The 92,934-nt window shown below is 35.7% G+C and carries 106 protein-coding genes, 1 tRNA gene and 2 pseudogenes; 91 read left to right on the top strand and 18 right to left on the bottom strand.

The window, feature by feature from the left end; genetic code table 11:
- Positions 1-235 precede the first annotated feature (235 nt).
- Both JR050_RS14420 and sspO read right to left on the bottom strand, forming a co-directional pair.
- A tRNA-Asn gene (locus tag JR050_RS14420) sits at positions 236-307 on the bottom strand.
- A 129-nt stretch (positions 308-436) separates the two neighbouring features.
- Positions 437-586, bottom strand: coding sequence for a small acid-soluble spore protein SspO (gene sspO / locus JR050_RS14415; RefSeq protein WP_149219840.1), 150 nt, complete (start codon positions 584-586; stop codon positions 437-439).
- Between the two features lie 244 nt (positions 587-830).
- Here sspO and acnA point away from each other — a divergent pair, with 244 nt between their 5' ends.
- The 8 genes from acnA to JR050_RS14375 all read left to right on the top strand — a co-directional run bounded on the left by acnA (position 831) and on the right by JR050_RS14375 (position 8,261).
- A complete protein-coding gene (acnA, locus tag JR050_RS14410) occupies positions 831-3,545 on the top strand; it encodes an aconitate hydratase AcnA (RefSeq protein WP_346726758.1) in 2,715 nt (904 codons plus the stop codon).
- A gap of 139 nt (positions 3,546-3,684) precedes the next feature.
- Positions 3,685-4,263, top strand: coding sequence for a TlpA family protein disulfide reductase (locus JR050_RS14405; RefSeq protein WP_239454413.1), 579 nt, complete (start codon positions 3,685-3,687; stop codon positions 4,261-4,263).
- A 154-nt stretch (positions 4,264-4,417) separates the two neighbouring features.
- On the top strand, positions 4,418-4,549 hold the full coding sequence (locus JR050_RS14400) for an FbpB family small basic protein (protein ID WP_204204200.1): 132 nt from the start codon (positions 4,418-4,420) through the stop codon (positions 4,547-4,549).
- A gap of 90 nt (positions 4,550-4,639) precedes the next feature.
- A complete protein-coding gene (locus JR050_RS14395; protein WP_149219844.1) occupies positions 4,640-4,783 on the top strand; it encodes an acid-soluble spore protein N in 144 nt (47 codons plus the stop codon).
- A 127-nt stretch (positions 4,784-4,910) separates the two neighbouring features.
- Positions 4,911-5,141 carry a small acid-soluble spore protein Tlp gene (tlp, locus tag JR050_RS14390; protein WP_204204199.1) on the top strand — a complete coding sequence of 77 codons (231 nt, stop codon included), beginning with the start codon at positions 4,911-4,913 and terminating at the stop codon, positions 5,139-5,141.
- 77 nt (positions 5,142-5,218) lie between these two features.
- Positions 5,219-7,513, top strand: coding sequence for an AAA family ATPase (locus JR050_RS14385; protein ID WP_204204198.1), 2,295 nt, complete (start codon positions 5,219-5,221; stop codon positions 7,511-7,513).
- A gap of 11 nt (positions 7,514-7,524) precedes the next feature.
- Positions 7,525-7,953 carry an acyl-CoA thioesterase gene (locus tag JR050_RS14380; protein WP_204204197.1) on the top strand — a complete coding sequence of 143 codons (429 nt, stop codon included), beginning with the start codon at positions 7,525-7,527 and terminating at the stop codon, positions 7,951-7,953.
- Positions 7,953-8,261, top strand: a complete 309-nt coding sequence (locus tag JR050_RS14375) for a hypothetical protein (RefSeq protein ID WP_204204196.1) — start codon at positions 7,953-7,955, stop codon at positions 8,259-8,261. Before JR050_RS14380 ends, JR050_RS14375 begins: the two co-directional genes overlap by 1 nt.
- Before the next feature lie 172 nt (positions 8,262-8,433).
- Here the strand turns inward: JR050_RS14375 and JR050_RS14370 are convergent, their stop codons facing one another.
- A complete protein-coding gene (locus JR050_RS14370; protein ID WP_204204195.1) occupies positions 8,434-8,724 on the bottom strand; it encodes a HesB/YadR/YfhF family protein in 291 nt (96 codons plus the stop codon).
- A gap of 82 nt (positions 8,725-8,806) precedes the next feature.
- On the opposite strand from JR050_RS14370, the gene JR050_RS14365 reads away from it, so the two are divergent.
- From JR050_RS14365 to JR050_RS14345, 5 genes are all read left to right on the top strand, one after another.
- Positions 8,807-9,274 (top strand): NUDIX hydrolase, encoded by a 468-nt coding sequence (locus JR050_RS14365; RefSeq protein ID WP_204204194.1) that lies wholly within the window; start codon positions 8,807-8,809, stop codon positions 9,272-9,274.
- 75 nt (positions 9,275-9,349) lie between these two features.
- Positions 9,350-9,898, top strand: coding sequence for an RNA polymerase sigma factor (locus JR050_RS14360; protein WP_204204193.1), 549 nt, complete (start codon positions 9,350-9,352; stop codon positions 9,896-9,898).
- Positions 9,895-10,347: an anti-sigma factor gene (locus JR050_RS14355; protein WP_204204192.1), complete on the top strand. Its 453-nt coding sequence runs from the start codon at positions 9,895-9,897 to the stop codon at positions 10,345-10,347. The genes JR050_RS14360 and JR050_RS14355 overlap by 4 nt, the downstream gene beginning before the upstream one ends.
- Positions 10,348-10,352: 5 nt before the next feature.
- A complete protein-coding gene (locus JR050_RS14350) occupies positions 10,353-10,853 on the top strand; it encodes a hypothetical protein (RefSeq protein ID WP_204204191.1) in 501 nt (166 codons plus the stop codon).
- Positions 10,850-11,914, top strand: a complete 1,065-nt coding sequence (locus tag JR050_RS14345; RefSeq protein WP_204204190.1) for a DUF4097 family beta strand repeat-containing protein — start codon at positions 10,850-10,852, stop codon at positions 11,912-11,914. Before JR050_RS14350 ends, JR050_RS14345 begins: the two co-directional genes overlap by 4 nt.
- A gap of 20 nt (positions 11,915-11,934) precedes the next feature.
- Here JR050_RS14345 and JR050_RS14340 read toward each other — a convergent pair whose 3' ends face one another.
- Complete coding sequence (locus JR050_RS14340; RefSeq protein ID WP_204204189.1) at positions 11,935-13,098, bottom strand: CapA family protein; 1,164 nt, start codon at positions 13,096-13,098, stop codon at positions 11,935-11,937.
- 113 nt (positions 13,099-13,211) lie between these two features.
- A complete protein-coding gene (locus JR050_RS14335; protein WP_204204188.1) occupies positions 13,212-13,397 on the bottom strand; it encodes a hypothetical protein in 186 nt (61 codons plus the stop codon).
- A 183-nt stretch (positions 13,398-13,580) separates the two neighbouring features.
- Between JR050_RS14335 and JR050_RS14330 the strand changes: the two genes are divergently transcribed.
- From JR050_RS14330 to JR050_RS14310, 5 genes and pseudogenes are all read left to right on the top strand, one after another.
- Complete coding sequence (locus JR050_RS14330; RefSeq protein ID WP_204204187.1) at positions 13,581-14,498, top strand: alpha/beta fold hydrolase; 918 nt, start codon at positions 13,581-13,583, stop codon at positions 14,496-14,498.
- A gap of 79 nt (positions 14,499-14,577) precedes the next feature.
- Positions 14,578-15,204, top strand: coding sequence for a histidine phosphatase family protein (locus JR050_RS14325; protein ID WP_204204186.1), 627 nt, complete (start codon positions 14,578-14,580; stop codon positions 15,202-15,204).
- 78 nt (positions 15,205-15,282) lie between these two features.
- Positions 15,283-16,023 (top strand): 3-oxoacyl-ACP reductase FabG, encoded by a 741-nt coding sequence (gene fabG / locus JR050_RS14320; protein WP_204204185.1) that lies wholly within the window; start codon positions 15,283-15,285, stop codon positions 16,021-16,023.
- Between the two features lie 35 nt (positions 16,024-16,058).
- The gene (locus JR050_RS14315; RefSeq protein WP_204204184.1) at positions 16,059-16,409 is read left to right on the top strand and encodes a hypothetical protein; all 351 of its coding nucleotides are present in this window, start codon (positions 16,059-16,061) and stop codon (positions 16,407-16,409) included.
- Between the two features lie 295 nt (positions 16,410-16,704).
- Positions 16,705-17,142: pseudogene (locus tag JR050_RS14310) on the top strand (peroxiredoxin-like family protein); the annotation flags it as partial.
- Positions 17,143-17,237: 95 nt separating this feature from the next.
- Here the strand turns inward: JR050_RS14310 and JR050_RS14305 are convergent.
- The gene (locus tag JR050_RS14305) at positions 17,238-17,384 is read right to left on the bottom strand and encodes a hypothetical protein (RefSeq protein WP_204204182.1); all 147 of its coding nucleotides are present in this window, start codon (positions 17,382-17,384) and stop codon (positions 17,238-17,240) included.
- 125 nt (positions 17,385-17,509) lie between these two features.
- Here JR050_RS14305 and JR050_RS14300 point away from each other — a divergent pair, with 125 nt between their 5' ends.
- Positions 17,510-17,956, top strand: coding sequence for a GNAT family N-acetyltransferase (locus JR050_RS14300; protein ID WP_204204181.1), 447 nt, complete (start codon positions 17,510-17,512; stop codon positions 17,954-17,956).
- Between the two features lie 18 nt (positions 17,957-17,974).
- Here the strand turns inward: JR050_RS14300 and plsY are convergent, their stop codons facing one another.
- The gene (gene plsY, locus JR050_RS14295) at positions 17,975-18,586 is read right to left on the bottom strand and encodes a glycerol-3-phosphate 1-O-acyltransferase PlsY (protein WP_204204180.1); all 612 of its coding nucleotides are present in this window, start codon (positions 18,584-18,586) and stop codon (positions 17,975-17,977) included.
- A 151-nt stretch (positions 18,587-18,737) separates the two neighbouring features.
- Here plsY and JR050_RS14290 point away from each other — a divergent pair, with 151 nt between their 5' ends.
- The 3 genes from JR050_RS14290 to JR050_RS14280 all read left to right on the top strand — a co-directional run bounded on the left by JR050_RS14290 (position 18,738) and on the right by JR050_RS14280 (position 24,356).
- Entirely contained in the window at positions 18,738-20,462 is a 1,725-nt protein-coding gene (locus JR050_RS14290) for a glycosyl hydrolase family 18 protein (protein ID WP_204204179.1), read from the top strand.
- A gap of 280 nt (positions 20,463-20,742) precedes the next feature.
- A complete protein-coding gene (locus JR050_RS14285; RefSeq protein WP_204204178.1) occupies positions 20,743-22,917 on the top strand; it encodes a DNA topoisomerase III in 2,175 nt (724 codons plus the stop codon).
- A 41-nt stretch (positions 22,918-22,958) separates the two neighbouring features.
- Positions 22,959-24,356 (top strand): DEAD/DEAH box helicase, encoded by a 1,398-nt coding sequence (locus JR050_RS14280; protein ID WP_204204177.1) that lies wholly within the window; start codon positions 22,959-22,961, stop codon positions 24,354-24,356.
- A 75-nt stretch (positions 24,357-24,431) separates the two neighbouring features.
- Here JR050_RS14280 and JR050_RS14275 read toward each other — a convergent pair whose 3' ends face one another.
- Entirely contained in the window at positions 24,432-25,013 is a 582-nt protein-coding gene (locus JR050_RS14275) for a DUF502 domain-containing protein (RefSeq protein WP_204204176.1), read from the bottom strand.
- A gap of 222 nt (positions 25,014-25,235) precedes the next feature.
- Here JR050_RS14275 and JR050_RS14270 point away from each other — a divergent pair, with 222 nt between their 5' ends.
- The 13 genes from JR050_RS14270 to JR050_RS14215 all read left to right on the top strand — a co-directional run bounded on the left by JR050_RS14270 (position 25,236) and on the right by JR050_RS14215 (position 37,884).
- Positions 25,236-25,535, top strand: coding sequence for a hypothetical protein (locus JR050_RS14270; RefSeq protein ID WP_204204175.1), 300 nt, complete (start codon positions 25,236-25,238; stop codon positions 25,533-25,535).
- A gap of 56 nt (positions 25,536-25,591) precedes the next feature.
- The gene (locus JR050_RS14265) at positions 25,592-26,005 is read left to right on the top strand and encodes a CoA-binding protein (protein WP_204204174.1); all 414 of its coding nucleotides are present in this window, start codon (positions 25,592-25,594) and stop codon (positions 26,003-26,005) included.
- Positions 26,006-26,249: 244 nt separating this feature from the next.
- Positions 26,250-28,217 (top strand): DNA topoisomerase IV subunit B, encoded by a 1,968-nt coding sequence (gene parE / locus JR050_RS14260; protein ID WP_204204173.1) that lies wholly within the window; start codon positions 26,250-26,252, stop codon positions 28,215-28,217.
- Between the two features lie 5 nt (positions 28,218-28,222).
- The gene (gene parC, locus JR050_RS14255; protein ID WP_204204172.1) at positions 28,223-30,652 is read left to right on the top strand and encodes a DNA topoisomerase IV subunit A; all 2,430 of its coding nucleotides are present in this window, start codon (positions 28,223-28,225) and stop codon (positions 30,650-30,652) included.
- 498 nt (positions 30,653-31,150) lie between these two features.
- Positions 31,151-32,212 carry a ribosome small subunit-dependent GTPase A gene (rsgA, locus tag JR050_RS14250; RefSeq protein ID WP_430392887.1) on the top strand — a complete coding sequence of 354 codons (1,062 nt, stop codon included), beginning with the start codon at positions 31,151-31,153 and terminating at the stop codon, positions 32,210-32,212.
- Positions 32,213-32,551: 339 nt separating this feature from the next.
- Positions 32,552-32,788 carry a DUF6980 family protein gene (locus tag JR050_RS20860; RefSeq protein ID WP_430392886.1) on the top strand — a complete coding sequence of 79 codons (237 nt, stop codon included), beginning with the start codon at positions 32,552-32,554 and terminating at the stop codon, positions 32,786-32,788.
- A 240-nt stretch (positions 32,789-33,028) separates the two neighbouring features.
- Positions 33,029-33,547 (top strand): Nif3-like dinuclear metal center hexameric protein, encoded by a 519-nt coding sequence (locus JR050_RS14245; protein ID WP_204204171.1) that lies wholly within the window; start codon positions 33,029-33,031, stop codon positions 33,545-33,547.
- Positions 33,507-33,791 carry a Nif3-like dinuclear metal center hexameric protein gene (locus tag JR050_RS20575; protein ID WP_204204170.1) on the top strand — a complete coding sequence of 95 codons (285 nt, stop codon included), beginning with the start codon at positions 33,507-33,509 and terminating at the stop codon, positions 33,789-33,791. Before JR050_RS14245 ends, JR050_RS20575 begins: the two co-directional genes overlap by 41 nt.
- Positions 33,792-33,988: 197 nt before the next feature.
- Positions 33,989-34,534 (top strand): hypothetical protein, encoded by a 546-nt coding sequence (locus JR050_RS14235; RefSeq protein WP_204204169.1) that lies wholly within the window; start codon positions 33,989-33,991, stop codon positions 34,532-34,534.
- Between the two features lie 84 nt (positions 34,535-34,618).
- Positions 34,619-35,164: a GrpB family protein gene (locus JR050_RS14230; RefSeq protein ID WP_204204168.1), complete on the top strand. Its 546-nt coding sequence runs from the start codon at positions 34,619-34,621 to the stop codon at positions 35,162-35,164.
- 609 nt (positions 35,165-35,773) lie between these two features.
- Complete coding sequence (locus tag JR050_RS14225; protein ID WP_204204167.1) at positions 35,774-36,004, top strand: PF20097 family protein; 231 nt, start codon at positions 35,774-35,776, stop codon at positions 36,002-36,004.
- A 503-nt stretch (positions 36,005-36,507) separates the two neighbouring features.
- Positions 36,508-37,227 (top strand): hypothetical protein, encoded by a 720-nt coding sequence (locus JR050_RS14220; protein WP_204204166.1) that lies wholly within the window; start codon positions 36,508-36,510, stop codon positions 37,225-37,227.
- A gap of 108 nt (positions 37,228-37,335) precedes the next feature.
- Positions 37,336-37,884: a hypothetical protein gene (locus JR050_RS14215; RefSeq protein WP_204204165.1), complete on the top strand. Its 549-nt coding sequence runs from the start codon at positions 37,336-37,338 to the stop codon at positions 37,882-37,884.
- A gap of 204 nt (positions 37,885-38,088) precedes the next feature.
- Here JR050_RS14215 and JR050_RS14210 read toward each other — a convergent pair.
- A pseudogene (locus JR050_RS14210) lies at positions 38,089-39,210 on the bottom strand (IS110 family RNA-guided transposase); the annotation flags it as partial.
- Positions 39,211-39,430: 220 nt separating this feature from the next.
- Here JR050_RS14210 and JR050_RS14205 point away from each other — a divergent pair.
- The 8 genes from JR050_RS14205 (at position 39,431) to JR050_RS14170 (ending at position 43,529) form a co-directional block, all read left to right on the top strand.
- Positions 39,431-39,808, top strand: coding sequence for an alpha/beta fold hydrolase (locus JR050_RS14205; RefSeq protein ID WP_204204164.1), 378 nt, complete (start codon positions 39,431-39,433; stop codon positions 39,806-39,808).
- Positions 39,809-39,817: 9 nt separating this feature from the next.
- A complete protein-coding gene (gene lepB / locus JR050_RS14200) occupies positions 39,818-40,372 on the top strand; it encodes a signal peptidase I (RefSeq protein ID WP_204204163.1) in 555 nt (184 codons plus the stop codon).
- Positions 40,372-40,743 carry an NUDIX hydrolase gene (locus tag JR050_RS14195; protein ID WP_204204162.1) on the top strand — a complete coding sequence of 124 codons (372 nt, stop codon included), beginning with the start codon at positions 40,372-40,374 and terminating at the stop codon, positions 40,741-40,743. The genes lepB and JR050_RS14195 overlap by 1 nt, the downstream gene beginning before the upstream one ends.
- Complete coding sequence (locus tag JR050_RS14190; protein ID WP_204204161.1) at positions 40,743-41,219, top strand: NUDIX hydrolase; 477 nt, start codon at positions 40,743-40,745, stop codon at positions 41,217-41,219. The genes JR050_RS14195 and JR050_RS14190 overlap by 1 nt, the downstream gene beginning before the upstream one ends.
- Positions 41,219-41,626 carry an NUDIX hydrolase gene (locus tag JR050_RS14185; protein WP_204204160.1) on the top strand — a complete coding sequence of 136 codons (408 nt, stop codon included), beginning with the start codon at positions 41,219-41,221 and terminating at the stop codon, positions 41,624-41,626. The genes JR050_RS14190 and JR050_RS14185 overlap by 1 nt, the downstream gene beginning before the upstream one ends.
- Before the next feature lie 13 nt (positions 41,627-41,639).
- The gene (locus JR050_RS14180) at positions 41,640-42,197 is read left to right on the top strand and encodes a GNAT family N-acetyltransferase (protein WP_204204159.1); all 558 of its coding nucleotides are present in this window, start codon (positions 41,640-41,642) and stop codon (positions 42,195-42,197) included.
- Between the two features lie 120 nt (positions 42,198-42,317).
- On the top strand, positions 42,318-43,091 hold the full coding sequence (locus tag JR050_RS14175; RefSeq protein ID WP_204204158.1) for a hypothetical protein: 774 nt from the start codon (positions 42,318-42,320) through the stop codon (positions 43,089-43,091).
- 21 nt (positions 43,092-43,112) lie between these two features.
- The gene (locus tag JR050_RS14170) at positions 43,113-43,529 is read left to right on the top strand and encodes an NUDIX hydrolase (protein WP_204204157.1); all 417 of its coding nucleotides are present in this window, start codon (positions 43,113-43,115) and stop codon (positions 43,527-43,529) included.
- Between the two features lie 251 nt (positions 43,530-43,780).
- Here the strand turns inward: JR050_RS14170 and JR050_RS14165 are convergent, their stop codons facing one another.
- Both JR050_RS14165 and JR050_RS14160 read right to left on the bottom strand, forming a co-directional pair.
- Entirely contained in the window at positions 43,781-43,864 is an 84-nt protein-coding gene (locus tag JR050_RS14165) for a YjcZ family sporulation protein (RefSeq protein WP_204204209.1), read from the bottom strand.
- Between the two features lie 81 nt (positions 43,865-43,945).
- On the bottom strand, positions 43,946-44,452 hold the full coding sequence (locus JR050_RS14160; protein WP_204204156.1) for a CBO0543 family protein: 507 nt from the start codon (positions 44,450-44,452) through the stop codon (positions 43,946-43,948).
- Between the two features lie 188 nt (positions 44,453-44,640).
- Between JR050_RS14160 and JR050_RS14155 the strand changes: the two genes are divergently transcribed.
- The 9 genes from JR050_RS14155 (at position 44,641) to msrA (ending at position 51,558) form a co-directional block, all read left to right on the top strand.
- The gene (locus JR050_RS14155; protein WP_204204155.1) at positions 44,641-45,228 is read left to right on the top strand and encodes a kinase; all 588 of its coding nucleotides are present in this window, start codon (positions 44,641-44,643) and stop codon (positions 45,226-45,228) included.
- Between the two features lie 223 nt (positions 45,229-45,451).
- The gene (locus tag JR050_RS14150) at positions 45,452-46,207 is read left to right on the top strand and encodes a (S)-benzoin forming benzil reductase (RefSeq protein ID WP_204204154.1); all 756 of its coding nucleotides are present in this window, start codon (positions 45,452-45,454) and stop codon (positions 46,205-46,207) included.
- Between the two features lie 12 nt (positions 46,208-46,219).
- On the top strand, positions 46,220-46,534 hold the full coding sequence (locus JR050_RS14145; protein ID WP_204204153.1) for a hypothetical protein: 315 nt from the start codon (positions 46,220-46,222) through the stop codon (positions 46,532-46,534).
- 45 nt (positions 46,535-46,579) lie between these two features.
- Positions 46,580-47,491 carry an aminoglycoside phosphotransferase family protein gene (locus JR050_RS14140; protein ID WP_204204152.1) on the top strand — a complete coding sequence of 304 codons (912 nt, stop codon included), beginning with the start codon at positions 46,580-46,582 and terminating at the stop codon, positions 47,489-47,491.
- Positions 47,492-47,552: 61 nt separating this feature from the next.
- A complete protein-coding gene (locus JR050_RS14135; RefSeq protein WP_204204151.1) occupies positions 47,553-47,822 on the top strand; it encodes a hypothetical protein in 270 nt (89 codons plus the stop codon).
- Between the two features lie 92 nt (positions 47,823-47,914).
- Positions 47,915-48,745, top strand: coding sequence for a manganese catalase (locus JR050_RS14130; RefSeq protein WP_204204150.1), 831 nt, complete (start codon positions 47,915-47,917; stop codon positions 48,743-48,745).
- 122 nt (positions 48,746-48,867) lie between these two features.
- A complete protein-coding gene (locus JR050_RS14125; RefSeq protein ID WP_204204149.1) occupies positions 48,868-49,938 on the top strand; it encodes an AbrB family transcriptional regulator in 1,071 nt (356 codons plus the stop codon).
- A gap of 78 nt (positions 49,939-50,016) precedes the next feature.
- A complete protein-coding gene (locus JR050_RS14120; protein WP_204204148.1) occupies positions 50,017-50,496 on the top strand; it encodes a hypothetical protein in 480 nt (159 codons plus the stop codon).
- A gap of 102 nt (positions 50,497-50,598) precedes the next feature.
- Positions 50,599-51,558, top strand: coding sequence for a peptide-methionine (S)-S-oxide reductase MsrA (msrA, locus tag JR050_RS14115; RefSeq protein WP_204204147.1), 960 nt, complete (start codon positions 50,599-50,601; stop codon positions 51,556-51,558).
- 30 nt (positions 51,559-51,588) lie between these two features.
- Here the strand turns inward: msrA and JR050_RS14110 are convergent, their stop codons facing one another.
- The 3 genes from JR050_RS14110 to JR050_RS14100 all read right to left on the bottom strand — a co-directional run bounded on the left by JR050_RS14110 (position 51,589) and on the right by JR050_RS14100 (position 53,598).
- Positions 51,589-52,848, bottom strand: coding sequence for a two-component system sensor histidine kinase NtrB (locus JR050_RS14110; protein WP_204204146.1), 1,260 nt, complete (start codon positions 52,846-52,848; stop codon positions 51,589-51,591).
- A gap of 141 nt (positions 52,849-52,989) precedes the next feature.
- Complete coding sequence (locus tag JR050_RS14105) at positions 52,990-53,238, bottom strand: DNA alkylation repair protein (RefSeq protein WP_204204145.1); 249 nt, start codon at positions 53,236-53,238, stop codon at positions 52,990-52,992.
- A gap of 69 nt (positions 53,239-53,307) precedes the next feature.
- On the bottom strand, positions 53,308-53,598 hold the full coding sequence (locus JR050_RS14100; protein ID WP_204204144.1) for a hypothetical protein: 291 nt from the start codon (positions 53,596-53,598) through the stop codon (positions 53,308-53,310).
- 364 nt (positions 53,599-53,962) lie between these two features.
- Here JR050_RS14100 and JR050_RS14095 point away from each other — a divergent pair, with 364 nt between their 5' ends.
- From JR050_RS14095 to JR050_RS14080, 4 genes are all read left to right on the top strand, one after another.
- Positions 53,963-55,366: an LVIVD repeat-containing protein gene (locus JR050_RS14095; RefSeq protein WP_204204143.1), complete on the top strand. Its 1,404-nt coding sequence runs from the start codon at positions 53,963-53,965 to the stop codon at positions 55,364-55,366.
- 237 nt (positions 55,367-55,603) lie between these two features.
- Positions 55,604-57,931 (top strand): RNA polymerase recycling motor HelD, encoded by a 2,328-nt coding sequence (gene helD, locus JR050_RS14090; protein ID WP_204204142.1) that lies wholly within the window; start codon positions 55,604-55,606, stop codon positions 57,929-57,931.
- Positions 57,932-58,361: 430 nt separating this feature from the next.
- Positions 58,362-59,312, top strand: a complete 951-nt coding sequence (locus tag JR050_RS14085) for an ABC transporter permease subunit (RefSeq protein ID WP_204204141.1) — start codon at positions 58,362-58,364, stop codon at positions 59,310-59,312.
- Between the two features lie 37 nt (positions 59,313-59,349).
- Positions 59,350-60,348: an ABC transporter permease subunit gene (locus tag JR050_RS14080; RefSeq protein ID WP_204204140.1), complete on the top strand. Its 999-nt coding sequence runs from the start codon at positions 59,350-59,352 to the stop codon at positions 60,346-60,348.
- A 345-nt stretch (positions 60,349-60,693) separates the two neighbouring features.
- Here the strand turns inward: JR050_RS14080 and JR050_RS14075 are convergent, their stop codons facing one another.
- On the bottom strand, positions 60,694-61,608 hold the full coding sequence (locus tag JR050_RS14075; protein WP_204204139.1) for a CobW family GTP-binding protein: 915 nt from the start codon (positions 61,606-61,608) through the stop codon (positions 60,694-60,696).
- Positions 61,609-61,750: 142 nt separating this feature from the next.
- Here JR050_RS14075 and JR050_RS14070 point away from each other — a divergent pair, with 142 nt between their 5' ends.
- From JR050_RS14070 to JR050_RS14040, 7 genes are all read left to right on the top strand, one after another.
- Positions 61,751-63,169, top strand: coding sequence for a PAS domain-containing sensor histidine kinase (locus JR050_RS14070; protein ID WP_204204138.1), 1,419 nt, complete (start codon positions 61,751-61,753; stop codon positions 63,167-63,169).
- 99 nt (positions 63,170-63,268) lie between these two features.
- The gene (locus tag JR050_RS14065) at positions 63,269-64,210 is read left to right on the top strand and encodes an ATP-grasp domain-containing protein (RefSeq protein ID WP_204204137.1); all 942 of its coding nucleotides are present in this window, start codon (positions 63,269-63,271) and stop codon (positions 64,208-64,210) included.
- A 137-nt stretch (positions 64,211-64,347) separates the two neighbouring features.
- Positions 64,348-64,905 carry a DNA-3-methyladenine glycosylase I gene (locus JR050_RS14060; protein WP_204204136.1) on the top strand — a complete coding sequence of 186 codons (558 nt, stop codon included), beginning with the start codon at positions 64,348-64,350 and terminating at the stop codon, positions 64,903-64,905.
- 125 nt (positions 64,906-65,030) lie between these two features.
- Positions 65,031-65,507: a Cir/Yir/Bir family protein gene (locus JR050_RS14055; RefSeq protein ID WP_204204135.1), complete on the top strand. Its 477-nt coding sequence runs from the start codon at positions 65,031-65,033 to the stop codon at positions 65,505-65,507.
- Between the two features lie 211 nt (positions 65,508-65,718).
- Positions 65,719-66,915, top strand: a complete 1,197-nt coding sequence (locus JR050_RS14050) for a S1C family serine protease (RefSeq protein WP_204204134.1) — start codon at positions 65,719-65,721, stop codon at positions 66,913-66,915.
- 271 nt (positions 66,916-67,186) lie between these two features.
- Positions 67,187-67,867 carry a response regulator transcription factor gene (locus JR050_RS14045; RefSeq protein ID WP_204204133.1) on the top strand — a complete coding sequence of 227 codons (681 nt, stop codon included), beginning with the start codon at positions 67,187-67,189 and terminating at the stop codon, positions 67,865-67,867.
- On the top strand, positions 67,864-69,261 hold the full coding sequence (locus tag JR050_RS14040) for a sensor histidine kinase (RefSeq protein ID WP_204204132.1): 1,398 nt from the start codon (positions 67,864-67,866) through the stop codon (positions 69,259-69,261). The genes JR050_RS14045 and JR050_RS14040 overlap by 4 nt, the downstream gene beginning before the upstream one ends.
- Before the next feature lie 57 nt (positions 69,262-69,318).
- On the opposite strand, the gene JR050_RS14035 is transcribed toward JR050_RS14040, so the two are convergent.
- Positions 69,319-69,795 (bottom strand): spore coat protein, encoded by a 477-nt coding sequence (locus JR050_RS14035; RefSeq protein ID WP_204204208.1) that lies wholly within the window; start codon positions 69,793-69,795, stop codon positions 69,319-69,321.
- 338 nt (positions 69,796-70,133) lie between these two features.
- Between JR050_RS14035 and JR050_RS14030 the strand changes: the two genes are divergently transcribed.
- The 15 genes from JR050_RS14030 (at position 70,134) to JR050_RS13960 (ending at position 81,696) form a co-directional block, all read left to right on the top strand.
- Positions 70,134-71,165 (top strand): acyltransferase family protein, encoded by a 1,032-nt coding sequence (locus JR050_RS14030; RefSeq protein ID WP_204204131.1) that lies wholly within the window; start codon positions 70,134-70,136, stop codon positions 71,163-71,165.
- Between the two features lie 181 nt (positions 71,166-71,346).
- On the top strand, positions 71,347-72,615 hold the full coding sequence (locus JR050_RS14025; RefSeq protein WP_204204130.1) for a molybdopterin molybdotransferase MoeA: 1,269 nt from the start codon (positions 71,347-71,349) through the stop codon (positions 72,613-72,615).
- On the top strand, positions 72,600-73,106 hold the full coding sequence (mobB, locus tag JR050_RS14020) for a molybdopterin-guanine dinucleotide biosynthesis protein B (protein ID WP_239454410.1): 507 nt from the start codon (positions 72,600-72,602) through the stop codon (positions 73,104-73,106). The genes JR050_RS14025 and mobB overlap by 16 nt, the downstream gene beginning before the upstream one ends.
- 2 nt (positions 73,107-73,108) lie before the next feature.
- Positions 73,109-73,582, top strand: a complete 474-nt coding sequence (locus tag JR050_RS14015) for a molybdenum cofactor biosynthesis protein MoaE (protein WP_239454409.1) — start codon at positions 73,109-73,111, stop codon at positions 73,580-73,582.
- Positions 73,575-73,808 carry a molybdopterin converting factor subunit 1 gene (gene moaD / locus JR050_RS14010; protein WP_204204128.1) on the top strand — a complete coding sequence of 78 codons (234 nt, stop codon included), beginning with the start codon at positions 73,575-73,577 and terminating at the stop codon, positions 73,806-73,808. Before JR050_RS14015 ends, moaD begins: the two co-directional genes overlap by 8 nt.
- A 92-nt stretch (positions 73,809-73,900) precedes the next feature.
- Positions 73,901-74,662, top strand: a complete 762-nt coding sequence (locus tag JR050_RS14005; protein WP_204204127.1) for a Nif3-like dinuclear metal center hexameric protein — start codon at positions 73,901-73,903, stop codon at positions 74,660-74,662.
- 219 nt (positions 74,663-74,881) lie between these two features.
- Complete coding sequence (locus tag JR050_RS14000) at positions 74,882-75,337, top strand: GNAT family N-acetyltransferase (RefSeq protein WP_204204206.1); 456 nt, start codon at positions 74,882-74,884, stop codon at positions 75,335-75,337.
- 206 nt (positions 75,338-75,543) lie between these two features.
- Positions 75,544-77,178 (top strand): Na/Pi cotransporter family protein, encoded by a 1,635-nt coding sequence (locus tag JR050_RS13995; protein ID WP_204204126.1) that lies wholly within the window; start codon positions 75,544-75,546, stop codon positions 77,176-77,178.
- A 220-nt stretch (positions 77,179-77,398) separates the two neighbouring features.
- Complete coding sequence (locus JR050_RS13990; protein WP_204204125.1) at positions 77,399-78,262, top strand: ABC transporter permease subunit; 864 nt, start codon at positions 77,399-77,401, stop codon at positions 78,260-78,262.
- A gap of 79 nt (positions 78,263-78,341) precedes the next feature.
- The gene (locus JR050_RS20715) at positions 78,342-79,280 is read left to right on the top strand and encodes an ABC transporter permease subunit (protein ID WP_204204124.1); all 939 of its coding nucleotides are present in this window, start codon (positions 78,342-78,344) and stop codon (positions 79,278-79,280) included.
- Positions 79,281-79,380: 100 nt separating this feature from the next.
- Complete coding sequence (locus tag JR050_RS13980) at positions 79,381-79,890, top strand: zinc ribbon domain-containing protein (protein WP_204204123.1); 510 nt, start codon at positions 79,381-79,383, stop codon at positions 79,888-79,890.
- 51 nt (positions 79,891-79,941) lie between these two features.
- Positions 79,942-80,373, top strand: a complete 432-nt coding sequence (locus JR050_RS13975; protein ID WP_204204122.1) for a WapI family immunity protein — start codon at positions 79,942-79,944, stop codon at positions 80,371-80,373.
- Positions 80,374-80,426: 53 nt separating this feature from the next.
- The gene (gene ybaK / locus JR050_RS13970) at positions 80,427-80,903 is read left to right on the top strand and encodes a Cys-tRNA(Pro) deacylase (RefSeq protein WP_204204205.1); all 477 of its coding nucleotides are present in this window, start codon (positions 80,427-80,429) and stop codon (positions 80,901-80,903) included.
- A gap of 17 nt (positions 80,904-80,920) precedes the next feature.
- Positions 80,921-81,466: a hypothetical protein gene (locus tag JR050_RS13965; protein ID WP_204204121.1), complete on the top strand. Its 546-nt coding sequence runs from the start codon at positions 80,921-80,923 to the stop codon at positions 81,464-81,466.
- 11 nt (positions 81,467-81,477) lie between these two features.
- Entirely contained in the window at positions 81,478-81,696 is a 219-nt protein-coding gene (locus tag JR050_RS13960; protein WP_204204120.1) for a hypothetical protein, read from the top strand.
- 226 nt (positions 81,697-81,922) lie between these two features.
- Here the strand turns inward: JR050_RS13960 and JR050_RS13955 are convergent, their stop codons facing one another.
- Both JR050_RS13955 and JR050_RS13950 read right to left on the bottom strand, forming a co-directional pair.
- Positions 81,923-82,525 (bottom strand): class D sortase, encoded by a 603-nt coding sequence (locus tag JR050_RS13955; RefSeq protein ID WP_346726757.1) that lies wholly within the window; start codon positions 82,523-82,525, stop codon positions 81,923-81,925.
- Between the two features lie 17 nt (positions 82,526-82,542).
- Positions 82,543-83,169: a hypothetical protein gene (locus JR050_RS13950; RefSeq protein WP_204204119.1), complete on the bottom strand. Its 627-nt coding sequence runs from the start codon at positions 83,167-83,169 to the stop codon at positions 82,543-82,545.
- Positions 83,170-83,230: 61 nt separating this feature from the next.
- On the opposite strand from JR050_RS13950, the gene JR050_RS20565 reads away from it, so the two are divergent.
- The 13 genes from JR050_RS20565 to JR050_RS13890 all read left to right on the top strand — a co-directional run.
- Entirely contained in the window at positions 83,231-83,353 is a 123-nt protein-coding gene (locus JR050_RS20565) for a hypothetical protein (RefSeq protein ID WP_283244081.1), read from the top strand.
- A gap of 67 nt (positions 83,354-83,420) precedes the next feature.
- Positions 83,421-83,963: a sigma-70 family RNA polymerase sigma factor gene (locus tag JR050_RS13945; RefSeq protein ID WP_204204118.1), complete on the top strand. Its 543-nt coding sequence runs from the start codon at positions 83,421-83,423 to the stop codon at positions 83,961-83,963.
- Positions 83,953-84,666 carry a helix-turn-helix domain-containing protein gene (locus JR050_RS13940; protein ID WP_204204117.1) on the top strand — a complete coding sequence of 238 codons (714 nt, stop codon included), beginning with the start codon at positions 83,953-83,955 and terminating at the stop codon, positions 84,664-84,666. The genes JR050_RS13945 and JR050_RS13940 overlap by 11 nt, the downstream gene beginning before the upstream one ends.
- A 174-nt stretch (positions 84,667-84,840) precedes the next feature.
- The gene (locus JR050_RS13935; protein WP_204204116.1) at positions 84,841-85,803 is read left to right on the top strand and encodes an L-lactate dehydrogenase; all 963 of its coding nucleotides are present in this window, start codon (positions 84,841-84,843) and stop codon (positions 85,801-85,803) included.
- A gap of 24 nt (positions 85,804-85,827) precedes the next feature.
- Positions 85,828-86,526, top strand: coding sequence for a formate/nitrite transporter family protein (locus JR050_RS13930; protein WP_204204115.1), 699 nt, complete (start codon positions 85,828-85,830; stop codon positions 86,524-86,526).
- Positions 86,527-86,622: 96 nt separating this feature from the next.
- On the top strand, positions 86,623-87,381 hold the full coding sequence (locus JR050_RS13925) for a hypothetical protein (RefSeq protein WP_204204114.1): 759 nt from the start codon (positions 86,623-86,625) through the stop codon (positions 87,379-87,381).
- Positions 87,382-87,385: 4 nt separating this feature from the next.
- Positions 87,386-88,039 carry a Type 1 glutamine amidotransferase-like domain-containing protein gene (locus JR050_RS13920; RefSeq protein ID WP_204204113.1) on the top strand — a complete coding sequence of 218 codons (654 nt, stop codon included), beginning with the start codon at positions 87,386-87,388 and terminating at the stop codon, positions 88,037-88,039.
- Between the two features lie 72 nt (positions 88,040-88,111).
- Positions 88,112-89,089: a quinone oxidoreductase family protein gene (locus JR050_RS13915; protein ID WP_204204112.1), complete on the top strand. Its 978-nt coding sequence runs from the start codon at positions 88,112-88,114 to the stop codon at positions 89,087-89,089.
- Between the two features lie 44 nt (positions 89,090-89,133).
- A complete protein-coding gene (locus tag JR050_RS13910) occupies positions 89,134-89,298 on the top strand; it encodes a hypothetical protein (RefSeq protein ID WP_204204111.1) in 165 nt (54 codons plus the stop codon).
- A gap of 159 nt (positions 89,299-89,457) precedes the next feature.
- Positions 89,458-90,951 carry a potassium/proton antiporter gene (locus JR050_RS13905; protein WP_204204110.1) on the top strand — a complete coding sequence of 498 codons (1,494 nt, stop codon included), beginning with the start codon at positions 89,458-89,460 and terminating at the stop codon, positions 90,949-90,951.
- Positions 90,952-90,978: 27 nt separating this feature from the next.
- Positions 90,979-91,539 (top strand): NUDIX hydrolase, encoded by a 561-nt coding sequence (locus JR050_RS13900; RefSeq protein ID WP_239454407.1) that lies wholly within the window; start codon positions 90,979-90,981, stop codon positions 91,537-91,539.
- A 52-nt stretch (positions 91,540-91,591) separates the two neighbouring features.
- Entirely contained in the window at positions 91,592-92,155 is a 564-nt protein-coding gene (locus JR050_RS13895; protein ID WP_204203384.1) for a helix-turn-helix domain-containing protein, read from the top strand.
- Positions 92,056-92,934 (top strand): IS3 family transposase (locus JR050_RS13890; RefSeq protein WP_346726756.1); only part of this gene is annotated, 879 nt, incomplete at its 3' end. The genes JR050_RS13895 and JR050_RS13890, both read left to right, overlap by 100 nt.

Here is a 92,934-nt window from a genome sequence, read left to right as displayed (position 1 = left end):
CAGTACGTGAGGATCTGAACGAATGAAGCTGACGAAGAGATTCGCCGCTCATTTTTGTCCGAACCCGAACACGGAAGTTAAGCTCGAGCGCCGATTGTAGTTGGGACGCAAGTCCCTGTGAGAGTAGGGCGTTGCCAAGCAATAAAACAAGAGTAGCCGTCTATGTGCTACTCTTGTTTTGTATGTTTAGATGAATATTTATGTTTGTATAATTGTTTTTCGGAAATAGAAAAGGCTCCACCAGTAGGATTCGAACCTACGACCCTTCGGTTAACAGCCGAATGCTCTACCGCTGAGCTATGGTGGAATGAATTAGAGTAAACAATTTATGTTGTTAATGATAGTATGATACATAAACTTCCTATTATTCATGTTTTAGTAAAAAAATAAGATAATTAACAGAGGTTAGAGGCATGCTCTAACCTCAATGTTATTTTTATTGGTTTTTCTTTCGCTTTTTATTGTTTTGACGTTGTTCAGCCGTTAGTGGTTCATTTGAAAATTCTTCATTATAACCAGCGCCGATTCCTTGTGCTTTCGCAGCATTTGCCCCAGGTATGACATGATTTGCTTTACGCTTAGCCATTTTTTCTTCACCTCCACTTATATATTGAGTCAGGAATGAAGAAAATATGTTTTGAAAGAAAATTCGACAAGTGCCTGGCACCGATTTCTTTTCATAAGTAAATCTTATTAGAAACAATAACTTTCTTGTTATTTACTTATATATGTACTTGTATTAAGATTATAACGTAGGATCAATGTCTGGCGAATGTTGTAGAAAGCTGGTTATCGATATCCTGTCATCAAGAACAAAAGGGGGAGTACTCGTGGCAACTAACGATGTATTCAAAGCACGTTCATCCTTTGAGGTGAATGGCAAGAAGTACAACTATTATAATTTAAAAGCCCTTGAAGAAGCAGGTCTTGGAAACGTTTCACGTCTTCCATACTCAATTAAAGTTTTACTTGAGTCTGTACTTCGTCAATATGACGGACGTGTAATTACAAAAGAACACGTTGAGAATTTAGTGAAGTGGGGAACTGACGAACTGAAGGAAGTAGATGTTCCATTTAAACCTTCTCGTGTTATCCTTCAAGACTTCACTGGGGTACCAGCTGTTGTTGACCTAGCATCTTTAAGAAAAGCAATGGCTGATTTAGGTGGAGATCCACAAAAGATTAACCCTGAAAAGCCAGTTGATCTAGTTATCGACCACTCTGTACAAGTAGACAGAGCAGGTACGGCTGATGCACTTGCTTACAATATGGATTTGGAATTTGAGCGTAACGCTGAGCGTTATAAATTCTTAAGTTGGGCTAAAAAAGCATTTGATAACTACCGTGCAGTACCACCAGCAACCGGTATCGTTCACCAAGTTAACTTAGAATACTTAGCAGACGTTGTTATCGCTAATGAAGGCGAAAACGGTGAATTTGAAGCTTTCCCAGATTCACTAGTAGGAACTGACTCACATACGACTATGATCAACGGTATCGGTGTATTAGGTTGGGGTGTAGGTGGTATTGAGGCAGAAGCAGGTATGCTTGGTCAACCTTCTTACTTCCCAGTACCGGAAGTTATCGGTGTTAAATTAGTTGGCGAACTTCCTAACGGAACTACTGCTACTGACTTAGCATTAAAGGTAACTCAAGTATTACGTCAAAAAGGTGTAGTTAACAAGTTTGTAGAATTCTTCGGTCCAGGAGTATCTGTACTTCCATTAGCTGACCGTGCAACAATCGCAAACATGGCACCTGAATACGGAGCTACTTGTGGATTCTTCCCAGTTGATAGTGAAGCTCTAGAATACATGCGTCTAACTGGACGTAGTGAAGAGCTTATCAGCTTAGTTGAAGAATATTCAAAAGCAAACGGTTTATTCTTCACTCCTGATAGCGAAGATCCAATCTTCACTGACATTGTGGAAATTGACCTTTCTGAAATTGAAGCGAACCTGTCTGGTCCTAAGCGTCCACAAGACTTAATTCCGCTTTCTAATATGAAGGAGTCTTTCACAAAAGCTCTAACTGCTCCTGCTGGAAACCAAGGATTTGGTTTAAAGCCTGAAGAAGTAAACAAGGAAATCACTGTAAAGTTTAACAACGGCGTAGAAACAACAATGAAAACTGGTAGCGTAGCAATTGCTGCAATTACAAGCTGTACGAACACATCTAACCCATATGTTCTTATTGCAGCTGGTTTAGTTGCAAAGAAGGCTGTTGAAAAAGGACTTACAGTTCCTAAATATGTAAAAACTTCATTAGCTCCTGGTTCAAAGGTTGTTACAGGATACCTTGAGAATTCTGGATTATTAACTTACCTAGAGCAACTTGGATTCAACACAGTAGGTTATGGATGTACAACATGTATCGGTAACTCTGGTCCATTAGCTGACGAAATTGAAAAAGCTGTAGCTGAGAACGATCTTCTTGTAACATCTGTACTTTCTGGTAACCGTAATTTCGAAGGGCGTATCCACCCACTAGTAAAAGGTAACTACCTTGCATCACCACCACTTGTAGTGGCATATGCGCTAGCTGGTACAGTTGATATTGACCTACAAAACGAAGTAATCGGTACTGACAAAGATGGAAATGATGTACGTTTTGCTGATATTTGGCCATCAACTGCTGAAATCAATGAGCTTGTTAAGAGCACAGTTACTCCTGAACTATTCCGTAAAGAATATGAAACTGTATTTGATGATAACGAGCGTTGGAACCAAATTGAAACAACTGATGAAGCTTTATATCAATGGGATGAGGATTCAACATATATCCAAAACCCTCCATTCTTTGAAGGCCTATCTCCAGAACCAGGTGAAGTTGAACCGCTTACTGGACTACGTGTAGTTGGTAAGTTTGGTGATTCCGTAACAACTGACCACATTTCACCTGCAGGATCTATCGGTAAAGATACTCCTGCTGGAAAGTACCTACAAGAAAATGGCGTTTCACCGCGTGATTTTAACTCATACGGATCACGTCGTGGTAATGACCGTGTAATGACAAGAGGTACGTTTGCAAACATTCGTATCAAAAACCAAATCGCTCCAGGTACAGAAGGTGGATATACTACTTACTGGCCAACTGGTGAAGTAATGTCTATCTATGATGCTTGTATGAACTACAAGCAAGATGGTGTGGGTCTTGTTGTTTTAGCTGGTCATGACTATGGAATGGGATCTTCACGTGACTGGGCAGCAAAAGGAACAAACCTTTTAGGAATTAAGACTGTAATCGCTCAAAGCTTTGAACGTATCCACCGTAGTAACCTAGTGTTAATGGGTGTTCTTCCACTTCAATTCAAAGATGGAGAAGGCGCAGAATCTCTAGGATTAACTGGTAAGGAAACAATCGAAGTACACATTAACGAAACTGTTAAACCACGTGATCTTGTTAAAGTTACGGCAACTGACGAAGTTGGAAACAAGAAAGAATTCGAAGTTCTTGTTCGTTTTGACAGTGAAGTAGAAGTTGACTACTACCGTCATGGTGGTATCCTACAAATGGTATTACGTGATAAACTAAAAGAAAACTAAAAATAGTTTGGAGAACTGCACCTTGTGTGCAGTTCTTTTTAGTGTGTTGGAGATTACTTTTGGTGGGTAAGTTAGGGACTTGTATGGTAAAATGAAAGTTGCATTTATTTGATCCATACAACGTGAAAGGATGGAAGTAATGAAAAAGCTCATCGCCATCTTAATTCTAGCAGGCCTTATTGGTTATACAATTTACACACAAATTCAAGCGAAAAATAGTGAACAAATAACTGAAACACCTGGAGAGACCAATCCATATAATCCAGGAGAGAAAGTTGGAGAAGCACTAACAGAAGGACCATTACTACAGAAAGCTGCACCTGATTTTGAATTGTTAACATTAAACGGTGATACAGTTAAATTATCCGATTTTAAAGGGAAGAAGGTCTTCATCAATTTTTGGGCAACGTGGTGTCCTCCATGCCGTGATGAGATGCCAGAAATAGAGGAGTTTTCTCATTCGAATGAAGATGTTGTCGTGCTGGCAATCAACTTACGAAATACAGAACGAAGCGATGAAAATGTGCAAAAGTATATACAAGAAGGCAATTACACATTTAATGTACTGTTAGACAAAAAGGGTGAAGTCGCAAATCAATACAAAGTTTTAACCTTACCGACTACTTTTTTTGTAAACACTAACGGTATTATCCAATATAAATTCGTCGGTCCCTTAACGATTGATAAAATGAACGACATAACAGCAAAATTAAAATAGCTTTAACACATTAAAGGAGTGGGGGACAGGCCCCCACTCCTTTAATGTGTTAAAGTGGAATTGTGTTATATTAAATTTTCAAAAAAATGTCATAATTCCTTCTACTTTTGGGAAAGATAAAGAATACCATGATAGAGAAGGAAGGTGACCTTTAATGAGAAAATTTAAGAAGCGCTCATTTCAGGAGTTAATATTAGAAAATAAACGACAACTTTTGAATGACAAGGAAGCACTTGAAAAAATTGAGGATCGTTTAGTGCAAAAGCATTTAGATAAAGCTGAATAATACATAAGAGGAAGCGGGTAAACCTACCAGCTTCCTTTTTACATAGTAGGAGCACTTGAAGTAAATATTAGCTTTAAAGGGGGGATAGAAATGGGAAACCCAAAAAAGCATAGCCAACACTTTCGTCCTGATCATCCAGGAACACAACCTAGAGGATATGGCGGAAATAAAGGCAAGAAATATCAAGATACATCAGGTGAGCACGCACAAGTTATACAAACTAAAGGTGAGTGAAATAAAGATTTTTCGACAAGTGCCTGGCACTTGTCATTTTTTTTGCCAATTAATTATTCCTACATAATCGTTTTTCAATTTAGAAAAACTAGTTCTGTAAGTGATTACTTCTCAAGGAGGAATGGTTATGGCACAACATCGTTCAAATCCCGATGATCGTAGTGATAATGTAGAGAAGCTTCAGGAAATGATCCATAATACAATCGATAATATGGAGGCAGCTGAGGCGACATTAGAGTTTTCTAATGGTAAGGATCGTGCAGATGTTGAGGCGAAGAATGAGCGCCGTCGTGATGCTCTTGATGCACTTCGTAATGAAGTGAAAGACGAAGCGCAATATAATGGAAGTGGCGAGTAAAGAAAATGACCAAGCTATGCTTGGTCATTTTCTTTCGTTTCTAATTTGAAAAATGCTATGATAGTGATGGTGATATTATGGAAAATAGACAAAAGCAAATCTCAGTTGATTTAAACAATAGAATAACTGAGTGGAAGTTAAGCATTGATACAATTGGATACATAAAAAATGAAGGTGAAGTTATTTCAACGTTGAAGCTGATTCAAAATCAAGATAATCATCTAGAGGCAACATTACTTGGTTTATTAGTACGTTCAAGGCTTCGCCGTATACATACGTTAGATGACTTATCATTAACATGGATAGAAAGAGCTCGGCAGTTAGATTCTCTAAATGAACAATTGGAACACTTAGATGCCTCTATTATTTCAATCTCATTTTCTCGGCTTTTTGAGGGATTAACGTTTCCTGCAATCCGAGAAACAGACAACCGCACTTCAAAAAAGAAGCTTGCTGAAGAGTACATTGAACAGTGCAAAAGATTTCTAGAGCAATTTGATGTAGAACGTGAGAAAGTTGAACGCATAGCACAGACCAAATTAAAGTATAACCCAATAGATTTATTAGATGATCTATATCAAGAAGTAAAGAATTTACTTGTGGCATCTGAAGAATACTCAGAATCCATTAGTGGGGTTTTTCATACTTCGGTGTACTTAGATGATATAAAAAAGGCTTTAGATCGAATCGAAGAGTTAAAAAGAAAGGTATCTTTAGAAGAGAAAACAGTCCAACACGCTGAGACAAACAGCCTTCAAGAGCTAAAAGAAATGATTGGATTAGATGCTGTAAAACAACGTATTCACCGTCATTATCACTACTTGCAATATCAAAATAAGCGAAAAGACTTAGGCTTTGTCATGAAGGATGAACCAAGCTTACATATGATTTTAACGGGCAATCCCGGAACAGGTAAAACAACTCTTGCTAGACTTCTTGCTAAAATTTATTATGAGCTTAACATACTACCGAAAGCAGAAGTAGTAGAAGTAGACCGTTCTCACATCGTTGGTTCATTTATGGGTCAGACTGAAGAAAATATTAAAGGCTTAATAAAGCGGGCAGTTGGTGGAATCTTGTTCATTGACGAAGCTTATAGCCTAAAACGTGAAGGACAAACAGGAAATGATTATGGACAAACGGCAATTGATACGCTTGTCTCTGCCATGACAAGTGGCGAATTTGCCGGGAAGTTTGCTGTCATATTAGCTGGTTACCCTGAAGAAATGAGACAGTTTCTATGGTCAAATCCAGGTCTTAGAAGTCGATTCCCTGAAAGTAATCATATTCAACTACCTGATTACTCAAGTGAAGAATTACTTGAAATTGCAAAAAAGGTTGCTTTAGATAACGATTATGTCATTGCTGATGATGCGCTAATTGAACTTGAAAATCGAATTGAAAAAGAAAAAGTTGATGAGAGCTTTGGAAATGCTAGGACGGTGAAAAATATTATCCTTGATTCTATTTTCCAAAAAGGTGCAACAACCAAGGTAGATCTCGCAGATCCGTTTGACTATACCATCTTGGAAAAGGAAGATTTAATTGTACATGATTCGGAGAAACAAATCTCCTCTGAAGAAAAGCTGGAAGATTTAATCGGGCTAGAAACGATAAAAGAAGAACTACGGAAAATCCAGCATTTTGTTCAAGTACAGCAAGTTCGAAGAGATAAAGGCTTAAAGCCAGTACCAGTTCAATTGCATGCTGTATTTAGTGGCAATCCCGGTACAGGTAAATCAACTGTGGCCCATCTCTATGCGGGGATTTTAAAAGAATGTGGGCTGTTAAAACGTGGACATGTGGTAGTCGCTTCTAGAGCTGATCTAGTCGCGAGCTATGTTGGACAAACCGCGATTAAGACGAAAAAGAAAATCCGTGAAGCACTTGGTGGTGTCTTATTCATAGATGAAGCATATTCCTTATTATCTTCGTCCCAAACCGATTTCGGAAAAGAAGTAATCGATACGCTAGTCGATGAAATGACAAAGCATGAGGATCGGTTAGTAGTGATTCTGGCAGGCTATTCAAACGAAATGAAGCAGTTACTATCAAGCAATCTAGGCTTACGTTCACGATTCAAGAAGTTCTTCCATTTCACCGATTATCACCCAGGGGAAATAGTAGAAATTTTGCAGAAACGTGTGAAACAATATGACTATCAACTCTCAACATCTGCAATTAAATTATTACATGAATATTTAAAAACAAAGACTATAGAAGGTAATGCAAGGTTTGCGGTAAATCTAGTTGATGAAGTCTTACAAGTTCAGGCTGCCAGGATAATGGAGCAAACCGATTTATCTGAAGAAGAGTTTTCACTAATAAATGAACAAGATATAGAAGAAGTGTTGAGAAACGATACGAAATAGGGGATGAGAAAATGATTGTATCTACGAGGGAGATTGAAGTTCGTTATGCAGAAACAGACCAAATGGGTGTGGTGTATCACGCCAATTATTTAGTGTGGATGGAGTTAGGAAGAACTGCACTCATACAAGATTTAGGATTTAAATATGCTCAGCTAGAAAAAGACGGAATAGTATCACCCGTAATCGACTTGCAAATTGCATACAAAAAGCCACTTAGATACGGAGAAACAGGAACGATTAAAACGTGGATAGCAGAGTACGATGGTTTTCGTTCCATTTATGAATACGAAATTACAACTCCAACAGGAGAGGTTGCAGCTACAGGGAAATCAACTCATGTATGTGTTAAGAAGGATTCATTCCGTCCAATTCCTTTTCGAAAAATGTATCCAGACTGGCATGAAGCATATATGAATGCGATGAAAAAGGGAGAAGAGTAGTGGCATTTGGTATTAAAAGAAAAGAGTTAAATGATTGGAAGGAAAAAGTAAAAGAAGGCAACGAGGTTGTCTTTATTACTCATTACTGGCTACATCCGCGGTTTCCGGAAATTAAAACGGTAACAAAAGCGGGATGTGCTAACCACAAGGTGTTGGAACAATGGGGACAAAAATATGGACTCAAGTCAGAGTGGATTCATAAACGCGAACAGTATCCACACTTTGATTTAATTGGGGACATGCAGGTGGAAATTCTTTTAAAAGAAGGAATGCAAGATCAAGTTGAACGGTTTTCACTCCAAAAATAAAGGCTCTTTTCGTAAAGATAGTTGCTACTAATAAAATCCGGGAATCATTAATAGGTCAATTACATGTAAGATTTTTTATTACTTGGACGAAAAGATGACATACCTTAATACTTGTTCGAAAAACAAAAATCTAGTCGATAACAACTAAAATATAAAGCCGCTTGCGAAGCGGCTATTTTTTTACATAATCAAATTCTGGCTCTAAATATTTCTCATTATACTTTACATTTAACTCATGCCCATCGAGATACCACAAGTCTTTTTCTTCAATGTAAAAAGTGACACCGTCTGATTCAGTAACAGCCCCTGGCTCAATCGGTTTTTCATTACTAACACCAAGAGAGAATCCAGACACAATACCAGTTCCTCCATAACGTACAAAAAATCGAACATAATCACCTTGCTTTAAGTTCATTTCATCTATGTACCATTTCGCAGCATTTTCATTTATCGTAAGCTTCATGTTGTTCTCCTTCCGTACGTTCATACTGTTATTATAGTAAATCAAACAACTGTGCACAAATTTTATAAACTAGGAGTTAACGATGCAGATCAATTATACTATTTGCTTTATTAAAAAAAATAACCAACTTCTTATGCTTTATCGAACGAAAAATCCAAATCAACATAAATGGAACGGAGTAGGTGGGAAAATTGAAAAGGGTGAGGATATTAGACTGTCCATTATACGGGAAACGCTGGAAGAAACTGGCCTTTCTATTAGGAACCCAATCTATAAAGGAATTGTAAGCTGGAATCAAAGTGGTGGAATGCATGTCTTTTTTGCCACTCAATTTTCAGGAGAATTGAGCGCTTCTGTTGAAGGTCCTTTAGAGTGGAAAGAAATTAGTTGGGTTAAGAATTCTAATGATGTCGTATCGAATATTCCTATATTTATAGATCATATCCTATCAAGCGATGGACCAGTTGAATACTCTTTTCAATACGATGAAAAAGGTAACATAGTGAGCCATAAAGTTTTGAAATTATATGAAACATTAGCGAACTTATAATTTTTTTATTTTTTTTTGAAGGGTTAATGAAAACTCTGGCGTCTAACTTGTTGTAAGGAAGAAAGGAGGGAGTACATGAGTACCGATGAACAGTTAGTTCGGGAAGTTATAACTGGTAATGCTGAGTGTTTTAGGGAAATTGTCTCCCGTTACGAATCAAAAGTTTTTTCTGTAGCCTTTAAAGTCGCGCGAAACCAAAAAGATGCAGAGGATATTGCTCAAGATGTATTTGTAAAGGTGTATCATTCACTACATCTCTTCAAAGGTGAATCTAGTTTTTCAACTTGGATATACCGAGTGACCATGAATAAATCGCTAGATTGGAAGAGAAAGCAAGAACGTAGTGTCTCAAAAGATGTAGGGATGGTGGATGATCAGCTGAAAGATCACTACGACACACCCGAGCAACAGCTACTAAAACAATATGACAGAGATTTGATAAAACAATCGATAAAACAACTTCCTGAAAAATATCAAATCGTTCTAGAATTATATTATTTTGAAGAGTGTAGCTACAAAGATATTTCTGACCGGTTAGACATCGCTGTTAAGACGGTCGAGACCCGGCTTTATCGTGCGAAGGGATTAGTTAGGGAGCATTTAATGAAAGGAGGAATAGGATGAGACATGTACAAGAGGACGTATTAATTAGTTATTCAATAGGTGATCTTCCATTTTCAAAAATGGAAGAGCTGGAATTACATCTAGAAAATTGTGAAGTGTGCAATAAAAAGTATGAAGAACTGATTGAGTTAACAGCCGAATGGGATGAACCATCTATGATTCCTTCAGAAGACTTCGTACATCATGTGATGGAGCATATCCCATCTGAAATGAAGCAACAGAAAGGATTGCAGAGCCGTCACATTTGGACGAATTACCTGCTTTCAGCAGCAGCAACTTTCCTTTTCGTAAATGCAGGACTGTTTACAGAATTCAAGACAATATCCTATCAATTTATTTACGGTGTTGGCCAGTTTTCAGACCAGCTGGAGACAATGACAACGACTAGTTTAGATTTACTGCAAGGATTGAACGTGGACTATATTTTACAATTATGGAACAAGGAGTGAACAATGTGAACAAATCAAAAGGATTAACGTTTATACTTTCATTTGTCCCGGGACTTGGACATTTTTACTTAGGTCTAATGAATCGTGGCTTGCAATTTATGATTATGTTTTTTGCTTCAACATTTTTAGCAGATAGCTTTTTCTTATTCGGTGTTGCAATACCGATAATCTGGTTCTTTACCTTATTTGATGCTCTTCAACAGCATCGTACAATTAAAGAAAGAAATGAAATCGTAGACGAACCATTGTTTAATTGGGGAGAACTTCAAGAGAAGAAATATATTATTGGATGGGTATTAATTGGTTTAGGTGGATTATTTTTACTAGATCAACTTTCTCCCATTATTGATGATTTTATCAGAATGAGTATAGTTAGAAATACGGTGATAAGTGCAATCTTTATTTATGTCGGGTATAGACTCATTACAGGAAAACCGATTTTACCAACTAACTCTAAAAAAACTTTGCCTCCTGTTTTACAAGAGAAGGAGGAGGTTAAAGAATGAGACAGTGGAAAATAGGTACGATAACAGCGGGGGTACTACTCATTTCGTTAGGAGTATTGTGGTTAGGTAACAACATTTGGGAATTTCCAATCCACACTATAATTGCTAATGCTTGGCCAGTATTATTAATTGTGTTAGGAATTGAAGTGTTAATTCATCAGTTTTTTAAGAAGGAAGAAAGTTTAAAGTTTGATGGATTTAGTATCTTTCTAGTTATTATGCTTGGACTTATTAGTATGGTTATATACGGAGTTCAGTCAACGGGTGTACTGCCAGCCATCTCCAACGTTATAAACGGAGAGAAATATTCAAATGACATTCAATTAACAGAAGATGCTTCAAATGTAGAAGAGTTAGTAGTAGAAATACCAAATGGCGATATTACACTTTCAGGTTCTGATACGAAAGAAGTTTTGGTAGATGGAATTTTAAATGTACGAGCAGAGAACGAAGAAAAGGCAAAAGATCTACTTGAAAAGAGTGTAACCTTGAAAAAGGTAGGGAAGAAGCTAATTCTAAAAGTAGAAATGCCAACTAATCAATCCTTTATTGATTGGATGAATTATGACGGGACATTTAATATTAGTTTGCCGAAGGAACTGTTTGTTAAAATGAATGTTGCAAATGGTGATGTTGAAGCGAATGATTTATTGAGTGGTACTCAAATTGAGCTTATAAATGGTGATCTTCAAATAGAGGATGTAACAGGACTTATAAGAGTTACTAACCAAAATGGATCCATCACTATAAAAGAAATTGATGGGGAATTAATTGCCTCTTTAACAAATGGTGACATTGATGTAGTGACATCTAAAATAACAGGAGCTATTGATATAGAAACTGTTAACGGTGAAGTTACAACTACAATTCCAACAGATGCGGACGTGAAAATGAACGGTGAAACGCAAAATGGAGAAGTTGGAGGAACTGTATCATGGGAGAGATCTGGTAGTGAAGATGATCATTTCTATGATAAAAATGGTAAGCTTACAATGGGAAAAGGGACATATGATGTGGACATCTCAAGTGTAAATGGCGATGTGACAGTTAAAACAAATTAATTAATGAAAGTGGCTCAAGCTTAATTTGCTTGAGCCACTTTTGTATTTGGTAATAGCTTATACATATGATCGTTAATATCAGTAAACATCTTAGGAGCATTTGCCAAACCGAATTGGGATGCTTTGTCTAACGGAACAATTTTAAAACGATGTGATCTCGAAACATAGGTGGATTGAAAAGTTGGATTTTCAACCTCGATTTTTGTTGCACCGTCCTGTATTTCTTTGTTTACAGTAAGTGTTAAAATTCCACCAATTTCTCGATAAATGGATTTTTGACTTGATAGGAAATTACCTAATGAATAGATAACAAAGCCTTTATGACCGTCTTCCGCTTCAATCCATTCCATTGGTTGAAGAACGTGTGGATGGTGTCCAAGTATAATATCCGCTCCTTGACCAATCACGGTTTTTGCAATATTTCTTTGCTCATCACTCGGCATACGTTGATATTCATTTCCGAAGTGAAGGCTTACAACGACTACATCACTTTGTTCTTTTGCGAGCTTAATGTCTTTTTCAATGATCTTTAAATCAATTAAGTTAACTAAATAAGGCTTGTCCTTTGGCACAGGGATCCCATTCGTTCCATACGTATAAGCAAGAAATGAAAATGTAATACCATTTTTCTTAATGGTACGTATAACGGTTTGGTCTTCAGGTGATGAATAAGCACCGGTATAAGGTAATCCAATCTTATTGTAGTGGTTGATTGCGTTTTGTATCGCTTTTTCACCACGGTCAATTGTGTGATTATTTGCGATTGTTACAATATCCACTCCAGTATCCTTCAAGGCATCTCCTACTTCAAACGGGCTATTAAAGGAAGGGTAAGTCGACAAACCGATTTCATGACCACCAATCATCGTCTCTTGATTTGCAACCGTTATGTCTGCAGTCTCTAACATTGGTTTAACGTCAGAGAACATAGGCTTGAAATCATATCCGTTACTAGTTTTCGCAGCATTGTATACCAGGCTATGAATCAAGATATCACCAACAGCTGTTAGGGTTGCAGAGCTCTTAAAGTCTTTTGCTGAAAGATTTTCAGTCCGCTTGGAGTGTGATTTGACAGTATATACTTCATGATCAGTCGTGTTTACTTGATCTATAAAAACAATTCCGAAAAGTATAATAGTAAGGATTAAAGTAGAATACCCAAATAATCGTGTTCGTTTGCTCATTATAGCTACTCCCTTTTTATCACGTATGTTACTTATCTACTTCTTACTATAATACAAGTTTTGACAAAATGTGCATTTTTTTTGTAAAGAAAAAGAAAGAAAATTCTAAATGGTTACTCGTCTTCGTCTAATTGCTCATTCCACTGCAAAAGTTCATCAAATGTATTGATTTTCTTGTTAGGTCCAAAATGAGCAGCATCTTCAATCATCTCAAAAAGCTCTAGTGCAAACTCTTGGTCTTCATTTGAATCTTTTACTTCTACTTCATACATATAATTTCGATGACGCTTCCTTTTCATGAGGAATCCCCCTAAGTGATAATAATTGTAACTAGTGTATGCCTATTTTATTGAAATAAACCTTTTGAATTACAAATTTTAGGTGAATTAATCACACAACAATCTTGAAGGATATTTCTTCCTTTTCGAGAATAACTAAACAAAATGATTATTTTTGTATTTTTGAAAGAGAGGTTGGTTTTAATGATTGGGAACTTAATTGAAATAAGAGGCAAGAAAATATATATTGAACAATTTGGACTTACCTCTAACCCTCCAATTCTTTATTTACACGGTGGTCCTGGTGAAAGTTGTTATGATTTTACATATCATCAAAAGAGTAGATTAGAAAAGCACTTTAGAGTGATTGCTATCGACCAAAGAGGAGTTTGTCGATCGGAAGTTATTGCAGAAGGAGAAAACTTCTCTTTAGATGACCTCATAAATGATTGCGAGGCTATTAGAGAGTATTTACATATAAGTACATGGTCTGTAATTGGTCACTCGTTTGGTGGATATGTAGCCCTTCTTTATGCATCTACTTATCCTCATTCTATTGATAAACTTGTGTTTGAGTGTCCCACATTTGATTTTGCACTTACTTCAAGATTCCTTCTATTGAAAACTGCATCATTAGCCAAAAAGTATGGAGAAGTAGCTTTAGAAGAAAGATGTATGGATTTTCTAAGTGACCAAGATTTATCACCGCAGGAGCTGACAGAAGGGTACATGAAACTTAGCGATGTACTAGGAGAGAACCGAATGGAAATATACAGATATGTAAAGGACAATCCAACCGACTATTCACGTTATTCGGACGAAGAATGGGATTTATTTTATGACCGTTCAGAAGTATACTATGATCTCTTGAGGTCAGAAGGCAAGATCTTCAATTCGTTACTAGGAAAGATTAAAGAAATTAATACTCCAATGCTTCTACTTACATCTGACTTCGATGCAGCGACTTGTGAGAAACATATTGAAACATTTGTGTCGGATGCAAAGAAAGGGCAGATCTATCATTTCAAGGAGTGCGGACACACTCCACATTATGAAAAGGCAGATGAGTTTGCTCGTATTGTACAAAGCTTTGTTGGTGGAAAGGAATTAGTGTTCTCATAAGGATTCAAATGAGATACCTAGTAAATATAACATGAGCAGAGAACCACATATTCGCTATACAGAAAAATAAGGAGCAGAAATGAGCACACATATATATTTTACAAGACATGGTGAAACAGTTTGGAATACTCAAAAGCTTCTGCAAGGGTGGAAAGATTCTCCTTTAACAGATAGGGGGATAAATCAAGCAAAAAGGCTTTTACATAGGTTGTCAAATATTCCATTAGATGCAATCTACTCTAGTACAAGTAACAGAGCTTATCACACAGCGGAAATCATTAAGGGAGAAAGAAATCTTGAAGTTATCCAATATGAGAGTTTAAGAGAATTGTCCTTTGGGACTTGGGAAGGAAAAACGTTTGAGGAAAATGAAAAGGAAAGCATAGAAGATTGGATATCCTTTTGGGAAACGCCACATCTTTTTGCAAATAAAACAGTCGAGTCATTTGTGAACGTTCAAGAAAGAATGTCAAACACAGTGAAGATGATTGCTAATAATCACCCTGATCAAAATGTGTTGATTGTTACTCACTCCATTGCACTCAAACTTTTAATCGATTACTTTGAAGAAAATGAACTTAAAGATCTTTGGGCTACACCTGCTATTCCTTCGACAAGCCTAACTTTGGTGAAGTTTAATGATGATCAACCAGAAGTAGTGTATAAGTATGATATTGAACATTTGATAGAGGCAAATAGAGAATAACATTATTCTATTATAATAGTAGTAGAGAAAATGATATAATGACAGAAAAGTTTGAATTCACGCTTGGGGGAATAGATTGTGAGATTAGAGGGAAAAACAGCGATTGTTACAGGTGGAGCAAACGGCATTGGTTTAGAGACAGTTAAATTATTTGCGAGTGAAGGGGCAAATGTCGCTTTAGTAGATTTCAATGAAGAGGCTGGTAGGCGCCAAGAAATAGAACTTCAGGAAAAGTGGAGCACCATAAAGTTTTTCCAAGCAGATGTTTCGAATCGTGAAAGTGTCAACAAAATGGTTGAAGAAGTTGTGACTCACTTTGGTGGAATCGATATATTGGTAAATAATGCTGGTATTACAAAAGATAAAACCTTGAAGAAGTTAAGCTTAGAAGAATTTCAAGCGGTCATAGATGTTAATTTAACTGGTGTATTTAATTGTACTCAAGCGGTTTTACCTTATTTACTAGAGAAAGAGAAAGGTAAAATTGTAAACTCATCATCTGTTGCAGGAGTGGCTGGGAACATTGGTCAAACGAATTATTCAGCATCCAAAGCGGGTGTTGTTGGCTTAACGAAAACATGGGCAAAGGAACTTGGTAGAAAGGGCATTAATGTCAATGCAGTTGCACCTGGATTTATCGAGACTGATATGACTGCAGCAATACCAGACCATATTGTGATGCAAACTAGAATGATTACAGCTAGTCCTCGTCTAGGAAGACCAGCAGACGTTGCTAACGCCTATCTTTTCTTAGCTTCGGAGGAGTCTGACTTTGTAAACGGGCATATCCTAAATGTCGATGGCGGGATGCTGAAGTAAAGGCTACTAAAAAGCAAATGGAGTTGGTGTTTATTTTGAAGGTTATTTTATTAGGTGTCTCAATTGTAGTGATGATCACAGTGCTAAGGTTATTTCCAACACTAGAAAACAAACATCACTCTATGAAAAATCAAATCAAACAAAATACATATTTACTACTATTAGGTGTATTAATAGTTGGTTGTATCCTATACATTCCATATCAAATTTGGAGAGTAACAGGTTCACCCACTGACTGGGATGGAATGTACATTTTAGGTGGATCGTTAGTAGGAACTTTTGTTTTATGTTTCTTTATATACGCTACTTCTAAACAACAATTTTTGAAAAGAAAAGTAGGTTCCTGTTTAGTAATCGAGGGTTGCGTACAGGATACGGAGCCATAACCGTATATATCGAGTTAACTGAAGTGGGGATCCAACTAAGAGGAAGTGCCGTACATATACCTGAAAAGTGCATCCAGCAATTTGGTCTCTCAAAAGAAAAATATGTGGATTTACAAAGAAAAATAATCAGATTATGACAAGTCTTCAAAAAGTAACGAAAATAACGGATGAGGTGAAGTAAATGGATGCGATTCTCGAGCAGCCTTTTCATGGAGAGAAATCATTTAAAGTACTGATTCAAAACAAGAGAAGTTTAGTCGTTTTTCTAAGACACCCTGGCTGACCAGTTTGTAGAGAAATGCTTACGCAGTTGCGTGAGAGATATGAGGAATTAACACAATATGGGTTCCAAGTTATCGTCATCACACCATCAATTGGTGCTTTTTTAGAACCATTTCAAAAAGCTTTTGGTCCTTTTCCATTTCCAATCTATGGTGATCCAAAACGAGAGTTATACCGTAGCCTAGGGCATATTACGATGAATAAGTGGAAGTTACTATATAAGGCATTGAAGTTGTTTTTTACGGGTGGGTCTAAATCATTTTTACCTAAAAATGTGGAGCAAAGGAAGCTTGTTCAAAAAGCAATGAAAACACATGATGTATTTATCCAAGGTGGAACATGGCTTTTTAATGAGCATGGGAAGACATTATGGAAACATGTGGACTCTTCGCCTGAGGACCATGCAACAATCGATAAGATACTTGAAGAAATGAAATGTCATTCGAAATAACCGTAAGCACGTGTATGGACAGACACGTGCCTTTTTTAACTAAATTAGTATCAAGAATTTATTGTTGTATTCAGCTAAATGTCAAACCTATCTCTTTAACTAGGGTCATTCTCATCTAATGATAACGTTGTTACCTCTGTATAATCTCCGTGATTGATTTCTTCTTGTGTGGCGTCACGATTTAATTCATCCTCCGTATTCATACCTTCTGCAATAGACGGCTTTTCATTTTTTTCCTTCATCCAATCACTCCTTTTTGCTAATAAAGTACCCTAACATCATGAATTCATGCATTACTTTTCATTTACGAACGGCTCTATTATGACATATTATGGATATATATAGACGACATAAACGGGGGATTTAGATGAGTATCATTACAATTCAATCGATTAATAAGGGAAATTGGGAAGAAGCAATCCAGTTATCTGTGAAGGAGGAGCAGAAGTCATTTGTTGCTTCAAACCTTTATTCGATTGCAGAGGTTCAATTTTTAGAAAATTTCTATGCAAAAGGAATTTATTTGGATAATATAATGGTCGGTTTTGCGATGTACGGTATTGACCCAGACGATCAAAATTTTTGGATTTCTCGATTGATGGTGGATGAAGTATACCAAGGGAAGGGAATTGGTATGGAAGCAATTAAGCTTATCATTGATGATATAAAAAGTATTAATAGATACGAGATTCCATATATTATGATCGGTTATAACCAGAGTAATGAATATGCTAGAAATGCTTATAAAAAAGCAGGGTTTGTTGAATCCGAGATAGCACCGTGGGGAGAACAATTAGCACGTTATAAGCTATAAAAAAGCAAGCAACTCGGTTTAAGAGTGCTTGCCTTTACTTTTTAGTAAATGTACCTTAGGCTCTGTTTTATCAATAATTCGTTTAATGTTCGCCCTGTGACGATAGAAAATAAAAATAACTAATACGGAAATGACAATAATTAACGGTAGGTCTCCAGTAAAGATACTGTATATTAACGCATATAGACCAGTAAGCATGGAGGATAAAGACACATATTTTGTAATTAAAATACATAGTAGAAACAGAGCAAGCATCGTGATGAACATCAATGGACTATAAAGTAGTAAAACTCCACCTGAAGTTGCAACGGCTTTTCCACCTTTGAAGTTTGCAAAAATTGGATACATATGCCCGATTACCGCAAATGTCCCGACTAGAAGTGGATGAAATTCTTCTGGACTTAGACCGAAGAAAAAAGGTAATGCGGTAGCAAGGGTTCCTTTCAAAATATCAGCAATGGTTACGATAAAACCAGCTTTCTTACCTAACGTACGAAATGTATTTGTACCTCCGAGATTTCCGCTTCCGTGTTCTCTTATATCAATGCCATAGCCTATTTTTCCAACTAATAATCCAGAAGGAATCGAACCGATTAAATAGGCAAGGATAATTACGATTGCTTCGAGCATGTTCAGTTCTCCTTTTATTCAAATTGTAACTTCTTCCATTTTCTTCAATAGAGAGATTCATCAACAAAAATTGAAAAATTCTTCTAATTATTGAATACCTATTTAATTTTAACGAAGTTTTCAGTAGGATGGAAGAGGGAGGTGCAATAAAATGCCTAGAATAGAAACATACAAGAAGAAATCTCTACCGAAAAAGTACATGATTCTAGGAATAATCGCATCTTTGCTCATTGTTTCTAGTAGTCTAGTCTTTTTATTATTTCCTTTTCCATCTACGGAGAAAGTATCGTATTTAACTGGGAAACACCAGATTATTTATAATGGGAAAATCCACGAAGAGGCGATTGTTTCAAACGATGTAATCTATTTGCCCTTAGCCTTTATTCAAAAAGAGATGGACCCAAGTGTGACATTAGATAAGGAAACGAATGCCATCATCATAACGACAAAGGATAAGGTTATTCAAATGCCTTCTGAATCACTTACTTCATTTGTGAATGGCGCAGGAGTAAACATTGAAGTTCCAGCAATGATAACGAAAGATAATATTGCTTATGTATCGTATTCGACTATTCAAAAGTATTATCCTTTTGAAGTATCTGTTTTACAAGAAACAGAGGCAATACATGTGATTCAAAATGGTGATACTCGTATTCTAGGAGAGGTCATTCCTTCAAAGAACGAGCATGAACATCGTATTCGAAAAAATCCAACGCTCACTTCACCTTATTTTGACACTGTAAAATCAGAAGAAATCGTAACCATTGAGAAAGAAGAAAATGAGTTCTACTTCGTCCGCAAACAAAATGGTATTGCAGGTTTTATTCATAAAGACAATGTAAAGGTTCAAAAAACAGAAACAGTTGTGATTAATAGAGAAGAGACACCGAGATTTTCGCCAACAGTAAAGTGGCCCATTAACTTAACGTGGGAAGCGGTTTATACGAAAAATCCAGATACAAATAAGTTGCCGGCTTTACCAGGTGTCAATGTTGTCTCTCCTACTTGGTTTTCCATTAAAAATGAAGCGGGTGATATAGCTAACCTTGGTTCAATGGAATATATGAACTGGGCGAAGTCAAAAAATATTCAAGTATGGGGATTGTTTTCCAATGATTTCAATCCTGAATTAACCCATAACGTTCTAGCAAATTTTGAAACAAGACAAGCTATGATTAGGCAGTTACTTCAATATAGTGAAATGTATAAGTTAAACGGAATAAACGTAGATTTTGAGAATGTTAATTTGGAAGATGGCAAGCTTCTTACTCAGTTTATGCGAGAATTAACACCATATATGCATGAAGCAGGACTAACTGTTTCAATGGATATCACATTTATCTCTACAAGTGAGAATTGGTCAATGTTCTATGAAAGAGACCAGCTTGCTAGTATAGTAGATTATTTAATTGTCATGGCGTACGACGAGCACTGGGGAACATCTCCTGTGGCAGGGAGTGTTGCTAGTTTTCCATGGGTAGAACAAAACCTGAAGTCTTTATTAGAAGTGGTCCCTCATGACCAAGTCATTCTCGGTTTGCCAACATATTCAAGAATATGGAAGGAACAAGATACAGAAGGTGGTAACATTGAGGTTTCTTCAAAGGCCTATTCAATGAATGACATTGGGGCGTGGATAAAGGAAAAACAAGTAACACCTGTACATGATGAAAAGTCAGGTCAAATGTATGCAGTGTACCAGGATGAGAATGAGAAGGCTATCTACAAAGTATGGATTGAAGATCGTGATTCCCTTGCAAGAAGAAGTCAAATGGTACATCACTACAATCTGGCAGGAGTTGCAACATGGAATCGATATTTTGCCAGCGATGATGCATGGAGTGCGATTGATGAGTCTTTAAAGAGGAGAAAGTAATGGCAAAACATGTAGTTGATTGATGTATAATAGAATAATTGTTCATATAAAGAAAAACAGGGTGTTTGTCATTCTGTTTTTCTTTGTGAAGAAAATGCTATACCATTAACACTTTGAGTTTGCTATAAGACTTTAATTTTACTACTTAGAGACTTTTTTCTTTCATGACATAACCATTTCACCTCATGGTATAATGTAGATATCTTATCCACGGGTAATCCTCTATTAAATTCTACGAAAAGACTACCAATCTAGTCAGTACAATTCAAGGAGTTCGATCATGAAAGTAATTATCGCAGAGAAACCAGATCAAGGAAGTACGCTTGCTTCACCGTTTAAGTCAAAGAAATATCAAGGTTATATTGAAATTTACCCAAACTCTACATTTCCAGATGGGGCATATGTGACTTGGGCAATTGGACATTTGTGTCAATTAGTGGCACCTGAAAAATATAAGCCAGAATGGAAGAGATGGTCGGTCCAAAATTTACCGATCATTCCAGATAAGTTTCAATATGAAGTCGAAAAATCAAAATTCAAGCAATACCAAGTTGTGAAAACCTTGCTTTCTAAAAAAGAGGTATCCGAGATTATTCATGCAGGAGATGCCGGGCGAGAAGGGGAGCTGATTGTTCGCAATATCATCAACCATGCTGGTGTGAAAAAACCAATGAAACGATTGTGGATCTCTTCTCTAACAAAAAAGGCCATTACAGATGGCTTTGAGAAGCTTCTTCAAGAACAGGACACACGTAGTCTTTTTTATGAGGCATACACAAGGGCATGTGCCGACTGGGTGATTGGCATGAATGCATCTCGAATTTACAGCCTTTTGTTAAAACAAAAAGGAATTGAAGATGTCTTTTCAGCAGGACGTGTACAAACACCAACACTTGCGTTAATTGTAAAGCGAGAATTGGAGATTGAACAGTTTAAGGCAGAGCCATTCTGGGAAGTCCTTGCAACTTTTAATATGAATGGAAAGAAATACGAGGGAAAATGGCAAAAAGATAATGAATCACGTATTAATGAAGAAGGAATGGCACAAAAAATCGCGGCATTTTGTCAGAAGAAACCGGCTAGAGTAGAAGAAATGGATACAGAGCGGAAGGAATATCAGCCGCCGATGTTATTCAATTTATCAGCCCTACAGGCTACAGCAAATAAAAAGTATAAGCTCTCGCCCAAAAAAACACTTGATACATTGCAGCAGTTGTACCAAAAGGGGATTGTTTCCTATCCTCGTTCTGATTCAGCATTCGTAACACCTGGAGAAGCAGAAACCTTTCCTGATATATTAGGTAAGATTAGTAGTTTAGAGTCCTATAAAGAATTTTTTCCGTTACCGATAGAATCAATTAAGGACAATAAACGTTATGTTAACGAAAAGAAGGTTACAGATCACTATGCGATTATACCAACAGAGCAAGTTGTTGATCCTTCTAAACTATCAGGCGATGAGCAAAAAATTTATGACTTAGTTATTCGCCAGTTATTAGCTGCTCATCATGAAAAAGCTATTTTTGATTACACAACGATTACGACTCTCGTCGACGAAAGAGCGCAGTTTATTTCAAAAGGTAAACAGCAAATTCAAGAGGGCTGGAGAAAGGTGATTTTCCAGGATGAACAAGATAAAGAAACGATCCTTCCAATAGTAGAAAAAAATGAAGAAGGTACCGTTTCAAATGTGAAGGTGAAGGAAGGAAAAACCCAGGCTCCAAAGCGCTATACAGAAGGTCAGCTAATTACGTTAATGAAAACAGCCGGTAAACATCTCGAAGATGGTGAACTTGAAAAGGTATTGATGAAAACGGAAGGCTTGGGAACAGAAGCAACAAGAGCGGGAATCATTACGATGCTGAAGGATCGTAAATATATCGATGTTAAGAAGAACCAAGTGTTTGCAACAGATAAGGGGAAAGTTCTAATCCGTGCAATAGGTGATAAAATCTTGGCATCACCTGAAATGACAGCTAAATGGGAGCAACGCTTATCTGAGATTGGAACAGGAAAAGCATCACCTGCTGTTTTTATGGAACAAATTAAGAAACTGTCCGAGAAAATCATACAAGATGCGATTTCTACTTCAAAGTCATGGGATTTTGAAGGGTTAAACGTAACATCTATCCAGAGAAAAAAATCCTCGAAAACATTTTCTAATGAAACAGTAGGAAAGTGTAAATTGTGCGAGGGACAAGTCGTCGATAAAGGTTCATTTTATGGTTGTTCAAATTATTCAAAAACAAAATGTACATTTACATTATCAAAACAGATTCTAGGGAAAAAGATTTCGTCTACACAAATAAAGAAACTACTCGAAACAGGAAGTACCGATGTTATTAAAGGATTTAAAAAAGGGGACAAGCCGTTTGATGCTGCATTAAAGCTGACGGAAGATAATTTTAAAGTTACTTTTATGATTAACGAGCCTCCATTAGTTGAACAGACATAAATTTGGATACAATAATAGAAGAGTTTTTATAAACGAAAGAAGTGAAGAATTTGCAGGACTTTATACAATTAGGCATATCAAATGAAAGACAGGAGATACTCCGCACAAACGGAATTGCGATACCAACACCTGTGCAACAGGAGGCAATTCCACATTTATTAGCAGGAAAAGATGTGATCACACAGGCCCAAACAGGTACTGGTAAGACAATTTCGTTTATTTTACCAATTCTCGAAAAAATTAATCCATCTGAAAAGGCGATACAAGCTCTAGTTATTACACCAACAAGAGAACTTGCACTTCAAATTACAAATGAGTTTCAAAAGCTGAAATCAGAGGACACGAACGTACTTGCTGTATATGGGGGACAGGATGTTGATAGGCAATTAAAAAGCTTACTTGGTGCTGTTCATGTTGTTGTAGGTACACCAGGAAGATTGTTGGACCATATTCGTCGTGAAACAATTAACTTAGAAGATGTCTCAATGTTAGTGCTTGATGAAGCGGATCAAATGCTTCATATTGGCTTTATTCATGAAGTGGAGACCATTATTCAGGAAGTGAATACAAGTCGTCAAACGATGTTATTTTCAGCAACACTTTCAGCTGATGTAATTCAACTAGCAAAAAAATATACGTCTAACCCAGTTACGATTAAGATTAACGAAGACCGTAAAACGTTAGATGAAATTAAACAATTTGTATATGAAACAACAGATCGAGCAAAACAAGCTACGTTAGTTGAAATATTAAAGCAGCATAGACCCTATTTAGCGGTTATTTTTTGCCGAACAAAGCGAAGAGTTTCAAAGCTAAACGAAGAATTAAAGGCAAAGGGAATTAATTGTGATGAACTTCATGGAGATTTATCACAAGCAAAGCGAGAACGAGTGCTGAAAAGTTTTAGACAAGCTGACATTCAATATTTAATTGCAACAGATGTCGCAGCGCGAGGGTTAGATGTTGAAGGTGTGACTCATGTATTCAACTATGACATTCCTGAAGACGTGGATAGCTATATCCATCGTATCGGCCGAACGGGACGAGCGGGTGGTCATGGAATTGCCATTACAACAGTTGCGCCAAAAGACTTAAGTCAATTGCAAGCGATTGAAAAGGGTATTGGTATGAAAATAACCCGTAAAAAGATCGAAGTGGATCCAAGTTTGTATCGAGAAGAAGATGCGCGTAAATCTCGTGAGAAAAATAATAAGACTGCTAGTAATAGACAAAACAGAGGTCGCAGCGACCAAAGAAGTAGTAGAGAGCATCGCGAACAACGCGAAAAGAAAAGAAATAATGAACAAAGCGCTGGGCAATCAAGTCGCTCAAAACGTAATAGCTCTGAACATATAGGTAATTCCCCTAGAGGTACAGGAAGACAAAGTGTTGGCAGGCCAGCTGCTCTAAAAGCTAGTCGTAATTCGAATAAGAGATAATAGAGTAAAATCCCCCTCAGCTGAGCAGATGGGGGATTTGTGCATTAATCATGTATAAGCAACGAACCATCTTCTTTATTTTCGCTTAGAAGTAGCGACCCCGCCTGAAAGTACAAACTTCATGGCATCCTCGGGTTGTACATCGAGAAACTGCACATCATTTTTATGTATTAAAAAGGTAAAGCCTGCAACTTGAAACGTTTGGGGGATGTATACAGCGATATGATCTTTTAGCTTTGAGTTAAACGATTCAACTTCTTCAGATGTTACAAATCCGATAACTTTCATTTCGGAATTCGGCATCGTAACGAGCGCTACTTTTGAAAAGGATTTTTTCTCACCAAGGAATGATTCGAATGTATCCTTAATCACTGAATATAGTGTTTTTACTAATGGGATTCTTTCCAACAATCGATCCATCAGTACAATAAGTTTTCCAGTTAAGAACTTCGTTGATAACCAGCCAAACAACGTGATGAGCGCTAATGTAATTAAAATTCCGATACCTGGTATGTAGTCTTCTTTCATATATGGTTTCAGAGCATTTCCTAAAATGCTATCTAGAAAATTAAAAACCTTTACAATAATGTAAATCACAAGAATAATCGGAACTATGGATAATAAACCTTTTGCAAAGTTGCGTAATAAAAACTTCAATGAAATCTCCTCTTCCTTTTACCATTCATGTCATAAGTATATGAGACTACTATATGTAAAATCAATCAAAATGAAAATCGCGAAAAAAAGTTAGGAATAGCAAGATCCCCTTAACAATACACGAAATTAGAATTTCCTACGACAACTTCGAAATCTCATTGTCATAAATACTTCAGCTTTGCTCAAACTAAGAAAAAATGACCTTTAAAGGAGATTACATACATGATTTTTTATGCGTGTGTTAAGTATGATGAAGTGCATCCAGAGACGTATAAAGGAATTGAAGTGACGACAATAGGTAATTCGAGTGACGTAGTAGCAAAGTTTGAATCCTATGATCCTGTGCAGGATTTTCATAATTTTGTTAGCTGGTCTGAAGGTGTAGGAGAAGATAATGTTGGATTTTGTGACAGTCTGAAGCATTTTGCGCAAGATTACGAAGAGGTTTCAAGTGAACATTCTCATGAGATGTTAGCTATGATCTACGGAGAACATGCAGATTGTGATAATCAATATTCTTGAACGACATTCTTAAATAGGGCATAGTGTATGGTATGATAAGGGAGAGTGACTGAATTATGACAATAAACAATCCAAGTCGTGAAGAAATTGGAAAAATATTAAAAAAAGCGAAACGAATTGCAGTCGTAGGACTGTCAAATAATCCTGATCGTACTTCGTATATGGTCAGTGAAGCGATGCAAAAAGCAGGTTATGAAATTATTCCAGTTAATCCACAGATAACAGAAGCTTTAGGGGTAAATGCTGTACCGACTTTAAAGGATATTGAAGGTCATGTTGATATCGTAAATGTTTTTCGCCGTTCAGAATATATACTTGATATTGCGAAAGAATTTCTTGAAATTGATGCAGATATATTTTGGGCACAGCTCGGCGTTAAAGACGAAGAGGCGTTCCAGTTATTAACAGAAAATGGTTATATTACCATAATGGATCGCTGTATTAAGGTAGAGCACGCACTGACAAAATAAAAAATCCTGTGAAAATCCTTGTCATATCAAGGGTTTTTTTCATCTTTTTTAAAAAAGGGTGTTTGCGAAATCGAAAACAACAAGTAAAATAAGGCATAGACATGCGTTTTTTCATAAAAAAGTAGAGAGACTATCAATAAGCATTACTTTCCTCTTAACGCATAAGAAATGGTTAGTACGTATAAGAGCGTAGAGATAGAATGGGACTAACCAAGTTTTTCAATCACGAAAGGGGACGAACTCTTTGGTAAGGCAACAACAACAATTCGATTATAATGATGAGGCCATTCAGGTACTTGAAGGTCTTGAGGCAGTTAGAAAAAGACCTGGTATGTACATTGGAAGCACAGACTCAAGAGGTCTTCATCATCTAGTATATGAAATACTCGATAACTCTGTAGATGAAGCGCTTGCAGGGTATGGTGATACTATTATCGTAAAGATACATAAAGACAATAGTATTTCCGTACAAGATAAAGGACGCGGGATGCCAACAGGAATGCACAAAATGGGGAAGCCAACTCCTGAAATTATCTTTACTGTTCTTCATGCAGGTGGGAAATTTGGACAAGGTGGATACAAAACAAGTGGTGGATTACACGGTGTTGGTGCATCAGTCGTAAATGCTCTATCTGAATGGTTAGAAGTAACGATTAAAAGAGATGGATTTGTATATAAGCAACGATTCGAAGATGGTGGAAAGCCTGTAACAACTCTCGAGAAAACCGGGACAACGAAGCAAACAGGTACGCATATACATTTCAAGCCTGACCCAACGATTTTTAGTGCAACCGTGTATTCATTTGACACGTTAAGTGAGCGCTTAAGAGAATCAGCCTTTTTATTAAAAGGTTTAAAAATAGAATTAATTGACGAACGTCATGAACAACATGATATTTATCATTATGAAAACGGCATTTCAGCATTCGTTGAATATTTAAACGAAGAAAAGGACGCACTTCATCAAGTAGTGTTTATGGAAGGTGAAGTGAACGATATTGAAGTAGAGTTTGCATTTCAATTTAACGATGCATACTCCGAAACGGTACTTTCCTTTGTTAACAACGTTCGTACAAAAGATGGTGGAACACATGAGGCGGGGGCGAAGTCTGCTTTAACTCGTGTCTTTAACGAATATGCGAGAAAGGTTAGTTTGTTAAAGGAAAAAGACAAAAACCTTGAAGGTGCCGATATTCGTGAAGGATTAGCAGCGATTGTTTCAGTTAGAATACCTGAAGCAGTTCTTCAATTTGAAGGGCAAACAAAAGGGAAATTAGGTACAAGCGAAGCTCGTTCTGCCGTAGATGCGGTAGTATCTGAAAAACTGGCGTATTTCCTTGAAGAAAACCCTGACATTAGTTCATTACTCATTAAGAAGGCGATTAAGGCTTTCCAAGCTCGTGAAGCAGCGAGAAAAGCACGAGAGGATGCTCGTAGCGGGAAAAAGAAAAAACGCTCAGAGGCCGTTTTAAGTGGAAAGTTGACACCTGCACAATCACGTAATCCTCAAAAGAATGAACTATACCTTGTAGAGGGTGACTCTGCCGGTGGTTCTGCGAAGCAAGGTCGTGATCGTCGTTTTCAAGCCATTCTTCCACTTCGAGGAAAAGTAATCAACACAGAAAAGGCGAAGCTAGCCGATATATTCAAAAATGAAGAAATCAATACGATCATTCACGCCATTGGTGGTGGAGTGGGTACTGATTTCTCTGTAGAAGATATTAACTATGACAAAGTTGTCATTATGACCGATGCCGATACAGACGGAGCGCATATTCAAGTTTTATTACTAACGTTTTTCTATCGCTACATGAAGCCTTTAATTGAAGCAGGTAAAGTGTATATTGCACTTCCACCACTCTATAAAGTAAGTAAAGGAACTGGAAAAAAAGAAGTTATTGAATATTCTTGGTCTGATGATACATTGAAAGATGCGATTAAAAAGATTGGGAAAGGCTATACGCTTCAGCGCTATAAGGGTCTAGGTGAAATGAATGCTGACCAATTATGGGATACAACGATGAATCCTGAGACAAGAACGTTAATTCGCGTTCGAATTGATGATGCAGCGAGAGCAGAGCGTCGTGTTACAACATTGATGGGTGACAAGGTTGAACCTCGTCGTAAGTGGATCGAATCAAATGTTGATTTCGGTATGGAAGAGGAATCGAATCTACCAAATGCAAAAATTTCGACCCTCGAGGAGGTTTAATATAAATGACACAAGAATTATTTAAAGATTTACCACTTGAAGAAGTTTTAGGTGACCGATTTGGTCGATACAGTAAATATATTATTCAAGACCGTGCCCTTCCAGATGCGCGCGATGGTTTAAAACCTGTACAGCGTCGTATTTTATATGCGATGTATGCAGAAGGAAATACACATGAAAAAGGTTTCCGGAAATCTGCGAAAACCGTTGGTAACGTAATTGGTAACTATCATCCTCATGGAGACTCATCGGTGTATGAGGCAATGGTACGTATGAGCCAAGATTGGAAAATGCGTAAATATTTAGTTGAAATGCACGGAAATAACGGGAGTATGGATGGTGACCCTGCTGCTGCGATGCGTTATACAGAAGCAAGACTTTCTGCCATTGCAACAGAGCTATTGCGTGATATTGACAAAAAGACTGTAGAATTCATTTCAAACTTTGATGATACGAGTATGGAACCTACTGTGTTACCAGCCATGTTCCCTAATCTGCTAGTAAACGGTTCTACTGGTATTTCAGCAGGTTACGCAACAGACATTCCACCTCATAATCTTGCAGAAGCTATCGATGCGGTCATTATGAGAATGGACAAGCCTAGTGCGACAGTTGAAGACCTTATGACTGTTTTGAAAGGGCCTGATTTTCCAACTGGTGGAATCATCCAAGGCGTTGATGGTATTAAAAAAGCTTATGAAACGGGTAAAGGAAAGATCATTATCCGTGGTAAGGCTTCAATTGAGGATGTCAAAGGTAGCAAGCAGCAAATCGTCATTACAGAAATTCCATTTGAATTGAATAAAGCAAACTTAGTGAAGAAAATGGACGAGCTGCGCCTTGATAAAAAGGTTGAAGGGATTTCAGAGGTTCGTGATGAAACTGACCGTACCGGATTACGTATCGTTGTTGAATTGAAGAAGGATGCCGATGCAAACGGCGTATTAAATTATTTATATAAGAATACAGACTTACAAGTTCCTTATAACTTTAATATGGTTGCGATTTCCAATCGTCGTCCACGTTTGATGAGTTTACCAGCTTTATTGGATGCGTATATCGAGCATCAAAAGGAAGTTGTGACAAATCGCTCTAAATACGAACTTAGAAAAGCTCAAGAGAGACAACACGTTGTAGAAGGTCTAATGAAGGCGTTATCGATATTAGATCAAGTAATCGCAACAATCCGAGCATCTAAAGATAAAAAGGATGCGAAAGAAAACTTGATGAAGGAATATGACTTCACAGAGCCACAAAGTGAGGCAATCGTTTCCTTACAACTATATCGTTTAACAAACACAGACATAACTCAGTTAATGAAGGAATCCGAGGAATTAACGGCTAAGATTGAAGAATTAACACAAATTTTAAATAGCGAAGCAAAGCTTGCTTCAGTTATTAAAACTGACCTAAAACGAGTGAAAAAATCATATGCTGATGTTAGACGTACTCGTATTGAGGCAGAAATTGAAGAAATCAAGATCAATCTAGAAGTTATGGTACCTTCAGAAGATGTCATCGTAACTGTTACGAAGGATGGCTATGTCAAGCGTACAAGTCAACGGTCTTACGCCGCATCCAATGGCCAAGATTTTGGTATGAAGGATACAGACAGAATATTAAGGAAACTGGATATTAATACAACGGAAACACTGTTGTTGTTTACGAACAAAGGAAACTATTTATACCTTCCAGTTCACGAAATTCCGGATATTCGCTGGAAAGATCTTGGCCAGCATGTTGCCAACATCGTACCGATTGATAAAAATGAATCAATTATAGAAGCACTTCAAATAAAAGATTTCGAAGCTCCATACTATTTATTATTTACAACGAAAAACGGTATGGTGAAAAAGACAGAATTGAACCAGTATAAAGCATCACGATATTCAAAGGCGTTAGTAGCAATCAACTTAAAGGATGACGACCAAGTTGTAGAAGTTCACTTAACTGACGGTACACAGGATGTGTTCCTTGCTACTAGTGTTGGTTATGCCCTTTGGTTTAGTGAAGAAGAAGTAAATCCAACTGGTGCAAGGTCAGCAGGGGTAAAAGGTATTAACTTAAAGGATGGCGACTTTGTCGTAACAGGTGCAGTCATCATTCCAGACAAGAAAGTGAATTTAGTTCTTGTCACACATCGTGGATCAACGAAGAAAATGGGATTATCAGAATTTGAAAAAGCAACGAGAGCAAAACGTGGTGTTGTTACATTACGTGAATTAAAATCAAATCCACATCGAATTGTTAAGATAATTCCAGTTGTAGATTCTGAAGATTTAGTGGTAGTACAAACTGCAAAAAATGTTACCGAAACGGTAGACCCGGTTAACCTACGTCCAAATGACAGATACAGCAATGGGTCATTTGTTGTAGATATAGATGATGCAGGTGTCGTAACTGAGGTTTGGAAGCTGGCTAAAGAGGTAGAGTAAGATTTAGAGCATATCCAAGAGGATATGCTCTTTTTCTATCGTTTTGGTTCATATATCAGGATTTCGATGCAAAAATATATATTTTGATGCATATATTAAAATTTTGAAACAAATATCAATATTTTGACGCATATGCACAATATAGGCAGATTTACCATTTTATAAAAAAATATCCAATTGTGTATTTACAAGGTAAAGTGTTTATACTATACTTATCTTAAATAACTGATCGAAAGCGAGGGATGTAATATGGAAAAATTAATTGTTGTAAACGCATATAACTTCATAGCACAGCCCTCGGTATATTTGTAAATTCATTTTCTACTATGTGAACGGATGATAAAACCATGGGCTGTGAATGCACTCATGGTTTTTCTTTTGTCTTGGAAGTATTCCAGCTAATGTTAGCTGGGTACCTCTATCCTTTAAGACCGTGAGAACGGTCTTTTTTTATTTGAAAAAAACAAAAAATGAAACGTTCCGTAGGAGGAAACAAATTTGAATTTAACTCAATTAGGTTGGAATACACAATTACAAAATGAAATGGATGCAATAACAAATACAGAATGGATTGCAGGAAGAGTAACGTTAGAGCATAAGCGAATTTATCGTGTAATGACAGAGTCAGGTGAATTGATGGCTGAAATTACAGGTAAAATGCGATTCCTGGCAGGAGGTAGAGAAGATTATCCTGCTGTTGGGGATTGGGTACTTCTTTCAGCAAGGCTAAATGAAGGTAAAGCAACGATTCATAGCATATTACCACGATTCAGTAAGTTTTCACGAAAAGTTGCAGGTGAAACAACAGAAGAACAAATTGTTGCGACAAATGTTAATACAGTTTTTCTTGTAGCAGCCTTAAATCAAGATTTTAACATTCGTCGATTAGAACGGTATTTACTTTTAACTTGGGAAAGTGGAGCAAATCCGGTCATTGTTTTAACAAAGGCTGACCTTTGTGAAGATTCAGAGCCATTTATACAAGATGTTGAAGGTGTTGCGTTCGGAGTGCCAATCCATGTGACAAGTGCGAAAGATTTAACGGGGCTTGAGCCATTACAGTCATACCTGGGTGAAGGTCAGACAGTTGCATTACTTGGATCTTCTGGTGCCGGTAAATCTACATTAACGAACTACTTACTAGGAGAAGAAAAGCAGCTTGTTCAAGATATTAGAGATGAGGACGGAAAAGGACGACATACAACAACACATAGAGAACTAGTCGTACTTCCATCAGGTGGAATGATTATTGATACTCCAGGTATGAGGGAATTACAGCTTTGGGAAGCGGACGGTGGCATGAGTCAAAGCTTTTCAGATGTTGAAGATTTAGCTGAACAATGTTATTTCAGAGATTGTAAGCACGAAAAAGAACGCGAATGTGCGGTGCGAGAGGCAATTGAATCAGGAGCACTTGATGAGAAACGATTCCAAAGCTATATCAAACTACAACGAGAACTAGCATACCTAGATAGAAAAAATGACAAAAGAGCCCAGCTAGCAGAAAAAGAAAAATGGAAAAAGCTTGCTGGTGACCGTACGAGAGTTTATAGAAAATAATGCTTCCGTTTCGGTGTAGAAGTCTACAAATAAAAAGAAATTAACTGACCAAATCTCTTAGTGATTTGGTCTCTCTTTTGCCAATTTATATCAACCAATTAATAAATTACATTGAACGCATGAAATCAAATTGCCATTCGTATCCAACTGGAGTATACAGCTTTGAGGAAAATGGAAATTACCTCGCACTTTAAAGTTAAGTGGTGCATTTAACTAAGGAACGGTAACGCCGGCTTTGTTGACCTTGATTCAAAATAAAGGTTACAGTGAATTTGAGAGGATATGTTTATAAAGGTTGGTTTAAACCTTTAAAATTAATCGGCTTTGCTCAACTAATGGATGAAGTATAAGTATGAAAAATATCTAGATAAGAGGCTAATAATGAAAAAACATTGTTGTGATGATATGGGTTATCATTCGAATTACAAATGTGACATACATGATAATCCATTTGAATGTCCAGATAAAATAATAATATTTAGTGAAAAAGATCATGACTATGGCTTAATAATTCATGATGGAGGTTCTTCAAGTATCGGAATCTCATTTTGTCCGTGGTGTGGTTCTAAACTTTGATTACCAAGGAGTGCATTCTATTTAAGCAGGATTAATGCACTCTCTTTTTGTATTAATGGAAAAGTTTAGTTCACACAATAGCAATTTATTATGTATTAGACTCATATTCGCAGCAAATAAAGCGAGATTTGGAATAACCTAGTGAGTATTAAGTTGGATATTTATGTTAAATTATTATTACAACCAAGGTGCAAAAAGTGAATTGAAGAGAAAGCAGGATAAAATTGAGGAGGTCAGTATATGGATGTTTCAAGTATTGTTGAAAGAATTAATGATCTTTTTAATGTAACAAGTAAGGAAATCTATTCTAGTGAATCTGGGATTACATACTATGCAGAAAAAAATGTTAAAAAATTAGGATACTGTGTAAACCTAACGCTTGAAACTATAGAGGAAGCAAGAATTCATGGTGTTGATATGTTGGTGACACACCACGATGCATGGGATGAAATATATGGATTAAAAGAGGCATGCATAGAAAAACTAGAAGAGTATGGTATAAGTCACTATTATAATCACTTGCCACTTGATGACTGTAACTTTGGAACAAATGATAGTTTATTAAAAAGATTGAATATTGAAATTGTTAAAAGAACACATGAATGGGAAGGGTTATATTTTGGTAGAATCGCAGAATATGATAAAGAGATTGAATTCAATGAATTAGTAAAGAATCTTGAAAATCTACTTGAAGAACCAGTAAGATCTTGGCGGTTTAATGACAAAAAAAGTGAAGCGAGTGGGTTTAGTTTGTGGTAATGGAGGGCCAACAACTTGCCTTAAGGAAGCAATTGAAAATAATTGTGATGTTTACATTACAGGGGAATGTAATTTGTATACGATTCAATATGCTAAGTTTAAAGGGATAAATCTTATAATTGGGAGTCATACTTTCACAGAATTCTTTGGAATTCAAAGTTTAGCATTGAAATTGAATGAGACCATAAAGGAACTTGAAGTAGTGAAACTTAATGAAGAGCATTATGAAGCGAATTTAAAATAAGACATAATAACAGAAAAAGTATCACAATTAAATTATAGACTTCATTGATTTATGTAGTCTATGTATAAAGATAGTAAAATAATTCGTTCAAGGTTCGGAATTGTGTATTGATCAAAAAAAGGATTAGTGTACTTTTTTGTTGAAGTAAACTTAATTGAATAAATAATCATTGTCCTCCAAAAGGAAGGTGATCTGGCATGATATTAAAGAATAAAAGAGTGTTGAACTCTTTAACTGCTATAATCTTAATTGGAGTATTTACTCTCTATTTAACAGATATTATGAATAGGCCATATGGTAACGATAAGAAGTCTATAGTAAAAGTTATAAACACAATTGATGGATACGAAAATGGAAAAATAGAAATTTTGGAAATTAAGGATATAAACGATGATAGAGTAGTAGGATTTTTATTTAATAATCATCCTGCATACATTCAATTTACTAAAGATAAAAAAGGAAACTATAGATGGACGCACATAGAGAAAAGAGAGGGGGAATCATTTGTTCCTTTCTTAATTAACATATTTGCTAGTGAATCACCTATATTAAAATTTATGATTATTACTAATAAAGAAAATGAAATTTCTAAAATGGAATTGGATGTTGATGGTAAAGTTATCGAACAGGATTATAGTGTTAATCAGCAGTCTATTAGTTGGATTGATGTACCCCAAGGTAAATCTCATGAATTTAAATATAAGTATTTTGATAAATACGGTAACCCTATAGGAGGAAACTAACTCATCGAACGAGTTGGTGTAAACACGTAAATATTCATCTAAAGGGGAAGGTTTGTTGAAGAAAATAAGAAGGGGATAGACTTAATGGACGATAGTATTGAACATAAAAATATTCCAGTATGGGCATTTGAAGCAATTGAGATAAAAAAGCCAGACCCTATGTGGAAGGACAAAGGTATTCAGGAGAGAGAAGAACTATACAATATACTTTCTGCTTTTGGTGTTAAGCAAGTGAAACATATAGGCAGTACAGCAATCCCTAATTTGCCAGCTAAACCAATAATCGACTTAATGGCTTCTATTCAATCATTTGAACTTATCAACAAAATAGTGGAAAACCTATCTTTATACGATTGGCATTATGTACCTCCCGAATTAGACGGACAGCTTTGGAGAAGATTTTTTGTTAAAGTGAAGAACGATAAACGAGTAGCTCATTTACATCTAATGCAAGAAGGAGAAGAACGTTGGGAAAAACAACTTAAATTTCGAAATAAACTAAGAACTAATGCACAACTTGTAGAGGAATACGCTACAATTAAGAGCCAATTAGCACAAGAATTTAATAATGACCGTGAGGGATATACAGAAGCAAAAACAGAATTTATAAATAAGGTACTATTTAACTAAAGGTTGGTTATTTAGTGTTCTTTTTCTATTTTCAGTATTTGTATCAATTCAAGGTTTTTTATTAAATTAAGGGGATCGTTAATTCAAGAATAGTAACACTATTTTGTCGAAGATCTTATTGAACTATCAGGGAAGAATAGTAAAATCAAGCAGAAAAAACTTAGATATTCTAAATCTTTTCTGATTTTCTAATTACTAGAATCGATTTTCATGAAATATCATAAAAATGAGGAGGTATCATGTATTCTACTTGGATAATAAACTTTTATGTTCTACCTTTGGTAATACTAGCTATATTAATTTTTATTCTAGCCAGATATAAATCTAGATTTGTATATCTCCCAGCTTTAGCCCCATTACTATATATATTATATTTAGTTTATCATGCACTCGTTGAGAATGTTGGAGATCGCATGGGAGGAGTAGTATTCATATTTTCTATTTTTTATCTGATAATGGTATCTATTTTGTTGATATGGGCGTTTATTTGCAAGAATAAAATATATAAAATTAATAGTAATTTGAGGTAATGATAATTTTCATTCTTACTGAACTATTGGGAAGGTTACTTCAATAAGAAACACGAAGAAGAAGGTGGTGTAACTAACAATGGACGATGTTGTAAGGTGTCCTGAATGTAGTAACGAGTTGAAGCAAGGATATATTTTCTCTCCTCGAAGAATTTGCTGGTCAGACTCTCCTGATTCAATCTTTGCTGATTTTGGAAGTGAAACATTAATAGGTGATGCATTGTTAAAAGTTAAAAAAACTCCAGCATTAAGGTGTGAAGAGTGTAATTTAGTTATTTTCAAACATAAGAAAAATAACGATATAAAATAACAGTAGTCTTGAACATAAGTTATTTAACAAACGGGTGCTTTAAGAAGGAGATTAACTCCTTTTTATTGAAGTAAAGGGGAAGTTTAGTTAAAGAAGGAAATGTACCAATTAACAGAGAACATATAAAAAAAGAGTTAATATAATTGGAAGGAACAATCAATATGTGGAGAATACCATTAAATTTTATAGTTATTATTATAGTATCTTACCTTTTATTTAATTTCATTGCGTACATACTTCCAGATAATCCAACAGCAACGGATGTATTAATGTTATTAATCTTTATACAAATTTCTTTCATTATTTCACTGCAAGTATATTCTCTACAGAGAAGAAAAAAGTAATGGTTATTATGTGAAGAGTTGTACTTAAACTATTGGGGAAGAATAGTTTAATAAGAGAATTTTTTCTGAGCATTGATCAAGAAAGGATTAATGCTTTTTTAATGGAATATTAATAGTTACCAAACGATATAGTTTAGTGAATTAGATAAGGGTGATATAGTGAGTAAAAAAAATATATTATTATTTAGCGGCATTTTAATTTTTATTATTGTGGTCTCGCTAATGTATCTAAAAATAACGGACGATACTTACGAAGGAATGTCAATAATTCCAGAGCAACACAAAGATATTCCTCTATTTGACGGATTAAAGCCTACTAATCATCAATATGTAATGAAGGGCAATCATTGGGAGGATATTTATGAATTCTACATGGAAAAACTACCTACCCTTGGTTGGAAAGTTGAATACCAACAGTCAGCCTTAGATGATACGGATACTGAAAATGATTGGTCAGGTTTTCATTCGAGTTGGAGAAAAGAGGGTTTTGACGGAGAGTTATGGATAGGTGCGAGCTATAATCAATATGAAGAAAAAACAGAAGTCATCTTTGATAAAAATCCAATATATACATCAACTCCTTGGATAGAGGAAATACCAGAGCGGATTTGTGTATATGAGGTTGTTAATAGCAAAAATTGCCTCGAAATAAATGATAAATCTAATATCAATGAACTAATGGTACTAATAAATTCATCAAATGATTGGGATGAAGAGGAGATACCTAAACGGGAAAAAACAAGTGTCATTGATTTTGGAATCATAGATATAAAGGTCTTTTATGGAGATGATGAAGAAATATATTTTCAATCAGATAAAGGAATTAAAATAATGAAACCCGAAGGGGAATTCTTTCAACTAACTAAGCTAACACAATAGTTTTTGATATGGTTCTTATTAAGCTAATGGGGAAGAATAGTTCAACAACAAAATATTATTTAGGAGAGATGTTAACTGAAACTATATATATTTATATTTTTATTAAGTATGAGTTTTCTACTATATGGATGCCAAATTGTTGAACCAGAATATACTATAAATGATTCTGCGATAGCAGAATTAACCGTATCCTATAAAAATTTTAAGCAACTTAAAAAGGATGCTACTATTATTGCTGAGGTTGAAGTCATAGGACAAAAAACGATAATACATTCAGATATGCCATTTACCATATCTAAAGTTAAAATCTTATCCACAAAGAAAGGTAATGTTAGCCATGAAGAAACCATTAATATAATTGAAACGGGAGGAGAATATAAACCTTTGGGGAAAGAAAACGAGGAATTACCAGAGGTTAAAATGTCCCTAAACGGAGTTAGACCTATGATAGTAGGAGAGCATTTATTTTTGTTTTTAGAACCGTTTGTTGGTCCACAGATTGAAGGTGCGTATATTCCATTAGGTGCATATCAAGGTAAGTTTCAGTTAAAAGATAATAAAGTAAAACAACTATCAAGTGAGGAGTATTTCTTACCTGAATTTGCAGGAGATAAAGAGGTCCCTCTTGAGGACTTTAATAAGATGTTGATGGATTAGATAGAATAGTTTTTCCTGGTGGAAAAAATAAATTGAGTTAACAAAAGACAGAACATTAAGTTTTTGACTAAACCAGCCAATAGTTTGTCAACATTTTTCAATGAAAACTTAAAATCTATCATGATATAATAAAAATATGCATGCCAAATAAACCTCATGTATCCAAAATTTGGGGGGTTTTCATTGTTTAGATAAGTCTAGGTACTATGCAATATCTTGGAAAGTGGTTCTGTTCTTCAATAGGGCGAATATCCATTGTAAAAGTTTATTTGCACAAGCAATTACAGCTACTTTAAAAAGCTTACCTTCACTACGTTTCTTATCGTAAAACTCTCTTAATCTCTTGTTTCTCGGGATTATTTCTTCAGTAGTTTTCTTTTTACGTGAGTCACGTATTCCAGACCGAACTGCCATGTATAGGGCATGCCTTAATCTGCTTGAGCCACGTTTAGTAATTCGAACTAGGGTAGCTTTAAACTTTCCGGATTCAAATACCTCAGGATCTATACCTGCAAATGCAACAAGTTGTTTAGGGTTGTTAAACCGATCTATTTCACCAATTTCGGAAATAATCGTGGCGGCGATTTTCTCTCCGATGCCAGGAATAGATTGGATTATATTATATTCTTCAATATCTTTTGCGAGAGTGTCTATCTCTGCTTCTAACTTTGATAGATGCTCTTTGTATTGAAGAAGCATGTTAATATACATATCCATGCTTAATAGATGGCTTTGGTATAAGTTCTTTTGAAATGGATTACGAGCTGCCGCAGCTTTAAGAAGTTGGACTTTTTCATTAATCCATTTCTTAGATCCCTTTTTATATAATTCCTTTAATCTAGTGGCTAATTCATCTTCACTAGATATTAAGATATCTTCTGATGAAGGATACTCCTGAAGAATAATTAAAGAAGCCAGAGAATATAAGTCACCAAAAACTCCTCTATATTCAGGAAATACTTGATCTAAAACTGCTTGAAATTGTAACTTTGTTTGTACATACATATCGGTTATATTTGAGTGCTGCCTTGTGAGATTACGTAGATTTAAGAGCCTTATTCCTCGTTTTTTATAAGGCTCTAGTTCCTCTTTATAGTAAAGCTCACACAGACGATATGCATCAACTGCATCTGTCTTTACTTTTCGTAAGCTAGAGCTTTTTGCCTTATGAGAAATAAGTGGATTAACAATAATTAATAAATAGTGACGCTCATCTAAATACTGAACAACTGGTTTATGATAATGTCCTGTAGATTCTAATACAACCGGAGGTTGTTGACCGGTTAATTCTTTGATTTCTTTTAGAAAATCTAATAACTTACCTAAAGTTGCTTAGACTCAAAATTAAACCACCTTACGTATTAGTCGGTCATTCTTATGGTGGTCTTTCAATGCGGTTGTTTGCTAGCATGTATCCAGATTAAGTAGTAGGAGTATTAGAGGATGCTGCACATGAAAATTACTATGTGATGTCAAAAGAAAATAAGAACAGAATTCAAAAACTCAAAAAGCTTGCTTTGTTACAGTTGGTTATGTGACCTCGTTGATGGGTTTACCAAGACTATTAAGGCAGAAAATTGGTCGGAAATTCTTAAGTCCTGAATATAATGATGCACTAAAATATATCGGATATAAATTAGGTGCATTTCAAGCAGCGTATCGTGAATATATGGATTGCTCACTTTCTGCTAAACAGCTATTCGAGTCTAAGCCTTTAAATAAAGAGTTGCCTGTTGTTGTCATCAGTGCGAAAAATGAGTCAAAACAATGGCAAGAACATCAACGATTACTGGCAAAATTAACAAAGCGAACAGAGCATATACATGCAAATACAGGGCACTCTGTTCATTTGGAAGATCCAGAACTTATGATTAAGGCAATTTTAAAATTAACAAATACTACTCAAAAGACAAATAGCTTATAGGAGGTTGTAATGAAAGGTTTTAATGAAGTATGGGAATGGATAAAACCGTTATCTATCGCTATTATTTTGGTTATCATAATACGAAATTTCATATTTGCTCCAATTGTAGTTGATGGTGATTCAATGATGCCTACGTTACATGATCGTGAACGAATGGTTGTGAGCAAAATTGGTGAGCCGGAAAGATTTGATATCGTAGTATTTCATGCAACAGAAGAGAAAGACTATATTAAGAGAGTAATAGGTTTACCAGGTGATCGCATTGAATATAAGGATGATGTATTATACATAAACGGAAAAGCACAGGAGGAGCCCTATTTGCAAACATATAAGGAACAACTACAAGAAACAGCGTTTGAAGGTCAGTTAACGGAAGATTTCAGTTTAATGGAAATCATCGGTCAAGACACTGTCCCAGAAGGAACTTTGTTTGTAATGGGAGACAACAGATCTAATAGCATTGATAGTAGAAATCCAAGTTTAGGTGTTGTACCAATGGAAGAAATGATAGGCAAAACAAACCTAGTTTATTGGCCGTTGAATGATATAAAGGTTGTAGAGTAATGATATCACAAGGCTTTATCATGAAAATTAACGAAGTTCTCATGGTGAAACAATATGTCGAGCGTGGAGATATTGTTTGGAACTTCCCGGGAGGCAGTATTGAAGAAGGAGAAACGCCACAGGAAGCTTGTGTGAGAGAAGTTAAAGAAGAAACTGGTTTTGATGTAGAGATTAATGAACTTTTGTATAAAGGAAAAAGCAAATATACTTATACAGTAAAAATTGTTTCAGGTCTACTAGAATTAAATAAGGAACTAAAGGATAATAACGGCATCATTGACGTACAATGGATTTCCATTTTCGATAAGGAAAAATGGGATGACTATACTCTACCGATCCTACAAAGATTCCAAGAGAAAGATGATGTGTAATGGAATATGCATACTGTCCACGTTGTGGAATGAAGTTAATGAAAAGTGAAACGGGTGCCCCAATGTGTCCCACTGAGCACTATACACAAAATCAAGCTGGTGCTGTTGCGGGAATCATTTTACAGAATGATTCCATTTTATTAGAACAGCGTGCAGGCGCAACTCATTTTGGAAAATGGGCATTGCCTGGTGGGATTGCTGAATTAGGTGAGACACCGGAAGACGCGCTGGTCCGAGAAGTATTGGAAGAGACTGGATTGGTTGTGAGTTGTGGGCAATTAATTGGTGCAAAGGGGACACCGGATTCCATTATCGTCTTTTTTGAAGCAATAATTTTAGATGGTGAACTAAACACATCCTCCGAGTCTTTGCAGGTGAGATGGTTTCCAATTGGCGAGCTGCCCTGGGAAGAACTAGCATTTTCAAGACAAGAAGAACTGTTAAAAGAATATTTTCATAGAAAAGGAGATTTATAATGCAACCACCAAAACATATTGTATCAGCAGCAGCAATTGTACTAAATGAAAAGAATGAACTTTTATTAATCAAAGGACCTCGTCGTGGATGGGAAATGCCGGGGGGGCAAGTTGAAGAAGGAGAATCTTTAAGAGACGCAGCAGTCAGAGAAACAAAAGAAGAATCAGGTATAGATATTGAAGTGACAAAGTTTTGCGGGATATTTCAAAATGTAAATAGAAGTATATGTAACACGTTATTTTTAGCAAGAGCTGTAGGGGGAGAATTAACGACAACACCAGAGAGTTTAGAGGTTGGATTTTTCCCAATTGAAGAAGCATTAGAAATGGTTACTCATACGAATTTTAGACAGAGAATTGAACTTTGCTTAAAGGAAGATACACATCCTTTTTTAGTTGAATTTTAAGGGAGTGTTTAGAATGGAAACGTTTCTCCTACAAGACTTGCAAACTCTAGAAACGAAGCGTCTTATATTACGAAAATTGAGAAAAGACGATATCCAAGATATGTTTGAATATGGATCTAATGATGAAGTAACGAAGTATGTGAGCTGGTACACCTATCAATCGATAACCGATGCACAATTGTTCTTGGATCATATATTACAACAATATGAAGACGGTAGTGGTGCCTTTTGGGGAATTGAGGATAAGGAAACAAACAAACTTATCGGGACAATTGATTTTGTTGCGTGGAATCGTAAACATAGAAAAGCTGAAATTGGATATATTCTATCACAGGATTACTGGGGTAAGGGACTGATGACGGAAGCTGCACAGGCAGTGATTCAGTTTGGCTTTGAAAAAATGAATCTAGTTAGAATTGAAGCCAGGTGCCTACTTGAAAACATAGGTTCAGAGAAAGTTATGCAAAAAGCTGGTATGCAGTATGAAGGAACTTTAAGGAAATCAATGCTTTTGAAAGAAAAACACCGTGATATTAAGCTTTATTCGATTTTAAAGGATGATATTTTGTAAAAATGGATCAAACATGATGGTACTAGGAAAAAAGCAGGAGTGTGATTTAGTATATGTGTGGGATTTGGAACTAAATTCGAAACGAGAGATAAAAACCTTCCATTAGAACGAAGAAAACTAATGCATGTAATGGAGAGAGATTTAATAAATGACAGAGGTAAAATTGGATTTTTTTACGGTGGCTCTATTGCAGAAAATAGAGAAGATTGGTATTCGGATATTGATTTGAGGATTGTTGTAAAGGACACTTTATTCGAGACATATCGATCGAACAAAAAGGAACGAGGAAAGAGTTGGGGAGATGTTCTTTTTTACGAAGATATTCCTTGGGCAACTCATTCAGTTATCCATTATAAATCGTTTATCAAAGCTGATGTATTTTATTACACAATACATGACCTAAAACCTTCTATCTATTTAATAGATATTAAAATTGTGTATGATCCAAAACATGTATTATGTGAATTGAAACAGCTTTCTCATGGAATTAGGTACGTTTTAACCATTGAAGAGTTTGAGGTGTGGCGAGGAAAAGTATTTGCTTATATTCATGAGGTTTACCGGAGAATCATGAGAAACGAATATAAATACGTATTCACAATGATAAACGGACTATCGATGCTAGTAGCTAACGGGTGGTATATGGAAAAAGGTATACAGCCAAACACGCTTGGTAACTGGTCAAAAATTGAAGGTCAGCAAAGTGTATTAAGCGAAGAACAACTTTCCAAATTAATGTGCTGGGATACCTGTAAAAGAGACGATGAAACCATAATGAAAACAATGAACTCGGTCATTTTTGAATTTAAATACGTACACACGAAGCTTTGTGCAGAGTTAGGAGTAACTGAAGACTCACAATGGATAGAGGAGATATTTAGTTATGTAAAATAAAATGTTTTAGGAGTATTGCACATGAAAAAATGGTACGGTTCAGCGGGTGTTTGCATCAATAATTGTTCTGAAGTTTTAATGGTTTTACAAGGTAGAGAAAATGAATTGAAGAAGTGGACGATTCCTTCTGGGGGAAGAGAAGAAGGAGAGTCGTTTGAAGAGTGTTGTATTAGAGAGCTTAAAGAAGAGACAGGGTATGATGTTGAGGTTATTCAGACTTTACATACGAAGACTGGCTATTATAAAGAGTATGAAATAGAATTTGAAGTACAATATTTTCTTTTAAATGTAGTTTCAGGAGAGAAAAAAATCCAAGACCCTGACAATCTTATTTACGATATCAGTTGGAAGTCAATTGAGGAAATTGACTTGCTAGATTTATCATATCCAGAGGATAAAGAGTTTATAAGGAAGTTAGTTGAGATAGGGGAATTATGAGAGAAACTGTGATTCTACATACTGAAATACATAATAGGTGAAGGAAACAAAATAAAGTTGACGGTGCAAACGAACAAAAAATACTCAATACACATTAATACACGTAGCTGTCATACCTTTTTGTTTCACATTTAGTGCATGTGACCCACTTGAAGATTTTATTGATCGACATAAATAAAATATGGAGCATGTTATAACATGCTCCAAGCGTGCTATTAGGGTTTTGGAGTGGAAAGTGAACGTACAGAAAACTATCTTACATAAGCTGAGCCAACGATGATCAATAAAATAAACAACACAACGAGTAACGCAAAGCTATTATTCTGATATCCCATTATACCACCTCCTCATGAAGGGGTATTATATAGTATGAAAATCATTAAGAGTGGTAAGGGACAAGAATGGATTTGAATTACTTATTTTATTGGTACGTCAAAATACCAAATCATAAATACTGCAATGATAACTGATAAACCATATGTTAATAGTGGCTTTGATTGATGCAATCTTATCATACTATACATTAAACTATAAAAGATTACTTCCATCCAATACTCATAACCGTTTAGAAGCAATAACCTGTCAAATTTGTATATAGGGTATTCTACGATCAACGAACCGATCACCCAAATAACTATATATTGGAACTGCTTCGAAAAAGGTGTGTTATTCGGATAATGAGTTAAATAAACAAGTGTAATAGCAGGTAAACAGAAAAAAGAATATAATAAATCAGTCAATGAATGAGAATGCAGTAGAAAATCGGGCTCATATCTCCATAGATAATAATCTTGGCAAATTACGTTATATAGTAAATTACAAATGATTACATACATAATGGTCGTGGAGTATTTTTGCCAATCTCTCCAATTTCCTTTTAAGAAAGCTAATAGTATTAATAACAAAGTAATGATAATATGCATGATTTCTTGCTCCAATCAAAATAGTTAAATGAATCTTATACTACTATTTCCAATTTATTGGAAAGTATGTGTGTGAGTTCTATTAAAACTCATTAACTTTAAAACGATAAACAAGAGTGATACGTTTATAAGGAGTCTAATAACTAGTTATTACATTTACATATGTAACTATAGACGAGGTATACTTGATGAACTTAAATGAATTATTAGATAAAAGTAGAGATCTAAATGGCCAGCGATTTATCCTTGGAGTTGATGGTTTAAGTCGTTCAGGTAAAACAACGTTTGTAAAGGAGATTGGTCATTATTTAAAGGAAAATGATCGCCCGTTTCACATATTTCATATTGATGACTATATCGTGAAACGGAGTAACCGCTACAATACTGGACATGAAGAGTGGTTTGAGTACTATCAACTTCAGTGGGATACACAATGGTTGGTTGACAACTTTTTTCGTAGTCTAAAAGCTTCAAACACAGTTGTTTTACCTTATTATTGTGGTGAAACAGATACACATACGCACAAGAGAGTTATGTTACCTAATAACGGAGTGATAATTGTTGAAGGGGTTTTTTTGCAAAGGGACGAGTGGAGAGAATATTTTGATTTTGTTTTGTATTTAGATTGTGCCAGGGAGGTTCGTTTCAAGAGAGAAAGTTTAAAAACACAAGAAAATGTGAAAAAGTTTGAAGAACGATATTGGAAGGCTGAAGATTATTATCTACAAAATATTCAACCTTTAAAGAGCGCAGACCTTGTGGTGCGATCAAAATAGTAGTTGTAGGAAAACCTTAGAGGGAATCCTACAACTATTTTTTTACTTCAATTGCAGTAATGTGGAAAAATTGACATTTGACAAATAAAACTATTTTAAAAGGTAACATGACAGATTCAGACATTTCGTGTTGAATAACATCGAGAAAAAAAGACGAGTTACTTTTAAAAATAGTAGAGATATTCTGTATAATGAAAAAGAAGATAGAAAAAGGAGACTTCACATGAACTACTATATCGTTACAGGTGCATCGAAAGGACTTGGACAATCCATTGTCAACCTTCTATTTAAAAAGGGGAATACTGTCTTTGCTGTGTCACGTTCTATTAATCACGAATTAGTAAAGAAAGCGAAAGATTTAGAAGTGACGCTACATTGGCATACAGTTAACGTTGGACATATAGACGAGACTGAAAGTGTATTCAATACAATTTTTGAAAGAGTTAATATTGATGAGATTGATTCGATTACACTTATTAATAATGCTGGAGTTATTGAGCCGATCAATACCGTTGGAAGTATGGAATCTAACGAAATTAAAATGAATGTGGAAACAAATTTATTAGCCCCAATGGTGTGGACAAACTTATTTCTAGAAAACACACAAGCTCTTAACACATCCAAGAGAGTTGTTAATGTATCGAGTGGTGCTGCGAACAATCCATATTCTGGTTGGAGTGTTTATTGCTCGACAAAAGCAGGCTTGGATATGTTTACGAAAACGGTAGGACTTGAACAAGGGAAAGAGCAGTATCCTGCGACTGTCATTTCTTTTTCACCAGGAATCATGGATACGACTATGCAGACGACAATTCGTTCTAAATCAAAGGAACAATTTGAGACTATTGATATTTTCAAAAGTTATAAAGAAGAAGGTATGCTCCGAACAACAGATTATGTTGGTTCAGTCTTACTAAACTTACTGGACTCTTCTGAAATTGAAAATGGAAAGGTGTACGATATCAAACAATTGATTTAAAGGAGGAAGAACATGAAGGTACTAAAAGGCAAGATCATTAGTGGAATAGGAGAATTTGCTCAATGGATGGAAAGTCTTGAAAGCTATTATTCCTATAAAACGGGGATGAAGCTCTTTCCTAAAACAATACAAGTATATCTAGAGGAACCATTCAGCTGTCAGGAGCCAATTGCTTGTTATATCAATGGTGCGGAAGGAATCATAATGGCCATTAATGAAGTTGGAGTTGCTCAAATTAGTCCTTCCTGTGATGGTGTAGAATTAACGAATCATGATGGTGAAGAAGTAGAAATCGTCATTCCTGTTTTAGAAAATGTCGTGATGTAAGAAGCGGAGGTCTCCGCTTCTATTATTTTTTTATAGGAGAAAAAAATGGTCATACCAGAAAAATTAAAAACAACTTTAATAGCTATTCATCATGAAAAAGGAAAACAATGGCTACAAGAGTTACCGCAGTTATTGAAACGTATTGAAAAGAAATATGCAATTACGTTCACGGCATCATCTCCTTTTAAGTTGTCGTATAATTTTGTGGTACCTGCAGTCAATGTAGAAGGAAAAAGAGTAGTAGTGAAAATGTCCGTGCCGAACAAAGAGTTAGAAAGGGAGGCGAACTGGTTAACTCACTACCAGAACGGACAAATTGTAACCCTATTAGAATACGATCATGAAGACGGGTTTTTAATAATGGAACACTTGCAACCGGGAGTACCGTTAAGCCATATAATGGATGATACTTTAGCGGTAGAGGTTACGGCTAAATTAATGGAGTCCATTTGGCAAGAACCGAAAGTAGGGCATTCATTTCCATCAATTGTAGATTGGACACAAGGATTAAACAGAATAAGAGAGAAATTCAATGGTAAAACAGGACCTTTCGATCAAAAATTAGTAGATTTAGCAGAAGAGAGATTTCGTTATTTATTCCACACGATGAAACTTCCAGTATTATTACATGGAGACTTGCATCAAGATAATATTTTGTCATCAGATAAAGGCTGGAAAATTATAGACCCAAAAGGGGTTATAGGAGAGAGAGAAGTTGATATCATCCCTTTTCTTCGGAATTATTTATGGACACATGATTCCCCAAGAGAAGTACTAGAAAAACGAGTCAATCAATTTAGCGATTTATTAGATTTAAATAAAGAAAGAATATTACTGTGGGGTTATTCACTTTCCATTTTATCAGCATGGTGGCTTATAGAAGACGGTCAATCTCAAGAATCATTTGATCAAACGTTAAATCTAGCACTACTATTTCATGAATTATTGAGTAACTAAGTTCTATTTCAAACTCTACCAGAATATTGTTTTAATAGATTCTGTGATAGAGGTGATTACGATGGTATTTTTAATAAATGATAAAGAAGAAAAACTAAAAACTCATATGCAATTTTTATTTACACGTGGAGGGGGGATATTTACCATTATTTATTCCCCATATGAGGAAGAGAAATATCCATACCATTTAGTAAGCTTATTAAATCATGAAATTATTGAAAGCTATGATGACTTACCAACTATTGAACAATTGACAGATGAGATTGGGGAGTTTGACTCGTGTCACACAGATAAAGTAACGGTTGAAGGGAAGTTTAAGAAAATGAAGTAATTAAATTTTATAAACATTTGCCTATACATGCACCAAGTTTCCATTATTTTAATATAACAATAGAGATGTTATGAAATAAGGGAGGAATACATGTGTTTTATCACATAAAAGAGCTTCAATATCAGGCAAAGCCTTCAAAGCCAGATCCGATATATGCGAAAAAACTTCAAGAAGTACTAGGTGGCCAATTTGGTGAAATTTCGGTTATGATGCAATACTTATTTCAAGGATTTAACTGTCGTGCTGAGGAGAAGTATCGTGATTTATTATTAGATATCGGTACAGAAGAAATCGCACACGTTGAAATGCTTGCAACAATGATCTCACGTTTATTAGATAATGCTCCTATTGGAGACCAAGAAGCAGCGTATGCCAGTAATCCGGCATTAGCTGCAATTATGGGTGGTATGAATCCACAACATGCGATTGTAAGTGGTCTAGGGGCAATGCCAGCTGATTCTGTTGGAAATAGATGGACGGCTGATTACATCATCGGGAGCGGTAACTTAATTGCAGATTTTAGAGCGAATTTAAATGCTGAATCACAAGGAAGACTGCAAGTTGCGCGTTTGTATAATATGACAGATGATCCTAGTGTAAGAGATATGCTTGCATTCTTACTAGCTCGTGATACAGCTCATCAAAATCAATGGATTGCAGCAATTGCAGAATTGGAAGCAGCTGAAGGAGATGTTGTCGTTCCGACTACCTTCCCACGTGAGCTGGAAAAGCAAGCTGTATCGTATGATTTATATAATTTTTCACGAGGTGAAGAGAGCAGCAAAGGCAGATGGGCACAAGGTCCAGCTCCTGATGGACGTGGAACATTTAAATATGTATCGCAACCAGTTCCATATGCATCAAAGCCGAAGTTGATGCCTGCACCGCCTTATATTTTTAATACACCGCCAATGATGAAATAAGGTTTTTATTGTGGTGAATTTTGCAAAAACTAACGCTTGGGGCATATACCCAGGCGTTTCCATATTCATAATAAAAGTATGATAAACTAGTAGAGTACTAACAAAAGAAAGCGTGATGAAAGTTGAATAGTTTTTCCAAAATAGCTACATCTGTATTTGTCGGACTTATTGGCGGTATGGTGTTTACACTTTTACATTTACCGTTAGCATGGTTACTAGGTTCTCTTTTTGCGATTGTGATATGGAAACTTGTATTGAAGAAGGAAGCTCAGATTCATCCTTCAATGAGGAACGGTAGCTTGGTTATTATCGGCTATATGCTTGGGATTTCATTTACATACGATACGTTAATCCAAATGACAAAAATGCTTCCTGCGATGTTAATGAGCACACTACTTTTGATTGGTTTTTCAATCTTTATCTCAATCTTCTTAGCGAGATTCACGGGGATTAGTTTTAAAACTGCGATAATTGGTATGATGCCAGGTGGTTTTTCACAAATGGTTATCCTTGGTGAGGAGATTGAGGATGTAGATGTAACAAGCGTCACGTTATTTCAGCTCATACGGTTATTGTCTGTGATTTATTTAGTACCAGCTATCGTAAGAATTGATTGGTTTTCTCATATTGGTAGCTCGACTACTTTTGAACTAGGTCAAATTGTAGAGGCCAATAACATTGAGATTCTGTTATTTGTGGTAGTCACCATTATTTCTACTTGGTTAGCGGTAAGGTTTAGGTTTCCAACTCCGTATTTGCTCGGGCCATTGTTAGGAAGTGCAATTTTTGTTATATCAGGATTTACTCCATTCCAACTTCCGAATTGGATCATTGTTGTCTCTCAATTGTTCTTAGGGATTCATGTTGGAATCATGGTAGATCCTAACAAGTTGAAAAATTGGAAGCGATTTGGAGTAGGGGCAATTGTTTCGAGTGTTGCCTTGCTTGTTTCAACTGTTAGTATTGCATTTTTTTTAGTGTGGCTATACCCGGTATCACTTGGTACATCCTTCTTAAGTTCAGCTCCAGGCGGAATTGCTGAAATGGGACTTACAGCTGTAGCAATCGGTGCAGATATGTCAATCGTAACAGGATTTCAAATGTTTCGAGTGTTTTTTGTGCTACTAGTTGTACCTCCTTTACTTTTATGGATTTTTAAAAGAGATCGAATTCGTTTGAAAAGAAGTTCATAATTGGCAATATTGTTCCTCTATCTCCGTGCCCTAAATCGTGCTACGATTGTAGTTGTTATTGCTATGGAGGAGAGACACATGACAGTCATCGACTTTACACAAGCCCTTGAGATAAAAGAAAAGGCAATTAATAAAATAAAAGATAATGAGATTTGTATACAACTTCCTGTCCCAGCATGTGAGATTCCGTTTTGGACACAATTCCTCATGCATAGCGCTCATTCTGCCGGTTATTTTTCACAAATGGAAACAAATGAACGCACGATGAAGATACTTACAAGGGAGTACGTTATTTTATCTGATTTGCAGGTAAAAGCACTCATGATTTCTGACATTGAGGAATCAGAGATTCATATATCTCTTACGTATGAAGAAGTGATTGTTCTTGAGAGCTTTTTGGAAAAGTATATAGAGGAATGTAGAGTGTTTGAGGATATTGAGTATATGAATATCACGAGTAAGTATCTTAACATGATAGTTAATGTAATCGAATTAAACGCAGATGAATTTGACTATATGACAAAATATATGTTAAAGAACATTTTACAGGAAAAGTGAGAACTAAGTTTCTCGCTTTTTTTATTTCATATTATTATGGAAAAAGCGATTGGATTGTTATAATGATAAGCAAATAATAACAAACATGAAGGTGGTATAAAAATGACAAGCAATTTGCAACTTGCAACATTCGCTGGTGGATGTTTTTGGTGTATGGTGAAGCCTTTTGATGAGCAACCTGGTATTCATAAAGTCGTTTCCGGCTACACAGGAGGTCATAAAGAAAACCCTACATATGAAGAAGTGTGCACAAACCAAACTGGACATTATGAAGCTGTCCAAATTACGTTTGATCCAGACGTATTTCCATACGAAAAATTGTTATCATTATTTTGGCAGCAAATTGATCCAACTGATGAAGGTGGCCAGTTCGGGGATCGTGGACAGTCTTACCAAACAGCGGTTTTTTATCATAATGATGAACAACATATGCTAGCTGAGAAATCCAAGCATGAATTACAGGAAAGTGGCAGGTTTACTAAACCGATTGCAACAAAAATTCTACCTGCTCAGGATTTTTATGTGGCAGAGGAATACCATCAAGATTATTACAAGAAAAATCCAATACGATATAAGTTATATCATACTGGTTCTGGGCGAGAGAAATTTATAAAAGAAGCGTGGAAGAATCCGAACAAAGATCTTGAATTGAAAAAGAAGTTAACACCTATTCAATATGAAGTGACTCAAAAAAATGGCACTGAACCGGCGTTTAGAAACGAATTTTGGGATCATAAAGAAGATGGTATTTATGTTGACATTGTTTCGGGCGAGCCGTTATTCAGCTCACTGGATAAATATGATTCAGGCTGTGGATGGCCGAGCTTTACTAAGCCGTTACAAAAAGAAACGGTGAAGGAGGAACTTGATGTTTCATATAACATGGTTCGAACAGAAATTAGAAGTAAAGAAGGAGACTCCCATTTAGGTCATGTATTTGAAGATGGTCCTATGGAACACGGTGGATTGCGGTATTGTATTAACTCTGCAGCGCTTCGCTTTATTTCAAAAGAAGACCTTGAAAAAGAAGGGTACGCGGAGTTTCAGAAGTTATTTGATTAAAGCAAAAACAGGAGCAAATTCGCTCCTGTTTTATATTTTTGATTGATGTAAGGCAGGTAACTGTATATAAAAAGTAGTTCCTTTATGACTACTTCTAACTGTTAAGATGCCTCCATGGTTTTCGACGATTTTACGTGAGACTGAGAGGCCAAGTCCAGTTCCTTCATCTTTTGTTGTAAAGAATGGATCAAATAAATGCTCCAGTGCCTTCGGGCTTATGCCGGTTCCGTTGTCTATAAATGCGATTTGGACATGTTTTTCAAGTAAACTAGTCTCAAGTTTAATATGTAGCCGGTCAGTGCCTTTTGCTTCAAATGAATTACGAAACAGGTTAATAAAAACTTGAAGCATCTCAGATGAATTAATTGATACGAGAACGTCATCAACTTGTTTATCGCACTCAAATTCTACGTCTACATCATAAAGAAATGCTTCACTTTTTAGAAACTTACCGACGTTTTCACAAATGTAGTTATTTGCATTGAATAATTCAAATTTAGTGTCAGATGGCTTTGCAAGTGCAAGAAAGTCAGTAATAATTTTATTTGCACGATCAAGCTCCGGTATTAATAAGGAAGATACAAGACTAGAAATATCCGGACTAAATTTATCACTTAAAAATTGCAAATAGCCGCGAACGGTTGTTAATGGATTGCGTATTTCGTGAGCAATACCTGCTGCAATCCTGCCTGCTACTGCTTGCTTCTCTGAATCCTTAACTTTGTTTAAGAACTGAAAAGCCCCAAGAACTCGTATAATTTTTCCTGTGGAATCACGGAATATCCGAGTGTTATTAATGCCATAATTTGAATCTAACACTTCGCGGTTTATAATTGGTTGTCCTGTATGTAACGTTTCCAGTAACAAAATTAAATTGTCTGGAATACTAAGTAGCTCTCGAATATGCTTTCCAATTAGTGAATCACGGTCTTTATTAAAATCGGTCGCTGCCTTTTCATTGCATAGTGTGATGTGCCCATTTTCGTCAATCATCACGATGTGGTGTGGCACTGTATCAAAAATAGGTGATAGGATCTTTTCTATCTCATCAAATGCAACATCCTTTTCAAGTGAAAAGTCAGTCGTGAAAGTAGGGGAAGCATGCTCCTCGATAACAGTTCGTTCTGTCATCGGAAGCTGTTTTCCACGTTCTTTCGTAATCTTAAGACCACGATTATTATCGGTATAAGAAAACGAAAATGGCAAATGAGCAAGAAGTTCGCGATATACTTGAAGTTCTTGCTCTAATTGAGCCGTTTTCGAATCTACGTTAATGTATGTCTCTTTCATTCAAGATCGCCTCAAGTTCTAATTAACTAAAACTAACAGTTTCTTCTAAATATATAAATACACTATATCATAAGCAAGTCGGAACTTGTAGAAAAAATTAGAATATTCCGGGCTACATAAAAAAAGACTAAGAGTGTTCTCTTAGCCTTTGCCGTATTGTGCTCTTTTGACAAATGAATTTTCCTCTTCTACTAATCCGCAAACACCACATTGAATTCTTCGTTCTGGACCGCGATATGGTAAATGGAAAGGATCTAATTGATCACTATCATATTGCTGTGTAACTTCTCCTGTTTGCGGGTCCATTTTAACTGATGTTGACACTTGTTCAATGATATTAAAGCGTGAACGATTCGTCTTACAGTTTGGGCATAAATATGGTTGGGCCATGTAAGATACACCTCCTACAGGAATTATTTCCAACTAGGAGTGGATTTATGTAAAACGGAATTGTCTGCGTTATTCTGCATGAACAAATTCATCGGTATTCTCATCATATAAAACGATTGTTCCGTTCGAAAACTGTACTTTCCAAATTCTATCTACTTCATTCTGGAAAACCTCTTGAACTTCAGTCGATTCCGAAAGATTTGCAAATTCTTGAGCATTCTTCACAATTGTATCAAGATCGTTCATTAATAACGTTTCTGTATCCTCTACAGGAACTTTAGAGTTATCCTTTTGAATAAATGTACATGCTGTCAGGAAAATAAGCACTAATACAATCAATAATCCTTTCTTTTTCATCATGACACCTCCTACTCGTACAAGCAGTCTTCTGTTAACACGATATTCAGTTAAAGGTGAAAGTATGACACATAAAGGAGTGGGAGTGGAATGGTTTAACAATGTATCAAAAGGTTCATAAAGCGCAATAGTACTGTCTAAAACAAAAATGAATATTTATAACTATTTCGCATTGCTAAATAAAATAGCCCTTTATCATTATCAACTCGTACATATTACATATAGAACATTATGAATAGTGATGAAATGTGTAGAGATGCGTCGATTTAATAGTTAAATATAAATATTGTACATAATCACGCTAAATTTTATAGTATGGTCACGGGATTAGAAAAAAATCCCAAATATACATATAGGAGGTTGGAGAATGAAAAAGAGTAATAAGTTAGTACAGGCTGCATTGGTTGGTACGCTTGCGTTCTCACTAAACATACCTTTTGCTTCAGCTCATGACGAATTAGGGGACGTAAATCTTGAAAAAGGGGAACGTACAAACTATGAATCAATTAATGTCATGACCATTGAAGGTAGTAAAAATCTTAAGTTTTTAAAGGAAGTTGCAACCCCAGAAATGAAGATTGTAAGGCCGGATGGAAAGGCAAATAGCTTCGGAGATGTATATGCACATAAAGGATTTGCTTATATTGGTACACATACAAAAAACGGAGGGAATGGCGGAATCCGTGTTTTTGATCTAAAAGATCCTTCTAACCCAGTAGAAGTTGCAGTGTTTGGAAACGAAATTCCTGGTACTTGGCAAGAAAAAGTCATTGTGAAAACAGTGAACACACCACACTTTAAAGGTGATTTAGCAGTCGTGAGTGTACAGCAGTTGAATTCATCAAACCCAGCAAGTAAGGGTGGTTTCTTGCTTTATGATGTAACGGAGCCTAATACACCCAAAAAGCTAGGATTCTGGGAAGTTTATAAAGGTACAAGAGGAACACACGAACTGTATTTAACTACACAAGGTAATAAAACCGTTGTTTTAGCAGCAAATCCATATGCAGATTATTATAGTCATGGAAATGAAAAAGATTTTCAAATTGTCGATGTAACAGATCCATCGAATCCAACTACAATTTATCAGTTTGATCCACGGACGTTAAAAGAGGTGGAAGATGATTTTAATGGTTATCACTGGCAATCTCCAGATCAAAAGACAAGACCAGTCTTCAACCATAGTACAATGGTTGATGGAAAATATGCTTATGTATCAATGTGGGATTTAGGAACTGTTATTTTCGATATACAAGATCCTATGAATCCCCAATATTTAGGCAGAACCGATTTTGCTTCAGACCAACAAGGCTCTGCTCATTCTGCAACTGTTGCTCAAGGTGGAAATATTTTAATTGAAACGAGAGAAGTGTATGATCCAGTCAAAGAGGGATACGAAGTTGCATACGGATACACTAGAATCTTTGATATAAAAGATAAATCAAATCCAAAGCTATTAAGTGAATTTAAGACAGAATTAACAACAGATGTGCCCCAAGAGGAAAATAACCAAGTAACATTCAGTAAGACTGTACATGATCCAAAGGTCCAAGGTAATACACTATATTTATCTTACTACGGTGGGGGAGTAGTAGCCGTTGATATTACGAATCCATCTAATCCAAAAGAAGTTGGTCAATACCAACCGGAGAATTCGGATGTATGGGGTGTGTTCATAGATCGTAACTATATACTTGCTTCAGATATTGGCAGTGGACTAAAGGTCTTGCAAAAGAATAATAGCAGTTTGGGTGGACCTGTAAGACAATAAAGAAAAGTAGAGACTAGTTTTTGGACTATGTCTCTACTTTTTTTATTGGAAAATAAAAAAGGACACAAAAATGTCCTTTAAAATACATATTGTAAGTAGATGGAAAACATGATAATATAAGTATTGGTCACTACGAAATAGTTATGAATAAATATATAAATAACCTAATAATATCATAACATATCTAAAGTTGTGGTGTCAACGAATTTGAATAAATTTTTTTTAGGAGTGGTGCTAATGAGTTTATCGCCTCAAGAATGGGAAAAGGAACAACATCGTGTCAATGAGGTAGTTGTAGAAGTAGATAAAAAGATAAATTCGATGAAGTACCACTTGGATTCATTAAAGACAGACATTGTTGATATTCGAAAAGACTTCTGGGAGGATGTCAGAGTAAATACTGATGAACCACACGATTTGATTGAAACCTTTGTTTCTATCAAACAACAGGCGGAATTTTTATCTGAACGTGAAAGAAGTCATGGACATTCTCATTACTTAATTTCAAAGCTAAAACGATTAAAAAGGTCTCCATATTTTGGGAGAATTAATTATCGTTTTGAAGGTGAGCAGGAAGAAAATCCGATTTATTTAGGGATCGCTTCTTTCCTTAATGAAGACGATGAATTTCTCGTTTATGATTGGCGTGCACCAATCTCGAGCCTGTATTATGATTCGTTGCCAGGTAAAGCTGAATATCGAACACCTGAAGGGAACGTGAAAGGCGATTTAACACTAAAAAGGCAATATATCATTAAAAATAGTGAAATTAAAGGCATGTTTGATACAGGTCTGGCAATTGGTGATGAGTTATTGCAAGAGGTGCTTGGTCAAAATTCAGACTCTCAGATGAAGACGATCGTTGCGACAATTCAAAAGGAACAAAATGATATCATTCGTAATGAAACGAGTAAGTATCTTGTAGTCCAAGGAGCTGCAGGAAGCGGGAAAACTTCGGCTGCTCTTCAACGAGTTGCATATTTACTATACCGTTATCGAGAAACGTTAGAAGCTGAACACATTTTGTTGTTTTCACCTAACTCTTTATTTAACGACTATATTTCTACTGTTTTACCGGAACTTGGTGAAAAGAACATGCAGCAAACGACGTTTCAAGACTTTGTAGAACGTACGTTAGAGCTTGACTTAAATATTGAAGATCCATTTACCCAAATGGAATATACATTGAGTCAAGAAAAGAAACCTGGCTATGAAGCGAGAATGAAAGGTATTGAATTTAAAACATCAAAGGACTTTATGGAGCTCTTAGATCAGTATTTACAAAGATTATCAGAAACTGGTCTGCTTTTTCATGATATTGAGTTCAGTGGTAGAACGATTTTTACTGCTGAAGTAGTCAACAAATGGTTCCTTGAACTAGACTCATCCTCTTCGATTCCCAATCGGCTGCAGCTTCTAACTGACCAACTTCTAAGAGAGTTGAAAAGATTTGCGAGAAAAGAGCGAAAAGCGGAGTGGGTAGAAGAGGAAATTCAATACTTAGACAAAGAGACGTATTTAAAAGCTTACAGAAAACTACAGCAAAAACATAAAAAGCAATTTTCTGAAGATGCATTCAAAGACTTAGCGCTTGAGCAAGATTTCCTATCAAAAGTTGTTGTAAATTCTTACTTGAAACCAATTCGGAAATATATAAGAGACATGAAATATGTGGATTTTTTAGGAATGTATGAAGACGTTTTTAAGGGGAGCAGTTGTGACAACTCAAACTTGTGGCAAGAGCTTTGTAATCAAACCCTACAATCCATTGAGGAAGGGACGTTGTTTTATGAAGATGCAGCTCCTTTATTATATTTGAAGGAGAAGCTTCTCGGACTGTATAAAAATACTTCTGTAAAACATGTGTTCATAGATGAGGCTCAAGACTATTCCGAATTACAGCTTGCGCTATTATCTATACTGTTTCCTATGAGTCATATGACGTTGTTAGGTGATTTTAATCAAGCGATTTTCGCACACTCTGTAAACGGATATGCTGCGTTAAATGAGGATGTTCATATAGAAAAAGAAACGATCACATTAACGAGAAGCTATCGTTCAACGAAACAAATTGTTGAGTTTACTAAACAATTAGTTCTTAATGGAAACGAAATCGAGCCATTTAATCGTAATGGAGAAAAACCGCATGTGACTATTGTGGATTATCATACAAAATTATCTCCTCTAACAATAATAACGATTCAATCTTTACAAAATAAAGGGGTACATCATATTGCAGTTATTTGTAAAACGGCTGAAGAAAGTGTGGAAGTATATAACCAATTAAGAGAAGAAGTCCAAGTAAAACTCGTCCAAAAGGAATCTTCCACATTTGATAATGGATTGGTTGTCATTCCTTCATATTTAGCAAAGGGTATCGAATTTGATGCGGTTATTCTTTATAATGCTTCTACTGATGTTTATGGTAGGGAGTACGAAAGGAAGTTGTTTTATACGGCATGTACTAGAGCAATGCATGAGCTTTTTATCAATGTCTGTGGGGAAATGAATCCGTTTTTAAGAGAGGTTGACCCGAAGCTACTAGATTTGCAAATCATTGATTAATTTTATATACAAAACGGTTTAGTACACTAAAGACTATACTAATAAGGGGATATTTTGTTCAATATACGAACAAGTATCCTCTCTTTTTATTCAAATTATTTGTCTTTCCTTCTTGATAACTATTCTTACTTAGTCATTGTTATCTAGAAGGATTCTAGTGATTAAATAGAATCTCTTTAGGAATGGCTCTTTTCGTAAACTTTGTTGCTATTAATCAAATTCGGGTATCTTTAATAGGTCAATACAAATGTTCATTACTTTGACGAAAAGATGCCACGAAACCTTAATATTTACGTGTTTCTCGACTAATTTGAAAAACAACACTCTTTGCGAAAACGCCTTTAGAATAAAGGGATAATCGAATGATCTATAGAATTATTAATATTACAATATTGTTACAATATTTTGAAAAAGGAAGTGGAACTGAAAAATGATAAAAGGTCTTATCCAACAAACGATCGTTCCATTCATAATAGCTGTTGCAGGTATATTTTTAATGGGATCAATCCCTTATCTTCTATTTGACATGGAACATATATTAGAGATTCAAGCATTACTAGATTCGGGAAGGTTAGAAAATACATTATTCTTATACCAACCTGTTCAATTTGATTATGAATTATATTGGCAATCCATTATGAATACTGCGAAAGGGTTAATTCATGTAAAAGATTGGACTTATTTAAATGAGGTTAGTTGGGAGAAGCCACTTTTCCCGATATTCCAAGAGGTTTATTTGAACACATTGTTATATCTAGGGATTGCTTTATTAGCAAGTTTCATTTTCGCGATTTTTAATACGTATTTAATCATGTTACTAAGTAGCCGCATTAGAAGAAAGGTAAAATTTATTTTCTTTGTTATCGAATCATTACCCGATCTTTTTATCATCATCTCATTACAGATGTTCGTCATATGGTTTTTCAAAAAAACAGATATATTATTATTTAATATAGTGAGTTCATTTGGGGAAGAAGCATTTTTACTCCCTTTAATCGTGTTGAGTTTTTTACCAACAATCTATATGACTCGGTACTTATTACTTTCGTTTGAGGATGAATATCAATCTTTATATGTTGAGCTGGCAAGAGGGAAGGGTTTAACAAAAACTGCTATTTTGTTTGTTCATATATTTCGAAATGCTTATGCTTCGTTTGTTTATCATTACAAAACGATATTTTGGTTTACTCTCTCTAATCTAGTAATAATAGAAATCGTATTAAATGTTAATGGTTTATTAAGATTTATTTGGACCAATTGTGCGAGGAATCCTGAATTATTAACACTAAGTTTGTTATGCATTTTTGTGCCGTTCTTCCTAGTATTAAAGATTATGGAATTATTTGCGAAGAAAAATTCTATCCAAGGAGTTGTTGAGTGATTTGTATATAAAGCAATTATTCAGGAATAAGTTTTTCTTGATCGGTTCCATAACGATATTATTGTTTATGTTGATAAGTATTCTCTATACATGGATATTGAAAGATAATGTACCAGCTCCATCCCGTTATTTACATGATAAAAACGGAATTGTAATCGATAAAGCACCATTTCCGCCATCTCTCAGTTATCCACTTGGATCTGATAAAATGGGAAACAATTTATTTCTAATGTTAATTGATGGAGCTAAGTACACAATAACTCTCTCAATTATAGTTGGAGTATTAAGGTTGTTCTTCGGTATGATCTTAGGATTTATTTTGTTACTGTTTCCCGCCAAATTTAAATCTTTTATAAGGAGTTTGTTTGAAGGGTTACACTATTTTCCGCTATCGTTATTTTCTTATATGTTAGCGGCACCTATATTTGTGTTTACATGGAGTTTTGGTGAATACTCTTCGATCATTGGACCGTTATTCATCATTATTCTATTATCCACTCCAATTATCGGAGTATTTATTTCAAAAGAAGTTGAACGTATCTATACTAAAGAATTCATACTCAATGCTAAAGTCATGGGGGGAAGTTGGTTTCATATCTTTAAAACACATGTAAGGCCATTCTTTTTACCCCAATTGTTTATTGTTTTAGTACAACAAATTGTTCAGGCTTTATTGATTTTTGCTCACTTAGGGGTACTAGGAGTGTTTCTTGGAGGAGGGAAAAGAGAAGAAATTGATGCTGATATTCTACATGGAACACCAACTCTTGAGGTTTTCTCTGCTTCCAATGAATGGGGTGGTCTCATTGCGAAATACTTTTCTGAATTTCTTCTCTCACCAAATTTAATACTAGGTCCAGTTTTCTGTTTTGCCATAATCGTTCTGGCATTGAATTTTATTGTTGAGGGTTTAAAGAATGTTTTTATAGAAGACAACATGGAAATAATAAATAATGAAAACGAGATAACAACAGAAGATATTAATGTTAAATCAAAACATAACAATCCGTATAGTTTACTAAAAATCGAACGATAGTATAAATATACAGACTTTGTAACAGATATTTATTAAAATCGCATATAAAACACTTAAATTAAAGTACCCAACAGTATTATCTTTGACTACTATGTTGGGTACTTTTTTCTCTGTTTGTGTTCTTATAGTTCCCACAAGTGAAAGGGGAACTGAACTTCCTAGGTCATTTTCTTTCCTTACCCTTACTCTTATATTTTTCTATTTCTTTAATGTTCTCATTGAAAGACACATTTTTTAAACCTAAAAAAAAGGATCGTCAGTCCGAAAAGACAACTGGCTAGGCATCAGTCCCAATGATTTAGTAATCGTGCATTCGAAGACAGGGTTTCAAATCAGAGTACCTTTTTACTCTGATTCTAATTTATGGAGAGCTTCTCGTATTTCTTCAATTGGAAGATTCTCACCAATGAACACAAGATTTGTTGGGATTTTTACAAGCTCTTTCATGTAAATCGGCATTCCGTAAGAGTATTGAAATAAGAATAAAGAATCAGAATGTGTAAAGCGTAAGTAACCCTTTATTCTAAAGATGTTATCAGGCATTACTCGAAGCCAGTCTTCAAATTGATCTAAATCGACAGGGCGCGTAAACTTATATACAAATGTTTTTAGATGAAGCTTTTGATGGACATGCGCGTCTTCGTGTACTTCACGAGTTTTTCTCTCAAATACTTGAATATCGTCAATATTTATCTTCGCAAAAGTGGTAAATAGTAGTTTTCCATAAGGGTTCAGTTGTTGAATCTCAAACGCCAGCTGACCTTGTTTTGCTTCGGATATATCATCTACTTTATTTAATAGAATGACATCTGCATGCTTCACTTGCTCAATTAATAATGATTGTAGCTGAGGGCTTAGTTCTTTTCGGTTCTTCCATCGTTTGGCATCTACTAAACTAATAACTCCTTCAACATTTACATGTTCTACTAATATTGGAGACATACAGGCATCTACAACTTCGATCGGATGAGCAACCCCTGTCGCTTCTATATAAATGACATCTAATGAGTGTAAGTGAATTAATTCTTGTAACTGGGATTCTAGTTGACCTTGAATCGTGCAGCATACGCAGCCATTTAATAATTCCTTAAGTGGTGTTTCCTCATCAACTGCATGTGAATCAATAGAGACCTCTCCAAGCTCGTTCATAAGAACGGCTACCTTCCGTCCTTTTTCTTTTTCCTGCTCTAGAATATTACGAAGTAATGTCGTTTTTCCTGCTCCTAAAAAACCGGACAATATATAAATTGGTGTCTTCATATTCGTTCTCCTTAATAATGTGACTCTACTTATAGTATGAAAAATTGAAAATGATAGCAAGATGATAAAATAGTAACTTTCATTATGAGAGCAATAATGGTAGCATACAATCATTCGAAGTTTCAACTTTCGTGGAGGAATTATGAGAGAAAAAGCCATGTTCAAGCAAATATTTTATCAATCTAGTGTGCCGCAATTAATTGGCTCTATTGATTTTAAAAGAATAGAGATGAATGATGCCTTTTATGAGTATATCGGATATTCTAAAGAGGAATTTTCCAATATGACCATTCCCGAAATTTCGTATCCTGAAGATTTATTATTAGATCAACAATTGTTTTCGGAACTGATTAATCGACAACGAAAAAAATATCAAATGGAAAAAAGATATATTCATAAATCTGGTGAAATTATTTGGGGAATGCTTCATGTTAGCCTAATTGATGTTGAAGATGTTTCATTTGTACATGGACAAATTATGGATATTACAGAAAAGAAGTTAATCGAAGATACATATCGGATCAATGAAAAAAAGTACCGTATTCTTGCGGAGAATTCTTCAGACATGATCATCATGCATGATGTAGATGGTACGTATTTATATGTTTCACCATCAGTAGAAAGCATACTAGGATATGAACCTGATCAAATTATTGGCCTTTCTCCTTATATGTTTATGCATCAAGATGACATTAGAAAGATAAAAGAACAACACATGCAAGCCTCTCAAAAAAAAGAAACCGTTATTATGACATACAGGGCTCGAACGAAATCAGGTAACTATATATGGATTGAGTCTGCGGTAAAACCAGTGCTTCATGAAATAACAGGAGAAATGACAGAACTAATTTCTGTCTCAAGGAATATTCAACAACGACTTGAAACTGATTCCTTAATAAGGAAATCCGAAAAATTGGCAGTTGCTGGTCAACTAGCTGCAGCGGTTGCTCATGAAATTCGAAATCCTTTAACCTCTATAAAGGGCTTTATTCAACTGTTTCATGCCTCAAATGAATCTTGTTCACCGGAGTATACGGGTCTAGTACTTGATGAGTTAAAGCGGGTCGAAGAGATCATTTCTGAGTTTCTTACAATGGCAAAACCCCATCAAGAGGTAATGAAGCAGATCAATATTAGTGCAGTTGTCACACAAGTTGTTCAACTATTGAAAACACAAGCATTGCTTGATAATAAGGAAATCATACTTGAGATTTATGATCGACTCCCACTTGTAATAGGAGATTCTAGCCTCCTGAAGCAAGTATTTATTAATATCATACAAAATGCATTAGAAGCTTCAAAAGCAGATGGTTATGTCCAAGTACTTGTTCATTCACATGACGATGAAATTGCCATCATCATTCGTGATCAAGGGATTGGGATATCAAAAGAAAGACTACTGAAACTTGGTGAACCGTTTTATTCTACAAAGGAAAAAGGAACCGGTTTAGGTCTTATGACATGCTATCGAATTATCGAACAACATAACGGGAAAATAAAGATACAGAGTGAAGAAGGGGAAGGGACGACCGTAACCATTTTCCTTCCTATGAATAAGTAAAAGAAGGAGAAAAAGATTTACTTCTTTTTTAATTGTTTAAAACATACTTTTGTGATAAGTTTACTTGTGTTTAAATCCTTAATAGAGAGGAAATGTTTGATGAAAAAAATATATATCATTCATGAGAATAGCGATTGGACTATACACTTAACGAACCGTTTAACTGAACTGGGACTTCCGTTTGAAGAATTACACATGGCTGAAGGATTAATCAACTTATCTTCAGTACCACCCACGGGTGTTTATTATAATCGAATGAGTGCATCTTCTCATACTCGGGGACACCGATATGCACCAGAACTAACATCTGGACTACTTGCTTGGTTATCACGACATAATCAACCTGTTTTCAATGGATGTCGTGCACTACAATTAGAATTAAGTAAAGTATTGCAATATTTGGAGTTAAATAAGTTCGGTATACAAACACCGAAAACAATTGCGGCAACAGGAAAAGCGCAAATTGTAAGTGCTGCAGAGAAGTTTGGTGTAACAAGAATGATTACGAAGCATAACCGTGCTGGAAAAGGACTAGGTGTGCAGTTATTTAACGATTTTGATAGTTTACAAAACTATGTATATAGTGATCAATTTGAAGAACCAATTGATGGTATTACATTAATACAAGAATATATTGAATCTCCTGATGCATCGATTACTCGCTGTGAATTTGTTGGAGGGAAATTTGTATATGCAGTTCGTGTTGATACATCGGAAGGCTTTGAACTATGTCCTGCCGATGCATGTCAAATAGGTGACTTATTTTGCCCAGTAGGTGAAGAAGTAGAGGAAAAGCCTAAATTTGAAATCATTGAAAACTTTGATGACCCGATTATTGATTTATATGAAGCATTTCTGGAAGCAAACGATATCCATGTAGCGGGTATAGAGTTTATTCGAAATAAAGAAGGCGTCATCTATACGTATGATGTTAATACAAATACGAATTATAACAGTGATGCTGAAGAAAAGGCTGGAAAGTATGGAATGCTAGAATTAGCGAAGTTTCTAGGGAAAGAGCTACAGAAAGTTAGGGACTAACCTTTGAGGTTGGTCTTTTTGTAGTTTTTGAAGTAGCTTTACCAATTAAAATTAATAATCGTTTCACAAACTTTCAACAATTACTCGCAATTTGATATACTAGAAAATATGTTCGTATTATAAGGAGTGAAATGCACGTGAGTAGGTGTGGTTGGGTGAATGAAGATCCGCTTTACATGGATTATCATGACAATGAATGGGGAGTTCCAGTTTATGATGATCAAAAATTGTTTGAGCTTTTAAATTTAGAGGGAGCACAAGCTGGCTTGAGTTGGTATACCATCTTAAAAAAACGAGATCATTACCGTGTGGCATTTGATCATTTTGATCCGATAAAAATCTCGAACTACAATGATGAAAAAGTAGAAGAGTTACTTCAAAATGCAGGTATTGTTCGAAATAAACTAAAAATTAATGCAGTCATTACAAATGCGAAAGCATACTTGAAAATTGTTGAGGAATACGGTTCTTTTCGTGATTATATTTGGTCGTTTGTAGGTGGAATGCCTATTCAAAACCATTTTAATGATTTGTCTGAAGTGCCGGCAACATCAGAGATTAGTGACAAGATGAGCAAGGATCTAAAAAAAAGGGGATTTAAGTTTGTTGGTAGTACGATTTGTTACGCTTATATGCAAGCAACTGGAATGGTGAATGACCATATTACGACATGCTTTTGCTACAATAAAAAATAAACATGACGATTCTCCGTGTTAAGCTAACACGGTGTTTTTTTTATGGTTACGTCATTTCATTTTTGGCAAGTATGTATAGTATAAGGACTTTTGGGCACTATCAGCCGGTGGAAAGGGGCACATACTTGAATCGAAAAATACTATTTTTACTAAGCAATATGGTGCTTTCATGGATCTCTCTTCTTTTTATTGGGAAAAAAGGAATAAGTAAATATGGAATTGCAAGTTTGCTTCTTACGATTATGATGCAAGCTCAATTTGCAGTTGCTACTAAGAACCACTGGTTGTGGTTTTATAAAACCAGGTTTCTTGAAGGGAGCATTCCCTTTCATATAGGCCCGTATTTAGCGAGTTGTTTATGGATGTTAAAACTTACATTTGGAAAGGTAAAATCCTTTCTACTTGTGAATTCAGTTGTGAATTTCGTACTTGCTTACCCAGGAGTGTGGTTGTTCCAAAAGCTACGCATTGCAGAATTAGGGAAAATGAAGAGGAGTCAATATTTCACTTTCATGATGATAAATGGTTTATTATTATATTTTATTCAGTATGTACTTGAACGAATAAAGTGCTCTAAACGGCTTAGAAATGTGAAATGGTAGAATCTCCGTCGTTATTCCATTTTTAATTGACCAGTTAAACAATAGTTGATTTCCGTTACAATCAACTATTGTTTCAAAATCAACATAGATAGTAAGCACAGCCTTTTAATGATAAAATTCTAATCAATTTCTAATCTTTCTTTCAGTTTATTTTAAGGATATCGAAGTACTATATGATTAACAGAGTTGTAAAAAAGGAGTTTGAAGCAAAATGGGTTATTATGATGAACATACACAGTTACGTCTTGGACGAAAGAGAAAGTTTCCAACAACGTTTGTCTCAAGTTTAGCAGCTGCTTGCATTGGATCAGCCGTTACACTTGCGGTTGTATCTCCAAACAGTTTAGAGAATAAGATTTCAGATACAAAAAGTCAGGCGGATGTTCCAGCAATGACGAATTCGATTGAAACGGTAAGTATGAATTTTGAAACGCAAATTACAAAAGCAATAGAAAAAGCAAGTGGTGCCGTAGTAGGAGTCATTAATATTCAAAATAATCGTATGCTACAGCCAGACCAAGAGGCAGGAACTGGATCTGGTGTTATTTATAAGAAAGAAGATGGAAAGGCTTACGTTGTAACGAATAGTCATGTTGTTAACGGAGCAAGTAAAATTGAAATTAGTTTAGAAGATGGAAAGCGCGTATCAGGTAAACTGCTAGGTGAGGATATATATATGGACCTAGCTGTAATTGAAATTGATGCTGCTGAAGTTAAGCATGTTGCAACATTTGCATCCTCAGATAATATTAAACTAGGTGAACCTGTTCTTGCGATTGGTAATCCACTAGGTCTTGAGTTTTCTGGTTCGGTGACGCAAGGGATCATCAGTGGGTTAGACCGTTCTATACCCGTTGACTACAATCAAGACGGCTCAGCTGATTGGGAAGCGGATGTCTTGCAGACTGATGCTGCGATTAACCCTGGTAACAGTGGAGGTGCACTTGTTAACGCAAATGGAGATGTAATCGGAATTAACTCGATGAAGATTAATCAAACATCTGTTGAAGGTATTGGATTTTCCATTCCCATTTCAATTGCCATTCCAATCATTGAAAGTCTAGAGGTTCATGGCAAAGTAATTCGTCCATACTTAGGAGTAGCAACTCGTTCGTTAGCAGATGTAGCAAGCTATCACTGGCAGCATACATTCAAATTGCCAAGTGATGTAACGGAAGGAGTGTTTATCGAACAAGTAGGACCTAACTCACCTGCTGCTAAAGCTGGGTTACAAGAGCTGGATGTTATTGTGAAGTTAGACGGTGAAAAAATCGAATCCATGGTCCAGCTGAGAAAATATTTATACCAAAAGAAAAAGGTAGGAGATACGATCTCAATTTCCTATTATCGAAATGGTGAATTAACTGAAACGAAAATGACACTTGAATCTATACCTGGAGAATCATAAGTGAAAATTGAAGCTATCATCAATAGGTGATAGCTCTTTTTATAATGGCTCTTTTCGTAACATTGGTTACATGAAAATCTATAATCGTTTGAGATTCTCATTGCTTTGACGAAAAGATGCCTCCGAAACCTTTCTCAATACTTATATCCAGACTTGTTCAAAAACCAGCAATCTATGCGAAAACAGTCTTTATAACAAAAGCCGATAGTACCACAGCCTTAACAAAAAGATATATAATAAAAAGCAAAGAACTAAAGTGAGCGTGACAAGAATGAAACGAATTTTAATTATAGAAGATGAGAAGAATATCACTCGCTTTCTTGAACTTGAGCTGATGTATGAAGGCTATGAAGTGGAGACGGCAGACAATGGTCGAACTGGATTAGCGAAGGCTCTTGATACAGAGTGGGATTGTATTTTACTAGATTTGATGCTTCCTGAGTTAAACGGGGTGGAAGTGTGCAGAAGAATTCGGAGTGTCAAAACAACACCTATTATTATGATCACAGCACGAGATAGTGTGATGGATAAAGTGTCTGGTCTAGATAGCGGAGCTGATGACTATATTGCAAAACCATTTGCGATTGAAGAGTTGCTTGCTAGATTACGAGCGTTATTACGACGAACACAACCTAATAGTCAAACAACGAATGAAGAAATGGTAACGTATCGAAACTTAACGCTTGAAGTACAAGCAAGGCAAGTAAAAAAGGATGGAGAGATTATCGAGTTAACGAAGAGAGAGTACGAACTATTATATGTACTAATGATCAACAAAAATATTGTGATGTCACGTGAAACGCTCTTAAATAAAGTCTGGGGTTATGAATCAGAAGTGGAGACAAATGTTGTAGATGTGTATATTCGTTACCTGCGTCATAAGCTCGATTCAAATGAAGCTGAAAGCTTTATTCAAACGGTACGTGGTACTGGCTACGTGATGCGATCATGAAAAAGCTGATCCGTTATTTTCGAAATGTTCCGTTAAGGTGGAGACTTACTTTTTCGTCTTCGGTCTTAATGTTTATTACATTCTTAGTATTTAGCTTTGTACAATATGAGCTTCTATATAATTGGCTTCTATCACAGGAAAAAGAAGCAGTAATAAAAACGAAAGAAGAAGTAGCGGCCTATTATGAACAAGCAAACCGACCGTTCCAAGAAATTAATCGTAACGATATGGAAACGCTACTGCTGAAACTAAACGATCGCCACCAACTCATTCGCATTTTGGATATGAATCAAGACTTAATGATCTCTGTTTCCAATGAATTTCCGAAAAAGCTATCAATTGCCAATTACCCATCACGAGAGGGAATTGAGGAAATCCGAGTCGAAGGTGAGCATTATATTGTCACATGGGTGCATATTCAAACTCGTTCGTTTCAAGGGACTGTTGAAGTCGTTCGGAACTTAACTACGTTTCATGAAGTGACAAAAATTATTTTATGGATTACGATAGGCTTTGCCATTGCAACGATGATCATTAGTATACTTAGCGGTATATTAATTTCAAGGCAATACATTACACCATTAAAAGAGTTAAACCATGCAATGATTAAAATAAAAGATGAAGGGTTCCAGACGCGAGTGAAAGAAACTCAACTTCATGATGAAGTAACAGAACTCACTCGTATTTTTAACGGAATGATGGATACAGTCGAAGATACTATTAATCAGCAAAAACAATTTATTGAGGATGCTTCCCATGAGCTACGTACACCGATTGCTGTTTTAGAAGGACATTTATCTATGCTGAATCGTTGGGGGAAGAACGATTCTGAAGTATTAGATGAGTCGTTGCAGGCGAGTATGCAAGAGGTAACGAGACTCCGTAAACTTGTGCTTGAGTTATTAGAGTTAACTCGTTCAGAAGCAATTCTTCCATCTGATATTGAACCCATCGAGGTATCTGAGATTATTGAGCAATTAACGAAAAACGTAGCTGTGTTACATCCTGATTTTCACATTACCTTTGAAGATGTCACAACTGGAATGCTAAAAGTGAGTATATCGAGGCATCATCTTGAACAGATTATTATGATCTTGCTAGATAATGCAGTGAAATACTCTGCTGACGCAAAATATATCCAAGTTCTAGTATCGAATAAGGATGAAAATGTCATCATTGAAGTTAAAGATGCGGGTATTGGTATCCCAAGTGAAGACCTAGGTAAAGTGTTTAACCGTTTTTATCGAGTAGATAAGGCGAGGAGTCGAGAAGGCGGAGGTACGGGACTTGGATTGGCCATAGCGAAACGCCTTGTCGAGAAGTATAACGGTGAGATTATGGTGACAAGTCAAGAACAACAAGGTACGACCTTTACAATCATATTGAAGAAATAGTGCAACATAAAAAGCATTGGTCCTGGGTCAATGCTTTTTATGTTGATTTACTAGTTATTACATAGATAGTGCTTTATGAGCCAACGTTACATCGTGTTCAAGAAGTGTTTTAAGGTCATAGGAAGGATACAAACCTTCTTTGTACATGAACATAAAAATCTGCTCGTGTAGTTTAATCATTATATTAAGCTGCTTGGTTAAGACGTCACGCAGCTGCGGAGTAGCTGTTTCAGTTATGGCAACTGCATAGTTACGGACACCTGACTTCGTGAAAGCCAGCAAATCTCCGGCAAAGAAACCAACGTCATTGCGATATTCACTCGAATGACCAGGCTTAGGAGCATAAGGGTAAAACTGCATAAGCTCTTTTATACTAGTTTCTAGTGCCTCAATCGACTTCGTATAAATCCCTTTTAATTCTGTATCTTCAATTTCTTCTATTCCTTTTTTCAACTTCATCAATCCAATTGAGTTATAAGCTGTAATTTCATGTAATTCCAATGTTTCATGCCATGCTAACGTTTTTTGTTCCATTCCATTCACTTACCTCTCCCTTAATGTTCTTTACAAAGCTAACCTATGAGAATTGGTGATCTCTTGTAGCTTATTCTATTAAAAATGGGCGTTTAAAGGTTCCTGATTGCGGGTAAATAAATTGATATTCTAATCTAATTTGGTTTTGAAAGTCTAAAAGACTATGCTTATTGTCCGCCTTGGATACTGGAGTGCAAAAGCTATTTTACAATATCATGACGAAATGATTACAATGGTCGGTTTACAGTCAAACTCTTCGAAACTTATAGAGACAAGGCAGTTTCAATCAAACAAAATTGCACTAACAAGTTGTCTACAAGACGTATGTGGAGGTCACCATGAATAAAAGAGACGCTTATTATGATAATGCAAAATTTTTATTAATCTTTTTGGTTGTATTTGGACATTTTATCCAATCTTATGTAAACGATAATAAAATTGTATTAACGTTATATAACACCATCTATTTGTTTCACATGCCAGCGTTTATTCTCATATCTGGCTATTTTGCAAAAGGGTTTAAAAAAGAAGGTTACTTGAAAAGTGTCGCGAAAAAGTTGATATTGCCGTATTTAGTTTTTCAAGGTATCTACTCATTTTTTTACTACTTTATTCAAGGGAGAGAAGTCTCTTCCGTTAATCCATTGGATCCACATTGGTCGTTATGGTTTTTGATTAGTTTGTTTTTCTGGAATGTTATGCTGTATGGCTATACGAAGTTAAAGCCTGGTTATGCAATATTTATAGCTATCACACTAGGTGTATTAGTTGGATATGTAAACGAAGTGAATTCATTTTTAAGTCTTTCCCGAACTTTCGTATTCTTTCCATTGTTTTTAGTCGGATACTTTTTAAATAGAGAGCAATTCAAAAAAATACGAGAAACAAAGATTAAGATTTTTTCTGTTAGTGTTCTAGTGGTTACGTTTATTTGCTTCTATTTTTACACAGGGTTTGAGCATCAATGGTTATTTGGTTCAAAACCATACGTAGTACTCGATGCATATGGTTTAACAGGTGCTTTAACTAGACTAGGAGTGTACGCACTTTCGTTTTTAACAACGATGAGTTTTTTAGCGTTAGTACCTTCTAGGGAGATGTTCTTTACGAAGTGGGGAACAAGAACACTTTATGTGTATCTACTACATGGCTTTTTCATTAAGTCGTTTAGAAACAGTAGCTTAGTAAATGTCTTAAATGAATCAGAGCAGATTATTGTCATGTCCATTGTTTCGCTTATTTTGACCATCCTTCTCTCAAGTGACTTTATCAGAACAACGACGCAACCTTTTATTGAGATGAAGATATCGGCTTTAAAAAGATGGGCCGAACGAGTGCAAGGGGATCATGGACGGTTACAAAATCGATAGTATGAACGGGATCATGTACAGTGATCCTGTTTTTTTTATTTTGAATGGAATGAATGTGTTTTTTTTTTCGACAAAATTCGGGTGGTGCCTGGCACCGCCCAAATTTTTTTATGCATGAAAAGTGAAACGGACGTGGATTTATGCTAAATTAACTAATATTAGATTTTTTTGAGGTGACCTTATGGTTGAAATTAGAAAACCGATTTCTGTAGGAGAAGCGGTTCATCGTGTTATAAATTTTGCGAAGCAGGGAGAAAGTGAGTTAGTTCCTATATATAATGCTTATCATCGTTATTTAGCTGAAGATTTAGTTGCGACACATCATGTGCCACCATTTGATCGATCTCCTTATGATGGTTTTGCTATTCGTGCTGAAGATAGTACACTTGCAAATATAGATAATTCAGTGGAATTTGAAGTGATAGAGGAGATTGGGGCTGGGGCTGTTGCAGGAAAGGTAGTATTACCTTTCCAAGCAGTTCGTATTATGACAGGTGCACAAATGCCGAAAGAATGTAATGCAGTTGTCATGCTTGAATTAGCAAAGGAAACGGAACGTGATGGTAAGAAATATATATCAATAAAGCGTGCGTATAAACCAGGTGATAATATTTCCTTTGAAGGTGAAGATACCCAAAAAGGAACAGTGCTAGTAGAAAAGGGTACTAAAATTAATCCTGGTATACAAGCGCTCTTGGCAACCTTTGGATATGCAGAGGTGAAGGTAGCCAAGAAACCGAAGATCGGTGTTTTTGCGACGGGTACAGAGTTATTGGATGTAGCGGATACTCTTGAACCAGGGAAAATTCGAAACAGTAATTCATACATGGTATGTGCCCAAATCGAAAGAAGAGGTGCAGACGCGAGTTATCTTGGGATGCTGCCAGATGATTTTGAGTATTGCTATGACAAGGTTGCGAACGCTCTTCAAGAAGTAGACATGCTCATCACAACAGGTGGAGTTTCGGTTGGTGATTATGATTATTTGCCCGATATTTATGAAAGGCTGGGTGCTAACGTCTTATTTAATAAGGTTGCAATGAGACCTGGTAGTGTAACGACGGTAGCAGAGTTGAATGGAAAATTACTATTTGGATTATCTGGTAATCCTTCTGCCTGCTATGTAGGGTTTGAACTTTTTACTAGACCTGTTATTCAAACGTATTTATTCAATACAAAGCCACATTTACAAAAGGTACAAGCTATGTTGAACGCAAATTATCCGAAGCCTAATCCGTTTACTCGTTTCGTTCGTAGTCGTCTTGACTTTACGAATGGACAGCTATCAGTGGCTCCGAGCGGGTTTGATAAATCGAATGCTGTATCGTCTTTAGCAACAGCAAATGCCTTAATGATGCTGCCCGGTGGAACTCGGGGATTTGAAAAAGGAAGACAGGTAGATGTACTTTTATTAGAAGTAGATGAAGGAAGTGAATGGCCTTGGGGATAAAGGTCCTGCAAGTAGTAGGCTTTCAAAACAGCGGGAAAACAACGCTCGTCACAAAGCTCATTCATAAGCTAACAGAAGAAGGCATTAAGGTCGGAACAATTAAGCACCACGGTCATGGTGGAAAACCAGCGATAGGTGACCAAGGAAAGGATACAGGCCTACATCGTAAAGCGGGAGCTTCTGTTGTTGCAGTAGAAGGAGAAGGCACGATTCACCTTACTGCTGATGCTTCTTTGACGTTAGACAATATGCTAGCTCTTTATGAAATGTTGTTTGTGGATATTGTGCTTGTTGAAGGGTATAAAAATGAACGTTATCCGAAGGTCGTGTTGCTTCGAGACAAAGAAGATCTGAAGTTGATTAAAGACTTATCCAATATTGAGGCAGTCATTTCAGTTGAATCACTTGGAGAATTGAAATATCCGTATTTTACGAGAAAAGAAGAAGCAGCATACTTAACTTATTTAATGAATGCTGTGAGAGGACAATGAACTTGGAACTAAAACGTTTTGAAGTGATAAATGAACCAATTCAAACACAATTAATAATTGATAAAGTAGTAGACCGAAATGCAGGGGCGATCACAACGTTTATCGGGACAGTTCGGGAATTAACTAAAGGAAAGAAAACTCTTTACTTACAATATGAATCATACGTACCGATGGCAGAGAAAAAGCTTGAGCAAATTGGAACTGAGATTCAAGAGAAATGGCCAGAAGCAAAGGTTGCGATTACACACCGAATTGGTCGATTAGATATTTCCGATATTGCCGTTGTAATTGCCGTTTCCACACCACATCGCAAAGATGCGTATGAGGCAAATGAATACGCAATTGAACGAATTAAAGAAATTGTACCGATATGGAAAAAGGAACATTGGGAAGATGGAGAGATGTGGATTGGCGATCAACGTGAGACGATAGCTTATCCAAAAGGGCACCCAGAGGAGGAAGACATCATTGATTAATGTGTTATTATTTGCGCACTTAAAAGATCAAGTTGGCACAGACCGACTAACATTAGACCAAGAACAAATGACAGTTAAAGAACTGCTTGAATTGTTAATGGACAAGCACTCGTTAACAAATGTAGAAAATGTCATGGTTGCAATAAACGAAGAATATTCAGTTGAAGAAGATATCATCAAAGCTGGTGATACAGTTGCACTTATTCCGCCAGTGAGTGGTGGGTGATTGATGAGCACTTATTTAAGTGCTTTTTTCTGTTTTACTACCTGTTTTCTTATGTTACGATGTAAGAAATTGGTTAAGTGGGGTAGGGAAATATGAAGTTAGAACAATTTAAAGAAACAATAGAAAACCTCTTTGGAACAGAGCTTTTACAACAGTTTCATGATGACTTCGGTTATACAAATACATCGAATACAACGATTTCAAAAGTTGGCTATTCAACCAATCTTTCTCTCGAGGTGATCGAGAGAGCAGCAGTAGAAAAGGTGGATTTGTTGGTTACACATCATGATGCTTGGGATTTTATATATGGCTTACAAGAAGCTTGTGTTAAAAAGCTTGAGGAATATAATATCAGTCACTTCTGGATTCATGGTCCTTTGGATTACATTGACTTTGGTACATCTACTGCCTTAATGAATGAATTACGTGTAGATACCGTCATTCGTCATTCCATGTATATAGAGGGGGATATCCCAGGCATTGGGAAGTTTACAGACCCCATCGAATTTGACAAACTTGTAGAACGAATGACTACTGCGTTAGACGAGCCAGTTCGCGCTTGGAAAAACAATCAAAAGAAAGTTAAAAAAATTGGTATTCTCACAGGTGCTGGACATTCTACAGATAACATACGAAAAGCGTTCGAAGAGGGTTGTGATACATACATAACAGGTGAAGCAACTCTATACACGATACAGTACGCACAGTTCATAGGTATAAATCTATTAGTTGGTAGTCATACGTTCACAGAAATCTTTGGAGTTGAAAGTTTAGTGAAGAAACTTCAAGAGAATCATCTAGATTTAACAATTGTACGTATAGAAGAAGAACACTTTGAGCTGACTCGAAGCTAACATCCATAAGGTTGTTGATTTTTATCGGCGAAAAGTTACCTTAATCGGCGAAAGAGTTTTATTTCGGCGATTTTTTACTGTTTTTCGGCGGAAACTACAAGCTTATCGGCGATTTTGAAAGATTTATCGGCGAAAATAAACAAGGTTTCGACGATTTAAATATATACCAGCGAAACAATATATATATCAGCGAAAACCACAAATCGAGGTGAAAACATGATTACTATCCGAAAACTATCACAAAACGAAGAACGACCTATAGACTTACTATTACTTGCAGATCCTTCAGAACATATTGTAAAAAGTTACTTGCCAAGAGGGATTTGCTATGTGGCTGAAGTCAATCAAGAAGTAGTAGGTGTCTATGTATTGTTACCAACACGACCTGAAACAATTGAGTTAGTTAACATAGCAGTTTCTGAAGGACATCAGGGATTAGGAATTGGCAAAGATTTAATTTTACACGCTATCCAAACTGCTAAAGAAGAAGGCTATAAAACAATGGAAGTGGGAACAGGGAACTCAAGTATTGGACAGCTAGCACTGTATCAAAAATGTGGGTTTCGAATAACGAGTATAGAGACTGATTTCTTTATACGTCATTACCCGGAAGAAATCATTGAAAATGGTATTATGTGCCGAGATATGATTCGATTGGCTATTTGTTTTGAATAATGGGAAAATTCTAATATTAAGATTTTGTAAAGATTTTATTAATTAATTGTAACTGTAAAGGATTCATTGTATTATTTCGTTTGTACACTTTGATCTTTATTAAGTAGAGTAGATAGTGTACACAGAAGAGATACACATAATAGCAAAGATACATATGTCGATGAAGATACTAATCGCATTGACACGGGCGTAAAAGGAGTGTAGGTATGGACTTAAATGTTCAGGAAATGTTATTTGGATTTTTTGGAGGCTTAGGGATATTTTTATTCGGTCTCAAATTTATGGGCGAAGGTCTTCAAGAGGCAGCTGGAGATCGTCTAAGAAGTATTTTGGATCGGTTCACAACGAACCCTTTCATGGGAGTTTTAGCTGGTATTTTTATCACAATTTTAATTCAATCCAGTTCTGGAACAACCGCTCTTACTGTGGCTTTAGTTAGTGCAGGATTTATGACACTGAGACAAGCAATTGGTGTTATTATGGGGGCGAATATTGGTACTACGGTTACAGCTTTTATCATTGGTATTGATATTGGTGAGTATGCACTTCCAATTATTGCTGTAGGTACGTTTTTACTTTACTTCTTCCGTAATAAGCAAATAAACGCAGCAGGACAGATTATTTTTGGTTTTGGTGCTTTGTTCCTCGGATTAGAATTAATGAGTGCAGGAATGAAACCACTTCGATCATTAGAAGAATTTAGACAACTAACGCTAACGATGAGTAATAATGCTTTACTAGGTGTAACTGTAGGAACAGTATTTACACTTATCGTTCAAAGCTCGAGTGCAACAATCGGGATTTTACAGGAGTTGTTTGCTCAAGGAGCAATTAACCTTAAAGCAGCATTACCAGTATTATTTGGAGACAACATTGGTACGACAATTACGGCTGTCTTGGCTGCTATTGGTGCATCTATATCAGCACGAAGAGCAGCTTTAGTCCACGTCCTATTTAATATTATTGGAACAATTATATTTATGATTATTTTAGGTCTCTATACAAAATTTATTGGATACTTACAAAGTGCATTGGATTTAAATCCAGAAATGACCATAGCCTTTGCTCACGGTATTTTTAACGTATCAAATACAATCATTCAGTTCCCGTTCATTGCAGTACTTGCATGGCTTGTTACAAAAATCATTCCTGGTGAGGATGTCTATGTAGATGTTACAACAAAACATTTGAACCCGGCTATCATCGAACAATCACCATCCATAGCATTAGGACAAGCTAAAGAGGAAATCAAAAGAATGGGTGAGTATGCAGGTAACGCAGTTTCCGAATCGATTCACTTCTTCAATACAAAAGATAGTAAACATGCTAAATTGGTTTATCAATATGAAGAAGCGATTAACAACTTTGACCGTAAAATTACAGATTATTTAGTTGAAATTTCAACGAGATCTTTAACCGGAATCGATTCAGAAGAGCATAATGCCTTATTAAATACTATTAGAGATATTGAACGCGTAGGTGATCATGCGGAAAATATCATTGAATTACTTGAAATGCGTGTAGACAAAAAGGTTAAGCTTTCCGAAGAAGCAATCGGTGAACTAAACGAAATGTTCCAGCTTACTCTTGAAACGTTCAAGCTATCATTACAATCATTAGAACAGAATGATGTGGAGTTAGCGAAGGAAGTGTTAGTGAAAGAAAGAAGTATTGACGAAATGGAACGTAAATTACGTAAGGCACATATTAATCGTCTTAACGAAAAGGTGTGTACTGGAGATGCGGGTGTATTCTTCGTTGACATCGCGAGTAACTTAGAACGAATTGGTGACCATTCAGTTAATATTGCACAAGTAGTATTAGGTGACACTACTGCATAATATAATGAAGAAGATCAACGTTTATGCGTTGGTCTTTTTTTTTGGCTCTTTTCGTAAAAATTGTAGTAGTAAGGAATCATCTACATTTGAAATGAATTTTTTTGATCCCTAATTTGAAGGGATTTTTTTGTTATTATAATGAAATTTAAATAAGGTATTTAAATGGATAAAAATCCCATATATAATATGGTTATCTAAAAAAGGGAAAAGGGATTATGCTATGAAAAAACTTAGAGAGACATTATTAAAATTTTCACTCTCATTTGTGGGAATTATTGTTGTGGGGGGAATTCCTTCACTTTTCAAGGTTTCAGATGGTCAGTATATTAACTTAAATGGTTTTTTAGATGCCATTAAAGTAATATTAAATAGTTTTCTTCATTTAGAGGACTTAACATATATTCCTACACCGAATGTAGAATATCCGTTGTTTCCACATATCTTTCATCCAATTGCATATTCACTCATACTATTATTTTCTTCCTTGGCTATCGCTTATGCTGTTTCGATTCTTTTAACGATTGGTACGTTGTTATTACCTAGTAAGCTTGTAAGAAGGACGAAGGTTAGCCTATCGATGCTAGATTCGATTCCAGACTTACTATTAATCTATTCATTTCAACTTTTTATAATTTTTCTATATAAGAAAACAGGTATGATTTTCTTTAATTTTGCTGCATTACCTGGTGAAAAAATCTATTTCTTACCCATTGTATGTTTATCTATTTATCCAGCGGTTTTTTTATTTCGATTAACGATTACATTATTTGAGGAAGAGTTTACTAGAAACTATATTACCCTGGCAAAAGGTAAAGGAATCGGAATGATGACCATTATGTATAAACATATTTTACCAAACATTACGGTCAGTTTAGTCAACAACTCTAAGAATGTAATGTGGTTTATGCTAACGAATTTATTAATCTTGGAGAGAATGTTTAACATACCGGGAATAACAACTTTTATCTTTCAATATATTAGCCCAGAAGTATTCGTGATTGGCTTGCTATTACTCTTTATTCCGACATTTATCCTAAATACTGCATGTGAATTAGCTGTAGAAAAAAATAAGAAGGTGATGTAGTATTCGACATTTATTTAAACAACCACTATTCATAATTGGATTATCTTTTTTTGTAATTATATTAATTAGTAGTTTTTATGTGGAAATAGCTCATAATGGGGAATTTAGACAAATCCGAATTTTATATGATGATAAAGGTAATGTGATTGATTCGGCTCCAATCGCTCCACATTGGTGGTTGCCTCTTGGGACTGATTTGTTAGGTTTCGATTTACTTATGAAGTCGATAGATGGGGCAAAACACACAATTATTATAGCGTTCATTATTGCTCTCTTAAGAATTGTTTTTTCACTAATTATTGGGTTATCGATAGGTGTATACTCACAACGATTACAAAAGTACCTTAATGCATTTTCAGAGTCATTTCATTATATCCCATTAACATTGTTAGCTGTATATGTATTAGAACCAATTCTATGGGAGCAATATCCAGGCGTATTTTATTATTCGTATATTGAAAGGCTAGTACTGCAGGTTTTGTTATTAACATTGCTTACACTTCCGATGCTTTCTTCTTTAATAAGTAATGAAGTAGAATTAATACTTAGGAGGGAATTCATACAAAGTTCAAAAATATTAGGTGCAACTAGGTTTTTTCTAATTTGGAAGCACATTCTTCCGCATCTAAAAGAAAGAATTGTGATCCTATTTGGACAGCAAATGATACAAGTGTTAATCATTCTAGCACACTTAGGGATCTTCAAGCTGTTTTTAGGAGGAACGCATGTTACATATGATCGATTTGTGAATGACCCACCAAGTTCAATAACAAATGAATGGTCGGGATTAATTGGCGATGGGTTTTATTCCTTTGTGTCAGCGCCATGGGTTTTCTTAGCGCCTATCGGATTTTTCACGATAACAATCATCGCGATTAACTTTATGATGGAGAGCTATAAACATGTAACGTCGATTAATGTAGAAATAGGTAAGAAGAAAATAGGAAAAAAGCGTGAGCAGAAAATGGATACTCAACTTGTTAAGAAAGATCTATTTGTACCTCTTAACCGAAGTTGAACAATTAGAGGGTTTATCGACTTCTTGTTGAAACTAACTAATACGAAACTTTTATGTGTTTAACTCGTAGAATAGAAAAATAAAACAAGAAGGTGTAAGCATGAAATCAGATAAATTTATAACCGATGAACATGTAAAGACAAGAACGTTGTTTAGATTTTTAGGACCCGTTGTTTTTATAGGTGGTCTCCTCTGTATGATAATTGCATTCATTGACTTTTTTTCGCTGCAACCGTTTGAAGAGCCGGAAAAGTTTTGGTTATTCTTTGTAGGTATGCCTGTTTCGTTTGTTGGATTTATTTTAACTGGCTTTGGATATGGCAGCACTGTTGCAAAATATCAAGCACGAGAATATGCACCAGTAGCGAAAGATACATTCAATTATTTAGCAAAGGAAACTTCAGAAGGTCTATCTGTAATCTCTAAATCGGTAAAGCAAGATCCATCGCTGCAACAGCACGTTACTTGTCCACGATGTCAAAATCAAAATGCAGCAACTAGTAATTTCTGCGACGAATGTGGAACGAGCCTCGTACAGGCTTGTAAATCATGTAATCATGTCAATGATCATGATGCGAGATTTTGTACTAATTGTGGTACTAAATTATAAAGAGAGGTGTGTGAAGTATGTGTTCACGCACCTTTTATAAAGGGTGAAAATATGGAATTTAGTATTATTGGAGTAGATACAAACATAACAATCGATGTAGTTAGAAGAAGTCATCCTGAAACTAAAAATTACTGGGATATTAACTGGATTACTTCAAGAATTCAAATAAAGATTCCAGGATACTCTGTTGACTTTGAAGCCTATTTAAGAACAGATGAAATTTTGAGGTTTTTGAATGGATTGAAGTCGATGAACAAAGATTTAAAAGGAAATGCTATACTCGTTAACTTAGACAGTTTTATAGAAATGGAATGTAAAATGAGTCACTTTGGGAAACTATTATGGTCTTTTGAAACCTGCTATCCAAATGGAGACGGCGCAGTGTTAACCTCTGAATTTGAATCGGATCAGTCCTATTTACCAAAACTTATCAAAGAATTAGAAATGATTTTAAATGCATTCCCAGTGATCGGAAAACCATAACGGTTCACAGTAGGGCTTCCTGTATTTTGTATAGTAGTGTTGAGGTGAAAATGATGAAGCAAGCAAAAACGAATGCGATGAGATTATTAGATAGTAAAAAAATCTCTTATGAGTTAATGACATATGATTCTAATGATGGAAAAATAGACGGTGTTTCAGTTGCGGAGAAACTTGGCCGAGACACAAAATTCGTATACAAGACACTTGTGACACAAGGAGTTAGTAAGCAACTATATGTATGCATTATTCCCGTTGAAAAAGAACTTAACTTAAAAAAAGCAGCACAGCTTGCAGATGAGAAAAAGCTCGAGATGATTGCGGTGAAAGATATTCAAAAATGGACGGGTTATATTCGAGGTGGATGCTCCCCAGTGGGTATGAAAAAGCTGTATCCGACAATGATTGATGAAAGTGCATCTTACCTTGAAAATATTGTTGTGAGCGGCGGCAAAATTGGTGTGCAAATGGGGCTGAAGGTTGAAGACTTAGTAACTGTGACGGCAGCTAAGTTAGGCGGGATAACTGATTAAGAAAATAGGGGTGTGAAATGGTTACTAAGACTAATAAGGTAATTTTCAGCTTTATCACACTTTTATTTCTTTTTATATTTTTTATTTATACTTTTCCAATTTTCACTGAGACGTATGGAAACGACACAGAATCGATTAAGAAAGTGATTACTTCGATTGAAGGATATGAAAGTGATTCTATTGAAATTTTGGATATAAAGGATATGAATGACAATAGAATAGTAGGTTTCTTAATCGATAACCACCCCGCATATATTCAATTTTACAAAAACAAGAAAGGTAATTATAAGTGGTATCATATTCAAAAAAGTGAAAATCAATCGTTTGTGCCATACTTAATCACGATGATTGGTGAAGGCTCTCCTTCAGTACTATTCATAATTGTAACAACAAAAGAAAATGAAATATCCAAACTAGAATTAGGAGTAAACAACCATATTATCGAACAAGATTTTATTTTAAGGGAAAACGCTGTTTCATGGATTGAGCTACCTCAATCAGATAGTAATGAATTTAGCTATACATGGAAGTATTTTGATGAAAACGGTATTGAAATTAAATAGGGGGGATTTGTGTGAAAAGAAACATTGTAAGAATACTAATGATGGCTAGTATAAGTGGATTTTTACTTTTAATTGGATATATTTTTGATATTAGAATTTTAATGTTTAGTTATTATGTAGAAACTACTGAATCGATTGAAGCTGGAGGTTCTCTCATTCCTTTTGTAATAGGATTTCTTTGTACGTATCTAATAGATAAGATGTATGATAGGAAACAACAAACAAATTGAAATTATATAATTGTTAATGGAAAGGGAGGCGTATAGAATGGAAGTATTATTTGATATTCTTAAGTTAGCCGGATTAATAGCTTTAGTAGTTTATTCTTTTCATACATACAAGAAAAATAAAAGTGTAGATAAATCGTAGTTCAGAAGGTGCATTGAATTTAACAGTCTGTATATTTGTCATACTATTTTTATTGAAAGGCCTGGTTGCATAACCAAGCCTTTTTGTCTACTCTTCTACCAATTTCGCTTGTAAAATATACCTTTCAGGTGCAGAGCCGATGTAGTTGAATGGATAGCACGTTACAAGGGTTAAAATCGCTTCTTCATGTGGTACGATGATGGTTCGATCGTCTTGGTCAACGATAAGTTGTTTATAGATTTTATACGTATAAACTTCTTCTCCTAGCTCCACGATTAATACATCATCTATTTTAACGTCACCTAACTTCCGAAAGACACCGTCCCGGTGACCGGCAAGGACTGAGTTATCTTGTCTTCCGGGTAGGACACTTTGGATATAATGTCCGACACTATTTTCAAGTTGTTCGTCGTCGGTTCCTTCGGTAATTGGGTATTCTTCTTTGATAGCAGGGATGATAAGTTTCCCAATTACGTCACCTTTTTTAGGATAAGGCTTCTTTTCTTCTTCTGTGCTTTGTTCATTACTTTCATTGGCAGTCTTTTCTACAATCTTCTTTACAACCTTTTCGCGTTTTTCTTGTGCTTCAAGAGTTTTTTCTAAATTCTCCTTTGAATTCACGATTTTAATGGTGGAGAAAATCGCAATAGAAAGTGAAAGGATAAATAAAGAAATCATAATGAGTGTCACAAGGCGTCTCATTTACATCAACTATGCTTTATGACACGATACAGAACAAAAGCTGTAATTAAAAGAGTTAGGCTACTTGCAAACAAGATGTTATACCATGGAGAAGATGTTTCAGGAAGTTTTCCTCCAGAAATGGTCTTTGTTACTTCAGTAGCAGGCTCTTCTTCATCACTTGATGAATCTTCCCCTTGTTTGCCTGTATTTGTGTCCTCGTTATTTTTGTCATCAGTTGAGTCTTTCTCTGAATTGGAATCATCTTCTTTAACAGGATCTGCTGTTGTCTCTTCACTAGCTATTACTTCTATCCAGTAATTAATCGTACCTTTTCCCTCTTCGCCAGCATAGTTAATAGCAGGTGAGTATTCAATAACTGTACCATCTTTTAAGGTAACGAATATATGTGTTACATCTGGCTTCACGATTTCTGCTGGTTTTTTTACACTATATAGCTTCGCGCTTTTTGCCTCTAATGCAATCTTGTCACCTTTATGAATAACTGATACACCAACGACTTGAGCAACATCTCCCCTTAAGTGAACATGAATACTTGTATTTTTAGCTAACGCCTCTGATTGAAAGAAGAAAATCCCTATAAAACTAAATATAAACGTAGTAATAAGTGTAATCATTTTTCGTTTGAACAATCGTTTTCCCTCCAAATTGTAAGTTGTATCTACCTTACTTTATGAGAGAGAAGAGGAATGATTGCTTGTAATTCCTGTAATTACGACATTCGAAGTAACAAAATACGCCAAAAGTTTTATAGAATTTGAAACGAATGAAGGCTTGTATGTATTGGCAGAGAATGTAGAAAGAAGTATATCTTAGAAAAACCAAACTTTTAAACGAAGTGCTACGTCAAAATAGTACGTCAAAAGCAAGGCAGGGGATGTAAATGGGGATTAAACAAGTACCTTATCCTAGAGGTCAGCTACTAGAAGAAGTTATGAATCAATATGGGAACGATGTATTATATTTGGCTTTTTCATACGTGAAAAATTACGAAATGGCTGAGGATTTAGCACAGGATGTGTTTATTCGGTTTTATGAAAAAATCGATACGTTTCGAGGAGAAGCCAGTTATCGAACATGGTTATATCGTATTACTGTAAATCGTTGTAAGGATTATCTACGTAGTTGGAACTACAATAAGACATTCCTAAATGACAAGATTGTTGATTTTGTGAAGGGTAATGCTTCTTCACCAGAGCAAATTGTGGTCAGTAATGATGAAAATGAAGAACTAACTATGCACGTGCTTTCATTACCAGTCAAATATCGTGAAGTAATCTATTTATACTATTTTCAAGAAATGAGTCTTCAAGAATTATCGGACTGTCTAATTATAAATATTAGTACTGTCAAAACAAGATTAACACGTGCAAAAGAGCTTCTGAGAGAGAAATATCCAGAGGGGGTGCTCTTAGATGGAGAATAAATTAAACAACTTAAAAGATAGTATGATGAAAACCGTATACAGTGATTTTTCCTTTGACGAGAACAATAAGAAGGATGTCTATAAAAATCTAAGAAAACGTAAAAGAATCTTTCATTTTACATTGAAATCTTATGTAAGCGCTGCGGCATTATCTTTGCTGATAGTAGGTCTTATTGGAAGTATATTATTTCAAACAGGAGTTGTATCCTCGAATTTATTTTATGAATTCCCAGGAGAAGAGCAACTTGAAAATAATAAGTTGTTACAAACCTATCATTTGCCAATTAAGTTGCCTACTTATTTGCCGTTTGAACTTAATGATGTAAAAGTTGAGACAATGTACGTTGGTGAAATTGACCTGACAAAAGATCCTCCAGAGACTCAGTTGGATGATCCAAAGGCGAATCTTAGAAAGATTGTATATGAGTCAACAGATAATAAAAAGCCTAAGACACTTGAAATATTAATTCATGATGCGGCTACAACAACATTTGTTGGTGCTGGTGTGAATAATGAAAAACTAGAAGACGGAAGTGAAGCAAAATATAGTGCAAATGAGAATCTTGAAGGATTACTTTGGGAGAATGAGGGAATTATTTATGAAATAACCTTACATCATGGTTTTCCTAAAGAGCAAGAAGGTCTACTAACAAAAAATGAATTGATAGAAATTGCTAATTCCTTTGAACGTTTTAGGCCATAATAAATAATATGAATGAATTTGCTTGAATTAGCTTTCTATATAAATAAAATTAGTAACACTTTCTAAAGTACTTGGAGCTGCTCCAAGTACTTTTTTATATACGTAACTGTATGATTACGGTGCTTTGTTACATCCTAATTAGGTAGTCAATTAGTAATTGAAAGGAAGAATATCATGTCTAGAGTTCGTATTAATAGAGTAGCCTTAATTGGAACTGGATTTGTTGGATCGAGCTATGCTTTTGCGTTAATGAATCAAGGAATTGCGGATGAGTTAATTATGATTGATGTTAATAAAAATAAAGCGATGGGAGATGTGATGGATCTCAACCATGGAAAGGTGTTTGCTCCACATCCATTACATATCCGTTATGGAGAATATAAAGATTGTGGCAATGTAGATATTGTTGTCATTTGTGCAGGGGCGAATCAAAAGCCAGGTGAAACAAGATTGGATTTAGTAGAGAAAAATTTAAAGATATTTAATGAAGTAGTAGATAATGTTATGGCTAGTGGCTTCGAAGGTATTTTTTTAGTTGCGACAAATCCAGTCGATATTTTGACGTATGCAACGTGGCATTATAGTGGATTACCAAAGGGTCGTGTGATTGGTTCGGGAACGATACTGGATACAGCTCGCTTCCGTTATTTATTAGGTGAGTATTTCAAAATCAATCCACAAAATGTACATGCCTATATCATCGGAGAGCATGGTGATAGTGAACTTCCCGTTTACAGTTCTGCCGATGTAGGTGGAATACCAGTGTCGAAATTAATTGACCGAAATGAAAAGTATAAAAAAGAAGATTTAGATGAGATTTTTACGAACGTACGTGATGCAGCGTACAAGATCATTGAAGGAAAAGGTGCAACATATTATGGCATTGCAATGGGACTAGTTCGAATTACAAAAGCCATTCTACATAATGAAAATAGTCTACTAACTGTTTCAGCTCACTTAGATGGACAGTATGGTCAAAGACACGTTTACATTGGAGTACCAGCCATTATTAGTAGATCAGGAATACGAGAAATTGTTGAGTTAGATTTAAATGATGATGAAAAACAGAAATTCCATCAAAGTTCAAAAATTTTAAAAGATATCTTACGACCGTATTTTGAAGAAGTGAATTTATAAGCAAAATAGAGGATAGGGGAGAGAATGGAAACGAACGCATTGTCAGAAGTAGAAAAACTAGCGCTTAAAAAACAGAAGATTTATGAAACTAATCCGCTTCATTATATACTGCGTTCAGCGTTAGCGAGTATGTTCATTGGGTTCGGTGTAATTGTTGCATTCAAAAGTGGTGGTTTTTTCTACAACGAGCATTCGCCTTTTGCCTATCCAATTGCAGCTATCACTTTTGGCTCAGCTATCATTTTAATCGCATACGGTGGTGGAGATTTATTTACTGGCAACACGTTTTACATGTCTTTTGCTGCGTTTCGAAAGAAAATGAAATGGTCATCGGTATCTAAATTACTTATTTTGAGCTATATCGGCAATATTATCGGTGCTATAGTATTTGCCTTTTTAATTTATACAACAGGTTTGTTTAGTTCGTCGTCTGTTAATAGTTTTTTGTTAACTGTTGTGGAAAAAATGATGAACACACCGATCATGGAATTGTTTTTCCGAGGAATTCTCTGTAACTGGTTAGTTTGTTTAGCATTTTTTATTCCGATGAGTATGAAAAGTGATGGTCCGAAGCTTTTCGTGATGATGCTGTTTGTGTTTTGCTTTTTCATTTCAGGCTATGAGCACAGTATTGCGAATATGTGTACGTTTGCGATTGCCCTTGTTTTAAACCATTCAGGAACAATTTCCTTTAATGGTGTGGATGTATTATGTTGTGAATAAATCTTATTTTGATAAAGAGCATTAAAAAGTTATTACTACCCTCTGGAATAATAGATGGTATATATTAGAAAAAGGAGTATTCATAGGGGGCATGAGATGAAAGCACCAAACGAAATTTTATCGGTATGGAATCAATTTAATTCGTTTCCAATGGAAACATTAACAAAAGTGTGGTACTTCGAGAAAGGGGGTAGTCAAAAACAACGTGATGTATCGTTAATGAAAGAACATTATGAACAGTTTGGAATAACAGGTAATTGTTTTGATTTAGCGATTTGGTTATTAGATGAGTTTAAGCAAGCAGGCGTAAAGGCATATTCAATTGGTCACGATCTTCATACACCAGAAGCCCATGTAGGAGTAATTGCCGTTTGCGAGAAGGGGAATCGCTACTTATGTGATTTAGGTGATCAATGGATACAACCGATCTTAATAGACTGTGAGGATGAAAACTTCAGAAATGATAGAATGACAGGGTACTTTCCAGCAGCGGATGTGCAGATAGAACAGAGAGAGAAGGATATCCTTGTTCACTACTATAGACCAAATGGAAAGGTTTCAAGGCAAACTTATGATACAACACCTATTGAATCTAACATTTTGCTACAAGCAGCTGAATTCTCACAAAATCATATTAAACAACACCCCTTATTAGAATGTAGAATTCCTTACAAAAACGAGATTGCTCATTTTGAATTTTACAATTTTGAAAGCTTCTTAAGTACAAGTGAAGGAAAGTTTTATGATGAGCCACTACATACAATAGAAGAGTGGGCAACGAGGATATCTGAGAAAACTGGTTATGATGCTGGGTTTGTACTAGAGGCATTATCTATTTATCAAAAGTTAAGGTGAGGAAATGATGAGAATACTACTAACCTCAAAAGGATTTTCTAATCAATGTATTCAATCTGCTTTCTTAAATCTACTAACTTTGAAGATTGAACATGTTAAAGTAGCCATTATTACAACTGCAGCAGTAGAGTTAAAGGAAAAGCATCCTAGAGTAATAGAAGCGAAGAAGCAATTTCAATCGATGGGAATTTGTTATGTTGATTTTGTTGACGTTGAGTTGGATGAGCCGTCAAAATTGGAACAATACGATGTCATTTATTTAACTGGTGGAAATCCTTTTTATCTTTTAGAACAAATGAAAAAGACAGGTGCTGACATCATTATCAAGAGAAAAGCGGAGGAAGGGACGATACTAATTGGTGTCAGTGCAGGTTCGTTAGTATTAGGACCGCACCTTCAGATCGTTAAACATTTCACACCTCAGTTAATAGAGAATGTAAAATTATGCTCCTTAAATGCTATAAATTTATATAAGTTTCCAATCATGCCTCATTATGACCGAGAAGATGTTTTTCCAGGAGATCTTACTATTGAAGATAGAATTGTGAAGTATGAAGAACAGTCAGGCGAGGATGTTGTTCGATTAAAGGATGAGGAAGCCCTGTTACTTACAATTGATGAAGTAAAGCTTATAAGTTTACCTAATGACCGACAATAACGATTTCATCATAGCTGAAATGATGTAAAGATTTTACAATAAATCTATCGAAAAGTAGATAGGGGAATGAGCATGAAAGCAATTGTCGTAACAGAATATGGCGGACCAGAAGTAATGAAATACAAAGATGTTGAAGTGCCAATCATTCAACCAGACCAAGTGTTAATAAAGGTTGATGCAACGAGTGTGAATTTTGCCGATATAAAATCCCGTTATGGAATAAAAGGAGCAGGGAAGCTCCCATTTATACCAGGTTTGGACGCTGTAGGTGTTATTTCACAAGTAGGTGAAAACGTACAAGGATTACAAGTTGGTCAAAGAGTAATTGCTTTTCCAGCAAGTGGATCCTATGCAGAGTACATAGTAGCAAACGAAGCACTTACATTTACTATTCCTGACGAAATTGGTGTTGAAACAGCTGCGGCATGTCCGATTGTTTCCTTTCTATCGTATAAGTTATTAGCTGATATTGCCCGAATAGAAAAAGGTGAAACTGTCTTAATTCATGCTGCTGCAGGCGGAGTTGGGACGACAGCGATACAGTTAGCGAAACTACTTGGAGCGGGAAGAGTAATAGGAACAGTTGGTAGTGAAGAGAAAAAGCAGGTTGCACTTCAATCAGGTGCTGATCATGTAATTTCCTACACAACAGAAGACTTCGCTAAAGTAGTCAACCAACTAACAGATGGAGACGGAGTCAACGTTATTTTAGATTCGATTGCAGGTGAAGTATCTGAGCAAAGTATGAAATGTTTAGCTCCATATGGAAGACTTGTTCACTTTGGTAACTCAAGTGGAAAAGTAGGAAAGTTTCAAACGGCAGAGCTTCACGCAAGTTGCCGGTCAGTACTGGGTTTTAGCTTAGGATCAACGAGAAGTAAACGTCTACACCTTTTAAAAGAAACAGCTAAAGAAGTGATACCTTTAATCGCTGAAGGGAAATTAACATTCCATATTGGAGGTCAGTTCGACTTAAAGGAAGCAAAGCAAGCACATGAACTTGTTGAATGTAGAAAAAGTACAGGTAAAGTTTTACTAAAAGTTACCTAAATTGTTTATATTAAAGTGGAGAATGAACAATTGAGGGTGATGAATTGAAAGAAAAAGAACCAATGTTCCAAAGTGGTGAGCTAACAGAAAATGAGAAAAAAGGCTATTATGGGATGGATCCAGAACAAAGTTTACTGTCTGTTAATTTTGCAACAACGGAGAATGCCTATCTTAATGAACATTATCAGGAAGATTCCAAAGAGGAATAATGAATGTAGCTGGAAGTCTTTTATCTTGGATAAAGGACTTTTTTATTTAGATTTAAGGTGTCTTTCATGATAATTGCAGTTGAAGATGATAAAATTATAGTAGGTACTTATTGAGCGGTTACTTGGGTAGTTACATAAAAGGTAGATAGGAGGTATGCTATGATCATTGAACACTTTGATACCGATTACCTAATATTATTGTTTTCAATCCTGCTTATTCTTGGAGTTGTCACAACAAAGCTGTCTTCAAGACTTGGTGTTCCGTCACTTGTATTGTTTATACTAGTCGGGATTGTTATGGGCAGTGATGTTTTAGGTATTATTTATTTTGATAATGCGAATGTAGCTCAATTAATAGGCGTTTTAGCACTTATCATCATTTTATTTGAAGGTGGTCTACAGACAAAATGGAAGGCTGTTAAACGAGTAATGGCCCCTTCACTTACATTGGCTACAATCGGAGTATTATTAACAACTGCAATTGTAGCTGTAGGGGTAAAGCTTGTATTGGGCATAGATTGGCTTGGTGCCTTTTTAGTAGGAGCAATTGTTGGTTCAACAGATGCTGCAGCTGTATTTTCCATTCTATCGGGACAAAATGTAAAGGGAAAGATATCTTCCACACTTGAAGCTGAATCTGGTACGAATGACCCGATGGCAGTCTTTCTAACGTTATCTTTTATTGAACTGCTAACGACAGATAATGGAAATGTATTTTTGTTCATCGGGTCTTTTGTTTGGCAAATGGGTATTGGTTTACTCATTGGACTTCTGTTAGGAAGACTCTCCTCTAATTCCATTAATAAAATCTCCCTTGATTCCAGTGGATTATACCCTGTTTTCGCACTTGCTTTTGCAGTTTTTACATATAGTATAACGGCAATGGTTAATGCTAGTGGATTACTTGCTGTGTATGTGGCAGCGATTATAATTGGAAACCGTGATTTGGTGTATAGGCACTCAATCTTACGTTTTAATGAAGGTTTTGCCTGGATGATGCAAATTTTAATGTTTATTATACTAGGTTTATTAGTATTCCCATCAGAACTAATGGATTTTGGATTAATTTGGAGAGGGTTGCTTATATCCTTTATCCTTCTATTTATTGCGAGACCTATTGCTGTCTTTATATCCATTCATTTCTTTGACTTTGATTTAAAGGAGAAGATTTTCTTATCGTGGGCAGGTTTGCGTGGTGCAGTACCAATCGTATTGGCTACCTTTCCACTGATTGCAGGAGTTGAAAACAGTCAACTTATATTTAATGTTGTTTTCTTCGTCGTGTTAACTTCTGCATTAATTCAAGGTACAACCATACAGTTTTTTGTAAAAAAACTTTCTCTCTCTGGACCAGTTAAGGCAGAAACATCGCATTCATTAGAAATTGTTTCCATTGGTCATGCAAATGCTGAGATGATCGAGTACCATATTGGAGAGAATAACGAACTAATTGGTAAAACACTAAAAGATGTACAATTTCCAAATAAGGTACTTATTAATGCAATTGTAAGAGATAAGCAGCTTGAGACTCCAACAGGAGATACAACATTACAACAAAATGATATTTTATATATTTTAGTTGATAAGAATAGTTTGAAACATTTAAATGAGTTTTTAGAAAGACAAATCACCACTAGAGATTTTGTCGGATAAGCAAGGTGATTTTGAGGAGAGAAGAGAATGTTGAAAAAGTGGAAAACAATCGCTTCAAATTACATTTATAAAACTCCATACGGAAATCTGCGAGCTGACACGTGCCAATTACCAAATGGATTTACGATCGATCAATATTATGTTCATGAATATGCGGATTGGGTAAATGCATTTGTACTGACAAAAGACAATCAAGTTATATTGGTAGAGCAATACCGCCATCCTTCGGAACAGTTTATGTTAGAAATTCCTGCTGGAAAGCTTGAAGAAGGCGAGTCGTTCGAAGAAGGAATCATTCGGGAAGTTCGTGAAGAAACTGGATACACTAGTGATGAAAGTCCAATTTTCTTAGGAGAGTTCTGGGTTAATCCTGCTACTCAAACGAATAAAGTAATTAATTTCTTAATTGTACAAGCAGAGAAGACGGATAAACAGAACTTTGATGTATCAGAGGAAATCATGATCCATTTAGTTGATTTTGAAGAGATGGAAAAGTGGATAAAGGAACGAAGAATTAATCATTATTTTACTGTTAGTTCTTACTATATGGTTAGAAGTTATCTTGAAAAAAGCAGAAACCAAAGTTAATGTACTGCACCCCAAAAGTTAGAGTGAAATCTAATTTTCGGGGTGTATTTTTATGGCTAAATACAGTGAAAAATTTAAGTTAAACCTAGTCAAAGAGTATCAAAAGGGGAAATTGGGATATAACCTTTTGGCTAAAAAGTATGGTATGAAGGACAGTACACCAATTTTGAGATGGGTAAAAATATACGAGAGATTTGGTGTGGAAGGCTTAATGAAGAAGAAAAATAAGGAAACATATTCTGTTCAATTTAAGCTAGATGTATTAAGCTTTATGCAGAGAACAGGTTCTTCAGAAACTGAAACAGCCCTTAAATTTGGGCTAACAAACACTCCTATGATAGCCTCTTGGAAGAAGGCATTTCTCGAGGGGGGTCCTGAAGCCCTGGATAGACCGAAAGGACGGCCATCCATGTCTGATAAAGCTAAGAATAGAAAAAATAAACACACCGAAGAAAAAGAAATGACATACGAACAAAAATTGGAACGGGAAAACGAGCTTCTTCGTTTAGAGGTAGAATACTTAAAAAAGTTACGAGCTTTTCAGATGGATCCGGAAAACTATCTCGAAAAGCACAAGCAGCGCTATCACTCGAACTCAAAGAAACCTTCAAACTAAAAGATGTTTTACAAATAGTTGGCATTCCCGAGTCCTCCTATCATTATCATATTAAAATGATGAAGAAGGAAAACCCAGACCAGGGGCTGGAGGAAAGTATTCAATCCATTTTTGACGAAAATAATGGCAATTATGGGTACCGTCGTATCAAACTAGAATTGAAGAATCGCGGGGTTAAGGTCAATCATAAAAAAGTTCAACGAATCATGGATGAACTTGGACTCAAAGCAGATAAGTTTGGGCGAAAATCACGTAAGTATAGTTCGTACAGAGGAACCACTGGAAATGTTGCCAAAAACCTTATCAATCGTCGTTTTTACACAAATGTTTATCATCAAAAGTTAACCACTGATATCACAGAATTCAAGTGTTCAGACAATGTAAAACTATATCTAAATCCAATTATGGATATGTTCAACGGTGAAGTTCTTTCATATGGGATAAGTATGCGTCCAACCTTAGAATTAGTGCTCAGACCTCTCGGGGAAGCACTAGAAATAGTTAAAGATTCAAAGTTCAGAACTACTATACATTCTGATCAAGGATGGCAGTATCAACATATTCAATGGGTAAGTACCCTCAAGGAATACAAGGTGTTCCAGAGTATGTCTCGAAAGGGAAACTGTTTAGATAATTCACCTATGGAAAATTTTTTCGGGTTAATGAAACAGGAAATGTATTATGGAGAAGCACTGTGCTCATTTGAGGAATTAAAAAAGAGAATTGAAGACTATATCTATTATTATAATAACAAGCGTATAAAGCAAAAATTGGCAGGC

Origin of the sequence: Bacillus suaedaesalsae, from assembly GCF_016890225.1 — a bacterium.
In the GTDB taxonomy this organism is placed as follows: domain Bacteria; phylum Bacillota; class Bacilli; order Bacillales; family SA4; genus Bacillus_BS; species Bacillus_BS suaedaesalsae.
Note: the sequence above shows the minus strand (reverse complement) of the source record. Positions and strands in the feature narration are given on the sequence as shown.

Bases quoted from the DNA above. Each gene is read 5' to 3' on its own strand.
- JR050_RS14165 (WP_204204209.1), bottom strand. From the start codon at position 43,864: ATGGGATATCAGAATAATAGCTTTGCGTTACTCGTTGTGTTGTTTATT.
- JR050_RS14070 (WP_204204138.1), top strand. From the start codon at position 61,751: ATGAGAGAAAAAGCCATGTTCAAGCAAATATTTTATCAATCTAGTGTG.
- JR050_RS14245 (WP_204204171.1), top strand. From the start codon at position 33,029: ATGGATGTTTCAAGTATTGTTGAAAGAATTAATGATCTTTTTAATGTA.
- JR050_RS14330 (WP_204204187.1), top strand. From the start codon at position 13,581: ATGATTGGGAACTTAATTGAAATAAGAGGCAAGAAAATATATATTGAA.
- JR050_RS13965 (WP_204204121.1), top strand. From the start codon at position 80,921: ATGGTTACTAAGACTAATAAGGTAATTTTCAGCTTTATCACACTTTTA.
- JR050_RS14205 (WP_204204164.1), top strand. From the start codon at position 39,431: ATGGGTTTACCAAGACTATTAAGGCAGAAAATTGGTCGGAAATTCTTA.
- JR050_RS14195 (WP_204204162.1), top strand. From the start codon at position 40,372: ATGATATCACAAGGCTTTATCATGAAAATTAACGAAGTTCTCATGGTG.
- parC (WP_204204172.1), top strand. From the start codon at position 28,223: ATGACACAAGAATTATTTAAAGATTTACCACTTGAAGAAGTTTTAGGT.
- JR050_RS20860 (WP_430392886.1), top strand. From the start codon at position 32,552: ATGAAGTATAAGTATGAAAAATATCTAGATAAGAGGCTAATAATGAAA.
- JR050_RS13900 (WP_239454407.1), top strand. From the start codon at position 90,979: ATGTTGAAAAAGTGGAAAACAATCGCTTCAAATTACATTTATAAAACT.
- JR050_RS14370 (WP_204204195.1), bottom strand. From the start codon at position 8,724: ATGAAGCTTACGATAAATGAAAATGCTGCGAAATGGTACATAGATGAA.
- JR050_RS14230 (WP_204204168.1), top strand. From the start codon at position 34,619: ATGGACGATAGTATTGAACATAAAAATATTCCAGTATGGGCATTTGAA.
- JR050_RS14065 (WP_204204137.1), top strand. From the start codon at position 63,269: ATGAAAAAAATATATATCATTCATGAGAATAGCGATTGGACTATACAC.
- JR050_RS14075 (WP_204204139.1), bottom strand. From the start codon at position 61,608: ATGAAGACACCAATTTATATATTGTCCGGTTTTTTAGGAGCAGGAAAA.
- JR050_RS13945 (WP_204204118.1), top strand. From the start codon at position 83,421: ATGGGGATTAAACAAGTACCTTATCCTAGAGGTCAGCTACTAGAAGAA.
- JR050_RS14150 (WP_204204154.1), top strand. From the start codon at position 45,452: ATGAACTACTATATCGTTACAGGTGCATCGAAAGGACTTGGACAATCC.
- JR050_RS14175 (WP_204204158.1), top strand. From the start codon at position 42,318: ATGCATGTAATGGAGAGAGATTTAATAAATGACAGAGGTAAAATTGGA.
- JR050_RS14215 (WP_204204165.1), top strand. From the start codon at position 37,336: ATGAGTTTTCTACTATATGGATGCCAAATTGTTGAACCAGAATATACT.
- JR050_RS14335 (WP_204204188.1), bottom strand. From the start codon at position 13,397: ATGAAAAGGAAGCGTCATCGAAATTATATGTATGAAGTAGAAGTAAAA.
- JR050_RS14095 (WP_204204143.1), top strand. From the start codon at position 53,963: ATGAAAAAGAGTAATAAGTTAGTACAGGCTGCATTGGTTGGTACGCTT.
- JR050_RS14025 (WP_204204130.1), top strand. From the start codon at position 71,347: ATGGTTGAAATTAGAAAACCGATTTCTGTAGGAGAAGCGGTTCATCGT.
- JR050_RS14270 (WP_204204175.1), top strand. From the start codon at position 25,236: ATGATTTTTTATGCGTGTGTTAAGTATGATGAAGTGCATCCAGAGACG.
- sspO (WP_149219840.1), bottom strand. From the start codon at position 586: ATGGCTAAGCGTAAAGCAAATCATGTCATACCTGGGGCAAATGCTGCG.
- JR050_RS14380 (WP_204204197.1), top strand. From the start codon at position 7,525: ATGATTGTATCTACGAGGGAGATTGAAGTTCGTTATGCAGAAACAGAC.
- JR050_RS14300 (WP_204204181.1), top strand. From the start codon at position 17,510: ATGAGTATCATTACAATTCAATCGATTAATAAGGGAAATTGGGAAGAA.
- JR050_RS14035 (WP_204204208.1), bottom strand. From the start codon at position 69,795: ATGGAACAAAAAACGTTAGCATGGCATGAAACATTGGAATTACATGAA.
- JR050_RS14225 (WP_204204167.1), top strand. From the start codon at position 35,774: ATGGACGATGTTGTAAGGTGTCCTGAATGTAGTAACGAGTTGAAGCAA.
- JR050_RS14120 (WP_204204148.1), top strand. From the start codon at position 50,017: ATGACAGTCATCGACTTTACACAAGCCCTTGAGATAAAAGAAAAGGCA.
- ybaK (WP_204204205.1), top strand. From the start codon at position 80,427: ATGAAGCAAGCAAAAACGAATGCGATGAGATTATTAGATAGTAAAAAA.
- JR050_RS14405 (WP_239454413.1), top strand. From the start codon at position 3,685: ATGAAAAAGCTCATCGCCATCTTAATTCTAGCAGGCCTTATTGGTTAT.
- JR050_RS14365 (WP_204204194.1), top strand. From the start codon at position 8,807: ATGCAGATCAATTATACTATTTGCTTTATTAAAAAAAATAACCAACTT.
- msrA (WP_204204147.1), top strand. From the start codon at position 50,599: ATGACAAGCAATTTGCAACTTGCAACATTCGCTGGTGGATGTTTTTGG.
- JR050_RS13975 (WP_204204122.1), top strand. From the start codon at position 79,942: ATGGAATTTAGTATTATTGGAGTAGATACAAACATAACAATCGATGTA.
- JR050_RS14190 (WP_204204161.1), top strand. From the start codon at position 40,743: ATGGAATATGCATACTGTCCACGTTGTGGAATGAAGTTAATGAAAAGT.
- JR050_RS13930 (WP_204204115.1), top strand. From the start codon at position 85,828: ATGGAAACGAACGCATTGTCAGAAGTAGAAAAACTAGCGCTTAAAAAA.
- JR050_RS14185 (WP_204204160.1), top strand. From the start codon at position 41,219: ATGCAACCACCAAAACATATTGTATCAGCAGCAGCAATTGTACTAAAT.
- JR050_RS14325 (WP_204204186.1), top strand. From the start codon at position 14,578: ATGAGCACACATATATATTTTACAAGACATGGTGAAACAGTTTGGAAT.
- tlp (WP_204204199.1), top strand. From the start codon at position 4,911: ATGGCACAACATCGTTCAAATCCCGATGATCGTAGTGATAATGTAGAG.
- JR050_RS13990 (WP_204204125.1), top strand. From the start codon at position 77,399: ATGAAAAAACTTAGAGAGACATTATTAAAATTTTCACTCTCATTTGTG.
- JR050_RS13980 (WP_204204123.1), top strand. From the start codon at position 79,381: ATGAAATCAGATAAATTTATAACCGATGAACATGTAAAGACAAGAACG.
- JR050_RS14030 (WP_204204131.1), top strand. From the start codon at position 70,134: ATGAATAAAAGAGACGCTTATTATGATAATGCAAAATTTTTATTAATC.
- JR050_RS13925 (WP_204204114.1), top strand. From the start codon at position 86,623: ATGAAAGCACCAAACGAAATTTTATCGGTATGGAATCAATTTAATTCG.
- JR050_RS13895 (WP_204203384.1), top strand. From the start codon at position 91,592: ATGGCTAAATACAGTGAAAAATTTAAGTTAAACCTAGTCAAAGAGTAT.
- JR050_RS14135 (WP_204204151.1), top strand. From the start codon at position 47,553: ATGGTATTTTTAATAAATGATAAAGAAGAAAAACTAAAAACTCATATG.
- JR050_RS14385 (WP_204204198.1), top strand. From the start codon at position 5,219: ATGGAAAATAGACAAAAGCAAATCTCAGTTGATTTAAACAATAGAATA.
- JR050_RS13915 (WP_204204112.1), top strand. From the start codon at position 88,112: ATGAAAGCAATTGTCGTAACAGAATATGGCGGACCAGAAGTAATGAAA.
- JR050_RS14100 (WP_204204144.1), bottom strand. From the start codon at position 53,598: ATGATGAAAAAGAAAGGATTATTGATTGTATTAGTGCTTATTTTCCTG.
- JR050_RS14105 (WP_204204145.1), bottom strand. From the start codon at position 53,238: ATGGCCCAACCATATTTATGCCCAAACTGTAAGACGAATCGTTCACGC.
- JR050_RS14155 (WP_204204155.1), top strand. From the start codon at position 44,641: ATGAACTTAAATGAATTATTAGATAAAAGTAGAGATCTAAATGGCCAG.
- JR050_RS14290 (WP_204204179.1), top strand. From the start codon at position 18,738: ATGCCTAGAATAGAAACATACAAGAAGAAATCTCTACCGAAAAAGTAC.
- JR050_RS14050 (WP_204204134.1), top strand. From the start codon at position 65,719: ATGGGTTATTATGATGAACATACACAGTTACGTCTTGGACGAAAGAGA.
- JR050_RS14235 (WP_204204169.1), top strand. From the start codon at position 33,989: ATGATATTAAAGAATAAAAGAGTGTTGAACTCTTTAACTGCTATAATC.
- JR050_RS14400 (WP_204204200.1), top strand. From the start codon at position 4,418: ATGAGAAAATTTAAGAAGCGCTCATTTCAGGAGTTAATATTAGAAAAT.
- JR050_RS13940 (WP_204204117.1), top strand. From the start codon at position 83,953: ATGGAGAATAAATTAAACAACTTAAAAGATAGTATGATGAAAACCGTA.
- JR050_RS13995 (WP_204204126.1), top strand. From the start codon at position 75,544: ATGGACTTAAATGTTCAGGAAATGTTATTTGGATTTTTTGGAGGCTTA.
- helD (WP_204204142.1), top strand. From the start codon at position 55,604: ATGAGTTTATCGCCTCAAGAATGGGAAAAGGAACAACATCGTGTCAAT.
- JR050_RS14265 (WP_204204174.1), top strand. From the start codon at position 25,592: ATGACAATAAACAATCCAAGTCGTGAAGAAATTGGAAAAATATTAAAA.
- JR050_RS14110 (WP_204204146.1), bottom strand. From the start codon at position 52,848: ATGAAAGAGACATACATTAACGTAGATTCGAAAACGGCTCAATTAGAG.
- JR050_RS14005 (WP_204204127.1), top strand. From the start codon at position 73,901: ATGAAGTTAGAACAATTTAAAGAAACAATAGAAAACCTCTTTGGAACA.
- JR050_RS14140 (WP_204204152.1), top strand. From the start codon at position 46,580: ATGGTCATACCAGAAAAATTAAAAACAACTTTAATAGCTATTCATCAT.
- JR050_RS14045 (WP_204204133.1), top strand. From the start codon at position 67,187: ATGAAACGAATTTTAATTATAGAAGATGAGAAGAATATCACTCGCTTT.
- lepB (WP_204204163.1), top strand. From the start codon at position 39,818: ATGAAAGGTTTTAATGAAGTATGGGAATGGATAAAACCGTTATCTATC.
- JR050_RS14340 (WP_204204189.1), bottom strand. From the start codon at position 13,098: ATGAGCAAACGAACACGATTATTTGGGTATTCTACTTTAATCCTTACT.
- JR050_RS13905 (WP_204204110.1), top strand. From the start codon at position 89,458: ATGATCATTGAACACTTTGATACCGATTACCTAATATTATTGTTTTCA.
- JR050_RS14170 (WP_204204157.1), top strand. From the start codon at position 43,113: ATGAAAAAATGGTACGGTTCAGCGGGTGTTTGCATCAATAATTGTTCT.
- JR050_RS14345 (WP_204204190.1), top strand. From the start codon at position 10,850: ATGAGACAGTGGAAAATAGGTACGATAACAGCGGGGGTACTACTCATT.
- JR050_RS14285 (WP_204204178.1), top strand. From the start codon at position 20,743: ATGAAAGTAATTATCGCAGAGAAACCAGATCAAGGAAGTACGCTTGCT.
- JR050_RS20575 (WP_204204170.1), top strand. From the start codon at position 33,507: ATGACAAAAAAAGTGAAGCGAGTGGGTTTAGTTTGTGGTAATGGAGGG.
- JR050_RS14305 (WP_204204182.1), bottom strand. From the start codon at position 17,384: ATGAAGGAAAAAAATGAAAAGCCGTCTATTGCAGAAGGTATGAATACG.
- JR050_RS14160 (WP_204204156.1), bottom strand. From the start codon at position 44,452: ATGCATATTATCATTACTTTGTTATTAATACTATTAGCTTTCTTAAAA.
- JR050_RS14145 (WP_204204153.1), top strand. From the start codon at position 46,220: ATGAAGGTACTAAAAGGCAAGATCATTAGTGGAATAGGAGAATTTGCT.
- JR050_RS14180 (WP_204204159.1), top strand. From the start codon at position 41,640: ATGGAAACGTTTCTCCTACAAGACTTGCAAACTCTAGAAACGAAGCGT.
- JR050_RS14360 (WP_204204193.1), top strand. From the start codon at position 9,350: ATGAGTACCGATGAACAGTTAGTTCGGGAAGTTATAACTGGTAATGCT.
- JR050_RS13935 (WP_204204116.1), top strand. From the start codon at position 84,841: ATGTCTAGAGTTCGTATTAATAGAGTAGCCTTAATTGGAACTGGATTT.
- mobB (WP_239454410.1), top strand. From the start codon at position 72,600: ATGGCCTTGGGGATAAAGGTCCTGCAAGTAGTAGGCTTTCAAAACAGC.
- JR050_RS14040 (WP_204204132.1), top strand. From the start codon at position 67,864: ATGAAAAAGCTGATCCGTTATTTTCGAAATGTTCCGTTAAGGTGGAGA.
- JR050_RS14395 (WP_149219844.1), top strand. From the start codon at position 4,640: ATGGGAAACCCAAAAAAGCATAGCCAACACTTTCGTCCTGATCATCCA.
- JR050_RS14085 (WP_204204141.1), top strand. From the start codon at position 58,362: ATGATAAAAGGTCTTATCCAACAAACGATCGTTCCATTCATAATAGCT.
- JR050_RS14355 (WP_204204192.1), top strand. From the start codon at position 9,895: ATGAGACATGTACAAGAGGACGTATTAATTAGTTATTCAATAGGTGAT.
- plsY (WP_204204180.1), bottom strand. From the start codon at position 18,586: ATGCTCGAAGCAATCGTAATTATCCTTGCCTATTTAATCGGTTCGATT.
- JR050_RS13920 (WP_204204113.1), top strand. From the start codon at position 87,386: ATGATGAGAATACTACTAACCTCAAAAGGATTTTCTAATCAATGTATT.